Genomic DNA, 113,077 nt, shown 5'->3' on the forward strand with positions numbered 1-113,077 from the left:
AGTCGTCCATCGCGTACTTGACGCCCTCGCGGCCGACGCCGGACTTCTTGGCGCCGCCGTACGGCATCTGGTCGGCGCGGTAGGACGGGACGTCGCCGATGATCACGCCGCCGACCTCCAGCGCGCGGTGGGCGCGGAAGGCGGTCTGCAGGTCGTGGGTGAAGACGCCGGCCTGGAGGCCGAAGTCCGAGTCGTTGACGGCGGCGAAGGCCTCGGCCTCGCCGTCGACCTTGGCGATGGTGAGGACCGGTCCGAAGACCTCGGCACGGGCCAGCGTGACGTCGGCCGGGAGGTCGGTGAGGACGGTCGGGGCGTAGGTGGCGCCCTCGCGCTTGCCGCCGGTGAGCAGCTTCGCACCGGCCTGGACGGCTTCGTCGACCCAGGACTCGACGCGCTGGGCGGCGTTCTCGTCGACCAGCGGGCCGACGTCGGTGGCGGAGTCGTTCGGGTCGCCGGTGACCTGGGCCTCGACGGCGGTGACGATCTTCGGCACGAGCCGGTCGTAGACCGAGGCGTCGGCGATCACGCGCTGCACGGAGATGCAGGACTGGCCGCCCTGGTAGTTGGAGAAGGTGGCGATGCGGGTCGCCGCCCAGTCCAGGTCCTGCTCGGACGCCCAGTCGCCGAGGACGACGGCGGCGGCGTTGCCGCCGAGCTCCAGGGTGCAGTGCTTGTGCGGCACGGACTGCTGGATGGCGAAGCCGACCTTGTCGGATCCGGTGAAGGAGATGACCGGGAGGCGCTCGTCCTGCACGAGGGCGGGCATGCGGTCGTTCGGCACGGTCAGGACGGACCAGGAACCGGCCGGCAGGTCGGTCTCGGCCAGCAGCTCGCCCAGGATCAGGGACGAGATGGGAGTGGCCGGGGCCGGCTTGAGGATGATCGGGGCGCCGACGGCGATGGCCGGGGCGACCTTGTGGGCGCTGAGGTTGAGCGGGAAGTTGAACGGCGCGATGCCGAGGACGACGCCCTTGGGGATACGGCGGGTGAGCGCGAGGCGGCCGACGCCACCGGCCTCGGTGTCGAGGCGCTGGGCCTCGCCGCCGTTGAAGCGCCGGGCCTCCTCGGCGGCGAAGCGGAAGACGGAGACGGCGCGGCCGACCTCGCCGCGGGCCCACTTGATGGGCTTGCCGTTCTCGGCGGAGATCAGCTGGGCGATCTCCTCGGTGCGTTCGGCGAGACGCTTCGACACGTGGTCGAGGGCGGCGGCGCGGACGTGCGCCGGGGTCGCGGCGAACTCGTCGACGACGGCGTGGGCGGCCGCGACGGCCTCCTCGACCTGGGCCTCGGTGGGCACGCTGACCTTGCCGACGAGACGACCGTCCCACGGGGAGGTGACGTCGAAGGTGGCCTCGCCGGTGGCCTCGCGGCCGGCGAGCCAGAAGGCGTGGGTGTCAGACATGTGCGGCCCGGCCCTTTCCGTATCGGTTGGTGTAGCGGTGGCTGACTGACTCGGCGGGTGTCGCCGAGGCGTCCGACTGCCACGGTAGGGCCGAGGGAGCGAAGCGTCGTTTGTCCGGTGTGGAGTGGTCGGGGGTGGCCGGCTCGCCGGTTTGGCCGAAGCGAAGCGCTCAGCTCCTTCGCTCCGTCGAGACGATGAGCCAGACGCCGGCGACGACGATCGCGCCGCCGAGGGCGATCGGCCAGGTGAGGGCCTCGTCGAGGACGAGGGCGCCGAGGAGTACGGCGACGACCGGGTTGACGTAGGCGTAGGTGGCGACGAGCGACAGCGGGGCGGTCTGGAGAAGCCAGGCGTACGCGGTGAAGGCGATCAGCGACCCGAAGACGACGAGGGAGGCCAGCGCGATCCAGGAGCGGGCGGAGATCGCGGTGGGGTCGAGGCCGTACTGCTCGCCGCGGATCAGGCCGATCGCGGCGCAGCCGAGGCCGCCGGCGACCATCTCGTACGCGCTGGCGGTGAAGGGATTGGCGGGCATCGGGATCCGGGAGGACGAGAACGAGCCCACGGACCAGAGGAGGGTGGCCACGACGACGAGAAGGACGCCGCTGATCCGGACGTCGCCGCTGAGGCCGGGGAGGGTGAGGACGGCGAGTCCGGCGAGTCCGAGCAGGACGCCGGCGACGCCGCCGCCGGTGGGGCGCTGCCCGAAGACGGCCTTGAGGAGGACGACCCAGGCGGGGACGACGGCGACGAGCAGGGCGGCGAGTCCGGAGGGGACGGAGGTCTCGGCGAGGACGATGAGGCCGTTGCCGCCGAGGAGCAGCAGCAAGCCGACGAGGGCGGCGGAGCCGAGCTGGGTGCGGGTGACGCGGAGGGCGGAGAGCCCCTGCCGCCAGGCGATCAGCGCGGTGAGGAGCAGTCCGGCGACGACGAAGCGGAGGCCGGCGGAGAGGAAGGGCGGCATCGTCTCGACGACGATCCGGATCCCGAGGTAGGTGGACCCCCAGACGACGTAGACGATGCCGAGCGCGGCCCACACGGCGCCGGAGATACGGCGGGGGGTGGGCGCGGGGGCGGGCGTCCGAAGCGCGGAGGAGGCCGGATCGACGGCGGGGCTTGTCATGTCCTGGAGATTATGGAACCCCGGTTGGCAAGGCCAGGTATTTTGCCCGCGATCGGGCAGTGTGAGGCTTTTTCGGGCCTGGCGAGCGAGGGCTGAGGGTGGGTGGCCGTAGGCGGCCGGGGAGGCCGAGGCCCCGCGTCCGGCATCTGGGCCGGTACCGGCAAACCCCGCGTCCGGCATCCGGGCCAGTACCCGGGACCCTGGCCGGCGGCCGGGGCCGGCTCGCCGCCGGGCCCGGCTCGTACCCCTGGTCAGGTGATCGACCCGGGGCCGGCGGGCCGAAGGCCCGGCGTTACTGCTCGGGCGAGGACTCCGTAGCCGTTGCCTTGAGGGCGAGCCAGAGTTCCATGCGGACGTCCGCGTCGTCCAGGGAGCGGCCCAGGATCTCCTCGACGCGGCGCATGCGGTAGCGCAGGGTGTGGCGGTGGACGCCCAGGTCGGCCGCCGCCGCGTCCCACTGGCCGTGACGGGAGAGCCAGGCCCGCAGGGAGGCGACGAGGTCGCCGCGGCCCGTGGCGTCGTGCTCGTTCAAGGGCCGCAGCATCCCGTCCGCGAAGGCGCGGACCGCGTCGTCCGCGAGCAGCGGCAGGACCGAGCCGGCCGCCAGCTCCTCGTGCTCGACGAGTGCCCGACCCCGGCGCCGCGCCACCGACAACGCCTGCTCGGCCTGCTTGTACGCGGCCGCCGCCGCGATCGGGCCCGCCGGGGCCGAGAGGCCGACCACGACACCGGCCTCCTCCGCGTCCCGTGCCGCGTACGCCTCGCAGGCCGTGACGACGGCGCCGCCGTCCCCGGCCAGGACCAGGAGCCGGTCCTCGCCCTCCGGGACCGCCAGGACCGTCTCACCGGCGTGGGCCGCGGCCGACTCGAGCGCGTCGGCGAACGCCGGGAGCGGCGGCTCGCCCTCCCGCTCCCCCGGCGCCGTCTCGGCGATCAGGAGGCGGAAGGGGGCGTCGAGCAGCCCGCCGTACAGGTCCCCCGCCACCGCCCGCGCGTGGTCGGGCTGCCCGGACAGCATCATCCGCAGGACCGCCGCGCCGAGCCGGCTCTCGGCCGCCTGCAGTGAGCGCGAGCGCTCCGTGGTCAGCGTCAGGAGCGCGATCGCGGAGTGCACGGCGTACCGTTCCGCCGTCCCGAGCGGCGCCCCCGTCCCGACCGCGAGCGCGCCCCGCACCCGCCGCCCCGTGCCCAGCGACTGCAGCTCCACCCGGTCCTCGGTGCCGCCGACCACCGCGCTCGCCGGGGCGGGCCGTTCCCGGAGCCGTTCGACGTCGGGCGTCAGCCGGGCGGCCCGGCGCGCCGCCCACTCGGGGGACACGGCGAGGACGGCACCGGAGGTGTCGTAGAGCGCCGCCCAGCCGTCCACGTGGGCCGCGAGCCGGGCGACCACCGCGTCCGGGCCCTCCGCGAGCGCCGCTCGGGTCATCTCGCGCTGGGCCTCGAACCCGGCCGTGACCGCCCGGTACTGGTCGGCCGCGATCGCCGCCGACACCGCCTTGCTGATGGCGAGGAACGGGGTGCGCCGCGGCACTTCGAGGAGCGGCAGGCCCTCCGCGCGCGCCGCGTCGACCAAGGGCTCGGGGATGTGCTCGTAGTTGACGCCGATGGCGAAGCCGAGACCGACCACCCCGGCGGCGAGCAGCCGCCGCACGTAGCGGCGCATCGCCTCGGGGTCCTCGGCGTCCAGCGTCAGCGCGGTGGTGAGCAGCAGCTCGCCGCCCTCCATGTAAGGGACGGGGTCGGCGAGCTCGCTGACATGGGCCCAGCGCACGGCGGTGCCGAGACGGTCCTCACCTGCGCGGACCGTGAGCTTGAGCGCCGAGTGCTGGACGAGGGAGGCGAGGGTGGGCGGCATGGACCGTCGTACCTTTGAGCGGAGGGAGGCCGATCCGACGAACGGCGCACCCGATTGTGCCAGGGCCCGGGGGCGCCCGCGTCAGCTCCGCAGGTCGACCAGGAGCGGTGGCGTGTGTTCGCCCCGCACATGGGTGAGGGAGAGCACGGCGTGCCCGGCGGGGACGGCGTGCGCGAGGTCGGAGGCCGACCAGCGCTCCCGCTCCACCTCCCTCACGGTCACGGCCTCCGCGGTCGCCGCCTTGCCGGTCACCACCCGCCGCACGAAGTGCAGAGCCTTGGTGAGGGGCTCGTCGGAGATGATCTGCCGGTTGGTGACGTCGCGGGTCTGGACCCATTCGGTGCCCCAGGTCTCGGCGAACCGTCCGCCGTCCCAGGGCGCGATCCCCGCGAACGCCATCCGGCAGCCGACGGCCCCGAGCAGCGGCCCGCGCAGCGCCTCCGGTACGTCCTCCAGACCGCGCAGGGCGAGGACGACGCCGGCGTTGACGGAGCGCAGCCGCCGCACGGCCCGTACCGATTCGCCGGTGACGGTGTACGTGGCGTCGTCGAGGACCAGGCAGGCGAACAGGGACCGGTCGCGACGGCCGAGCGCGGCCTCGGCGAACTGGGCGAGCAGCAGCCGGGAGACGATCCGGGAGGCCTCGGCGTGGCCCCGTTCGGGCAGGTCGACGCGGACGCGCAGGGGGTGCTCGACGGCTCGGAGCGAGAACTGCGGGCGCTCGCCCTCGGTCCGGACGGTGTGGAAGAAGGAGGCGAAGGCGGGCCGGTCGAGGAAGGCGATCCGTTCGGCCAGCAGGACGGCGGTGTCGTCCCCGCGCCGGTCCTGCCGCTGCCGGGCGTCGAGCTCGCGCAGCTGGGCGGGGTCGCCGGCGACGGCGGCCCGCAGCGCGTCCAGCGCCTCGGGCGTCCCGGCGAGCAGCTCGCGCAGCTCGGGGACGGCGGGGAACCGCCGGTACGCGGCGCGGAAGGGTCCGATCAGCTGGGCGAGCGCGGTGGCGGCCCGGCGGCTGTCGGCGACGAGGTCGCCGACGAGCGCCTCGGCGAGGATCCGGGCGGCCTCGTCGGGGTCGTCCGTTCCGCCGTACAGGTCGAGGTCGTGGGTGGATTCGGGCCGCCCGACGGAGACGACCACGTCGAAGGCCTCGTCGGGGCCGAGGGCCGTGCCGTGGGAGGCGACGGCGACGACGGCCGCCCGGTTCGCCAGCGCCTGGAGACAGAGCGACTCGACGACCGGCCGGACGAGACGCGTGGTCTTCCCGGACCCGGCCGGGCCGACGGCGAGCAGCGAGGTTCCGAGCAGCGCCGGCTCCAGGGCGACGCCGGTGGTGCGGCGGGCGTACGGGTTGCGCGGGTGGTCGGCCACGGCGCCGATGAGGACCTGGGCGGTGGCCAGGTCGTGGGTGGCGGTACGGACGGGCAGGTCGCGCAGTCCGGAGGGGTGGGCGCAGGCGGCGGCGCCGCGGGCCCGCACGGCCTCGGTGAAGGCGGCGAGCCGCTCGGGCCGGGTGCGTACGCCCTGCCATGCGCGCCGGATCCGGGCGTAGTCGACGTCGCCGAGCAGGCCCCGGCGGGTGGCGTCGGCGAGCGTGCCCGCGGCCTCGGTGAGCCCGGCGTCGCGCAGCTCGGGCCATTCGACGGGGTCGGCGGCCGTCGGCTCCGTGACCGGCTCGGCTGGGTCGGCCGTCCCCAGGCGCCTGCGCACGGCCGGCCAGGTGCCGACGCGCGCCACGGCCGCGAGCACCGCGAGGCCGAACAGCAGGTAGTAGACGTTCGAGACCCAGGCGAGCCAGGTGACGGTGCGGGGCATGTCGCGCCAGACGCCCGGCACGAGGACGAACAGCGGCCACAGCGGGACGCCGTAGCGCAGCCAGACGTCCCGCCAGTTGCCGACCCGTCCGAAGCCAACCGCGAAGAGGGTGAGGACGACGGCGTACCAGAGGTACGTCGCGGCGACGTACAGGTCGAACCGGGGGCTGGCGGGCGCCTGCCAGGAGTCGGGGACGAGCCAGAGCATCGGCAGCAGCCACCAGTCGGTGACGAAGATCCACCATCCCTGGAGATACCCGTTCCAGAGCAGCGACCAGAGCAGCCAGCCGCAGAGGTAGGCGATGAACGCGCCGGTGAACAGCTGGCGCCCTGGCACCCGGTCCGGCTCCTCCGGCGGCCTCTCGCGGTGCCCCAGCCGCCACACGCCGGGGTCGGCCGCCGGGCGGGGGGTGCGGAGCCATTCGGCGACGCCGATGCGGGTGGGGGCGTGCCCCGGCACGGGCGGGACGCCGGGCGGCGCCATGGCTCCCGAGGAGGCCGGCGCGGGGGGAGGCCCGAGGGGCGCGGGGGGCGGCGCGAGGGGTCCGGGTGGCGTGGCGGGCCGCGGGACGGCGTTCCCCGTCCCGCGGCCGGTGCCCCGCGTGTCGCGTGACTCGTACGTGCCTTCGGTCTCCATGAACCCCTGCCCCCTGACCAGCCGGGTCGCCGCATCCGTGCAACCGTCAATCTAGTGGGCGACGGCGGCCCCCGAGCCGTTTCGCCCACCCGTGGGAACGTGCGCCTTTCCGGCGGCCCCGGAGCGACGCCATGTCCACCACGGACAACGACACACCCCCCACCACTCCCGATCGGCGCATGCCCGGACCCCTCCCCCGCACCTAGCCTGCGGAAGAAAGCCACACGTGCGTCCAGAACACCCCCAGGAGCCCCGCATGAACGCTGTCCCGCAGGAGCGGCGCGTCGTCACCGCCATCCCCGGTCCGAAGTCGCAGGAGCTTCAGGCCCGCCGCCTCGACGCCGTGGCCGGCGGCGTGGGCTCCGTGCTGCCCGTCTTCACGGCCAAGGCCGGCGGCGGCATCATCGAGGACGTCGACGGCAACCGTCTGATCGACTTCGGCTCCGGCATCGCCGTGACCTCGGTCGGCGCCTCCGCCGAGGCCGTGGTCCGCCGCGCCGCCGCGCAGCTCGCCGACTTCACGCACACCTGTTTCATGGTGACGCCGTACGAGGGGTACGTCGAGGTCTGTGAGGCGCTCTCCGAGCTGACCCCGGGCGACCACGCCAAGAAGTCCGCGCTGTTCAACTCGGGCGCCGAGGCGGTCGAGAACGCGGTCAAGATCGCCCGTTCGTACACCAAGCGCCAGGCCGTCGTCGTCTTCGACCACGGCTACCACGGCCGTACCAACCTCACCATGGCGCTGACGGCGAAGAACATGCCGTACAAGCAGGGCTTCGGTCCGTTCGCGCCCGAGGTCTACCGCGTGCCGGTCGCCTACGGCTACCGCTGGCCCACCGGCCCGGAGAACTGCGGCCCCGAGGCCGCCGCCCAGGCGATCGACAACATCACCAAGCAGATCGGCGCCGAGAACGTCGCCGCGATCATCATCGAGCCGGTACTCGGCGAGGGCGGTTTCATCGAGCCGGCCAAGGGCTTCCTGCCGGCGATCGTGAAGTTCGCCAACGACAACGGCATCGTCTTCGTCGCCGACGAGATCCAGTCCGGCTTCTGCCGCACCGGCCAGTGGTTCGCCTGTGAGGACGAGGGCATCGTCCCCGACCTGATCACGACCGCCAAGGGCATCGCGGGCGGTCTGCCGCTCGCCGCCGTCACCGGCCGCGCCGAGATCATGGACTCCGTGCACGGCGGCGGCCTGGGCGGCACCTACGGCGGCAACCCGGTGGCCTGCGCCGGCGCGCTGGGCTCCATCGAGACGATGAAGGAGCTCGACCTCAACGCCAAGGCGAAGAAGATCGAGTCGCTCATGAAGGCCCGCCTGTCGGCGATGGCCGAGAAGTTCGACGCCATCGGCGACATCCGCGGCCGCGGCGCCATGATCGCCATCGAGCTGGTCAAGGACCGCGCCACCAAGGAGCCGAACCCGGAGGCCGCCGGCGCGCTGGCGAAGGCCTGCCACGCCGAGGGCCTGCTGGTCCTGACCTGTGGCACCTACGGCAACGTGCTGCGCTTCCTGCCGCCGCTGGTCATCGGCGAGGACCTGCTGAACGAGGGCCTCGACATCATCGAGAACGCGTTCGCCGGAGTCTGAGGCGTGCGACACCCGGTGTGAAGAAGGTGTGGGGGGCCGATGGCGGGATGGAGATCCGGCTGTCGGCCCTCCTTTCCGTGGCGTACGGTTTCTGCAGATGAGAGAAACACCCCGCTCGCAGGGGACTGCGGGCGACACCAGGGCGGAGCCTCCCCAGCCCCGCCTTGGCCGTGCCCTCGCGCACACCACTGGAGCCTCCGGCTCCGGAACTCCTCACCGATCGGATGGCCGCCCGCCCCACACCCCCCGGGGCGCGCGGCAGCCCGGTCAAAGCGGCCTTCCCGGAACCACCCCCCCTGTTCCGGGGAGGCCGGCTGTCTTCTCGGCGGTCGTCGTTCTCGCCGTCGTCACCTGGCAGGTCCTGGTCGGCGGCCCACTGGCCCGTCTAGACGAGCGAGCCTCCCGCGCACTGGTGGACACGGTCCCGCGCGGCCTCTCCGAACTCGGCGCCGACCTCGGCAACATGACGGTCGCCCTCCCCGTCCTCGGCTGCGCGATGGCGTACGCGGTGTGGCACGGCCGGCGCGCTGCGGCCCTCTACGCGGGTCTCGCGATGGCGCTCGTCCCGCTCGTGGTCGTCCCCCTGAAGGAGTGGACCGCCCGCCCGGGCCCGCTGGAGCCGTGGGCCGCGGGCTACTACCCGTCGGGCCACACGGCCACGGCGATGGTCGCCTACTTCGGCGCGGCCCTCCTGGTCTCGCGCCGGCTGCTCCCCGTCGCCGCCGTCCTGACGGCGGCGACGGGGGCCGGCCTGGTCCTGCGCGGCTTCCACTGGCCCCTGGACGTGCTGGCCAGCCTCTGCCTGGGCCTGCTGATCCTGACGCTCAGCTCCGTCGGGCGGCGCTCGTCCGGAAATACGTGTCGAAGTTCCGGCTGAACTCCCAGCCGCCCAACCGGTCCCAGTTGATGGACCAGGTCATCAGGCCGCGCAGGCCCGGCCAGGTGCCGTGGGTCCGGTAGGTGCCGCAGTCGGTCTTCTTCGTGAGGCAGTTCAGGGCCTTGTTCACCTCGGCCGGGGAGGTGTGGCCGTTGCCCGCGTGGGTGGAGGCGGGGAGGCCGATGGCGACCTGGTCGGGGCGGAGGGCCGGGAAGACACGGGTCGTGTCGCCGGCGACCGGGAAGCCAGTGAGGAGCATGTCGGTCATGGCTATGTGGAAGTCCGCGCCGCCCATGGAGTGGTACTGGCCGTCGAGGCCCATGACCGGGCCCGAGTTGTAGTCCTGGACGTGGAGCAGGGTGAGGTCGTCGCGCAGGGCGTGGATGACCGGCAGGTACGCGCCGGCGCGCGGGTCCTGGCCGCCCCAGGGCCCGGAGCCGTAGTACTGGTAGCCGAGCTGGACGAAGAAGGTCTCCGGGGCCATCGTCAGGACGAAGCCGGAGCCGTACTTCGCCTTGAGGGTCTTCAGCGCGGAGATCAGGTGGACGATCACGGGGCTGGTCGGCTCGCGGAAGTCCGTGTCGCCGGTCTGGAGCGAGAGGGAATGGCCCTCGAAATCGATGTCCAGGCCGTCGAGACCGTACTCGTCGATGATCTTGGAGACGGAGGAGACGAAGGTGTCGCGAGCGGCCGGGGTGACGAGCCGCACCTGGCCGTTCTGGCCGCCGATGGAGATCAGCACCTTCTTGCCCGCGGCCTGCTTGGCCTTGATGGCGGCCTTGAAGTCGGCGACGGATTCGACGTTCGGGCACTCGGCCGCCGGGCACGGCGCGAAGCGGATGTCGCCCGAGGTCACCGAAGTCGGCTCGCCGAAAGCGAGGTTGACGACGTCCCAGGAGTCGGGGACGTCGGCCATCCGGGTGTAGCCGGAGCCGTTGGCGAAGCTCGCGTGGAGGTAGCCGACGAGGGCGCGGGCCGGCAGGGCGTCACCCGGGTTCCCGCCTCCGCCGGAGGTGGTCGTCGCCGTCACCGTCGCGGACTTCGGGGACTCGCCCGCGCTGTTCACGGCCGAGACCTGGAAGCCGTACGAGGTGGCGGGCGCGAGGCCGGTCGCGGTGTACGAGGTCCCGCTGACGGACGCCACCAGGGCGCCGCCACGGTGGACCCGGTACGAGGTGGCGCCGGGGACCGCCGACCAGCTCAGCGGGACGCTCGACGAAGTCGGGGAGCCGGCCGCCAGACCCGCGGGCGCGGCCGGGAGCTGGACCGGGTCGCCGCCGGGGCCGACCAGGGAGAGGTCGTCGGCGTGGTAGGCGGGGGTGCCGTACCAGCCGTGGGTGTAGAGGGTGACCGAGGTCGTCGACGCGCCGGTACGGAAGGTGGTCGTCAGCTGCTGCCAGTCGGTCGCCGCGGGGGTCCAGGTGGAGACGTCTGTGGTGCCGGTGCCGGACGCGCCGAGGTACACATGGCCGCCTCGGACCCAGCCGCTCAGCGTGTACGCGGAGTTCGGCCTGACGGTCACGGTCTGGGAGCACTTGGCGTTGTCGCTGCCCGCCGGGGTCGCGAGGAGTGCCTTCGTCCCGCTGCGCACGGGTGACGAGACGACGGCGCCGCTGCCCGCCGTGCAACTCCAGCCGTCCAGGCCGGATTCGAAGCCGCCGTTGCGTGCGAGGTCGGGGTCGGCGGCCTGGGCCGCGGGGGTGAGGGCGACGAGTCCGCCGGCGGCGAGCACGCCCGCCAGCGCGAGGACGAGGGGTCTGGTGCGTGAGGGGGTGCGGTCCACAACTGCCTCCGGGGTGGGGGGAATCGAGGTGGAGCGCGCCACAGCATGGTCCAGACCAATCAAGTGGTCAAGACCTCTGCCACGGTCGGCGTACGGCCCCGGTCCGGCCCCGCCGGGGTCGGCTACCGCGCCCCGCCTCTCCTTTCCTCCCGGGCCAGGCGGCCCGCCGCCTCGTGCATCGCCAGCTCCAGGAGCGAGGCGTCGTTGAGGGTTCCGCTGCCGTCCGGCGGCACCAGCCAGCGCACTCCGCCGGTCGCACAGCCCGGAAAGGGGACGACGATCCAGGTGCCGTGGCCGGCGCCGCGCACCCCCGTGCCGAGCCAGCGCGCCGCCGTGCCCGGTGGCACGAAGAAGCCCGTCCGGGACTCGCCGAAGTCGGCCAGGACCGGCCCCGGCCGGTCCACCAGCCGGACCAGCACGTCGAGCGTGGGGCAGCCGAGCTCCCCGGGCAGGATCAGCACGTCCCAACGCCTGCCGGCGGGCAGCAGCGCGACCCCGAGGGGGTTGCGCTGCCATTCCCACCGGCAGGCGTCGGGATCCGGTGCCACCGATGCCAGCCATTCCACTGCGGTCCTGGCCCCCGAACCACTCATCGCCAACGGCCTCCATTCCGTGTGCGGACACGCGACGCGGTGTCCGCACGCACAGAGCGGGGTGGGCGACGATCATTACGCGGGTCCGGGCGGTTCGTCGGGAGTGAACGGGGTCACACCATGATCGAATGGTGTGCGCCGGGGGCGTGCACCCGGCGCACAGCGGGCGGGAAGCGGTCAGCTGTCGAAGCCGAGGCCCAGCCGGTCCATCGCCTTCAGCCACAGGTTGCGGCGCCCGCCGTTCTCGTCGGCCCGGGCCAGCGACCACTTGGTGATGCCGATGCCGGCCCAGGCGATCGGCTCCGGCGGGAACGGCAGCGGCTTGGAACGGACCATCTTCAGCTCGGTGCGCTCCGTGTGCTCACCGGCCAGCAGGTCGAGCATCACGTCCGCGCCGAAGCGGGTGGCGCCGACCCCGAGGCCGGTGAACCCGGCCGCGTACGCCACCTTCCCCTGGTGGGCCGTGCCGAAGAAGGCGGAGAAGCGCGAGCAGGTGTCGATCGCGCCGCCCCAGGCGTGGCTGAACCGCAGCCCCTCCAGTTGCGGGAAGCAGCGGAAGAAGTGCTCGGCGAGCCTGAGGTACGTCTCCGGGCGGTGGTCACGCTCGGCGCTGACGCGGCCTCCGAAGGGGTAGATCGCGTCGTAACCGCCCCACAGGATCCGGTTGTCGGCGGTGATGCGGAAATAGTGGAACTGGTTGGCGCTGTCGCCCAGACCCTGGCGGTTCTTCCAGCCGACCGAGGCGAGCTGCGCGTCGGTCAGCGGCTCGGTCGTCAGGACGTAGTCGTAGACCGGGACGGTGTAGTACCGCACCCGCTTGACCAGGGAGGGGAAGACGTTGGTGCCGAGCGCGACCCGGCGGGCGACCACCCGGCCGTAGGGGGTGCGCACGCCCATCCCGGCGCCGAGGGAGACCAGTTCGAGGCCGGGGGTGTTCTCGAAGATCCGTACGCCGAGGTCCAGACAGGCCCGCTTCAGGCCCCAGGCCAGCTTGGCGGGGTGGAGCATGGCGACGCCACGGCGGTCGTGGAGGCCCCCGAGAAAGGTCGGCGAGTCGACCTGCGCGCGGACCGCGTCCCGGTCGAGGAGTTCGAGGCCGTCCGCGAGGCCGAGCCGGCGGGCCGCCTCGTACATCTCGTGCAACTCCTCGAGCTGGTGCGGCTCGGTGGCGACGTCGATCTCGCCGGTGCGCTCGAAGTCGCAGTCGAGGGAGTAGCGGGCGACCGCCGCCTCGATGGCGTCGAGGTTGCGCTCGCCGAGCCGCTCCAGCGTGGTCAGTTCGTCCGGCCAGCGAGCGAGCCCGTTGCCGAACCCGTGCGTGAGGGAGGCGGCGCAGAAGCCGCCGTTGCGGCCCGAGGCGGCCCAGCCCACCTCGCGCCCCTCGATCAGTACGACATCCCGGTCCGGCTCCCGCTCCTTGGCGAGGAGCGCGGTCCACAGTCCGCTGTAGCCGCCGCCGACCACGAGAAGGTCGCACTTCTCGGTGCCGGTGAGGGCGGGCACGGCGCCGGGCTTGCCGGGATCTTCCAGCCAGAAGGGGACGGGCTGGGCGTCGGAGAGAGATCGTGCGGCACTACGCATGGCAACTGGGGCCATGGTTTCCAACTCCTTCAGGGCTTAGCTCAAGGTCGTACTCAGCTTGTCGCTGCCTTCTTGCGCCGGCTCGTGACGATCTGACCGGCGACCACCACCAGGACGGCGATGACGAACATCGCCGTGCCGATGACGTTGATCTGCACGGGCGTGCCGCGCTGCGCCGAACCCCAGACGAACATGGGGAAGGTGACGGTCGAGCCCGCGTTGAAGTTGGTGATGATGAAGTCGTCGAACGAGAGCGCGAAGGCGAGCAGAGCTCCGGCGGCGATACCGGGTGCGGCGATCGGCAGCGTGACCCGTACGAAGGTCTGCGCCGGGCCCGCGTAGAGATCGCGCGCCGCCTCCTCCAGGCGCGGGTCCATCGACATCACGCGCGCCTTGACCGCTGTCACCACGAACGACAGGCAGAACATGATGTGGGCGATCAGGACCGTCCAGAAGCCCAGCTCGGCACCCATGTTGAGGAAGAGCGTGAGCAGGGAGGCGGCCATGACGACCTCGGGCATCGCCATCGGCAGGAAGATCAGCGAGTTGATCGCCCCGCGCGCCCGGAAGCGGTAGCGGACCAGCGCGAAGGCGATCATCGTGCCGAGGACCGTGGCGCCGAGCGTGGCCCAGGCGGCGATCTGGAGCGACAGGGTCAGCGAGCCGCACAGGTCGGCGACGCCGCACGGGTCCTTCCAGGCGTCCAGCGAGAACCGCTGCCAGGCGTAGTTGAAGCGCCCGTTCGGCTTGTTGAACGAGAACACCATCACGACGATGTTCGGCACGATCATGTACGCGAGCGTCAGCAGACCCGCGATGACGACGAGGTTGCGTCGTATCCAGCGCATCAGACCAGGTCCTCCGTTCCGGCACGGCGGATGTAGACGGTGACCATGATCAGCACGATCGCCATGAGGATGAAGGACAGCGCGGCCGCCGTCGGGTAGTCGAGCACCCGCAGGAACTGCGACTGGATGACATTGCCGACCATCTTGGTGTCGGTGGAGCCGAGCAGCTCCGCGTTGACGTAGTCACCGCTCGCCGGGATGAACGTGAGCAGCGTGCCCGAGACCACGCCCGGCATGGAGAGCGGGAACGTCACCTTCCGGAAGGTGGTGGTCGGCGACGCATACAGGTCCCGCGCCGCCTCGTGCAGCCGGCCGTCGATCCGCTCCAGGGAGGTGTAGAGCGGAAGGATCATGAACGGCAGGAAGTTGTACGTCAGACCGCAGACCACGGCCATCGGGGTGGCGAGCACGCGGTCGCCCTCGGTCCAGCCGATCCAGCTGGTCACGTCCAGGACGTGCAGGGTGTTGAGGACGTCGACGACCGGCCCGCCGTCGGCGAGGATCGTCTTCCACGCCAGCGTCCGGATGAGGAAGCTGGTGAAGAACGGCGCTATGACCAGGACCAGGAGCAGATTGCGCCAGCGGCCGGCCTTGAAGGCGATCACGTACGCCAGCGGGTAGCCGAGGAGCAGACAGAGCAGCGTGGCGGTACCGGCGTACAGCAGGGACCGGACGAACTGCGGCCAGTACTCCCGGAAGGCGTCCCAGTACGTCTGGAAGTGCCAGGTGACCTCGAAGCCCTGCTCCAGGGAGCCGGTCTGCACGGAGGTCGAGGCCTGGTAGACCATCGGCAGCGCGAAGAAGACGACCAGCCAGATGATGCCGGGCAGGAGCAGCCAGTACGGCACGAGCCGCTTGCGGGTGGACCCCTTGCGGACCGGCAGGTCCGCTGCGGGTGGAGCTTCCGTGATGGTCACGAGGCGTCCTCCACCGTCTCCACGCCCGCGTCGATGTCCTGGGTCGCGTCCAGGCCGAAGGTGTGGGCCGGGTTCCAGTGCAGGACGACCTCGGCGCCGGGGGCCAGGCGCGTGTCCCGCTCTATGTTCTGCTCGTAGACCTGCAGCTCCGCGCCCGCCGGCGAGTTCACGACGTACTGGGTGGAGACGCCGATGAAGGAGGAGTCGACGATCCGGCCGGTGACCCTGTTGCGGCCCTCGGCGATCTTCCCCGCGTCGTCGGCGTGCGCGAGCGAGATCTTCTCGGGCCGGACACCGACGAGGACCTTGCCGCCGGTGCGTACGGCCGCGGAACATCGGTCGGCGGGCAGGCTGAGCTTGCCCCCGCCGGCCGTGACGACCAGGTCCGTGCCGCCGGTCTCGACGACCTCCGCCTCGATGAGGTTGGAGGTGCCGAGGAAGTTCGCGACGAACGTGGTCCGGGGGTTCTCGTAGAGGTCGGCGGGCGCGCCCAGCTGCTCGACCCGGCCGCCGTTCATCACCGCGACCTGGTCGGCCATCGTCATGGCCTCCTCCTGGTCGTGCGTGACGTGGACGAAGGTGATGCCGACCTCGGTCTGGATCCGCTTGAGCTCCAACTGCATCTGGCGGCGCAGCTTGAGGTCGAGGGCGCCGAGCGGCTCGTCGAGGAGGAGCACCTGCGGGTGGTTGATGAGCGCGCGGGCGACGGCGACGCGCTGCTGCTGGCCGCCGGAGAGCTGGTGCGGCTTGTGCTTGGCCTTGTCGCCGAGCTGGACGAGGTCGAGCATGTCGCCGACCTGCTTCTTCACCGACTTGACGCCCCGCCGGCGCAGACCGAAGGCGATGTTCTCGTAGATGTCCAGGTGCGGGAAGAGCGCGTAGGACTGGAAGACGGTGTTGACCGGCCGCTTGTACGGAGGGAGGTCGGTGACGTCCTTGTCGCCGAGGAAGACGGTGCCGGTGGTGGGCTCCTCCAGGCCGGCGATCATCCGCAGCGTGGTGGTCTTGCCGCAGCCGGAGGCGCCGAGGAGGGCGAAGAACGAGCCCTGCGGGACGGTCAGGTCGAGCGGGTGCACGGCGGTGAAGGAGCCGTACGTCTTGCTGATGCCGGTGAGACGGACGTCGCCGCCGGTGTTCGTGTCAGTCATGGGTTGCGATCCCGGTTCGTAAGGGGTGGGCGACGGCTGCTCAGGCACCGATGAGCTTGGCGAACTTCTCCTCGTACGCCGTCTCTTCCCGGCTCGTCAGGGAGCGGAAGGCGTGCGACTTCGCGGCCATGGCCTTGTCGGGCAGGATCAGCGTGTTGCTCGCGAGCTCCGGGTCGATCCTGGCGAGCTCGTCCTTCACTCCGTCGACCGGACAGACGTAGTTGATGTACGCGGCGAGCTGGGCGGCGACCGGAAGCTCGTAGTAATAGTCGATGAGCTTCTCGGCGTTCGTCTTGTGCCGGGCCTTGGTGGGGACGAGGAGGTTGTCGCTGGAGGTGATGTAGCCGGCCGAGGGGATCGCGAACCTGATGTCCGGGTTGTCGGCCTGCAGCTGGATGACGTCGCCGGCCCAGGCGAGACAGGCCGCGAGGTCGCCCTTGTCCAGGTCGGAGGTGTAGTCGTTGCCGGTGAAGCGGCGGATCTGCTTCTTGTCGACGCCCTTCTGCAGCCGGCCGATCGCCTGGTCGTAGTCGGCGTCGGTGAACTTCCCGGGGTCCTTGCCCAGGTCGAGCAGGGTCATGCCGACCGAGTCGCGCATCTCGGTGAGGAAGCCGACCCGGCCCTTGAGGGAGGGGTCGTCCAGGAGCTGGGTGACCGAGTCGACCTTCTTGCCGCCGGTCGCCTTCACGTTGTACGCGATGACGGTGGAGATACCGGTCCAGGGGTACGAGTAGGCGCGGCCCGGGTCCCAGTCGGGGCGCCGGAACTGGGCGGAGAGGTTGGCGTACGCGTTCGGGAGGTTGGCCGGGTCGAGCTTCTGCGCCCAGCCGAGCCGGATGATGCGGGCGGCGAGCCAGTCGGTCACACAGATCAGGTCGCGGCCGGTGTCCTGGCCGGCGGCGAGCTGCGGCTTGATCTTTCCGAAGAACTCGACGTTGTCGTTGATGTCCTCGGTGTACTTGACCTTGATCCCGGTGCGTTTCGTGAACGCCTCCAGGGTGGGACGGGTCTTCTCGTCCTCGCTGACGTCCATGTACTCGGTCCAGTTGGAGAAGCTCAGCTGCTTCTCCTTGGCCGAGAAGTCCGTGGACGCGGGGCCCTGGCCCTCACGCTTGGCCGGGGGGATGCCGCAGGCGCTCAGACCGGCGAGGCCGCCGACCGTGAGCGCTCCGACGCCTCCGGCACGCAGCATCGAACGGCGGGTGAGGGCGCCCCGGCCGCTCGTCAGGCTGCGCCGCATCGCGGCCAGTTGTGCCGCGGACAGGCTGTCGGGCTCGTACTGCTCCATGCGCTGTGCCCTTTCGGGATGGTTTCGCCGCCGGTCGGGCGACGTGCTGGCTATCGGTCCCCGAAGATCGTGCGGTGCCAGTCCTTCGCGGCGACCGCCGTGTTGTCGTACATCACGTGCTTGACCTGCGTGTACTCCTCGAAGGAATACGCCGACATGTCCTTGCCGAAGCCGGATGCCTTGTAGCCGCCGTGCGGCATCTCGCTGATGATCGGGATGTGGTCGTTGACCCAGACGCACCCCGCCTTGATCTCGCGGGTGGCACGGTTCGCGCGGAAGACGTCACGGGTCCACGCGGAGGCGGCGAGGCCGTAGGGGGTGTCGTTGGCCAGTCGGACACCCTCGTCGTCGCTGTCGAAGGGCAGGGCCACGAGGACCGGTCCGAAGATCTCCGACTGCACGACCTCGCTGTCCTGCGCGGCGCCGGTGATCAGGGTCGGACGGTAGTACGCACCGTTCTTCAGCCCTCCTCCCGGGGCTTCGCCGCCGGTGACGACGGTGGCGTAGCCCCGGGCGCGCTCGACGAAGGCGGCGACCCGGTCCCGCTGGACGTGGCTGATCAGCGGGCCGAGATCGGTGGCGGGGTCGAAGGGGTCGCCGAGGCGGACGGTCTCCATCAGCTCGGCGACCCGCGCGACGAAGGCGTCGAAGAGCGGGCGCTGGACGTAGGCGCGGGTGGCGGCGGTGCAGTCCTGGCCGGTGTTGATGAGGGAGGCGGCGACGGCGCCGTGGGCGGCGGCCTCCAGGTCGGCGTCGTCGAAGACGACGAAGGGCGCCTTGCCGCCCAGTTCGAGGTGGAGCCGCTTCACGGTGGAGGTGGCGATCTCGGCGACCCGCTTGCCGACGGGGGTGGAGCCGGTGAAGGACGTCATCGCCACGTCGGGGTGGCCGACGAGGTGCTCGCCTGCGGTCCGGCCGGCACCGGTCACGATGTTGACGACGCCGTCGGGGATCCCGGCCTCCGTGGCCGCCTGCGCGAACATCAGCGAGGTCAGCGGGGTGAGTTCGGCCGGCTTGAGGACGATCGTGTTGCCGGCGGCGACGGCCGGGAGGATCTTCCAGGCGGCCATCTGGAGGGGATAGTTCCAGGGGGCGATGGAGCCGACGACCCCGATGGGTTCGCGGCGGACGTACGAGGTGTGGTCGCCGCTGTACTCGCCGGCGGACTGGCCCTGGAGGTGGCGGGCGGCCCCGGCGAAGAAGGCGGTGTTGTCGACCGTGCCGGGGACGTCGAACTCCGTCGACAGCTTGATGGGCTTGCCGCACTGGAGGGACTCGACACGGGCGAACTCCTCGGCCTGCTCGGCGAGGACGCCGGCGAACCGGTGCAGGGCGTCGGAGCGCTCGCCGGGGGTGGCGCCGGCCCACGCGGGGAAGGCGTCCTTGGCGGCGGCGACGGCCGCGTCGACGTCCGCCGTGGAGGCCAGTTCGTAGGTGTGGACCCTCTCGCCGGTGGCCGGGTCGACGACGTTGTGCTCCCGACCCGACGTCCCGGGGCGCAGCCGCCCGCCGATGTACTGCGCGCCGTCCGCGAAGCGGTCGGTCACCTGGAAGCGGTTGCCCATGACGCTCTCCGTTGTTCCAGCTCGAATTGAGTGCCGATCCTGACAGAGTGATGCCGGTCCAACAAGTGATTCCGTTGTTGCCTTTTGGTTACGCGACGGAATCGGTCGACCATGTGTCGAGGGTCCCGGGAAATCCCCGTACGAAGTGTCCGTGGCGGCTGCCAGACTCGCATGCATGGGGAATCTCGAGGAGCTGACACAGCAGGTCAGCAGGGGTCAGCGGGTGAAATGGCTGCACTTCTGGGGGCACCGTCCGAGGCCGGACGGGGAGCTCTCGGCGAGCTGCCTGAGCCAGTGGTGGCCGTCACCCTTCGAGGTGGACGGCGTGCGTTACGCGACGGCGGAGCACTGGATGATGACGTCGAAGGCGAGACTCTTCGGAGACCCGGAGGCCGAGCGGGCGGCGCTCACGGCTCGCTCGCCGGCCGAGGCGAAGAGGGCCGGGCGGCTGGTGCGGGGCTTCGACCAGACGGTGTGGGAGCGGGAGCGCTTCGGGATCGTGGTCGAGGGCAGCGTCCACAAGTTCGCCTCGGACGAGGCGCTGCGGGGGTTCCTGCTCGGCACGGGCGGACGGGTGCTGGTGGAGGCGAGCCCGGTGGACCGGGTGTGGGGCATCGGCCTGACCGCCGACGACCCCCGGGCGAAGGACCCCTCCCGCTGGCGGGGCCTGAACCTGCTGGGCTTCGCCCTGATGGAGGCGAGGTTCCGCCTGCGGACCGGGTGAACGGCGAAGGCCCCCGCACCGGGGTGCGGGGCCCTTCGTGTTCGTCGCCGTCGGCGTCGTCGGCCGGGTGGCTCAGCGGTTTTCGACGACCAGGCTGGTCGCGAACGGGTCGTTCAGGTCGCCGTCGTTCTCGAACTCCTCGGCGTTCATGAAGATCCAGACGAAGAAGGCGATGACCGCCACTCCGAGCGCGATGCCGATCGATCCCAGGACGACACCGGCCGTGGCCTGGCCGCCGTTGTTCGCCTCGCCGCGCTGGACGCGCTTGCGGCCCATGATCCCGAAGATCAGGGCCAGTACGCCCAGGATCAGGCTGAGCACGCCGTACAGGCAGAAGAGGCAGACGGCCAGGATGCCGAGCACCATGCCCGCCGTACCCATGCCGTTGGACTGACCACCGCCCTGCCAGCCCTGCTGGCCGTAGCCGCTGTACCCCGGGTAGCCGGGATAGCCGTACGTCGACGCCGCGGCCGCCGGCGGCGTCGGCGGGTAGCCGTACGCGCCGGGCGTCGCCGCCGGTCCGCCCGGGGCCACGGGCGGCGGCGGAAGCTCTCCTGTGCCGTCCCCCGCCGCCGGCATCGACGTCATCGTCGGCTGGTCGTGCACCGGCGACACCGGGGGCCGGTCCCGCGGCTCCGGTGCCGCCGACGGACGGTCCTGGGCGTCCGGGGCCGTCGGCTTGCTCAGTTCCACCCCGTCGCGGTTCGGCGGAGCCCACGGATCCGCCGGGTCGTACCCGCCCCGCTGCTGCTCGCTGTTGTCAGACATGGGCCTCCCCCATCGTGGTCCCGCCATGCTACGACCTCCCTCCGAGCGGGGACCGGCCCGGCCTACGATGATCCGATGACCGATCTCCACCCCTTCATCGCGGGGCTCCCCAAGGCCGAGCTGCACGTCCACCACGTGGGCTCCGCCTCCCCCCGGATCGTCTCCGAGCTGGCCGCACGCCACCCGGACTCCAAGGTCCCCACGGACCCGGAGGCGCTCGTCGACTACTTCACGTTCACCGACTTCGCGCACTTCGTCGAGGTCTACCTCTCCGTCGTGGACCTCGTCCGCACCCCGGAGGACGTCCGGCTGCTGACCTTCGAGATCGCCCGCGACATGGCCCGCCAGAACATCCGGTACGCCGAGCTGACGATCACCCCGTACAGCTCGACCCGTCGCGGGATCGACGAGCGGGCCTTCATGGAGGCGATCGAGGACGCCCGCAAGGCCGCCGAGGCGGAGCTGGGCGTCGTCCTGCGCTGGTGCTTCGACATTCCCGGCGAGGCCGGTCTGGTGGCCGCCGAGGAGACCGCCCGGCTCGCCGTCGACCTGCGCCCGGAGGGCCTGGTCTCCTTCGGTCTCGGCGGCCCGGAGATCGGGGTGCCCCGCCCCCAGTTCAAGCCGTACTTCGACCGCGCCGTCGCCGCCGGCCTGCGCTCGGTGCCGCACGCGGGCGAGACGACGGGCCCGCAGACGATCTGGGACGCGCTGAACGACCTGCGTGCCGAGCGCATCGGTCACGGCACCAGCGCCGTGCGGGACCCCGCGCTCCTCGCTCACCTCGCCGAGCACCGGATCGCCCTGGAGGTCTGCCCGACCTCCAACATCGCGACCCGGGCGGTCGCCCGCCTGGACGAGCACCCGATCAAGGAGATGGTGGCCGCCGGGGTGCTCGTGACGATCAACAGCGACGACCCGCCGATGTTCGGCACGGACCTGAACAACGAGTACGCGGTCGCCGCCCGGCTCCTGGAGCTCGACGAGCGCGGCCTCGCCTCCCTGGCCAAGAACGCCGTCGAGGCCTCCTTCCTCGACCCGGCCGGCAAGGCCCGGATCGCCGCCGAGATCGACACGTACACCGACGCGTGGCTCGCGCGCTGACCGGCGTCCCCTCACTGACGACGTGAGAATGTGCCCATGGACCACGTGACTGTCGTAGGCCACCGCGGCGACCCGTACCGCGTCCGTGAGAACACGGTCCCCTCGATCGTCTCGGCGATCGAGGCGGGCGCCGACGCCGTCGAGATCGACGTACGGCTCACCCGCGACGGCGTTCCCGTCCTCCTCCACGACGACACGCTGAAACGGCTGTGGGGTCACGACCGGCCGCTGTCCTCGCTCTCCCTGGAGCAGCTGAAGGAGCTGACGTACGGCGGGATCCCCACCCTGCGCGAGGCGCTGATCGCGGCCGGGCCGCACCGGCTGATGCTCGACCTGCCCGGCGGCGACGAGTCGTCGGTCCGTCGCATCGTCGGCACGGTCCGCGAGTGCGGCGCGGCCGAGCGGGTCCTCTACTGCGCGGGTTCGGTCGCCATGCTCCAGGTCCGGGCCGCCGACCCGTCCGCCGAGATCGCCCTGACCTGGACGACCCTCGCCCCGCCGCGCCCCGTGCTGCTCGACGCGATCCGGCCGCGCTGGCTCAACTACCGCTTCGGGCTGGTCAGCCGGGAGCTGGCGGACCGGGTGCACCGGGACGGCCACCTCGTCTCGGCCTGGACCCCGGACACCCGGCGCGCGATGCGTAAGCTCCTGAACCACGGGGTGGATTCGATCACCACCAACCGCGTGGACGCGCTCACCGCCGAACTGCGAAGGAGTACGCCGAGGTGACCGGGACCGAGAGGATCCGTACCGACATCGCGCACAACGCGCGGGTGTGGAACTACTGGCTGGGCGGCAAGGACAACTATCCGGTGGACCGCGCGGCCGGCGACCAGGTCACCCGCTTCTACCCGGGCATCGGCGAGGTGGCCCGCGCGGACCGGGCGTTCCTGGGCCGGGCGGTGACGTATCTGGCCGCCGAGGCGGGGGTGCGCCAGTTCCTGGACATCGGTACGGGCCTGCCCACCGCCGACAACACCCACGAGGTCGCCCAGCGCATCGCCCCGGACGCCCGCATCGTCTACGTCGACAACGACCCGATCGTGCTGACGCACGCCCGCGCGCTGCTGACCGGCGCCCCGGAGGGCGTCACCGAGTACGTCGACGCGGACGTCCGGGAGCCGTTGCGGATCCTGGAGGCGGCGGCGAGGACGCTGGACCTGACGCGCCCGGTCGCGGTGATGATGCTCGGCATCCTCAACTTCGTCCTCGACACCGACGAGGCCCGCTCCATCGTGCGCACCCTGATGGACGCGGTGCCCTCCGGCAGCCATCTCGTCCTCACCCACCCCACGCTCGAACCGGAGCTGGGTGGCGAGGCGAACGTGGCGGCGATGGCGTTCTGGAACGAGAACGCGACCCCGCCGATCACCGCACGCGGGCGCGCCGAGTTCACCTCCTTCCTCGACGGGCTCGACGTCCTGGAGCCGGGGATCGTGTCCTGCGCGAGCTGGCGTTTCGCCCCGGCGTCCGAGGTGGCGCAGTTCGGCGCCGTGGGCCGCAAACCGTGAGGGACGCGGGGAGCGGCATACGGGCGGAGGTGCAGGGCTGGTGGGACCGGGCGAGGTCGCTGGGCGACGCCAACCCCTGGGCGGTCGACATCGGCGTCGCGCTGCTCGTGCAGGCGGCGATGACCATGCCGTTCGTCGTGCCGCGAGGGCCGGAGCTGGAGCCGGCGACCTGGCCGGCGTACGGGCTGACCACCCTCACCGTCGTCCCGCTGGTCTGGCGGCGGCGCGCGCCGATGGCCGTCCTGCTCGCGATCCTGGCGACGAGCGCGCTGTACAAGATCGCCTTGGAGGGTCCGGGCCAGCCTTTGCCGTACACCGGTCTGGTCATCGTCTACACGATCGCCGCGCTCTCGCCGGCCCGCGACCGGCTCGTCACGGTCGTCCTGCTCGTGCTCGCCGTGCCGGTCTCCGTCTGGCTCAACACCCGGTCGGCGCGTGAACTGACCTTCTCTCTCTTCGTGTTCGCGGCGGCGTACGTCTTCGGCCGGCTGACCGACACCCGGCAGCGGGCCAACCGGGTGGAGGCCGAGCAGGCCGCCGCGCGCGAACGGGCCCGGATCGCGCGGGAGATGCACGACGTCCTCTCCCACGCGGTGAGCCTGATGATCGTGCAGGCGGAGGCGGGTCCGGTCGCGGTGCGTACGGCTCCGGAGCGTGCGGAGGCCGCGTTCGACGCGATCTCCGAGACGGGCCGGGACGCGATGGCGCAGCTGCGCCGGATGCTGGGCGTCCTGCGGGACGAGGACGGGCCGGCGGGCGGCGCGCAGACGCCGAGGGAGTGTCCGGAAAGTAGCGCCGTCTGCCCGCAGGGCAGGGCCTGCGGCGTCCGGTGCGTGCGATCGCGAGGCGGAGGATCGCCCTCGTACGGGGCGTACTCGGGTGATCCCGGCAACGCGGCGAGCGTGCGTGCCGGGCGTCGCGGGCCAGGCGGGACGTTACGGGCACGACCCAGGGAGCCCCAGCCGGACCTGGCCGGCCTGCCCGACCTGGTGGAGCGGGTACGGGCGAGTGGTCTCGACGTCACGTACGGGACGGCGGGCGGGGTGCGCGCCCTGCCGGCGGCCACCGGGGCGACGGTCTACCGGATCGTCCAGGAGGCGCTGACGAACGTGGTCAGGCACGCGAACGCGCGCAGCGCCCGCGTACAGCTCACGCGCAGGGACGACGTGCTGGAGATCCTGGTGACGGACGACGGCCGAGGCCCGCAGCCGGGCTCCGGCGGGCACGGACTGCTCGGCCTGCGCGAGCGGGCGGCCGCGCACGGTGGTACTGCGAGCACCGGGCCGGGCCCGGACGGCCGGGGCTTCCGGGTCAGGGCCACGATTCCTCTGGAGATGGGACATTGACGATCCGTGTGGTGGTGGCCGACGACCAGGAGCTGGTCCGCAGCGGCTTCGCGATGATCCTGGACGCCCAGCCGGACATCGAGGTGGTCGCGGAGGCGGGCGACGGGGCCGAGGCGGTCGAGGCCGTGCGCCGGCACGCGCCCGAGGTGGCGCTGCTCGACATCCGGATGCCGCGCATGGACGGCATCGAGGCGTGCCGCGCGATCGGCGCGGAGTCGGCCTGCCGGACGGTGATGCTGACGACCTTCGACTCCGACGAGTACGTGTACGAGGCGCTGCACGCGGGCGCGAGCGGCTTTCTCCTGAAGGACGTCCGCCGGGAGGATCTGGTGCACGGGGTACGGGTGGTGGCGCGGGGCGACTCGCTGCTCGCGCCGTCCGTCGCCCGCCGGCTGGTGGAGCAGTACACGCGCCCGGCGGCCCGCCGGCACGCGCCCGACCCGCGTCTGGACGCGCTGACCGGCCGGGAGCGGGAGACGCTGCTGCTGCTCGCGCGGGGTCTGTCGAACGCCGAGATCGCGGCGGAGCTGGTCGTCAGCGACCACACGGTGAAGACGCACGTCGGCAACGTGCTCGCCAAGCTGGGGTTGCGCGACCGGATCCAGGCGGTGATCTGCGCGTACGAGACAGGTCTGGTCGAGGCGGGTGGGGCTCCCGCCTCCCCCGGGCGGGCGAGGAACTGACCGGCGAAGACCGCCGGTGCGGGGGATCCGCGCGATCCCCCTGGTCAGCAGGATGTGAGTCGTCGAGAACAACGGCTCACCTCACGGGAGTTGACCACCATGAAGAGCACCACCCGCGCGTTGATCGCCACCGCGCTCGTCCTGGGCGTCGCAGGCACGGCGGCCCTGCCGGCCTCCGCCGCCCCGCCGGCCCCGGTGTCCGCCCCGGCCTCGGTGTCCGCCTCCGTCCAGGCGCCGAACCCCGCCCTGGAGGCGGCGATCGCCGGGCTGCCGAACGACCGGGCGACCGCCGCCCTGGTACGGGTCGGCGGCACCGAGAGCGTCTGGCGGGGCGCCTCCGGCGTGCACGACCTGGAGTCGGACCGCCCGGCGGATCCGGACGGCCGCTTCCGGGCCGGCTCGGTGACCAAGGTCTTCACGGCGGCGGTCGCGCTCCAGCTGGCCGCCGAGGGCCGGCTGGACCTGGACCGCCCGGCCCGCTCGTACCTGCCGGAGCTGATCCCCGGCCGGTACGGGAAGGTCACCGTCCGCCAGCTCCTCGACCACACCCACGGCATCCCGGCCGCCGACTTCGCCGGGGACACGGTCGAGGAGTGGTACACGAACCGCTTCCAGATCCACGACCCCCGGAAGACCGTCCGCTCGGCGACGGCGAAGAAGCCCGAGTTCGCGCCGGGCACCAAGCAGCACTACCTCAACATCGGCTACACGATCACGGGCCTGCTGATCGAGCGCGTGACGGGCGACTCCTACGAGCACCAGGTCGCCGCGCGCGTCCTGCGGCCGCTCGGTCTGCGCGGCACGTACTTCCCCGGGACCGACCCGCGCATCAGGAGCCCGCACAACCACGGCTACCAGAGGATGACGCTGGACGACGGCACGACCGGGCTGCGCGACGTGTCGGTGTGGGGCACGACGGACGGCTGGGCGGCGGGCGACATCATCTCGACCACCGCCGACCTGGAGCGTTTCACGCAGGCCCTCTTCCAGGGACGGGTGGTGCGCGGCCCGCTCCTGGAGGAGATGTTCACGCTGCCGAAGGTCGCGGACTTCAGGAGCGGCGACCCGGCGGCGTTCTCGATCGGCCTGTCGATGAAGAGGCTGGGCGGGCGCGAGGTGTGGGGCAAGACGGGCGGCAGGTGGGGCTACAACGCGGCGATCGCCTCGACCCGCGACGGCGCGCGCACCCTGGTCTACAGCGTCAACTCCACGGACGCGAAGGGCCAGGACATGAACGAGGTCGCGCTCAAGCTCATGCTGGCGACGTACGGCATGCCGTCGGCGTGAGCGCCTCCAGGCGCTTGATCATCCGGTGGACGACGAGCAGCGGGATCACGCCGAAGACGCCGAACGACATGTCGATGACCGACCACCAGAAGGGGATGCCCCGGATCGGGCCGCAGACGAGGGCGAGCGGGATGATGCCGGCGCAGGCGATCACGCCGAACTCGATCACCCAGATGTTGCGGACCGGGTCGCGGTAGGGCCCGTAGAAGGCGACGGCGATGACGAGGTGGGCGAAGGCCAGCCAGTCGGTGCCGTAGAGGAGGAAGGGGTACTGCGCGTCGGCGGCGTCGAGGCCGTCCCGGACCCGCCGGACCCACTCCAGGAGACCGGGGAAGAGGTCGGCGACCGGGGATGCCCAGGACGTCAACGCGGCTTCGGCCAGGCGGAGTTCGGTGACCAGCGGGAAGGCGGTGAGCCCGCTGAGCACCAGGCAGACGATGAACAGGACCAGCCAGGCACGGATGCGCTTCAGGAGGGCTCTGGGCCCGTCGGCATCGCTCATGCCCCCACCGTACGCCCTCATGAACGCGTTCAAAAATTGGGAGTCGCCCCCATGACGACGCGGCCCCGGCACCCTTTCGAACAGGGTGCCGGGGCCGCGTCGTCGGGGCTGCCTCGGGGTTACTGGCCCAGGGAGGTCATCACGTGCTTGATGCGCGTGTAGTCCTCGAAGCCGTACGCCGAGAGGTCCTTGCCGTAGCCGGACTTCTTGTAGCCGCCGTGCGGCATCTCGGCCACCAGCGGGATGTGGGTGTTGATCCACACGCAGCCGAAGTCGAGCGCCTTGGACATCCGCATCGCGCGGCCGTGGTCCTTCGTCCAGACCGAGGACGCGAGCGCGAACTCGACGCCGTTGGCGAACTCCAGGGCCTGCTCCTCGTCACGGAAGGACTGCACCGTGATGACCGGGCCGAAGACCTCGTTCTGGATGATCTCGTCGTCCTGCTCCAGGCCGGAGACGACGGTCGGGGCGTAGAAGTAGCCCTTGTCGCCGACCTGGTGGCCGCCCGCCTCGACCTTCGCGTGGGCCGGGAGGCGCTCGATGAAGCCGCTGACCTGCTTCAGCTGGTTGGCGTTGTTCAGCGGGCCGTACAGCACGTCCTCGTCGTCCGGCTGACCGGTCTTGGTCTCGGCGGCGGCCTTGGCGAGCGCGGAGACGAACCGGTCGTGGATCGACTCGTGGACGAGGACCCGGGTCGCGGCCGTACAGTCCTGGCCCGCGTTGAAGAAGCCGGCCACCGAGATGTCCTCGACGGCCTTGTCGATGTCGGTGTCCTCGAAGACGACGACCGGGGCCTTGCCGCCCAGCTCCAGGTGGACGCGCTTGACGTCCTTGGCCGCCGACTCGGCGACCTGCATGCCGGCGCGTACCGAACCGGTGATGGAGGCCATCGCCGGGATCGGGTGCTCGACCATCGCGCGGCCCGTCTCGCGGTCGCCGCAGATCACGTTGAAGACGCCCTTGGGGACGATGGAGCCGATGATCTCGGCCATCAGGACGGTCGACGCGGGGGTCGTGTCCGAGGGCTTGAGGACGACCGTGTTGCCCGCGGCGAGCGCCGGGGCGAACTTCCACACGGCCATCATCATCGGGTAGTTCCACGGCGCGACCTGGGCGCAGACACCCACCGGCTCACGGCGGACGATCGAGGTCATGCCCTCCATGTACTCGCCGGCCGAGCGGCCCTCGAGCAGCCGGGCGGCACCCGCGAAGAAGCGGATCTGGTCCACCATGGGGGGGATCTCCTCGCTCGCGGTGAGAGCGACCGGCTTGCCGGTGTTCTCGACCTCGGCGGCGATCAGGTCCTCCGCGCGCTCCTCGAAGGCGTCCGCGATCTTCAGCAGGACCTTCTGGCGCTCGGCCGGCGTGGTGTCGCGCCAGGCCGGGAAGGCGGCCGCGGCGGCCGACATCGCGGCGTCGACGTCCGCCTGGCCGGAGAGCGGAGACGTGGCGAAGACCTCGCCCGTGGCCGGGTTGACCACCTCGATGGTCCGCCCGTCGGCGGCGTCCCGGAACTCCCCGTTGATGTAGTTACGCAGCCGGCGCAGCTCGGTGGTCACTTGCCACCCCTCCTGTCGTTCAGAGTTCATTCTGTCCCGATGGGTGAGACATCCCCACAGTAGTCGCTCGGCGGACGCTTTCGACAGGGCTGACATCCCTCAACTTCGGATTCAGTGTGATCACGGAGCTGAAACAACGAATTTCATCGCTCTGGGGTTGCAAGACAGACGAGTCTCGGTGCACAGTGAGGTTGTGGCCAGTCAAAGCACGAACTCCAGGACCGGAACCGGTTCGTCCCCGACGATCGATGCCGTCTCGCTGGCGATCATCGAGCAGCTCCAGCAGGACGGACGCCGTCCGTACGCCTCCATCGGCAAGGCCGTCGGCCTCTCCGAGGCGGCCGTGCGCCAGCGCGTCCAGAAGCTGCTCGACCAGGGCGTCATGCAGATCGTCGCCGTCACCGACCCGCTCACCGTGGGATTCCGGCGGCAGGCGATGGTCGGCATCAACGTCGAGGGTGACCTCGATCCGGTCGCCGACGCGCTGACTGCCATGGCCGAGTGCGAGTACGTGGTGATGACCGCGGGCTCGTTCGACCTGATGGTGGAGATCGTCTGCGAGGACGACGACCACCTGCTGGATGTGATCAACAAGCGCATCCGCACCCTCCCCGGCGTGCGCTCCACCGAGAGCTTCGTCTACCTCAAGCTCAAGAAGCAGACCTATATGTGGGGAACCCGATAGCCGTGAGCAAGGACCTCTCCAAGACCGCCTACGACCACCTGTGGATGCACTTCACCCGCATGTCGTCGTACGAGAACTCGCCCGTTCCCACCATCGTGCGTGGTGAGGGCACCTACATCTTCGACGACAAGGGAAAGCGCTACCTCGACGGTCTCGCGGGTCTCTTCGTGGTCAACGCCGGACACGGCCGCCAGGAGCTGGCCGAGGTCGCGTACAAGCAGGCCCAGGAGCTCGCGTTCTTCCCCGTGTGGTCGTACGCGCACCCCAAGGCCGTCGAGCTCGCCGAGCGTCTGGCGCACTACGCCCCGGGCGACCTGAACAAGGTCTTCTTCACCACCGGTGGCGGCGAGGCCGTCGAGACCGCCTGGAAGCTCGCCAAGCAGTACTTCAAGCTGCAGGGCAAGCACACCAAGTACAAGGTCATCTCCCGCGCGGTCGCCTACCACGGCACCCCGCAGGGCGCCCTGTCGATCACCGGCCTGCCTGCCCTGAAGGCCCCCTTCGAGCCGCTGGTCCCCGGCGCGCACAAGGTGCCGAACACCAACATCTACCGCGCCCCGATCCACGGCGACGACCCCGAGGCCTTCGGCCGCTGGGCCGCGGACCAGATCGAGCAGCAGATCCTCTTCGAGGGCCCCGAGACCGTCGCGGCCGTCTTCCTGGAGCCGGTGCAGAACGCCGGTGGCTGTTTCCCGCCGCCGCCCGGGTACTTCCAGCGGGTCCGCGAGATCTGTGACCAGTACGACGTGCTCCTCGTCTCCGACGAGACGATCTGCGCCTTCGGCCGCCTCGGCACGATGTTCGCCTGTGACAAGTTCGGCTACGTGCCGGACATGATCACCTGCGCCAAGGGCATGACCTCGGGCTACTCCCCGATCGGTGCCTGCATCGTCTCGGACCGCCTCGCGGAGCCGTTCTACAAGGGCGACAACACCTTCCTGCACGGCTACACCTTCGGTGGCCACCCGGTGTCGTCGGCGGTCGCGATCGCCAACCTCGACATCTTCGACAAGGAAGGCCTGAACCAGCACGTGCTGGACGAGGAGGGCAGCTTCTTCGACACCCTGAAGAAGCTGCACGACCTGCCGATCGTCGGCGACGTCCGCGGCAACGGCTTCTTCTACGGCATCGAGCTGGTCAAGGACAAGGTCACCAAGGAGTCCTTCACGGACGAGGAGACCGAGCGCGTGCTCTACGGCTTCCTCTCCAAGGCGCTGTACGAGAACGGTCTGTACTGCCGCGCCGACGACCGTGGCGACCCGGTCATCCAGCTGGCTCCGCCGCTGATCGCGGACCAGTCCACCTTCGACGAGATCGAGCAGATCCTCCGCGCCACCCTCACCGAGGCATGGACGAAGCTGTAACGATCTCCTCGCACCACGCCGCCCTCACGGCGTGAACGGCCCGGGCATGCCCCCATCCGAGTGGATGGCGGCAGCCCGGGCCGCGTGCTGTCCCTACAAGCGGATCTGAATCCTTACGGTGCCCAGTGACCGAAAGGCGCGTCTCTTCGTTCCCCCGTACGGGGGTACACGGGGAACCACACAGCAGATCCGACTTCGAGGTGTACGCGATGGCCCCACCGGACAACGACGTGCTCTGGGCGCGTTCCCTGCACTACTCCCTCGGGAAATCGACCGTGCTCAGCGGCGTCTCCCTCGGTGTCCGCGAGGCGGAGATCCTCGCCCTGGTCGGGCCGCGCGGCAGCGGCAAGACCGCCCTCATGCACTGTCTCTCGGGCCAGGCCGTCGCCCAGCAGGGCGAGGTCTGGTTCAACAGCGGCCCCGTCCACACCATGACCGCGGCCCAGCGGGAACGGCTGCGCCGTGAGCGGTTCGGCTGGATCGACCCCGAGCCCGGGCTCGTACCGGAGCTGACCGCCTGGGAGAACGCGGCCCTGCCGCTGCTGCTGCGCGGGGTGTCCCACCGGGCCGCGCGGACCTCCGCCATGGAGTGGCTGGAGCGGCTGGACATCGGCGGGTCCGCGCGCAAGCGCCCGCACGCCCTCACCCAGTCGCAGCGGCAGCGGATCGCCATCGCCCGGAGCCTGGTCACCACTCCTTCGGTGCTCTTCGCGGACGAGCCGACCGCCTCCCTGCACCGCGCCGACGGCGCCCAGGTGCTGCGGACGCTGATGGCCGCGGTCCGCTCCCACGGGATCACCGTGCTGCTCGCCACCCACGACACCGAGGTCGCCGCCCTCGCCGACCGCACGGTCGCCCTGCTCGACGGGCGGCGGGTCGAGACGGCGGCGCCGACGACCGGGGCGGAGGGCGTCGCCGAGTGCTCGCTCTCCGTCTAGTCCGCGGAACCCACCACCTCGTCCTGCTGCGGCGACTCCTGGTCGCCGCGGCGGCCGCGGGCGTCGGATTCCTGCTGCTGTGCACGCTCGGGTACGCCGTCGGGCACCCCGCCCACGCGGCCGCCGCGTCCCTGCGCCTGCTGTGGTGCGCGATCCCGCTCGCGGCGACCGTGTACTTCGCGGTGGCCGTCGCCCGTACGGACCCCAGCATCCGCCCCCGGCCCGGACTGTCCGCGATCGGCCTCGGCCCGGCCCGGCTCACGGCGCTCGCCGCGGCCTCCACGGCGGTCTCCTGCACGCTCGGCTCGATGCTCGCGCTGCTGTTCTACCTGCACCTGCGCGGAGACATCACCGGGCTGCCCTTCGACGGGGCGGCCGCCGAGCTGCTCGCCGCGGACCAGCCGATCCCGCTCGCCGCGGCGCTCACCCTGCTCGCGATCCTGCCGGTGGTCGCCTCCACGGCGGCCGGTCTCGCGCTGCGGCCGAGGAAGACCGTCACCGCCGAGCGCGCCGAAGGCGCCGAGCGGCCGGCGCCGTCCGGCCTGCCGTGGGGCGTGGCGCTCCTCGCGATCGGCCTCGCGGTGGAGACGTACGCGGGGCAGGGCGGCCAGGGCGGGGCGTTCCCGCTGCCCGGGCGGTTCGAGGGCAGCCCCGGCGGCGTGCTCGCCGGCTGGATCCTCACGGCCGTCGGCCTCGCCATGGCGGGCCCCGGCATCACCCACTGGTGCGGCCGGCTGCTCCAGACGGCCCGCCCGGGCGCGGTCCGGCTGCTGGCCGGCCGGGTCCTCATGAGCGAATCCCGCCGTATCGGCCGCCCGCTGGGCGTGGTGTGCGCGGTGGTCTCGGGCGCGCTGGCGGCCGGAACCGTGTACGGGTCCGGCTCGGGGTCCGGGTCCCCGGCCGGTGACTTCGGTCCGCTGTCGGGTCTGGCGGCGGGCCTGGTGGTGGCCTGCACGACGGCGACGCTGCTGACGGCGGCGCTCGAGGCGAAGCAGTGCCGGGCCCGCACCACCGAGGCCCTCCTCCGTCTCGGCGCCCCTGCGACGGTCCTGCGCACGGCGGCGCTGATGCGCGCGGGCGTCCTGCTGGCGGTGTTCCTGCCCCTGACGTGGCTGGTGGCGGAGCTGGCGGCGGTCCCCCTCCGGGGCTGACACCACCGCCGCCCCTCGACCCTCCCCCGGCCGACACCGTCCGCCGAACCGCTCCGATCGGTGAGAGCCCCTACAGCCGGCGCACGGCCTGCGCCTCCGCCCGCTCCACCGAGGACCGGCCGTGCACATGCACGAGCGCCAGATGGAACAGCGCGGGGGCGAGCGGCGCCCAGAGGCGGATCCGGTCGGGTCGCAGCAGGTAACGGGCGACGTCGGCGGAGCGGAAAGGGACGTACTCGATGGTCTGGTGCTCCCAGCGGTCGGCGACTCCCCTGCTCAGCCGTGCCCGGAGCTGCTCCCCCGTCATGTCGCCGAGGCGGGCGTAGAAGTGGGCGCTCCAGCCACGCTGGTCGACATCGAGGACGAAGGCGAGCAGGGAGAGCGTGTACTCGTGCGGCTCCAACGACAGCTCCTCACGCATTCCGCGGCGCGCCACGGCGTGCAGGTCGGGCGCGTTGCGGCCGGCGGAGTCGATGTGCCGGGAGAGTCCCTCGTTGACGGAGGAGTTCCACACACCCGGTGCCATACGGACCCGGTTGCTGCGGCGGCTGACGACGAGCAGGTGGTCGGAGGTGACCACGGCGATGTTGACGGCGAAGCTGCACTGGAGGAACGCCGGCGCGGCCAGCGGGTCCTCCGGGTCGAGGTAGCGGGACCGGGGCGTGCTCCCGTCGGGCAGCCGGCGGTCCAGCTGCTGGGCGGCGAGGAAGGTGTAGTAGTCCGTCGGCCGCAGCCGCAGATGGACCTCGGACCGCTCGTCGAGAGCGGACCTGGAGATCTCCAGGCCCTCCACGGCGTACCGCGGCCCGTTCCACACCGGGGCACGGTCGCCCGCCGCCTCCGCCCGGCTCTCCTCCGCCTCGATCTCGTCGCGCCAGGCCGCCATCTCCTCGGGCAGCGCGATCTCCCCGTCCAGGACCTGGACATGGATCGATTCGGCGGCGATCGCGCGGTCCCCGTCGCCCTCGACGACGAGGGCGGAGGTGTGCAGCGGGCCGAGCGAGAAGGTCGACCAGGCCAGGGCCTGCCGCTCACGGAAGGTGATGCTCCGGACCACCCCGGCCGAGCGGCGCCGGATCCTGAACCACACGTCCTGCGTCCACTGCTGGAACAGGGTGGCGAACACGACCCCCAGGATGGCGCCGACCACTCCGTTGCCCACGTCTATTCCGCTCACCGCAGCAGCGTAGCCACATGATCACTTGCCCGTGGCCGGTTCTCGTGACCGCCGGAGGCAACTTCGGGGGCCGATCCCACGTCTGGCATGCGGAACGACCATCGCGTACCCGAAACGGAGCCCTCTCGTGCTCATTGGACTGCTGACCGCCGTCGCCGCCTCGATCTGTTACGGCACGGGGTCCGTCCTGCAGGCGGTCGGGTCCCGCAAGTCGGCCCGCCGCGAGGCCGCCGCGGCCGGGCAGCGCACCGAACGGGGCGGGCCGAGTCTGTCCTCGACCGCGAAGGCGGCGATGACCTGGGAGTTCGTCGTCGGCACGATCCTGGACTTCGTCGGCTTCGGCCTGGGCGCGTTGGCCGCCCGGATGCTTCCGCTCTTCCTCTCGCAGACCGTGATCAGCGCCAACCTCGTCATCACGGCGGTCCTGAGCGTCAGACTGCTCGGGATCCGGCTCACCCGCGCGGAGTGGACCTCGATCGGCGTGGTCTGCTCGGCGCTGGTGCTGCTGGCGAGCGCGGCCGGACCGGAGGGCAGCGGGCACACCCCGATCGCCACGCACTGGTGGCTGCTCGCGATCTCGCTGCTGCTGATGGTGGGCGGCACCGTCCTCGTACGGTTCCTCGGGGCGAAGGCGGCGATCCTGGCGGGTCTGCTGTCGGGGCTCGGCTTCGGCGCGCTCGGCGTCGGCGTCCGGGTGCTGAACGGCATCGACCCCTTCGACCTGGGCGCGCTGCTCGCGGACCCGGCGCTGTACGCGATCCTGGTGGCCGGGACCGGCGGGATGTATCTGCACACGGTCGCGCTCCAGATCGGCTCGGTGAACGGGGCGACGGCTGCGCTCGTCGTCGGCGAGACCGTGCTGCCGGGCATGATCGGCGTGTGGTGGCTGGGCGACGCGTCCCGTCCGGGGTTCGCCTGGCTCGCGGTGACCGGCTTCGTCCTGGCGGTCGCGGGAGCGGTGGCGGTGGCGTGGTTCGGCGCGCCGGAGGGCGAGCCGGTCACGGAGACACCGGCGACGGCCGAGCCGGAGCCCGTACGTGTTCCTTAGGGCTCGCGGGCCCTGGTCGTCGCCGGGGGTCAGCGCCGTTCGTCCGGCAGAACCACGACTTCGGTGGCGGCGAACGTCACGCCGACCTCGTCGCCCTCGTCCGGTGCGTCCCTGAGCGCGCACTCGGCCTCCAGGAGCGGGCCTTCGGCGGGCCGGAGCAGCACGGCGACGTGGCTGCCCCGGAACGTGCGGGCCTCGACGGTGCAGACCAGTCCGTCCTCCGGGGCCCCCAGGAGCACCCCGGCCGGGCGGACGAGGATCTGCCCCTCGCCGCGAGCCGACCCCTCGGGGACCGGGATCTTTCCCCAGACGGTGTCGGCGGCCGCGCCGCCGACCGTCGCCGGTACGACGTTGTCGAAGCCGAGGAAGCGCGCGACGAACTCCGACGCCGGCCGCTGCCAGACCTCCAGCGGGGTCCCCGCCTGGGCGATCCGGCCGTCCCGCATGACCACCACCCGGTCGGCGAGCGCGAACGCCTCGCCCTGGTCGTGGGTGACGGCCAGCACGGTCGTGCCCAGCCGCCCGAACAGCTGCCGCAGTTCGACCACGAGCCGTTCCCGCAGTCCCCGGTCGAGCTGCCCGAGCGGCTCGTCCAGCATCAGCAGCCGGGGCCGCGGGGCCAGCGCCCGCGCGAGCGCGACCCGCTGCTGCTCGCCGCCGGAGAGGGAGGCGACGGCCCGTCGGCCGGCCCCGGGCAGCCCGACGAGGTCGAGCAGCTCCGCGACCCGCGCGCCCTGTTCGGCCCGGCCGACCCCGTGCATCCGCAGCCCGAAGGCGACGTTGCCGCCCACGTCCCGCTGCGGGAAGAGCTGATGGTCCTGGAACATCAGCCCGACCTCCCGCCGGTGCACGGGCACGCCGGCCTGGTCGGCGCCGCCGAGCAGCACCCGGCCGCCGTCCAGCGCCTGCAGCCCGGCGACGGCCCGCAGGAGCGTGGACTTCCCGCTACCGCTCGGCCCGAGCACACACACGGTCTCGTGCTCGGCGACCTCCAGGTCCACCGCGTCCAGGGCGGCGCGATCCCCGAACCGTACAGTCGCGTCCTTGAGCGTCAGCATCAGAACTCCCCCGAGGTCCGGTCGGTGCGGAGCCGTTCGAGGAGCAGCAGGGACACCGCGCACACCACCATCAGAATCGTCGAGAGGGCCATGGCCTGGCCGTAGTTGAGCTCGCCGGGCCGGCCGAGGAGGCGCGCCACGGCGACCGGCAGCGTCGGGTTGTCGGGCCGGGCGATGAAGACGGTGGCGCCGAACTCGCCCAGCGAGACGGCGAACGCGAACCCGGCCGCGATGAGCAGGGCCCGTCGTACGAGCGGCAGGTCGACCTCCCGCCAGGCCCGCAGCGGCGAGGCGCCGAGGACGGCCGCCGCCTCCCGCAGCCGCTCGTCCACCGCCCGCAGCACGGGCAGCATCGTCCGTACGACGAAGGGGACGCCGACCAGCGCCTGGGCGAGCGGGACGAGGATCCAGCTTGCCCGCAGGTCGAGCGGCGGCTCGTCGAGCGTGATGAGGAAACCGAAGCCGACGGTGACGGCGGAGACCCCGAGCGGCAGCATGAGGAGCGAGTCGAAGCCGCGTACCAGCCGCCCGGCCCGCCGGGTGAGGGCCGCGGCGGCGAGTCCGCCGATGCCGAGGGCGAGGGCGGTGGCGACGAGGGCGTACCGGAGCGAGTTGCCGATCGTGTCGGCGAGGGGCACGAGGAAGGTGCCGGAGGGGTCCACGGACCGCAGGGCCCGGTAGTAGGCGAGCCCGTATCCGTCGGAGGTGGCGAAGGACCGCTCGACGAGGACGCCGAGGGGCAGCAGGATCAGCAGCGCGACGGAGAGCAGGACGGCTCCGAACAGCGTCCACTGGCCCGCACCTCGGGGGCGGTGCGCCGTCTGTTCGGGCGCGATGAGCTTCAGGGCGCTCTCGCGCCGGCGCACCGTCCGCGCGTGCACGGCGAGGACCGCGCCGACGGCGACGAACTGCACGAGGGTGAGCACGGCGGCCGTCGTCAGGTCGAAGCGGTCGACCGTCTGCCGGTAGATCTCCGTCTCCAGGGTGGAGTACGCCGGCCCGCCGAGGATCTGGACGACGGCGAAGGAGCCGGCGGTGAAGAGGAAGACCATCAGCGCGGCCGCTGCGACGGCGGGCGTGAGCGCGGGCAGGGTGACGGTCCGCCAGGCGGTCCAGCGGGAGGCGCCGAGGACGCGGGCCGCCTCCTCCTGGCGGGGGTCGAGCTGGGCCCACAGTCCCCCGACGGTACGGACGACGACGGCGTAGTTGAAGAAGACGTGGGCGAGGAGGATCGCCCAGACGGTCGTGTCGAGGCGGACGGCCCACAGCTCGTCGAGGAGCCCGCCGCGGCCGACGAGCGCGAGGAAGGCCGTGCCCACCATGACGGTCGGCATGACGAACGGGACGGTGACGACCGCGCGCAGCAGCCCCTTGCCGGGAAAGTCGAGGCGCGCGAAGACGTACGCGCCGGGCAGCGCGATCAGCAGCGTCAGCGCGGTCGAGGCGAGTGCCTGCCAGAGCGTGAACCAGAGGACGTCGAGGATCTCCGGCCGGCTCAGCGTCTCGCCGAACCGGCCGAACCGCCAGGCGCCGTCGTCCGTCCTCAGCCCGCGTTCGACGATCGAGACGACGGGCCAGGCGAAGAAGACGGCGAAGAACGCGACGGGCACGGCCATCAGGCCGAGCCGCGCCGCGCTTCCCTTGACGTCGCGCCCTACTTCAGGACGAGGGACGACCACTGCTGGATCCACTGCTCACGCTTCTCGGCGATCTTCGCGGGCGCCATGGTCTGCGGCTTCTCGACGACGACACCATGCTTGACGAACAGCTCGGGCAGGGTGGCGTCCTTGACGACCGGGTTGACGAACATCTGCAGCGGCATGTCGTCCTGGAACTTCTTGGAGATCAGGAAGTCGATCAGCTTCTTGCCGCCCTCGGGGTTCTTCGCCCCGTTCAGCAGGCCCGCGAACTCGGTCTGCCGGAAGCAGGTGCCGGTGGAGACGCCGGTGGGGGCCTCCTTGGGCTGCGGCTCGGAGTAGAGGACCTCGACCGGCGGGCTGGAGGCGTACGACACGACGAGCGGCCGGTCCCCCTTGGCCTTCTTGCCGCCGGCGGAGCCGGAGAACTCCTGGTTGTAGGCGAGCTCCCAGCTGTCGACGGTCTTCACGCCGTTGGCCTTGAGCTTCTTCCAGTAGTCCGCCCAGCCGTCGTCGCCGTACCGGGCGGCGGTGCCGAGGAGGAAGCCGAGGCCCGGGGAGGACCGCTCCGGGTTCTCCACCACGAGCAGGTTCTTGTACTCCGGCTTCGCCAGGTCGTCGAACGTCTGCGGAGGCGCGAGCTCCCTGTCCGCGAAGTGCTTCTTGTCGTAATTGACGCAGATGTCACCGGCGTCGATGGGGGTGACCCGGTGCTCCTTGTCGAGCCGAAGCTCGGCGGGGATCCGGTCCAGGCCCTTCGCCTCGTACGGGACGAAGATCCCGTTGTCGAGGGCGCGGGAGAGCAGGGTGTTGTCGACGCCGAAGAAGACGTCGCCCTGCGGGGAGCCCTTGGTGAGGATCTCCTTGTTGACGGCCTCGCCGGCGTCGCCGCTCTTCAGCACCTTCACGGTGAGACCGGTCTGCTTCGTGAACTCCGCGAGCACCTCCTCGGAGGCGTTGAAGGAGTCGTGGCTCACCAGCGTCACGGTCTTCGGCGCGGGCGCACCGCTCTTGCCGGCGGCGTCCCTGACGCCCTCCGTGCCGCACGCGCCGAGCGTGGTGACGCCGAGCGCGGCGACGAGCGCGCACGCCGCCGTCTTCTTGATGCTCACTGCAATTCCTCCTGGGTGTGACCAGGAAGAGACGCGGCCCTGCCCACCCGGAGGTGGGCAGGGCGCAACAGCTCGAGTAGCGACCGAACTTCCTACCCAGAATGACCTGGGCGAGGTTCAGAGGGTCTGCGGTCCGGTGACCGCACTCTCAGCGCTGTGGCGCTCCCCTGTCGGAATATGGAGATGTGTTCGAGCTCAGACTACAAGGTCAGCGTTCGGAGGCCGCGAGCTGTCCACAGGCACCGTCGATCTCCTGGCCACGGGTGTCGCGGACGGTGACCGGCACGCCGTGGGAGGCGATGGCCTCGACGAAGGCCTTCTCGTCCTCGGGACGGGACGCCGTCCACTTCGAGCCCGGGGTCGGGTTCAGCGGGATCAGGTTCACATGCACCCGCTTGCCCTTGAGCAGCCGCCCGAGGAGGTCGCCCCGCCAGGCCTGGTCGTTGATGTCCCGGATGAGGGCGTACTCGATGGAGATCCGGCGGCCGGACTTCTCCGCGTACTCCCATGCGGCGTCCAGGACCTCGCGGACCTTCCAGCGGGTGTTGACCGGCACGAGGGTGTCGCGCAGCTCGTCGTCGGGCGCGTGCAGCGAGACGGCGAGACGGCACTTGAAGCCCTCATCGGCGAAGCGGAGCATCGCGGGCACGAGGCCGACGGTGGAGACGGTGATGCCGCGCTGGGAGAGCCCGAGCCCGTCGGGCTCGGGGTCGGTGAGCCGTCGGATGGCCCCGACCACGCGCTTGTAGTTCGCGAGCGGCTCCCCCATGCCCATGAAGACGATGTTGGACAGCCGCGCCGGGCCACCGGGCACCTCGCCGTCGCGCAGCGCGCGCATGCCGTCGACGATCTGGTGCACGATCTCGGCGGTCGACAGGTTCCGGTCGAGCCCGGCCTGGCCGGTGGCGCAGAACGGGCAGTTCATCCCGCAGCCGGCCTGCGAGGAGATGCACATCGTGACCCGGTCGGGGTAGCGCATGAGCACCGACTCGACGAGCGTGCCGTCGTGCAGCCGCCACAGGGTCTTACGGGTGGTGTCGTCGTCGCACGAGATGTGCCGGACCACGGACATCAGGTCGGGCAGCAGCTCGGTCTGCAGCTTCTCGCGGGAGGCCGAGGGGATGTCGGTCCACTCGGCGGGGTCGTGGGCGTACCGCGCGAAGTAGTGCGTGGACAGCTGCTTGGCGCGGAACGGCTTCTCGCCGATCGCGGCGACGGCCTCCTTGCGCTCGGCGGGCGTGAGGTCGGCGAGGTGCCGCGGCGGCTTCTTGGCTCCGCGGGGCGCGACGAAAGTGAGTTCTCCGGGCTTGGGCATGGTGCTACCAGTGTCGCAGACGGAGCCGGCTGACCTGGGTCCGTCGCGGTGCCGGGTGGTGACTGGCGGTAGTCATTGGTGACCATTGGCGGCCCCCGTACGGCCCACAGACGGCCCGGGGGCCGCTCCCACCACTCCCGCTACCGAGCAGGCAGGAGCAGCTTTTCCGATGATTGAATCACTCGTCCCCGTCCGACGGACGCCGATACGCTGGCCAGCACAAGCCTCCAGGCGTGGAGCGTTTCGAGCATCACGTTGTCCGGCTGTTCCGGGTGGCCGTGGCCGCCGTGATCGACGAGCAGGACCGCGTGCTCATGCTGTGCCGGTACTGCTTCGTGCCTCAGCAGTGGGGCTGGGAGCTGCCCGGAGGGATCGTGGATCCTGGGGAGGAGGCCGCCGCCACAGCCGCGCGGGAGACCGAGGAAGAGACGGGGTGGCGCCCCGGCCCTGTAGAGCACGTCGTGAGCTACCAGCCGATGATCGGCATGGTCGACTCCCCGCACGAGATCTTCGTGGCCCGGGGAGCAAAAAGGTCGGCGATCCCACTGACGCGGAAGAGGCGGGCGAAGTCGCCTGGATCCCCCTGGACGACATCCCGCGGCTGATGTCTGAGGGGAAGCTCATGGGGTCGGGCACTCTCGTGGCGCTGCTCCACATCCTGGCGTCCCGTACCAGGGGGACCGCGCATCCTACTCGCCGAGGCACCGCAGCTCACGGAGTCGTGGAGTGTCGATCAGCTGACCGCCGATCGGATCCGCAGGGCGCTTCGCACCTCGCCGGAGAAGGGGCGTGGCTGCGGGAGACGCTGCGCGCTGAGCGAAGCGGGGCGGCGGCGTGAGCACGCTCCCCGTCTACCGCTGGCGCCTCGCCCCCGAGGGTCTGGCCACGTTTCGGCAGGTCCGTGCCATGGGGCTCCGTCCGGGCGGTCAGCCCGTCGCGGCACAGCTCGAACGCCCCCGCCGGCGGCGGGGGCCACTGGTCGCCTACCTGTACCGGATCGACCGGGCCAAGCCCGTCCGTCCCATGACGGCGGCCAAGCGCGCGGCGCTCGACAGGGCGAACGCTGCCCGCCGGATCTGCCCTGAGTGCCGCCGCGACGTCGGATACCGCATCCCGCTCTCACTCGGCATGTGCTCCCCCTGCGGTTATCCGGCCACGTCCGCCGTGTGAGTGTCGAGGGGGGAGAGAGGCGACTCGGAGTCGAACTCGAAGGTCTCTATGGCGGCGTCGGCCGGGAAATCGGGATGGTCTCGCCAGACGTCCGCGAAAGCGACCAGAAGGTTCCACGAGGCAGCGGCGTGAAGGTCAGTCTCCGCCACCTGTGCGCCCGAAGAAGCGCGGTGGTAGCGCACCGCCGCGATCTGCTTATAGGCGGCGATGCGCAGAGCCACCGCCGCACGGCGGGCTTCACCTTTCAGTGGGACCGCGTCAGGGATGCGCGCCACCACGAACCGGGCCAGCTGTGAGATCTGTTCGTCGGTGATCCGTTCCACTCTTCCCCCTCCTCTACTGCGTGCTGTGAGCCGTCGAGCTGTCAGCTCAGAACGGCGTCGAAGATCTCCTCCACCCAGTACCTCAGGCGGTGCCGGCGGCTACAGAACCGCTTCGGGCGCCGCCACCGGCTGCGCTCATCAAGCGGCCGACGACACTGCTTGCAGTGCTTCACACGTATCCGTTCCCCCATGGCCCGTGACTCTAGCGGCCACCTCTGACCTGGGAGAACCCATGTCGAACCTTCCCGAGCCCGCCCGGGTCGTCCAGCTCCCGGACGGTACCTACGTCTACGCCGACCACCTGCCCGCCATCCACCAGCCGACCGCCGCCCCACAGATGGTCCACCAGCACATCCGCCAGGCCGCGCCGGACCGGACGGTGCAGCGCCTCGCGCTCGGCTCCGGCATTGACGCCGGCGCGGTCGCCGCCGGGGTCTACTTCGGCCCCCTCTTGGTCGGCGCGCTGACCGCCATCGCTGCCAACCTGGCCATCCTCGCGTTCCTCGCCGTACATCGACCCGAAGGCGAGCCGGGTCACCTTCCAGAGCTACGCCACGAAGTGGTTGCGGGGGCAGGCGTCGGCGCTGTCCAGCCAGATCGAGATTGAGCGCAGGCTGCGGCTGCACGCCTTTCCCCTGATCGGCTCACGCCCGCTCGACTCGTTCCGGCCGCAGCACATCCGGGAACTGCTCGGCGCCTTGGAGGCCAGTTCCATCAGCAGCTCGTACGCGCGGAGCATCTACAGCGACGTACGGGCGGTGCTCTCCGCCGCCGTGGACGATGAACTGCTCCCCAGGAACCCTTGCGCGGTGAAGCGCCCGGATCCGAAGAGATCGCGGGCCTTCGGGCCCCGGTGCGAGGCTCCGGGCCGGTGCCCGCGTGATCCCCCGCGCCGCCCGGACCGAGGAGGCCAGGGCTTGCGAGGCCGCCCCCGGCGGGCGAAAGCCGGGGCCCCTGCTCCTCACACCGCGGGCGGCTCCCGCGACGACGGCCGTTCGGCCGCGCGGTGGTGAAGCTCCGGTCATGGGTCCACGGTAGGCAGGGGAGGGATGGACGGCGCGGGACCGGGAACCCGCACGCCCGACGACCAGCCACACGACCGCACGCCGGAGGACCCCATGGCCGTACGACACCAGCTGATCCGCCGCGCCCCCGAGGCCGTCTGGGCCGTCCTCGCGGCTCCCTCGCGCTACAGCGACTGGGTGGTGGGCACCAGCGACTCGAAGCCTCTGGACGGCGACTGGCCCGAGGTCGGGTCCCGGCTGCTGTACACGGTCCGGATCGGCCCGTGGTCGGGCGACGGGGAGACCGTCGTACGCCGCTGCGTGCCGGGGGCCGAACTGGAGCTGGAGGCCTTCGCCAAGGGCATCGGGAGCGCCCGGATCGCTCTCGACGTCCGCCCGTGGGGCGAGGAGACGCTGATCATCTGCGACGAGCATCCGCTCCGCGGCCTCGGCGGCCGGTGGCACAACACCCTCTCGGACGCGGTGATCCAGCTCCGCCACCGGGACATGCTGGGCCGCCTGGCCCGGACCGTGGAGAACGGGACGGGCGAGGACCGGCCGAACGCGGACCGCACGGACGAGGCGTCGGCCCGGGCGGTGTGACCCAAAGCTTCCCGGATACGACGAAGGGCTCGCCGTCCCCTGCGGACAGCGAGCCCCACCGTACGAAAGACCTGGTCAGGCCGTCCCGACGAAGATCACGAGCAGCAGCCAGACCACTGGCGCCGTCGGCAGCAGCGAGTCCAGCCGGTCCATGATGCCGCCATGCCCGGGCAGCAGTGTGCCCATGTCCTTGATGCCGAGGTCACGCTTGATCATCGACTCACCGAGGTCGCCGAGCGTCGCGCTCGCCGCCACCGCGAAGCCAAGGACGAGACCCTGCCACCACGAGCCGTCCTCGATCAGGAACTGCATGCACAGCGCGCCCGCCGCCATCGCGAACGTCACCGCTCCGAGCAGGCCCTCGCGGGTCTTCCCGGGGCTGATCCGCGGCGCCAGCTTGTGCCTGCCGAACCGCCAGCCGATCGCGTACGCCCCGGTGTCGCTGACGACCGTGAGCACCAGGAACATCAGCACCCGCTGCGGTCCGTCGTCCGCGGTCAGCATCAGCGCCACGAACGTCGCCAGGAACGGCACGTAGAACGCGGCGAAGATTCCGGCCGTGACGTCCTTCAGATAGCCCTCGGGCGGCTCGGTCATGCGCCACACGAGGACGGCGAGGGCGGTCAGGGCCATGGCGACCCAGGCCCCCTCCGCGCCGCGGACGTATCCGGCCACGACCATCGCCGCGCCGCCGACTGCCAGCGGCACGAGCGGTGCCCTGACGCCCTTGCGTTCCTGGAGGCGGGAGGTGAGCTCCCACAGTCCGACCACGACGGCGACCGCTATGACGCCGACGAACGCGGCCTTCCAGATGAACAGCGACGCGATGATGACGGCGCCGAGCCCGACCCCGACCCCTATGGCCGCGCCCAGGTCACGGCCCGCGCTCTTCTTCTGCGGGGGCTGGGGAGCCTCGGCAGGACGGGACGGGGTGGACATGGGCTCCTGCGGGTGCTCGTTCGGCGTCTCGTCACGGAACAGGGGACCGCTCTGTGAAGCGGCCCCCCGATCGTGATCGTCCTGGTGGTCGCCGGCGGGGTCGTCGGGAACGATGGGCATGGGCCGAGTCTGCGCCGCCGTCAGCCCATCGTATGCGGGACCCGCCGGGGCAGGCCCCTGGTCGGGCCCCCAGTAGCCGGAACCGGCCGGGGCCCCCCAGGAAGAGTCGTTCATCAGACCTCGAGCAGCTCGGCTTCCTTGTGCTTGAGCAGCTCGTCCACCTGCGCGACGTACTTCGCGGTGGTGTCGTCGAGCTCCTTCTCGCCGCGACGGCCCTCGTCCTCGCCGACCTCGCCGTCCTTGACCAGCTTGTCGATGGTCTCCTTGGCCTTGCGGCGGACGGAGCGGATCGAGATCTTCGAGTCCTCGGCCTTGCCCTTCGCGACCTTGATGTACTCGCGGCGGCGCTCCTCGGTGAGCTCCGGGAACACCACACGGATGATGTTGCCGTCGTTGCTCGGGTTGACGCCGAGGTCCGAGTCACGGATCGCCTGCTCGATGTTGCGCAGCGCGCTCTTGTCGAACGGGGTCACCACCGCCATGCGCGGCTCGGGCACCGAGAAGGACGCCAGCTGATTGATCGGCGTGATGGCACCGTAGTAGTCGGCCACGATCTTGTTGAACATCGCCGGGTGCGCACGGCCGGTGCGGATCGCGGCGAAGTCCTCCTTGGCGACCACGACGGCCTTCTCCATCTTCTCCTCGGCCTCGAGGAGGGTCTCTTCGATCACCACTTGCTCCTGCGTGTCGTCGCGTCTTGTCCTGCACGGTGTACGACCGGCAGGGCTCTGTCCATCCCCTCGCGGGGCGGTACCCGGTGTCAGGCTTCAGGCCCGGGTGCCCTGGTCGCTCACGAGAGTGCCGATCTTCTCACCCTTCACCGCGCGAGCGATATTGCCCTCGGCGAGCAGTTCGAAGACGAGGATCGGCAGGTTGTTGTCCCGGCACAGCGTGATGGCGGTGGCGTCGGCGACCTTCAGGTCGCGGGAGAGCACCTCGCCGTACTCCAGTGCGTCGAACTTGACCGCGTCGGGGTTGGTCTTCGGATCGGAGTCGTAGACCCCGTCCACGCCGTTCTTGCCCATGAGCAGGGCCTCGGCGTCGATCTCCAGGGCGCGCTGGGCGGCCGTGGTGTCGGTGGAGAAGTAGGGCATGCCCATACCGGCACCGAAGATGACCACGCGGCCCTTCTCCAGGTGGCGCACGGCACGCAGCGGGATGTACGGCTCCGCGACCTGACCCATGGTGATGGCGGTCTGGACGCGGGAGTCGATGCCTTCCTTCTCCAGGAAGTCCTGGAGGGCGAGGCAGTTCATCACGGTGCCGAGCATGCCCATGTAGTCGGAGCGCGCCCGGTCCATGCCGCGCACCTGCAGTTCGGCGCCGCGGAAGAAGTTGCCGCCGCCGATCACGACCGCGATCTCCGCACCGTCGCGGACGACCGCGGCGATCTCGCGCGCGATCTTGTGCACGACGTCGGGGTCGACGCCGAGCGCGCCGCCGCCGGCGAATGCCTCGCCGGACAGCTTCAGCATGAAGCGGCCGGCCTTTTTGCCGTGGATGTCGTCGCCCTGTGCGGCGGTCTGGTTCATGGAGCTCTCCTCGTGCACATACGACGAAGGCCATTGCCGATGGGTCCTTGCGGTTTCCCCTACGGCAATGGCCTCCTCGTCAGATCTGCGGTCGTCCTGCGCCGAGCGCGGACAACTGCTTCAGACCCTACCGGGGTCCGGTGTCCGTCGCGTACGGACTCAGATGCCGACCTTGATGCGCGTGAAGCGCTTCAGGGTGACACCGGCCTCGTCCAGGATCTGCTGGACGGACTTCTTGTTGTCCAGCGCGTACGGCTGGCCGAGCAGCGTGGCGTCCTTGAAGAAGCCGTTGACGCGACCCTCGACGATCTTCGGGAGCGCGGCCTCGGGCTTGCCCTCGGCGCGGGTGGTCTCCTCGGCGACGCGACGCTCGGTCTCGACGACCTCGGCCGGGACGTCCTCACGGGTGAGGTACTTCGGCGCGAAGGCGGCGATGTGCTGCGCGACGCCCTTGGCGATCTCGGCGTTCTCCTTGTCGAACTCGACGAGAACACCGATCTGCGGGGGCAGGTCGGGCATGGTGCGGTGCATGTAGGCCGCGACGTAGCCGTCGGCGTACTGCGCGAAGCGGTCGAGGACGATCTTCTCGCCCAGGTTGGCGTTGGCCTCGTCGACGAACGCCTGGACCGTCTTGCCGGGCTCGATCTCGGAGGCGAGCAGCGCCTCCAGGTCGGCCGGGGAGGTCGCGGCGACGTGCTCGGCGAGCTTGTTGGCGACGGCCTGGAACTTGTCGCCCTTGGCGACGAAGTCCGTCTCGCACTTCAGCTCGACGAGGACACCGGAGGTGTTGTCGTCGGCGATGAGGGAGACCACGGCGCCGTTCTCGGCGGAGCGGCCCTCGCGCTTGGCGACGCCCTTCTGGCCCTTGATGCGCAGTGCCTCGACGGCCTTGTCGACGTTGCCGTCGGCCTCGTCGAGCGCCTTCTTGCAGTCCATCATGCCGGCGCCGGTGAGCTCACGGAGCTTCTTGACGTCAGCGGCGGTGTAGTTCGCCATGAGTCTGAGTTTCTCTCTCGAAGTCTGAAAGATCTACGGGTGGACGGCGGGGGCTTCGTGGGCCCCCGCCGTCGACGTCCGATCCATCCGAAACAACCGGACCCGTGAAGGTCAGGCCGTGGATCAGGCCTGCTCGGCCTCGGCGGCCGGAGCCTCGGCCTCGGCCGCGGGGGCCTCGGCGGGGGTCTCGGCAGCGGCCTCGGCCGGCTTCTCGCCCTCGGCGGCCTCGACGGTCTCGTCGGCCTTCTTCTCGCCCTCGAGCAGGTCGCGCTCCCACTCGGCGAGCGGCTCGCCCGCGGCCTTCTCGCCCGGCTTCGAGTCGCCGGTCGCGGCGCCGGAGCGGGCGATGAGGCCCTCGGCGACGGCGTCGGCGATCACGCGGGTGAGCAGGGTGACGGAGCGGATCGCGTCGTCGTTGCCCGGGATCTTGTAGTCGACCTCGTCGGGGTCACAGTTGGTGTCGAGGATCGCGACGACCGGGATGTGGAGCTTGCGCGCCTCACCGACGGCGATGTGCTCCTTCTTGGTGTCGACGATCCAGACGGCGCTCGGCACCTTCTGCATCTCGCGGATACCACCGAGGGTCTTCTCCAGCTTGGCCTTCTCGCGGGAGAGGACCAGGAGCTCCTTCTTGGTGAGACCCGAGGCGGCGACGTCCTCGAAGTCGATCTGCTCGAGCTCCTTGAGGCGCTGCAGACGCTTGTAGACGGTGGAGAAGTTGGTGAGCATGCCACCGAGCCAACGCTGGTTGACGTACGGCATGCCGACACGCGTCGCCTGCTCGGCGATGGCCTCCTGGGCCTGCTTCTTCGTACCGACGAACATGATGGAGCCGCCGTGCGCGACGGTCTCCTTGACGAACTCGTAGGCGCGGTCGATGTACGACAGCGACTGGAGCAGGTCGATGATGTAGATGCCGTTGCGCTCGGTGAAGATGAAGCGCTTCATCTTCGGGTTCCAGCGACGGGTCTGGTGACCGAAGTGGACGCCGCTCTCCAGCAGCTCCCGCATCGTGACGACGGCCATGGCCGTATCTCCTTGGTGTTCTCGGTTATGTCCTGACGCCCCGACGCGCCGTGCCACGAGGGACCGAAAAGGCGCTGCCACGACCGGTGAGGATGGTGGCGGGGCGTGCGAAGTCGACCCGGTGACCCGGATCGCCATAGGAAGTGTACGGGACCCGGGGAGCACCGGGTGACGGCGCTGTCCACAACCGCCCGGTTGTCCACAGATCGGGACCAGGCCCCCCACCGGCCCGGCGGCCTGCGGGAACGTGACGTCCATGCACCTGACGACGAACCTGGCGCCCCTGCTCCTCGCCCTCACCCTGGTGTGGCCCGTGGGGCCGCCCCCTCCGGACGTCCTCCGCGGCTGGGACCCACCGGCCGGGCCGTACGCACCGGGCCACCGGGGCGTCGACCTCGCGGCGGCACCCGGCACCACGGTCCACGCGACGGCATCCGGCGTGGTCACCTTCGCCGGCCCGGTCGGAGGCCGCGGAGTCCTCACCATCACCCTGCCGGGTACCGGCACCCCACCGCTGCGCACCACCTACGAACCGGTGACACCCCTGGTCGCCGTCGGCGACCACGTCACCCGCGGCCGCCCCGTGGCAACCCTCGCCGCCCCGGCCGGCGCGAACCCCCACTGCCCGGAGTCCTGCCTCCACTGGGGTCTGCTGCGCGGCGACACCTACCTGAACCCCCTGCGCCTGCTGCGCCCCGCCCCGTCCCGCCTCCTCCCGGTGACGGGAGTGCCGTGACGAGCCACGCCGAAACGGAGGCAGGGGGTGGGGGGAGGGGGGTGGGGGGAGGGAGAGGGGTGGGGTGGGGCGGGGGATCAGCCCCGGACGCCCCGCAGGGCCATGGCGACCGCGGCCTCGGCGATCCTGTCCGGCTCCTCTGCCGCTCCCAGCTCGATACGGCGCACCGCCGCGTCCACGACGCCCTGGAGGAGCATCGCGCCGAGCCGGGGCTCGGCCTGGCCGAGTTCGGCGAGGGCTTCGACGATCATGGCGACGAGGCCGCCGTGGGCGGCGCGGATCTTCTCGCGGGCGCCGTCGTCCAGCTCGCTCGCGGAGATCGCGACGACGGCACGGTGCCGCCGGTCGCCCACGAGCTCCAGCTGCTTGCGGACGTACGCCTCGACCTTGCCCTCGGCGTCGTCGGCCCGGGCCATCGCCGACTCGACCTCCGCCGCCCAGACGGGGAAGTCGACGGCGCACAGCTCCTCGACCACGGCCGCACGGGAGCGGAAGTACTCGTACACCGAGGAGCGGGCCAGGCCCGTGCGCTCGGCGAGGGCGGGGAAGGTCAGCGCCTCCGTACCGCCTTCGGACAGCAGGGACCGCGCGGCGTCCAGCAGGGCGCCGCGCTGCATCGTCCGGTGCTCGGCCACGGAGGCCGCTCGAATCCTGGGCACGGCTCCACTGTACGACCGGCCTCGCGGCGTCAGCGTCCTACATCGGCCAGCTTGGCCCGCAGCTGCAGGACCGATTTGGTGTGGATCTGGCTGACCCGGCTCTCGGTGACGCCGAGGACGTGCCCGATCTCGGCGAGGGTGAGGCCTTCGTAGTAGTAGAGGGTGACGACGGTCTTCTCGCGTTCGGGGAGCGTGTTGATGGCCCGGGCGAGAAGCCGCCGCAGCTCGCGGTCCTCGGCCACCGCGACCGGGTTGTCGGCGGCGGTGTCCTCCAGGGTGTCCATCAGCGAGAGCCGGTCGCCGCCCTCGCCTCCGACGTGCAGCAACTCTTCCAGGGCCACCACGTTAGCCAGGGACAACTGACTGAAAACGGCGTGCAGTTCCTCCAGCGCGATGCCCATTTCGGCGGCGACCTCGCTCTCGGTGGGAGTCCGCCGCAACTGGGCTTCGAGGGTGGCGTAGGCCCGCTCGACGTTGCGCGCCTTCTGGCGGACGGAGCGGGGAATCCAGTCCAGGGCGCGGAGTTCGTCGATCATCGCGCCGCGGATGCGGGTGATGGCGTAGGTCTCGAACTTGATCGACCGTTCGACGTCGAACTTCTCGATGGCGTCGATCAGCCCGAAGACGCCGGAGGAGACGAAGTCGGCCTGTTCCACATTGGACGGCAGCCCCACGCTGACCCGGCCGGCGACGTACTTGACGAGCGGCGAGTAGTGCAGGATCAGCTGTTCCCGCAGCCGCTCGTCGCCCGTCGTCTTGTACGACCGCCACAGCTCGTCGAGCGATGTCGGTGCGGGCGGTCGCACGGTGCCCCGGGCTGCTGGGGGCACCGCAGCGCGGTCAGACCCGGAGGTGTGCTGGGGCATGCGTTGCCTTGAGCCGTTCTGCTGTGGAGTGGGTCGGGACAGGTGTCCTGTGGGGAATCCTGGTGAGCGTAGCGTGACTGGACGGTCGCGGTGCGCGAACCTCTGCGGATCGCGCCGGTCCGGGTGGACACCCTCGGGCACATCTTCGAACCCGGGCCGTGGCGCGTGTCGGCCCCCCGGGCGTGGCCGAGAGAACTCTGTTCATCCGCATCACCTTTTCACCCGAATGCTCCAGGTCAAGTACCGCCTCGCCGCGCGTTCGACCCTTCGGTGAGGGTGTTCGTCAACCGCCAGCCGTCGCCTTGCCGTTCGACGAACCCGAGGGAGTGGAGTTCGTACAGCCGGGCGAGGGTGTCGTCGGGTGCGGCTCCGGCGCGCTGTGCGACGGCCCGTACGGGGGTGAGGCCACCGGCGGGCAGGGCTTCGAGGATGTGGGCGGCGGCCGGGTCGAGGAGGTCTCGGGGCAGGACGGGTCCTCGGCGGGGCGGGGCGAGCTGGCCCATGTCTCCGACGAGTTCGACCACTTCGGCGGCGTCGGTGACGAGGGTGGCCTCACCGCGCAGGAGTTCGTGGACGCCCGCGGAGAGGCCGCTGGTGACGGCGCCCGGTACGCCCATCGTGTGACGGCCGAGACGCTGGGCGGAGCGGGCGGTGACGAGGGAGCCGCTGCGGTATTCGGCTTCGATGACGACGGTGCCTCGGGTGAGGGCGGCGATGACGCGGTTGCGGAGGATGAACCGGTTGGGAGTGGGGTGGGTACCGGGTGGTAGTTCTCCGACGACGAGGCCCTGTGCCGCGATGCGTCCGATGAGTTCGGTGTGGCCGCGGGGGTAGGGGGTGTCGACTCCGCAGGCGAGGACGGCGACCGTGGCGCCCTGGGCGGCGAGTGCGCCGCGGTGGGCGGCGCCGTCGATGCCGAAGGCGGCGCCGGAGACGACGACCCAGCCGCGTTCGGCGAGCCCGGAGGCGAGGGTGGTGGCCATGTGGGCGCCGTAGGGGGTGCAGGCGCGGGCGCCGACGACGGCGACGGAGCGCAGGGCCCAGGTGCGGAGGTCGGCGGGGCCGCGGATCCAGAGCCCGATGGGCCGGGCGTCGCCGAGGTCGTCGAGTTGCCGGGGCCATTCGGTGTCGCCGGGGACGACGAACCGGCCGCCGAGTCGGTCGACGGTGTCGAGGTCGCGCCGGGGGTCGGCGTCCGCGGCCCGGCGCCGCCATCCGTCGACCCTTTTCCGGCCGGTGCCCGCGAACGGCTCGGTGCCCGAGGGGCCCGGGCCCGGGCGCGGGTCCCCGGCAGGGTCCGGGCCCGCGCCAGGATCCGGGTCCGGATCACGGAGGCGCTGGAGGAAGCCGACGGCGCCGTACCGGCGCAGCCACCGGCCGGCGTGTTCGTCGCCGGGTTCGACCGCGCGGGTCAGGGCGGCGCGGGCGAGACGTTCCTCGGATGCGGTCATGTCCGCTCCCCCGTTCCGACGGGCACGCCGCGAGTGATGCCGGTGCGCAGTTCGAGGGCGAGGTCGACGTCGTGGGCGTCGGGCCGGTCGTGTCCGGCGAGGTCGGCGACGGTCCAGGCGACGCGGAGGACCCGGTCGAGGCCGCGCGCGGTGAGCAGGCCGCGTTCGATGTCCCGTTCGGCGGCGGCGAGGACTCCGGGTCCCACGGTGTAGCGGGTGCGCAGTTCGTGTCCGGGGACTTCGCTGTTGACGGTCCAGGGTGTGCCGGTGAGGCGGGCCTCGGTGCGGGCTCGCGCTTCGCGGACGCGGTCGGCGACGGTGGCGGTGGAGTCACCGCGGCCGCCCTGGCCGAGCAGGTCGGAGCGGGTGACGGGTTCGGCTTCGACGCGCAGGTCGATGCGGTCGAGGAGGGGGCCGGAGAGGCGGGCCTGGTAGCGGCGGATGAGGGAGGCGGGGCATTCGCAGCCGGCGCCGTGGAGGGTGTGTCGTCCGCAGGGGCAGGGGTTGGCGGCGAGGGCGAGCAGGAAGCGGGCGGGGAGGCGGACGACTCCGGCGGCGCGTGCGACGACGACGTGTCCTGATTCGAGGGGTTGACGCAGGGCGTCCAGGGCTTTGCCGGCGAATTCGGGGGCTTCGTCGAGGAAGAGGACGCCGCGGTGGGCGAGGGAGACGGCGCCGGGGCGTGGGAGTCCGTTTCCGCCCCCGATGAGGGACTGCATGGTGGCGGAGTGGTGGGGGGCGCAGTAGGGGGCGCGGCGGACGAGGGGTTCGCCGGGCGGGAGGATGCCGGCGACGGAGTGGACGGCGGTGACTTCGAGGGACTCCTGGCGGGTGAGGGGCGGCAGGATGCCGGGGAGTCGTTCGGCGAGCATGGTCTTTCCGGCTCCGGGTGGTCCGGAGAGCAGGAGGTGGTGGCTGCCGGCGGCGGCGACTTCCAGGGCTCGGCGGGCGCCGTGCTGTCCGGCGACGTCGGCGAGGTCGGGTCCGTCGAGGGGGTCGGCGGCGAGTCCGGTGCCGACGCCGGCTCCGGGGACGAGGAGTCCGGCGAGCATGGCGTCGGGCCGGCCTTCTTCGGCGGGATCCTCCTCGGGGACGGGTTCGTCGGAGAGGACGGCGATGAGCTGGCGCAGGCTGCGGACGCCGAGGACGGAGATTCCGGGGACGAGGGCGGCCTCGCCCGCGGTCCGTTCGGGGACGACGACCTGTTGGTAGCCGGCTTCGGCGGCGGCGAGGACGGCGGGCAGGACTCCGCGTACGGGTCGTACGCGGCCGTCGAGTCCCAGTTCTCCGATGAGGACGAGGTCGGCGATGACCCGGGGGTCGATCCGTTCGGCGGCGCCGAGCACGGCGGCGGCCACGGCCAGGTCGAATCCGGAGCCGCCCTTGGGGACGGAGGCGGGGCTGAGTCCGACGGTGAGTTTCTTCTGGGGCCATTCGGCGTCGGAGTTGACGATGGCGGCCCTGACGCGGTCGCGGCTCTCGGTGAGGCTCTTGTCGGGGAGGCCGACGAGGGTGAAGGCGGCGACTCCGGCTTCGAGGTCGGCCTGGACCTCGACGACGACTCCCTCGACTCCGACGAGGGCGACGGAGCAGGTGCGGGCGAATCCCATCAGGCCACCCCCTGGGCGTGGGTGACCACGGGTGCGCCGCGGCGGGGCAGGACGATCCCGATGAGGTCGATACGGACGCCGGTGCGGGGTGGTGGTCCGCCGTGGCGGTCGAGCCAGCAGGCCGCGAGCCGTTTGAGCCGGTCGGCCTTGGTGGGGGTGACGGCGGCCATCGGGTGCTGGAAGGCGCCTTCGCGGCGGGTCTTCACTTCGCAGATGACGAGGGTGTCGCCGTCGCGGGCGACGATGTCGATCTCTCCCACGCGTCCGCAGCGCCAGTTCCGCGCGAGGACGGTCATCCCGGTCTCGGCGAGCCGGCGGACGGCCAGCCCTTCTCCGTACGCGCCGAGGGCGTTCCTCGCGAGGGCGGGCTGCCGTGCCGCGTTCTTCCGCCGTGCGGTCCGACCTGCGGTCCGCCGGGGCGCGTCCGTCCGGGACGCCTTCGTCCCGGCCGCGTCAGTCTCGCGCATGTTCGTCGTGGTCATCGGTACCACCTCCGGCACCGACTGTGACGTCTCGCGACGCTCCGCGCTCGGCGCTGTGGACGGGCGAGCGGTTGTGGAAAACCGGCTCACCCGTCCGGGTGGTGTCAGCTGCCGGGAAGCTCCAGGTCGCTCTTGTTGAGCTCCTCGATGTTCACGTCCTTGAAGGTGAGCACCCGGACCTGCTTGACGAACCTCGCCGGCCGGTACATGTCCCAGACCCAGGCGTCGGCCATGGAGACCTCGAAGAAGACCTCGCCCTGGACCGAGTGCACCTGCATCTCGTAGTCGTTGGTGAGGTAGAAGCGCCGCTCGGTCTCGATCACGTATTTGAACAGCCCGACGACGTCGCGGTACTCCCGGTAGAGCTTCAGCTCCATCTCGGTCTCGTACTTCTCGAGGTCCTCGGCGCTCATGGCATGTTCCCCTTCAGCCGTGCGTCCCCCCATTGTGCGCCAGCCGCTCGCACCCCTAGACGATTTCCGGGGCGAGAACCACCGGGGCACTCGGAGGTCCCTCGTCGAGCAGCCTGTGCAGCAGTTCGGCGAGTCTGGTCGGGTACACCGTCTCACGCGCCGCCGACAGTTCGGCGGAGGTCCACCACCTCAGCCCCGCGACGCTGCGAGCCTCCAGCTCGGTGAGGCCGGCGGGGGCGGTCGCGGTCTGGGTGGTTCGTGCCAGGTAGTACCACTCGTCCTGGTCCCAGCGCCGTCCGTCGAAGGGAAAGGAGCAGATCCGCCGCCAGAGGACCGGTCCGAGTTCGACGTCGGTGATCCCGGTCTCCTCCGCCAGTTCGCGCAGCGCGGCCTGCTCTCGGGTCTCGTCGCCCTCCAGGCCTCCGCCGGGGGTGAACCACCAGGTCCGCGCCGGATCTTCGGGTTCGTACCCGTTCAGGAGGAGGATCCGGTCGTCGGGGTCGAGGAGGACGACCCGGGCCACGCGCCGCAGCACGACCCCGGCCCCATGCCCCGTCACGTCCCCGGCCACGCGACCGGCCACGTCTCCCGTCTCCCACTCCGTCACGCGTTCACCGACCTCCTGCCGGTCGTGCCCGAAGTCCCGGTCCGTCCGCCCACCGTCCGCGCCACGGGCCCGTACGCCGCTCCCGCCAGGATCAGTACACACCCGGCCACGATCGCGTAGAAGAGCTGCTCCACGGGCCCCGGCCGCGAGGTGCCGCCCGGCAGTGCCGCGAAGCCCGCCGGCCGCTCCACGACTCGGTTGTCGGGCCAGGCGACGGCGTCGACCCTCGCGGTGACCGCGGAGCGCGGCACGGAGCCCTGGCCGGCCTCCTGGAGGTGGACGCGGGAGTCCAAGGAGTTGTGGCGCTCGTCGCCGAGCAGGAAGAGGTTTCCTTCCGGCACGGTGGCGGAGAACTTCTGTCCGGAGGCCGGGGCACCGGGCCGCAGATACGGTTCCTCGACCGGCTTGCCGTTCACGGTGAGCCGCCCCTCCGCGTCGCAGCAGGCGACCGTGTCGCCGCCGACGCCGACGACCCGCTTGACCGTCGGTACGCCGCCCCACAGCGGGTCCTTGAAGACGACGATGTCGCCGCGGCGCACCTCGTCGCCGTCGATCCGCTGGGCGAGGACCTTGGATCCGACGTCGAGGGTCGGGGTCATCGAGTCGGTGGGCACGCTGTACGGCTGGTAGAGCACGGCTCCCCAGGCGAATCCGCCGAGGAAGAGCACACAGCCGACGGCCACGACCAGCCCCGACAGCACGCTGCCGAGGCGGCCCCGGCCGCCTTCCGTTCGTATGGTTCCGCTCATCCCAGCGCTCCCCACCTCATAGGCCGGTTCGACGATCTGGGACGGCACCCTACCCGCGCGTTGCTACCGGGCGGTATGCCGAGACGTGTGCCTCTTCCTGCGCCACAGGACGAGCGGCAGTGCGCCGGCCAGTCCGGCCGCGCCCGGGGCCACGGTCAGCGCCTGGCTCAGCCCGGGCTGGTCGAAGACGTCCGGAACGGGGAGCGTCGCCCAGCGGGTCACCGGCCAGGCCACCACGATCGCGCGTCCGACGACCTTCTCGTTGGAGACGGTGCCGCCGCCGGAGAGGTTCTGGTGGTAGCGGGAGTCCAGCGAGTTCTGCCGGTTGTCGCCCATCACCCAGATGCTGCCTTCGGGGACGGTGATCGGCCCGAAGGGCTTGTCCCCGCAGGGCGTGGAGCCGGGGTAGATGTACGCGGTCTCGTCGAGCGGCTTGCCGTTGAGCACGACCTTGCCACCCTCCTTGCAGGAGACGGTGTCGCCGCCGACCGCGATGACCCGCTTGATCAGGTCCTTGTCCTCGGCGGACGGCATGAGGCCGATGAAGCTCAGGAACTCCTGCACCAGGTTCTGCTCGGGGACGGGCTCGCCCTCGAGCCAGCCGCCCGGGTCGTGGAAGACGACGACCTCGCCGCGCTCGGGCTCGGAGCCGAACCAGGGGGTCAGCTTGTCCACCAGTACCCGGTCGCCCCGCTGCAGCGTGTTCATCATCGAGTCCGAGGGGATCGAGAACGCCTGCACCAGGAAGGTCTTGATCAGCAGCGCGAGCAGCAGCGCGATACCGATCAGGAGCGGCAGTTCCTTCCAGAAGGAACGGGGCTTCTTCGCGCCCTGGTCGCTCTGCCCGGGCTCGCCCTCGGCGTCCGCGGCGTCGGCGTCCTGCCGGCCGGCGGAGTCATCCCTCATGGCCACCGACGACTCGGCGAGCTGTTCGGGCCTCTCCTCGGGCTCGTCGTGTCCGGATCGTGCGCCGACGGCCACATCCCCCACATCCACTCCTCAGTCCGTGCATATGCCTGCCCCAGCACAGGGACAGGCCCATCACTCCCATAACGAGCGGGAGTTCCGCAGGGGTCGGGAGCCAGGGGAATCCGTTCAGATTCCGCGAGGACACACTATGCGACGCGCCGAGCGCCGACGCGGGGCCCGAAGGCCCGTCCGGTACGGCCGCGTACGTCTGCCGCTCCTCCAGGCGTCGCCAGTGGCTCACGGGCCAGGCGATGAGGACGGCCCGGCCCACGACCTCCTCCTCGGAGACCGTGCCCCGGTCCTTCTCGTCGAGGTGGAAGCGGGAGTCCGCGGAGTCCGAGCGGTGGTCGCCCATCACGAAGATCCTGCCCGGTGGCACCTTCGCCTCGAACTTGATCTTCGAGGGTTCATTCCCCGGGTGCAGATACGGTTCGTCCAGCGGCACGCCGTTGACGGTGATCCGGCCGTCCTTGTCGCAGCACCTGACCGTGTCGCCGCCGACCGCGACGACCCGCTTGATCAGGTCCTGCTCGTCGGCCGAGGGCAGCAGTCCGATGAAGGTCAGGGCCTGCTTGACCTGCTTGACGCCGATCGGGTCGTCGGCGGGGGGCGCGGTGTCGTCCTGGAGCCAGTTCCCGGGGTCCCTGAACACGACGACGTCGCCGCGCTGCGGCTTGGAGCCGAACCAGGGCGTCAGTTTGTCGACCAGGACCCGGTCGTCGATCCGGATCGTCTGCTCCATCGAGCCGGACGGGATGACGAACGCCTGGACGAGGAAGGTCTTCAGGACGAGGGCGATCAGCACGGCGACGCCGATGAGGAGGGGTATCTCCTTGACGGCCGAGCGCCGACGGCGCCGCTTGACCTTGCGGGCGAGCCTGCGCCGTTCCGCCCGGCCGGGCAGCGGCCGGGCGCCGTCCGTGGGCCGGGTTCCGGTGGGCAGTCGCGTGTCGCCGCCGCGGTGTCCGGCCGGTCTGCCGCGGTTACCCATGGCCACCCGCCGCGGGAGCGGGTACGGCGTCGAAGGCACCGGTCGGCGCCACCTCGGACCAGCGGCCGAAGGGCCAGGCGATCCAGTCGGCTCGTCCGACGACCTGCTCGACGGGCACCATGCCGCCTCCCGGCTGCCCCAGGTGGTCGCGGGAGTCGCTGGACTGGCTGCGATGGTCGCCCATGACCCACAGGGCGCCCTGCGGTACGACGATGTCGAAGGGCACCTTCGAGGGCGCGTCGCCGAGCAGCACGTACCGCTCCTCGACGGGGACGCCGTTGACGGTGAGCCAGCCGTCCTTGCCGCAGCAGACGACCCGGTCGCCTCCGACGCCCACCACGCGCTTCACGAAGTCGGTCTCTGCGGGCTCGGCGAGGCCGAGGGCCGCGGCGGCGCCGTGCAACAGGCCGGTGACCGGGTTCTGCCCGGCGGGCTCCTGGAGGAACGATCCGGTGCCGTCGAAGACGACGACGTCGCCACGGCGCGGTCGGTCGCCGAAGCGGTACGCCAGCTTGTCGACGAGGATCCGGTCGCCGACGTGGAGCGTCGGTTCCATCGAGCCGCTGGGGATCAGGAAGGGCTGCGTCACGAAGTGGCTCAGGAGCAGCAGGAAGACCACGCAGGCGCCGCCGACGAAGCCGGTCCGGCGCCAGGTCCATCCGCCGGCGGCGGCGCGCCGCTCCTCGGGCTCCGTCCGCGGCCCGCCCTCGGGCTCCGTCCTCGGGAGCGCGTCGTTCCCTGGCCTCGGCTCGGGGCCGGAAACGCGCGCGGAGCGCGACCGCTCCTCCGTCGTGGAGGAGCGGTCGCGCTCCGTGTGCTGTGCTTCGGTGTCCATCGGGGGCTGAGCCTATCCGGCCGCCCTGTGACTCATGGAGCGGAAGCGCCGCGCGAACGGTGAGCCGGAGCTCAGTTGTCGCGCTTCTCCTTGATCTTGGCAGCCTTGCCGCGCAGCTCACGCAGGTAGTAGAGCTTGGCGCGACGGACGTCACCGCGGCTGACGAGCTCGATCTTCTCGAAGATCGGGCTGTTCACCGGGAAGGTGCGCTCGACGCCGACGGAGAACGAGACCTTGCGGACCGTGAAGGTCTCGCTGACGCCCGAGCCCTGGCGGCGGATGACGACGCCCTTGAACTGCTGGATACGGGAGCGGTTGCCCTCGATGACGCGCACGTGGACGTTCACGGTGTCGCCGGGACGGAAGGCGGGGAGGTCGGTGCGGAGCGAAGCCGCGGTGACCGTGTCGAGCAGGGAGGCCATGGTGGTCTCTTTCCTCGCTGATGCCACAGGTCATCAGCGGAACGTTCGAAAGGAGAAGGAGCGCCGCCCGTACCGGGCGTGCGTCGTCCCCCTGTGGCAGGGGCGCACGCCGTACAGACAGCAGCGGCCTATTCTTCCACGGCGTCGGGCCTGCGCCAAAATCGGCCGCCGGGCTCCGGGGCCCAGCCCAGGATGGAAAGGGTCTCCCGGTCCTTCTTGTCGAAGACGGAGGGGTCGCAGCGTTCGATCAGGTCCGGCCGGTTCTCCGCCGTACGGCGGAGGGCCTCGTCGCGCCGCCAGCGGGCGATCTTGCCGTGGTGCCCGCTGACGAGCACGTCGGGGATGGCGCGGCCGCGCCACTCGGGGGGCTTGGTGTAGACGGGCCCTTCGAGGAGGTTGGCCATGGCTCCCGGGGCGAAGGAGTCGTCGCGGTGGGACTCGGCGTTGCCGAGGACGCCGGGCAGCAGCCGGGCCACCGCCTCGGTGATCACGAGCACCGCGGCTTCACCGCCGGCCAGGACGTAGTCGCCGATGGAGACTTCGTACACCGGCATCCGGGTCGCGTACTCGTCCATGACCCGGCGGTCGATGCCCTCGTAGCGGGCGGGGGTGAAGATCAGCCAGGGCCGCTCGGAGAGTTCGACGGCCAGTTCCTGGGTGAAGGGACGCCCGCTGGGCGTGGGGACGACGAGGACGGGACCGTGTGCGCCCGCCTCGAAGCCGTCGGCGAGGGTCTGGTCGAGGGCGTCTCCCCAGGGATCCGTCTTCATGACCATGCCGGGGCCGCCACCGTAGGGCGTGTCGTCGACCGTGTTGTGCCGGTCGTACGTCCACTCCCGCAGGTCGTGGACGTGGACGTCGAGCTGCCCACGCGCGCGTGCCTTGCCGACCAGGGAGACGTTCAGCGGTTCCAGGTACTCGGGGAAGATCGTGACGACGTCGAGCCGCATCAGGACGCGTCCCCGGTCTTCCGGGCGCCCCCGGCGTCCCCGGTATCTCCGTCACCCTCCGCGTCCCGTGCGGAGGCGATCTCGGCGCGGTCGTCGATGAGCCCGGGCGGCGGGTCGATGACGACCCGCTGCTGCTCCAGGTCGATGTCGGTGACGATCTCCTCGACGAAGGGGATCATCAGCTCGGTGCCGTCGGGCCGCTCGACGATGAAGAGGTCCTGCGAGGGCAGGTGGGAGATCTCGGTGATGCGACCGACCTCGGTGCCGTCGGTGAGCACGACGTCGAGGTCCATGAGCTGGTGGTCGTAGTACTCGTCGTCCTCCTCCGGCGTCTCGTCGGGGTCGACGTCGGCGATCAGGAGGGTGTTGCGCAGGGCCTCGGCGGCGTTGCGGTCCCGTACGCCCTCGAAGCGGAGCAGCAGCCTGCCGCTGTGCACGCGTCCGGTCTCGATGGTCAGGGGGCCGATGGAGGCCGGGTCGGTGGTCAGGACGGCTCCGGGCGCGAGCCTCAGCTCGGGCTCGTCCGTACGCACCTCGACGGTGACTTCGCCCTTGATGCCGTGGGCGCGGCCGATCCGCGCGACTACCAGCTGCACGACTTACACACTCTCCTGTCGGACGACGACGGGCCGGGGCGGGCGCTATGCCCTCCCCGGCCCGTTGCCGGCGCATCTAAGGTGAAACAGTCAACTTCTTCAGCGGACCTGGTCCACGTCGACGAGGTCGACGCGGATGCCACGGCCGCCGATGGCGCCCACGACGGTACGCAGCGCACGCGCGGTGCGGCCGTTGCGGCCGATCACCTTGCCGAGGTCGTCGGGGTGGACCCGGACCTCCAGCACGCGGCCACGGCGCAGGTTGCGCGAGGCGACCTGCACGTCATCGGGGTTGTCGACGATGCCCTTCACGAGGTGCTCGAGAGCCTCCTCGAGCATGCTCAGGCCTCGGTCGACTCGGTGGACGCGGCCTCGGCCTCGTCCGCCTTCTTGTCGGCCTTCTTCGCCTTCGGGGTGATGGCCTCACCCTTGGCGTCGTCGCCCTCGAGCGTCTTGGCGAACGCGTCGAACGAAGCGCGCTTGTCTTCCTTCGTCTCCGGCTGAAGCAGCGGCGCGGGGGCCGGCAGGCCCTTGTGCTTCTGCCAGTCGCCGGTGAGCTTCAGGATGGCGAGGACGGGCTCGGTCGGCTGGGCGCCGACGGACAGCCAGTACTGCGCACGCTCCGAGTCGACCTCGATCTTCGACGGGTTGTACGTCGGGTGGTACAGACCGATCTCCTCGATCGCACGACCGTCCCGGCGGGTGCGGGAGTCGGCGACGACGATGCGGTAGTGCGGCTGGCGAATCTTGCCGAGGCGCTTGAGCTTGATCTTGACTGCCACTGGAGTGGTGTCTCCTGGTCTTGACGTGGTTGGGCACATGAGATGCCACGTGGGGTTGCGGTACTCGGGTGCCCGATGGACGCGTCAGCCGGAGGAGAGAGGGGTCCTGTGCGGCTGTCGAGTACAGCTAGCCATTGTGCCACACGCCCGTGGCGCCCCGGACCCGGCGGGGTCCGGGGCGGTCAGCTCGCCGCGCCCACCGTCTCCGGGATACGGAAGGGCTTGCCGCAGCCGCCGCAGACGATGGGAGCCTGGGCGAGGACCGAGGGGACCACGCGGACGTTTCGGCCGCAGTCGCAGACGGCTTTCACGCGCACGCCGCCGCCGGAGGAGCCGTGGCGGGCGGCCGGCCCCCGGAACGAGCGCTTGGTGTCCGCGGCCGTCGCGACGGTGTGCGCCTTGAGGGCGCGCTGGAGCCGCTCGATCGTGGGCCGGTAGCGCCGCTTCGCCTCGGGGTTGAGCGTGACCAGGGAGAAGCCGCTGCTGGCGTGCGGCTCCTCGGGGTGGTCGAGTCCCATCTCCTCGGCGATCGCGAGGAATCTGCGGTTGTGGTAGCGGCCGGCGCGCGAGGTGTCACGGACTCCTCGGGCGGCTGCGATGCCGTGGACTGCCTCGTGGAGCAGTCGCTCGAAGGAGAGCTCGGCGCCGCAGGCGGACGAGGACTCTCCGATCAGGGATTCGGGCGCGGCGAGATCCGGCAGTTCGGGGTGGTGCCGCTGAATGTCGGCCCACGCCTGTGCCAGCTCTGCGGCGAGAACAGGTGGTGTCGTGCTCACGTCGCGTACAACGAGCCGGAACGCTCCCGGGTTCCATTACGGGGCATCCCAAATATTTTGCACGTACCCGTCAGTTGCCGTTGATGCGTCCTGACGAGGGCCAGTGCGCCGATGTGCGGAGAAGGCTCGCAGCTCACGGCAAGGTGGTGCGTAGCAGCGCATACGCCCCGGCGCGTAGAGGGGCCGTACGCCCCGAGGGGGCGTCGCAGGGACAGTACCGGGTCCGGGCGCAAGGCGGCGCACCGGCCCTTCCCGCACCTGTGGCCCGAACCGGCAAGTGGTCCGGCGCGAGCACTGGACGCGGGCACGGATGCGCAGTTCCCTGACATACAGGGGGATGCGGGCGCACAGACACGGGGGCCGTCGACCAGGCACTGATTGGGGCGCATTCCATGACATCCACGCTCGTCCGGCACGACCCCGCACGGCTCGTCCGGCGCGACCCCGCGCGCGACTGGGCGGAGATCCAGGAGCGGATGCTCGTGCCGCTCTACGAGGCGGTGTATGACCGTCTCGACGTGGGACCCGGCTCCCGGGTCCTCGGGCTCGGCTGCGGGTCGGGCCTGGCGCTGCTGATGGCGGCCTCGCGGGGCGCCCGGGTCACCGGGGTGGACCGGGACCACGCGCGCGTGGAGCTGGCCAGGGAGCGGCTGCCGGAGGGCGGGGGCCACACGGTCGTGGAAGGCGGGCCCGCGGAGGTCGAGGGCGGGCCCGGTGGCCCCTCCGGCGGCCTCCGGTACGACGTGGTGACGGCGTTCCACACCACTGCGGGTTCGGCGGCGGAACTGGCGGCGGTCACTCCTCTGGCCGAATCGGGCGCAGCGATCGTGCTCGCGGGCTGGGGGCCGCCGGAGCGGTGCGCGACGGGATCGGTGCTGCGGGTCGCGGCCCGGCTGACGGACTGGCGGCCGGCGCCCCGGGACGAGCTGGAGGACGTGGTGGCGCGGGCGGGTCTGCGGCCGGACGGCTCGGGCCGGGTGTCGTGCCCGTTCGGGTACGCGGATCCGGACAGCGCGGTGCGGGGGCTGCTCTCGACGGGTGACTTCGACGCGGCGGTCCGGGCGACGGAGGCGTCGCAGGTGGAGAAGGAGATCCTGGAAGCCCTGGATCCGTACGTCCGCGGGGACGGGACGGTGTGGATGCCGAACGTCTTCCGGTACCTGATCGCCCGGATGCCGTGACCCCCGCGGGCTGCGGGCCGTGGCTAGGCGTCCTTCGCCAGGCGGGTGATGCCGGCGGCGCGGTAGGCCGCCTCTTCCTCCAGGGTCTCGTTCGCGAGCAGGGCGGCGGCCAGGGCGTCGAGCTTCTCGCGGTTCTCGCGGAGTTGCCGGACGGCGCTCTCGTAGCACTCGTCGACGATCCGGCGCATCTCCTCGGCGACCGCGTCGAGGGTCGCGGGGGCCGCGGAGAGGCCGTACGCCTGCTGGGCGTCGCTCGGGATGGCGGTGAGCCGGCCGACGCGTTCGCTCATGCCCCAGCGTCCGGCCATGCCGCGGGCGATGTGGGTGACCTGTTCCAGGTCGCTCTCGGAGCCGGTGGTGACGACGCCGAAGACGACCTGTTCGGCGGCCATGCCGCCGAGCGCGCCGCTGATGCGGCCGCGCAGGTACTCCTCCGTGTACGCGTACTTGTCGGCGTCCGGTGTCGACAGCGTGACGCCCAGCGCGCGGCCGCGCGGCACGATGGTGATCTTGCGGACCGGGTCGGCGCCGGGCTGGAGCATGCCGAGCAGGGCGTGTCCGCTCTCGTGGTACGCGGTGCGGCGGCGTTCCTCGGCCGGCATGACGAGCGGCCGTTCCGCGCCGAGCTGGACCTTCTCCAGGGCGTCGGAGAGGTCGGACCGGGTGACCGTCTTCTGCTGCCGTTTGACGGCGAGGAGGGCGGCCTCGTTGGCGAGGTTGGCGAGTTCGGCGCCCGTCATGCCGGGGGTCGTGCGCGCCACCTGGACGAGGTCGACGTCGGGGGCGAGCGGGATGTCCCGGGTGTGGATCCTGAGGATCGCCTCGCGTCCCTGGCGGTCGGGCGGGTTCACGTGCACGATCCGGTCGAAGCGGCCGGGGCGGGTGAGGGCGGGGTCGAGGACGTCGGCGCGGTTGGTGGCGGCGAGGACGATGACGCCCTCGGAGCCGGTGAAGCCGTCCATCTCCGTGAGGATCTGGTTGAGCGTCTGCTCGCGTTCGTCGTGTCCGCCCATGCCTGAGCCGCCGCCGCGGGCCCGTCCGATGGTGTCGATCTCGTCGATGAAGATGATGGCGGGGGCGACCTTCCGGGCCTCGGCGAAGAGTTCCCGTACCCGCGAGGCGCCGACGCCGACGATCATCTCGATGAACTCCGAGGCGGAGGCGGAGAAGAACGGAACGCCCGCCTCCCCCGCCACGGCACGCGCGAGGAGGGTCTTGCCGGTGCCGGGCGGGCCGGCGAGCAGGACGCCGCGGGGGATCTTGGCGCCCATGGCGCGGTAGGCGTCGGGGTTCTTGAGGAAGTCGACGACGTCGTTGAGTTCGCCCTCGACCTCGTCGATGCCCGCGACGTCCTCGAAGGTGGTCCGTTTGGCCCCTTCGATCTCGACGGGTTTCGGCGGGGCCTTGCGGCCGAGCATGCCGCCGGCGCCGCCGAGTCCGGCGCGCATCCGGCGGGCGATGAACACCCACAGCAGGACGAGCAGCAGCATGGGCGCGAGGGAGATCAGCAGGTTGGAGAGGAAGCTGCGTTCCCGGACGACGGGCTCGGCGGTGACGGTGACCTTCTGCCGGGTCAGTTCGTCCCAGAGCTTGTCGTCGGCGAAGGCGGGCCGCTGGGTGGTGAACTTGGTGTAGTCGCCCTTGCCGTCGGGCAGGGGCTGCTCGTTCTTCAGCTGCCCCTGGATGGCGTCGCCCTTGGAGTAGATCGTGGTGACGTTGCCCGCCACCACCTGCCTGCTGAACTCGGTGTACGAGATCGTCGGTTCGTCGCCCCGGTTGAAGAAGGACAGCACGAGGTTGGCAAGGAGGAAGACGACGAGCGCGGTGAGGACGAGGCCGCCCCACCCGCCCGGCATCTTCCTCTTCGACGGCGGAGGCGGCGGGGCCCCTTCCGAGCGCCACGGCTGGTCGGTCCGGTCGCGCGGGGGTACGGGGTTGGCCACGCTGCTCTCCTCAAGCCGACGTCAGCCCCATGATGCGAGAAGGGGAGGAAAGCGGCATCGCGGGCGTGGCACAGGCATGAAAAGCGGACGTGGCGCAGGCATGAAAAGGGGCCCGGAGCGGTTTCGTACCGCCGGGCCCCTTCTCGTCACACAACAGGGTGTCAGCCCATGAACTTCTTGAACTCGTCGGGCAGCTCGAAATCCTGCGGAGTCTGATCCGCCGGAAGCCCGAACGCGCCGCCCGCCTGGGCCTGCTCGCGCCGCGCCGCGGCCGCCTGCTCCTCGGCCTTGCGCTTCATCGGGTTGCCGCTCTTGCGCTTGCCCTTGGCCTGCTTGATCTGCTTCTTCTGCCGGCCGGCGCCGCCGCCCATGCCCGGCATCCCCGGCATGCCCGGCATGCCGCCGCCCTGGGCCATGCGGGACATCATCTTGCGCGCCTCGAAGAACCGCTCGACCAGGCCCTTGACCGCGCTGACCTCGACGCCGGAGCCCTTGGCGATACGGGCGCGACGCGAGCCGTTGATGATGGTCGGGTCCTGGCGCTCGCCCGGGGTCATCGACTTGATGATCGCGGCCGTGCGGTCGACGTCCCGCTCGTCGATGTTGTTGATCTGCTCCTTCATCTGCGCCATGCCGGGGAGCATGCCGAGGAGCTTGGAGATGGAGCCCATCTTGCGGACCTGCTCCATCTGGGCGAGGAAGTCGTCGAGCGTGAACTCCTGGCCCTTCTTGGACGCCAGCTTGGAGGCCATCTTGGCGGCCTCTTCCTGGCTGAAGGTCTGCTCGGCCTTCTCGATGAGCGAGAGCATGTCGCCCATGCCGAGGATGCGGGACGCCATGCGGTCCGGGTGGAACGCGTCGAAGTCGTCCAGCTTCTCGCCGTTGGAGGCGAACATGATCTGGCGGCCGGTGACGTGCGCGATCGAGAGCGCGGCACCACCGCGGGCGTCGCCGTCGAGCTTGGAGAGCACGACGCCGTCGAAGCCGACGCCGTCGCGGAAGGCCTCGGCGGTGTTGACCGCGTCCTGACCGATCATGGCGTCGACGACGAACAGGACCTCGTCGGGGCTGACGGCGTCGCGGATGTCCGCGGCCTGCTGCATCAGCTCCTGGTCGATGCCGAGGCGGCCGGCGGTGTCGACGATGACGACGTCGTACTGCTTGGTCCGCGCGTACTCGACGGAGTCCTTGGCGACCTGGACGGGGTCGCCGACGCCGTTGCCCGGCTGCGGGCCGTAGAAGGCCACGCCGGCGCGCTCGGCGACGACGCCGAGCTGGGTGACGGCGTTGGGGCGCTGGAGGTCGCAGGCGACGAGCAGCGGGGAGTGGCCCTGGCTCTTGAGCCAGAGACCGAGCTTTCCGGCGAGGGTGGTCTTACCGGCACCCTGGAGACCGGCGAGCATGATCACGGTGGGGGCGGTCTTGGCGAACCGCAGGCGCCGGGTCTCGCCGCCGAGGATGCCGACGAGCTCCTCGTTGACGATCTTGATGACCTGCTGGGCGGGGTTCAGCGCCTGGGAGACCTCGGCGCCGGTGGCCCGCTCCTTGACCTGCTTGATGAACGCCCGGACGACGGGGAGGGCGACGTCCGCCTCGAGGAGGGCGATACGGATCTCGCGCGCGGTGGCGTCGATGTCCGCCTCGGACAGGCGGCCCTTGCCCCGGAGATTCTTGAATGTCGCTGCAAGGCGGTCGGAGAGGGTATCGAACACGGTGGTCGCGGATCCTCGGTGTCGGGGGCGGGCGGACGATTGCCCTCCAGGGTATCTGGCCGCTCGAAGTGTGTGTCCCCGCCCGCCGGAACCGGCGGACGGGGGCTGCCTCACCGCAGCGCCTTCTCCAGGGCCCGCGCCAGGTCCGCGGCCTCCTCGTCGGCGAGGAGGGAGCCGTCCGGGCGGGTCACGTAGAGGGTGTCCACGGCGTTCGCGCCGAGGGTGGAGACATGGGCGCTTCTGACCCGGACCTCGGCGCCCTCCAGGGCGCGGCCGATGCGGTGCAGGAGGCCGGGGGCGTCCTGGGCGCGGACCTCGATGAGGGTGGCGAGGCGCGAGTCGGCGGCGGCGACGGTGACCCGGGGTGGCGGGGCGGTGACGCCCCGGCGCCGGGGGTAGGCGGCCTCGCGTTCGGCCAGGCGCGCGGGGATGTCCAGGGTGCCGTCCAGGGCCCGGACGAGGTCGGCGCGCAGCCGGGCGGCCTGCGGCAGCGAGCCGTACTCGGCCGCGACGCGCCAGTTCAGGACGAGGACCGCGCCCGGGCCGAGCTCGGTGGGGAGTTCGACCGCGCGCAGATCGGCGGCCCGTACGGTCAGACGGTGCAGGGCGAGGACGCCGGCGGCGGCCGGCAGGACGCCCGGCTGGTCGGGCAGGGCGAGGAGCAGTTCGACGCCGACCGGTTCCGGTTGTGGTTCCGCTTCCCGGTCCGGCCCGCGTTCCCCGGAATCGCCCGAGGACTGCCCCGTCGACTCTGCCGAGGTATCCGGCTGTGTGTGCAGGGCGAGGACGGGCTCGCCCGTCCTCAGCGCCTCGATCGCCAGGCGTTCCTGTTCCGCGCTGGGCGCGGCGGGTTCCGGTTCGGCCGCCGGTTCGCCGGCGAGGACGGCTCCGACCCGCTTCACCAGGTCGGCCACCAGCGAGGCGCGCCAGGAGGACCAGGCGGCGGGCCCGGTGGCGAGCGCGTCGGCCTCGGTGAGGGCGTGCAGCAGTTCCAGGGCGCCCGGTGTCCCGACGGCCGCCGCCACCGCCTGGACGGTGGCGGGGTCGTCGAGGTCCCGCCGGGTGGCGGTCTCGACGAGCAGCAGGTGGTGGCGTACGACGGTGGAGACGACGCCCACGTCGGCGCGGTCGAATCCGATCCGGGTCGCGATGTCGCGGGCGATGGTCTGCCCGGCGACCGAGTGGTCGCCGGGCCAGCCCTTGCCGATGTCATGGAGGAGGGCGGCGACGAGCAGCAGGTCGGGACGGCCGACGCGGCGGGTCAGCGAGGAGGCGCGGACGGCGGTCTCGACGAGGTGCCGGTCGACGGTCCAGGTGTGGACGGGGTTGCGCTGGGGCCGGCAGCGCACCCGTTCCCAGTCGGGCAGGAGCCGGGTGATGAGCCCTTCGGCCTCCAGTGCCTCCCACACCGGGACGGTGGACTCCCCCGCGCCGAGCAGGGTGACCAGTTCTTCGCGGGCTTCGGCCGGCCAGGGCACGGGCAGCGGTTTGGCGGCGGCCGCGAGCCGGCGTACGGCGTGCAGGGAGATCGGCAGTCCGGACTGGGCGGCGGCCGCGGCGGCCCGCAGGGGCAGCACGGGGTCGCGTTCCGGTTTGGCGCTGAGGGCGAGGACGACCTCGCCGTCCATCTCGACGACGCCCTCGGCGAGCGGGGTGCGCTCGATGGGCGGTTTCGCGCCGCCGGGGCGACCGCCGAGGAGGGCGCGGAGCCTGGGCCGGGCGGAGCGTGCCTTGAGGACCCGGTTGACCTCGCGCCAGGTGACATCGGTGGCGTACGAGATCACCCGCGCGGCCTCGTACACCTCGCGCAGCAGGGTGTCGGCGTCGAGGAGGCCGAGTTCCCGGGCGACCGCGTCCTGTTCCTGGAGGGCGAGGCGGTCGGTGGCCCGTCCGGTCGCCAGGTGCAGGGCGTCGCGGGCGTCGAGGAGGCTGCGGCGGGCGGCGTCGAGGCCTTCCCGGGGGGCGTCGGCGAGCCATGAGGCGGCGACCGCGCGCAGGACCTGGGCGTCGCGCAGTCCTCCGCGGGCCTCCTTCAGGTCGGGTTCGAGGAGGAACCGCAGCTCCCCCATGCGTTCGGCCCGCTCGCGGCAGAGCGCGTCGAGTTCGGGGAGCCGCCGGGGCGCCTGGTTGCGCCAGTCGGCGAGGACGGCGGTGCGCAGACCGGCGACGAGTCCGTGGTCGCCGGCGACGGGCCGGGCGTCGAGGAGTCCGAGCTGGACCTTCAGGTCCTCACCGGCCGTCCTGCGGGCCTCGGCGGGGGTGCGGACGGAGTGGTCCAGGGCGAGGCCCAGGTCCCAGACGGGGTACCAGATGCGGTCGGCGAGGGTGGCGATCTCGCGCGCGTCGGCGGTGCCGTCGTGCAGGAGCAGCAGGTCGAGATCGCTGCGGGGGGAGAGTTCGCCGCGCCCGTAGCCGCCGACGGCGACGAGTGCCACCCCTCGGGGCGGCCGGGCGGCGGCGAACAGGCCGGTCAGCCAGTCGTCGGTGAGCCGGGCCAGTGCGGTACGGCGCGGCGGCCCGGACCGCTCCTTCTCACCGAGAAGGCGCAGCCGGGCCGCCGCGTAGCCGCCGGGTCCCGAGTCTTCCGCTTGCGTGCTCACATCGACGCTCGTCACCCAGCAGCTCCCTATCCGTGCCTACAGTGCGTCCGGACCGCGTTCGCCGGTGCGGACGCGGACGGCGGTCTCGACCGGCACGCTCCACACCTTGCCGTCACCGATCTTGCCGGTCCGGGCGGCCTTGACCACGACCTCGATGAGCTGTTCGGCGTCCTCGTCCTCGACCAGGACCTCGATGCGGATCTTGGGGACGAGGTCGACGGTGTACTCGGCACCGCGGTAGACCTCGGTGTGGCCGCGCTGGCGGCCGTATCCGCTGGCCTCGGTGACCGTGAGCCCCTGGACTCCGAAAGCCTGGAGGGCTTCCTTGATCTCGTCCAGCCGGTGCGGCTTCACGACTGCGGTGATGAGCTTCATGCGTCCACCTTCTTGGTCTCCGTAACTGCGGGGGCGGGCGCGGCGGTGGAGCGCGAGGAGGCGCCGCCGCCGGCTCCGCTGAAGTCGTACGCGGTCTCGGCGTGCTCGACCTGGTCGATGCCGGAGACCTCGTCGTCCTCGCTGACCCGCATGCCCATCGTCTTGTCGATGATCAGCGCGAGGATCGCGGAGGCGACAAGAGAGTAGGCGAGGACGGCGAAGACGCCGATGGCCTGCTTGCCGAGCTGCTCGAGGCCACCGCCGTAGAAGAGGCCCTTGGCGTCGGACTGGACTCCGCCGGTGGCGAAGAAGCCGACGAGGAGGGATCCGATGACACCACCGACGAGGTGGACGCCGATGACGTCGAGGGAGTCGTCGTAGCCGAACTTGTACTTCAGTCCGACGGCCATGGCGCAGACGAGGCCGGCGATGGCGCCGACGGCGATGGCGCCGAGCGGGCTGACGGAGCCGCCGGCCGGGGTGATGGCGACGAGGCCGGCGACCGCGCCGGAGGCGGCGCCGAGGGTGGTGAAGGAGCCGTGGCGGATCTTCTCGTAGGCGAGCCAGGCGAGCATGGCGGCGGCGGTGGCGACCTGGGTGTTGACGAACATCACCGCGCCGACGCCGTCGTCGTTGCCGAGCCAGGAGCCGGCGTTGAAGCCGAACCAGCCGAACCAGAGCAGACCGGCGCCGAGCATGACCAGCGGGAGGCTGTGCGGGCGCATCGGGTCCTTCTTGAAGCCGACGCGCTTGCCGATGACGAGGATCACGCCGAGGGCCGCGGCACCGGCGTTGATGTGGACCGCCGTGCCGCCGGCGAAGTCGATGACGCCCATCTCGAAGAGCCAGCCGCCGGAGCCCCAGACCCAGTGGGCGACGGGGAAGTAGACGACGGTGACCCACAGGGCGATGAACAGGGCCCAGGCGGTGAACTTGACGCGGTCCGCGAGGGCGCCGCTGATCAGGGCCGGGGTGAGGATCGCGAACATCAGCTGGAAGACGGCGAAGACGTACACCGGGATGGTGTAGCCGTCCCACAGCTCGGTGACGCCGATGCCACTCAGGCCGACGTAGTCGGAGGACCAGCCGATGATCGAGCCGGAGTCGGCGCCGAAGGCGAGGCTGAAGCCGTAGAGCACCCAGAGGATCGTGACGATCCCGAGGCTGATGAAGCTCATCATCAGCATGTTGAGGGTGGACTTGACGCGGACCATGCCTCCGTAGAAGAAGGCGAGTGCCGGGGTCATCAGCATGACCAGGGCGGAGCAGATGAGCATGAACCCGGTGTTGGCAGCGGAGAGCTCGGGGGCTGCTGCCAGGGTCGTGATGGCTGGTGCCATCGGCGTCTCCTCGTCGTCGGTACGGCCTGTGCGGGGGCGGGGCCGGAGAGCGGCTTGGCCGTGAGGGGTGGCCGGTTATGCGCCAAAGTTGGCGCAGCGCCGTTTCCGTCGATGCCGCACGATGTTTCGCCGCAGTGACGAAGGGGTGGGGCGTGTTACGCGACTGTGAACGGCCGAGTCACGAACGTGTAACGCGCGGGTCGGGTCCCGGACGCGGGCGTGCGGGTCCGTGGGCATGGGCCGGCCGCGGCAGCCATCCCTGTGGCCTGGCGGCGGGGGAGCCGAGTCGGGCGGTACGGGATGTCTGTCGCGGCCGGGGTTCGGGGGCGCGGCCCGCGCTCAGACCGCTTCGGCGGTCTCGGGCAGCAGGGCGGTGAGCCGGTCGGTGAGCTGGACGACCTCGGCGACGTCGTGGAAGTCGCGGGCCGCCGTGTCGACGGTCTTGCGGAGCCGGTTGTTGACCCGCTCGGAGCGGACGCGCTTGGCGACGACGAGCGCCTTCTCGACGAGGGCGGCGGACTGCTCGGGTTCGCGCTTGAGGAGGTGCACGGTGGCCATGCCGACGAGGTTGAGTGCGTACGAACGCTGGTGCTCGGTGTCCTTCTCGAACAGCTGGACGGCCCGCTGCATGACGGGCTCGGCGAGGGAGGCGTAGGTCGGGGAGCGGCCGGCGACGTAGGCCAGGTCACGGTAGGAGTGGGAGTTCTCACCGTTGAGCTCGGCCTCGGAGAAGAAGCGGATCCAGTCGGGCTCCGGCTCGCCGTCGAGGCCGACGTCGGCGAAGGTGTCCTCGGCCATCCGGACGGCCCGCTTGCACTTGCTGGGCTGTCCCATGTTGGCGTAGGCGCGTGCCTCCATCGCATACAGCATGGCCTGGGTGCGCGCGGTGGCGCAGTCGCGGCTGCCGTACTGCGCGAGGTGGATGAGTTCGAGGGCGTCGTCGGGCCGGCCGAGGTGGATCATCTGGCGGCTCATGGAGGAGAGGATGTACGAGCCGAGCGGCTTGTCGCCCGCCTCCTTGGCGGCGTGCAGGGCGAGGACGAAATACTTCTGGGCGGTGGGCTGCAGGCCCACGTCGTAGCTCATCCACCCGGCGAGTTCGGCCAGTTCGGCGGCGCAGGTGAAGAGGCGCTGGGCGGTGGCGGCGGGCTGTGGCTCCTGGAGCAGGTCGGTGACCTCGTGGAGCTGGCCGACGACCGCCTTGCGGCGCAGTCCGCCGCCGCACTGGGCGTCCCACTGCCGGAACATCGCGGTGGTGGATTCGAGGAGGTCCAGTTCGCCCGGGGAGAGGCGGCCGGGGCGCCGGGTGTCGAGAGCCGGTTCGGGGCGGCCGGGTTCGCCGGCCGGGGCGGGCACGAGCCAGCGCTGCATGGGCTCGATGAGGGCGGGGCCGGCGGCGAGCGACAGGGCGGAGCCGAGGAAGCCGCGGCGGGCGAGCATGAGGTCGCTGCGGGAGAACTCGCTGAGCAGGGCGACGGTCTGGGGGCCGGCCCAGGGCAGGTCGACTCCCGAGACGGAGGGCGCCTGGTGGGCGGCGCGCAGGCCGAGGTCCTCGATGGCGACGACCGATCCGAACCGTTCGGAGAACAGTTCGGAGAGGATTCTGGGGATGGGCTCGCGGGGCTGTTCGCCGTCCAGCCAGCGCCGGACGCGGGAGGTGTCGGTGCTGATGTGGTGCGCGCCCATCTGGCGGGCCCTGCGGTTCACCTGGCGCGCCAGCTCGCCCTTCGACCAGCCGCTGCGCACGAACCACGAGCTCAGCTGCTCGTTGGGGCGCTTGCCGGCAGTCGTACCGTCCGCGCCGCCGTTGCCGCCCACTGGAACGCCCCCATCCACATCAATGCCTTCGCCGCGTGAACCTCTAACAGAATGCCGTGTCTCGCGGCCTCCGTCCGGAGGTTGCACTCCCTCGAACTGGAAAGCGGGTTGCCTCCGGCATACCCACGCGCGCAATGCGGTCCCCGGTTCGTGCACCGAAAGTAATCCTACGATCACTGGTCCCGCGAGGCTGTTTCAAGAATCGCCACCATTCGCCACCCCTTCGAATGAACTCGCCTGCCGCCGAACACGATTCACTTGACATGCGACGAACCAGGGTCGGCGGAGTGTTGCGCGCCGAGGCGCGCGCGACGGGCCGCACCACCGTGCCCACCACCGCACACCGCCCTGGGCCACGGAGTGTGACGATCGAGCTCCGATTCGTAACCACCGGCGCGTTCGACCCGTTGGAGGGGGCATGGGCTTCACGATCGGCGGCATTCGTGAGATGCGGTCCGGCTCGCGCCGCCGCGTCCGCACCACGGAGTGCACAGCGGTGGCCGAGTACACAGGGCTGTGGGGCTGGGACGTGGTCCCGGGAGCGCGGGCCGCCTCCGGCCAGTGCTCCTGCGGCGATCGCGGCTGTACTGCTCCGGGTGCGCATCCGCTCTCGTTCGCCGAGGCGGTCCCGGCGGGCGCGGGCCTGGACGACGCGACGAAGACGTGGTCGCGGTATCCGGGGGCGGCTTTGATGCTCCCGGTCGGCCGCGCCTTCGACGTGATCGAGGTCGCCGAGCCGGTGGGGCGCCTGGCGCTGGTCCGCTTGGAGCGGATGGGGCTTCCGCTGGGTCCGGTCTGTGTGACGCCGACGGAGCGGGCGCGGTTCTTCGTGGCGCCGGGCGCGGCGGCGGAGCTGCCCCAGCTGTTGTACCGGATGGGCTGGGACGACGCCGACCTGGATCTGCGGGCGCTGGGCGCCGGCACGTACGTCACGGCCCCGCCGTCGGACCTGGGCGGTCTCGGCCCCGTGCGCTGGCTGCGCCCTCCGACCCTGGACACGGCGGGCTCCCCGCCCCAGGCCCGCCTGCTGCTCGGCACCCTGGCCTACATCTGCCACCGCAGCCACACCTGTCGCCGGTCTTCCTGAGCAACGCTTCGGGCCCCGCGCGCTGTCGCGTGCGGGGCCCGAAGGAGTCCGGGGCAAGGGGCCGTGGCCCCCGGCCGGGGTCAGTCGCCGATCAGGGCGTCGACGAAGGCGGCCGGCTCGAAAGGCGCCAGGTCGTCCGGGCCCTCCCCCAGGCCGATCAGCTTGACCGGAACGCCCAGCTCGCGCTGGACCGCGATCACGATGCCGCCCTTGGCCGTGCCGTCGAGCTTGGTCAGGACGATGCCGGTGATGTCGACGACCTCGGCGAAGACGCGGGCCTGGACCAGGCCGTTCTGACCGGTGGTGGCGTCGAGGACGAGCAGGACCTCGTCCAGCGGGCCGTGCTTCTCGACGACGCGCTTGACCTTGCCGAGCTCGTCCATGAGGCCGGTCTTGGTGTGCAGGCGGCCCGCGGTGTCGATGAGGACGACGTCGGCGCCCTCCGCGATGCCCTCCTTGACGGCGTCGAAGGCGATCGACGCCGGGTCGCCGCCCTCGGGGCCTCGGACGGTCCGGGCACCGACCCGCTCGCCCCAGGTCTGGAGCTGGTCGGCGGCGGCGGCGCGGAAGGTGTCGGCGGCGCCGAGGACGACCGAGCGGCCGTCGGCGACCAGGACCCGGGCCAGCTTGCCGGTGGTGGTGGTCTTGCCGGTGCCGTTGACGCCGACGACCATGACGACGCCGGGGGTGCCCGGGTCGCTCTCGGTCTTCACCGAGCGGTCGAAGTCGGTGCCGAGGAGCGCGATGAGCTCCTCGCGGAGCAGGCTCTTCAGCTCCTCGGGGGTGCGGGTGCCGAGCACGCGTACCCGCTCGCGCAGCCGGTCGACGAGCTCCTGCGTGGGGGCGACGCCGACGTCGGCGGTGAGGAGCGTCTCCTCGATCTCCTCCCAGGTGTCCTCGTCGAGGTGCTCGCGGGACAGCAGGGTCAGCAGACCCTTGCCCAGCGAGTTCTGGGAGCGGGCGAGCCGGGCCCGGAGCCGTACGAGACGGCCCGCTGTCGGCTCGGGAATCTCGATCTCGGGCGCGGGGGGCGCGGCGACGACGGGGTCCTCGACCGCGACCGGCGTCTCGACGGCCTCTTCGGCCGTCGGGAGGTCGACCTCTTCGATGGTCCGGCGTGGTTCGTCCCGCGGTGTCTCCGCCTCGTCGCCGACGTGCGGTTCGGCGGGCGGAGCGGTGATGGTCGGCGGGGTGGACGGTGCCTCGGCCGGCGGCAGCCGCTTCTTCTTGCGGCCGCTGACGACGAGGCCGGTGACAACGCCGACCGCGAGCAGAGCGATGACTACGGCAAGGATGAGGAATTCCATGGTCCACCCAGTATGCGCGACGTCGTACGCGCCGATCGGGCGCTCCGGGCGTCTTCCGGGGGTGTGTCCGTCCCGGGCGCGGACCGCAGCCCGACTCGCCTTCGGGCCGAAATGTACGATGTGGGCATTCCCCACACCTCTGCCCGGAGCTCACCCATGTCTCATGCCTCCGACCCCGAGGGCGCGATGTCCGAAAGCGCCGTCGAGACCCGTGGCCTCGAACCCGTCCCCGACGCCGAGCGCACCGGGCACGTACGCGAGCTGTTCCCGACCTGGGTCGCGGCCAACATCAGTGTGCTCCTTCTCACGATGGGCGCCGGACTGATCGTCTTCAACGGCCTGAACTTCTGGCAGGTCCTGGTGGTCGCGACGGCCGCGCCGGTCCTGTCGTACGGGATCGTCGGCCTGATATCCATCGCCGGGAAGCGCGGCGGTTCGCCGGGCATGGCGCTGTCGCGGGCCGTGTTCGGACAGCGCGGAAACCTTTTGCCCGGCTCGCTGATCTGGGTGGCGCGCTGGGGGTGGGAGACCATCAACGCGGTCACCGGCGCCTATGCCGTGCTGACCGTCCTCGACCTGCTCTTCGGCGTCGAGTCGAACACCGCGCTGATCGTCGTCACGCTGCTGCTCTTCGTCGCCTGCACCTTCCTCGTCTCCGGGCTCGGCATCAACGCGCTACGGGTCTGCAGCAAGTGGTCGACGTACCTCTTCGGCGCCTTCTCCGTCCTCGTGCTGGTCCACCTGATCGCGAACACGGACTGGTCGGCGGTCTTCGACAAGCCGGCCGGTTCGACGGCGATGATGATCGCGGGCATCGGCACCATCGCGGCGGGCGGCATCAGCTGGGTCCCCTCGGGCCCCGACTTCACCCGCTACCTCCCCCGTACCGCCTCCTCCACGGCGATGGTCGGCTCCACGATCGGCGGCGCGGGGATCGTCGTGCTGCCGATGGTGCTGATGGGCGCGGTCATGGCGGTGGCGACGCCCGGTCTGGCCTCGGCGCAGGACCCGGTGTCCTTCATCGGTGAGCTGCTGCCGGCCTGGATCTCCGTCCCGTACCTGCTCATCGCGCTGATCGGCATGCTGCTGATCAACTCGATGTCGATGTACTCGGCCGGGTTCACCGCGCAGACGCTCGGCATCAAGGTGTCGCGGGCGGCGGCGGTGAGCGTGAACGCCGCGATCAGCCTGGTCTTCGGCTTCCTGCTGATGGTGGTGGCGACCAGCTTCATCGGCTCGTTCATCTCCTTCCTGACGCTGCTCGCGGTGGCCTTCTCGGCGTGGATCGGCGTCTTCGGCGTCGACATGCTGCGCCGCCGGTCGTACGACGGGGTGGCGCTGATGGACACCACGCGGACGAGCGCCTACTGGTACCGGGGCGGTTTCGCCTGGCAGGCGATGACGGCCTGGGCCGTGGCGCTGGTCGGGGGTCTGCTGTTCACCAAGGTCGACTGGTTCTCCGGTCCGCTGGCCTCCTCCTGGATCGGTGAGAACGGACTCGGCTGGGCGGCGACGATCGTGGTGGCGGCGGTGCTGTACGCCGTGCTGCCGCGGAACGCGGCGCGGGCGCCGGCCCGGTCCGTCGAGGACCGCGAGACCGTCTCGGCCGTTTCCATCTGACGCAACGTCAGATAACGTCCCCCTTCGTCGGTCTCAGGCCCGCCCGCCCGCGGAGGGGGACTTCCCATGCCCTTCACAGTCGTACGGTTCAATCTCATCGATCCCCGCGCCACCCCCGATTCCCTGTCGGAGCGCTACCGCGCCGCCCTCGCCATGGCCGCCTACGCCGACGAGCACGGGATCGACACGGTCCAGACCGAGGAGCACCACGGGGCCGTGAACAACTGGCTCCCCTCCCCCTTCGCCTTCGCGGGCGCGGTCTTCGGCGCGACGAAGAGGATCGCCGTGACCGTCTCCGCGATCATCGGACCGCTGCACGACCCGCTGCGGCTCGCCGAGGAGATCGCGGTCCTCGACCTGCTGAGCGGGGGCCGTCTGGTGACGGTGGCGGGGATCGGCTACCGGCCGGAGGAGTACGAGGAGCGCGGGGTCGACTGGGGCCGGCGCGGCCGGCTGCAGGACGTCCTCCTGGAGACGCTGCTGACGGCTTGGTCCGGCGAGCCCTTCACGTATCAGGGCCGTACGGTACGGGTCACTCCGCGGCCCTTCACACAGCCGCATCCGCTCCTGCTCGTGGGCGGGTCCTCGAAGGCGGCGGCGCGGCGGGCGGCCCGGCTGGGTCTGCCGTTCTTCCCGAGCGCGCACCTGCCGGAGCTGGAGACGTACTACCGGGAGCGGTGCGCGCAGTACGGCACCGAGGGCTGGACGATGATGCCGGCGAAGGAGACACCGCTGCTGCACCTCTCGGAGGATCCGGACCGGTCCTGGGAGCTGTACGGGGAGCACTTCCTGCACGAGGCGCGGACGTACGCCTCCTGGCAGTCGAAGGACATCCGCTCGGCGGTGCGCTCGACCGCGACGACGGTGGCGGAACTGCGCGCCGAGGGGGTGTACCGGATCGTCACGCCGCGGGAGTGTCTCGCGCTCGGCCTGGAGAGTCTGGTGCTGCATCCGCTCTGCGGCGGGATGCCGGTGGAGGAGGCCTGGCGCGGTCTGCGGCTGTTCGGGGAAGACGTACTGCCCCGGCTCGGGGCGTAGGTGCCTGAGCCGGGGCAGTTCTCGTGGTCGAGGAGAGGGGCAGCGGGGATTAGCCCATCTCCTCCAACGCCTTGCCCTTGGTCTCCTTGACGTACTTGAGCACGAAGGGGACGGAGAGCACGGCGAAGATCGTGTAGATCACGTAGGTGCCGGAGAGGTTCCAGTCCGCGAGGGACGGGAAGCTCGCGGTGATGGCCCAGTTGGCGATCCACTGGGCGGAGGCGGCGACACCGAGGGCGGCGGCGCGGATCCGGTTGGGGAACATCTCACCGAGGAAGACCCAGACCACCACGCCCCAGGAGAGGGCGAAGAAGAGCACGAAGACGTGGGCGGCGACGAGCGCCACGACGCCCTGGGTCTCGGGCAGCTTGCCGTCGACGAGGTCGGCGGAGAACGCCCAGGCCTCGAAGGCGAGGGCGACGGCCATGCCGACGGAGCCGACGAGCGCGAGCGGCTTGCGGCCGACCCGGTCGACCAGGACCATCGCGATCACGGTGCCGACGATGTTGATGATCGACGTGGTGAACGAGTAGAAGAACGAGCTGGACGGGTCGATGCCGACCGACTGCCAGAGCGTCGCGGAGTAGTAGAAGGCGACGTTGATGCCGACGAGCTGCTGGAAGACCGAGAGTCCGATGCCGACCCAGACGATGGGGAGCAGCTTGAAGCGTCCCCCGGCGACGAGCAGGTCCCGGAAGGTGGACTTGTGCTCGCGCCGCATGGCCTGCTCGATCTCGGCGACGCGGTGGTCGAGGTCGACGCTGTGGCCCTCGACCTCGGCGAGGACCTCCTTGGCCTTGTCGACCTTGCCGACTGAGATCAAAAAGCGCGGGGACTCGGGGATCGCGAAGGAGAGCAGACCGTAGAGCAGGGCGGGGACCACCATCACGCCGAGCATCCACTGCCAGGCTTCGAGGCCGCCGATCTCACCGCGCTGGTCGCCGTCGGCGAGCTGCAGGATGCCGTAGTTGACCAGCTGGGAGATGGCGATGCCGATGACGATGGCGGCCTGCTGGAAGGAGCCGAGGCGGCCCCGGTAGGCGGCGGGGGCGACCTCCGCGATGTACGCGGGGCCGATGACCGACGCCATGCCGATGGCGAAGCCGCCGACGATCCGCCAGAGGGCGAGGTCCCAGAGCGCGAAGGGCAGGGCCGAGCCGACGGCGCTGATGGAGAACAGCACGGCGGCGATCTGCATGCAGCGGATGCGACCGATCTTGTCGGCCATCCGGCCGGCGGTCGCGGCACCGATGGCGCAGCCGATCAGGGCGATGGCGATGACCTGGGCCAGCGTGCCCGAGCCGATGTCGTAGCGGTCCCGGATAGCCTCGACGGCGCCGTTGATGACGGAGCTGTCGTAGCCGAAGAGGAAACCGCCCATCGCGGCGGACGCCGTGATGAAGATGACGTGGCCGAGGTGGTCCGGGTGGGCGGCTCGGCCTTCGGAAGGCGGCGGCGTGGGCGCCTGCGCGGTGCTGGTCACATGGACTCCTGGAGGCTCCGGCAGCGTCGCCGGTGCGTGGGGGGCGAGCCCTTCCAGTGGCGCACAACTTCACGCCGCCCACCACTTGAAGGTAAAAGCAACGTTGCAGAGACTATTCGTTCAAGTTTCGAAGTCAAGAGGCGGGCTCCCGTGAATCTCAGGAGACGGCAAAGGACCTTGCGTTCAAGCTTTGAACATCGTCGGCAAGAGCCGCCTACCGCAGGCGTTGGCCGATGACCTTGGATACCCCGTCGCCCTGCATGGAAACGCCGTAGAGCGCGTCCGCGACCTCCATCGTCCGCTTCTGGTGCGTGATGACGATGAGCTGCGAGGATTCCTGCAGCTCCTGCATGATCCGGATCAGCCGCTGGAGGTTGGTGTCGTCGAGGGCCGCCTCCACCTCGTCCATCACGTAGAACGGGCTGGGGCGGGCCTTGAAGATGGAGACGAGGAGCGCGACGGCGGTCAGCGAACGCTCGCCGCCGGAGAGCAGCGAGAGCCGCTTGACCTTCTTGCCCGGCGGGCGGGCCTCCACGTCGACGCCGGTGGTGAGCATGTTGTCGGGGTCGGTCAGGATGAGCCGCCCCTCGCCGCCGGGGAAGAGGCGCGAGAAGACGCCCTGGAACTCACGGGCGGTGTCCCGGTACGCCTCCGTGAAGACCTGCTCGACGCGTACGTCGACCTCCTTCACCACCTGGAGGAGGTCGGCCCTCGTCTTCTTCAGGTCCTCAAGCTGCTCGGACAGGAACTGATGGCGCTCCTCCAGCGCCGCGAACTCCTCGAGGGCGAGCGGATTCACCTTTCCGAGCTGCTGATATGCCCGTTCGGCGGTTTTGAGCCGTTTCTCCTGCTCCGCCCGTACGAAGGGCCGGGGCTGGTTGCGCGGGTGCTCCGGATCCTCCGGGAGCTCCTCTCCCTCGGCGGGCGGTGACGGCGGTACGAGCTGATGGGGGCCGTACTCGGAGACGAGACCGGCCGGCTCGACCCCCAGCTCCTCCAGGGCCCTGGTCTCCAGCTGCTCGATCCGCAGGCGCTTCTCCGCGCCGAGGACCTCGCCCCGGTGGACGGAGTCGGTGAGTTTGTCGAGCTCGGCCTTCAGTTCGCGGCCCCGGCCGCGCGCGGCGGCCAGCCCCTGCTCGCGGGCGTTCTTGGCGGCTTCCGCGAGCGCGCGCTCCCGTTCGGCCCGGACCAGGGACACCTCGATGTGGGCCAGGAGCCCGCGCGCTCCGGCGGCGACGGCGGTGGCGACCTCGGCCTCGTGGCGCATCCGGGCGCGGCGCTGCTCGGCACGCGCGCGTGCCTCGCGTTCGGCGCGGGCGGCCCGGTCGAGGGAGTCGGCGCGGCCGGCGAGGCCCTTGACGCGTTCCTCGTGGGTACGGAGCTGGAGCCGGGCCTCCATCTCGGTCTGGCGGGCGTTGGCGCCGTCGGCGGCGAGCCGGTCACGGACGGAGGTGTCCGGCTCCTCCTCCGCCGGGGTCTCCTCGGCCACGAGCAGTCGCTCGGTCAGCTCCTCGGCCTCGTACAGCGCCTTCTCCAGCGCCTCCTCGGCGCGGGCGACGGCCGCGGCGGTCCGCTCGGCCTCGCCGGCGGCTCCCCGCGCCTGCCCCGCGAGCCGGCCGAACTCCTTGGCGACGGCCGACTTCTCCCGGTCCGCGGCCCGGCGGCGCTCGGCCAGCTCCTCGACGAGCGCGGCGGCGGCGCGACGGCGTTCGGTGGCCTCCCGCTGGGCGGCGGCCAGCTCCTCGCACCGTACGGCCAGCTCCTCCAGCTCGGCCGCGGCTTCGTCGACGGAGGCCTGCACCTCCAGGAGGCTGGGCGCCCCGGCGGAGCCTCCGTGGGCGAAGTGCGCTCCGAGCAGGTCGCCTTCGGCGGTCACGGCGGTGAGGTGCGGGTGCGCGCGGACCAGTTCCTCGGCCTCCTCCAGCGTCCCGACGACGACGATCCCGTCGAGCAGCCGGCGTACGGCGCCCATGAGTGCGTCGGGTCCGCGGACCAGGGAGACGGCGTGCGGGTACGGGTGCGCCGCAGGACTCGGGGAGGGCGCGGGCCCGTGGGCGGGCAGGGTGGCTCGGCCCGCGGCCGACGCGGCGTCCGGCGCGGGCCCGTCCGTGCGGGAGGCGGGTGTCCGGGGCTCGGCGGCCGCGGTCGCCTGCGGCGACGGAGAGGGCCCCGCCTCCGGGCCCATCGTGGCGGCGGGCCCGTACGCCTCCGCTCCCGTCAGGAGCAGCGCCGCGCGGCCCGCGTCCTGCTTGCGCAGCAGGCGCAGGGCCTCGACCGCCGAGGCGGGGCCGGAGACGGCGAGGGCGTCCGCCGCCGCGCCGAGGGCGGCGGCGAGGGGGATCTCGCACCCGGGGGTGACCGTGAGCAGCTCCGCGGCAGGACCGAGCAGTCCGCCCAGGCTGTCGCGCGCACCGAGCAGCGCGCCCGTACCGTCCTTGCGGCGCAGGCCCAGGGAGAGCGCCTCGTGCCGGGCCCGGGTCGCGGCCCGGCGGCGGTCGGCCTCGGTGGCGGACTCGCGGGCGGCCGTGAACGCGGCCTCCGCCTGGGCGAGGTCCCGGCGGGCGGCTTCGTACCGCTCCCCCAGCTCCGTGTCGTCCGCTTCGAGCCCGTCGACCTCGGCCTTGAGCTGTTCGTACTCCTCCTGCGCGGCGACCGCCCGTTCCCGGGCCTCGTCCCTGGCGGCGGCGAGGCGGTCGATCTCGGCCTGGGCGGACGCTGCGCGCGAACGGGCCGCGTTGACCTGGCCGTGGAGCCGGGCGAGCCCCTCGCGCCGGTCGGCGATGGCGCGGGCCACGTCCTTGAGCCTGCGTTCCTCGGCCGCCAGCTCGCGTTCCAGGTCGGCGCGGTGGGCGACCGTGTCCTCCAGGGCCCGCTCGGCGGCCTCCAGCGCGGCCGCGAGCTCCGCCTCCTGCTCGCGGATACGGGCGGCCTCGCGTTCCATGTCCTCCGGATCGCGTCCGCGACGCTCCTCGGGTGGCTGGGCGGTCGCGCTCTTCACGCGCGCGTCGGCCAGCGAGACGGTGCCCCGCACGCGCTCGGCGAGCTGGGAGAGTTCGTACCAGGTCTGCTGTCCGAGCTGGAGTCGCGGGGCGAGGCGGCGCACCTCGTCCTCCAGGTCCGCCTCCGTCGCCAGCGCCGCCTTCAGCTCGCGCTCGGTGCTCTCCTTGCGCTCCTTGAGGGCGGCCTCGTCGGCGACCTCGGCCTCCAGCGCCTCCTGGAGTCTTACGAGATCGTCGGAGAGGAGCCGCAGACGGGCGTCGCGCAGGTCGGCCTGGATGACGGCGGCCCGGCGGGCGACCGCGGCCTGCCGGCCGAGCGGTTTGAGCTGCCGCCGCAGTTCGTCGGTGAGGTCCTGCACGCGCGCGAGGTTGGCCTGCATCGCGTCCAGCTTCCGCAGCGCCTTCTCCTTGCGCTTGCGGTGCTTGAGGACGCCGGCCGCCTCCTCGATGAAGGCGCGGCGGCCCATCGGGTCGGCGTGCAAGACGGAGTCGAGCTGACCCTGGCCGACGATGACGTGCATCTCGCGGCCGATGCCGGAGTCGGAGAGCAGGTCCTGGATGTCCAGGAGCCGGCAGGTGTCGCCGTTGATCTGGTACTCGCTGCTGCCGCCCCGGAACATGATCCGGGTGATCGTGACCTCGGCGTAGTCGATGGGCAGCGCGCCGTCGGAGTTGTCGATGGTGAGCGAGACCTCGGCGCGGCCGAGCGGCGGCCGGCCGGTCGTGCCGGCGAAGATGACGTCCTCCATCTTGCCGCCGCGCAGCGACTTGGCACCCTGCTCCCCCATGACCCAGGAGAGCGCGTCCACGACGTTCGACTTGCCCGATCCGTTGGGGCCCACGACGCAGGTGATTCCGGGTTCGAACCGCAGCGTGGTGGCGGAGGCGAACGATTTGAAACCGCGGAGGGTCAGGGCCTTGAGATGCACGCATCCTGACTCTACCGGGGCGCGTGCGTTTCACCCATGAAGGCGCAGGGCAGACCCTCCAGCAAGGCTGGACGGACGGGGGGCACAGGGCGAGGCGCCCGGGAGCTCGACGGGGCTCAAGAGAGAAGGGACGCCGAAGCGTCCCTTGCAATGTCCCGCTGTGCTGGCGAGAGTGTTTCTCACCTGGCCCTGTGGGCTGAGGCGTCAGGTGAGCGCAGGCTCCGCCTGGGGAACGTCGAGGTCAATGCTGTTCAGCAGCGACTCTCCGTGCTGAGCGGCGGCGGCGTTGAGCGCGTCGTTCTCGGACTGAATCCGTACAAGCTCGGACTCGAGGTCCTGGACGCGCTGCTGAAGCCGTCGCATCTCGGCGAGGAGTCGCGGGTCGGAGCCGCCGACGTAACCGAGAAGCGCCTTTGCCATGATGGATGGTCCTCCACACTGAGTGACCGACCGAAGCGGTGTGGGTCGTGAGGGATTTCGCACCCGCGGTGCTCGGCAGTACATCTTGTCGTGCCGGATTTACTGCCAAACAGCTAAGGTGCGCGGGGCTTCCAGAGTCTCACCAAAAAGTTTGACGGTCAACACGATCACGCCCCGTATCCAGGGGCGACCGGGGGGCTGCGGTCGGCGGAACGGCCGACGGCGCCTCTCGACACGGTGCCTCGGGGGCTATGGAGATCATCCTTGCGCGCCACGCCTCGCAAGGCAAGACCTTCTCGGTAACCACCAGGTCGTTCCCACTTCAGCTGGGCTTCTTCGAACGTCCGCCCGGAGGGCTCCGGGGACCAGTGGGCGGAGCCCTGTCGGCAAGATCGTCAGCGGATCGCGAAGCCGTCGTACCCGCCGCGCGGGGTGTCCCAGATCTCAGTGACGCCGTCTACGCGCCCGGGAGTGTCGTCGGACCGGAGCCAGTCGAGGAGACGGTGGCAATTCTCACTCGGCCCCTCGGCCACGACCTGGACCCGTCCGTCGTCGAGGTTGAGGGCGAAGCCGACGAGGCCTCCGATCTCCAGCGCGTTTGCCCTGGTGAACCAGCGGAAGCCCACTCCCTGTACTCGGCCGCGCACCCAGGCGGTCAGCCGTACGTCTTCGTTCATGGCTGCACGCTAACGGTCCGATTGCCCGAGGAGCACACCAGCCCCGCGCGTCATGGCGTACAGTCCCGACCGGACGAGCCTCACCCGTTCGGACGCGCCCCGGGAGACGGACCGCGTCACGGAGGTGACACGGGCCCGTCGCAGTCTCCACAGAAGCAAAGATCAGCAAACAGGTCGTCAGGAAGGCAGAGCAATGGGACGCCATCGTCGCTCCGGCGCCGCGCCCGCCGCAGAAGAGTACGCGGCCGGTTCGGACCGCCGGCACCCGGGTGCCCGCAGCAAGAAGCGGGGCATGCCGGTGCGCACCGGTCTGCTCGGCGCCTCGGCCGCCGTGGCGGTCGGCGCGGTCGCCGTCGCCGCGGGCCTGCTTCCCGGCGGGGACACCTCCACGGTCGGCAGCGCAGGCTCGGAGAAGCAGCGGCAGACCCAGTCCCGGCAGGCCCCGGAGCTGACGACACAGGGTGGATCCTCGGCGACCCCGACGAACGGGTCCTCGAACCCGGCGCCGGGGTCCTCGACCCCGGCCGAGGGCTCCGCCAGGACGTCCTCGCCCTCCGCCACCCCCTCCCCTTCCGCGACCCCGTCGAAGGCCCCGGCCAAGACCCCGGCGAAGACCCCCGCGCCGAAGCCGTCGAAGACGGCCGCGACGGTCACACCGAAGAAGCCGGCGGCCCCGAAGCCCACGCCGGCACGCACCCGCACGGCCACCCCTGAGCCGACGCCGCCCAAGCCGGCCCCGCCCAAGCCGACGCCGCCGAAGCCCAAGCCGCCGAAGCCCAAGCCGGCCCCGACGACCGAGAAGCCCGTCGTGCGACCCCCGTCCACACCGACGGTCTCCCGCGACGCGGCCGCCGAGGCGGAGGTCGTCCGCCTGGTCAACGTGGAGCGGGCCAAGGTCGGCTGCACCCCGGTCAACTCCGACGCCCGGCTCGCGGCCCTCGCCGACGCCTTCAGCGAGGACATGGCCCGGCGCGGTTTCTTCGACCACACGGACCCCGACGGGGCCACCCCGTGGGAGCGCGCCGCCCGGGCGGGCATATCGGGCATGGCCGGCGAGAACATCGCCCGCGGCCAAGTGGACGCCGCGGCCGTGATGGCCTCGTGGATGAACAGCGACGGCCACCGCGCGAACATCCTGAACTGCGACTACCGGACCATGGGCGTCGGCGTCCACTTCGCCGCCGGCGGCCCGTGGTGGACCCAGGACTTCGGCTTCTGAGCCGTACGGACCGAGCCGCGAGGACACAGCGAAGGGCCCCGTCACCGGTCGGTGACGGGGCCCTTCGCTGTGAGTCGCCGTGTCGGCGGGATCAGGCGGCGGACCTGCCGGTCACGAAGGTGCGGGCCGTCTCGGCGACGCGGCGGCCGAGGTGTTCGGCGGTTGCGAGGTCGGCCTTGTGGACGCCCTCCGGGCCCAGGTCGTTGTGGGTCTGGGCGGCGGCACCGGAGAAGAAGCCGAGGCGGTTGATGTCGTTCTCGGAGGCCTCGGTGGTGTTCCAGCCCGGCTTCAGGCCGAGGTTCACCCACGTCATGCCGTGCTGGGCGGCGAGGGTCTGGAAGAACTGCAGCGTGTGCAGCTTGTCGCCGCTCTTGGATGCGGAGTTGGTGAATCCGGCGGCCAGCTTGTCGATCCAGGCGTCGGTGAACCAGCGCTTCGAGGTCTCCTCGGCGAACGTGTGGAACGCGCCGGAGGCGGTGCCCATGTAGGTGGGCGAACCGAAGACGATCGCGTCGGAGGCGTCGAGCAGCTCCCACTGGGCGTCGGTGATCTCGTCGACCTTGATCAGGTGCACGGTGGCGCCGGCCTCGGCCGCACCGGCGCGGACGGCGTCGGCGACGACGGCGGTGTGGCCGAAGCCCGAGTGGTAGGCGATGGAGACGACGGGCGTGGTCATGGTGGGGCTCCTCATCGGCAAGCGGAACGACAAGAAGTAGAGCACTAACTTCTGGTTAGCGCAACCTGCGATATTGCGCACCCTGACAGTCAGCGCTGCGTACGCGTATGGTAGAGGTCATGAATGACGACCTCGTGTTCGACGTGTTCGCCCGTGCCTGCGCTTCGCGCGAGACGCTGGAGCATGTGACGGGCCGCTGGGGCTCGCTCACCCTGGGGGCGCTGTACGAGGGCTCGTTCCGCTTCAACGAGCTGCGCCGCAGGGTCGACGGCGTCAGCGAGAAGATGCTGTCGCAGACGCTGCACGCGCTGGAGCGCGACGGGCTCGTCCACCGCGAGGCGCAGCCGACCAATCCGCCGCGCGTCGACTACCGGCTGACACCCCTGGGACGCGAGATCGCGGAGCAGCTGCGTGGCCTGATCGACCTGGTCGAGGGCCGGATGCCGCAGGTGCTGGCGGCGCGCGGGAACTACGACGCCGAGCGCACCCCCGCCGCACCCTGACGGGCGGACGCCGTCAGACCCGGACGCCGACCGGGGCCGCGGCGCGCGGCGGTCGCTGGCAGCGCGGGCAGAAGTAGCTGGACCTGTTCATCCAGGGGCGGCGGCGCATCGGCGTACCGCAGCGGCGGCACGGCTCGTCCTCGCGCCCGTAGGCGTCCAGGGAACGGTCGAAATAGCCGGACTCGCCGTTCACGTTGACGTAGAGGCTGTCGAAGCTGGTCCCGCCGGCGGCGAGGGCCGCGTTCATGACGTCCCGTACATGGCCGAGGAGTTCGGCGGAGCGCGGCCGGGTGAGGCTCGCGGTGGGGCGGTCGTAGTGCAGTCGGGCGCGCCACAGCGCCTCGTCGGCGTAGATGTTGCCGACCCCGCTGATGAGCGACTGGTCGAGCAGGGCCCGCTTGACGGTCGTACGGCGCAGGCGCAGGGCCGCCTGGAAGGCGGCGTCGTCGAACTCCGGGTCCAGCGGGTCGCGCGCGATGTGCGCGATGACGTCGGGCAGACCGTCGGGGGTGTTGTCGTGCAACGAGAGCCCGCCGAAGGTGCGCTGGTCGACGAAGCGCAGCTCCGTGCCGAGGGCGTCGTCGAACCGGACGCGGATGCGCAGATGCTTCTCGTCCGGGGCGTTCTCGGGCTGGACGAGCAGCTGGCCGCTCATGCCGAGGTGCCCGAGGACGGAGAAGCCGGAGTCCGCGAGCGGGATCCAGAGGTACTTGCCGCGCCGCCGGGCGGTTCCCAGACGGTGCCCCGTGAGCCGGGCGGCGAAGTCCGCGCCGCCGGCCGGATGCCTGCGGACGGCGCGCGGGTGGAGCACCTCGACCTCGCCCACGGTCCGCCCGTCGACCCAGCGCTCAAGACCGCGCCGTACGACCTCGACCTCGGGCAACTCGGGCACGGGACGCCTCCGCGGGGGTAGGGGAACGACCTTCGAACGACCTTCGAAGCCTATCGCCCGGTCGGGGAAGCCCGGGAAGCCCCGGGGAAAGGCGACGACCCCGCCCCCGGCCCTGGCGGGCCGGCGGGGCGGGGTCGTCGGGAAACGGTGGGCGTCAGGCCGAAGCCTGGTCCGCGGGATGGTCCGTGGGCCGGTCCGTCGACCGGTCGACGGAGGAGTCCGGGGACTCGTCCGTGGTGGAAGAGATGTCGGCGACCTCTTCCGTTCCCGCTGCCGCGGCGGCCTCCGCCGCCGCCAGGCGCTCGTCCGCCGCCGCGCGGATCGCACGCCACGCGGACTCGGCGGCCTGCTGCTCCGCTTCCTTCTTGCTGCGGCCGGTGCCGGTGCCGTACGAGACACCACCGACGCGGGCGGCAGCGGTGAAGGTCTTCTCGTGGTCCGGTCCCGTCTCGGAGACGAGGTACTCCGGGACGCCCAGACCCTCGGCCGCGGTGAGCTCCTGGAGGCTGGTCTTCCAGTCCAGTCCTGCACCGAGGTTCGAGGACTTCTCGATCAGCGGGTCGAAGAGCCGGTGCACCAGCTCCGATGCCGCGTCGAGGCCCTGGTCGAGATAGACCGCACCGATCACCGCTTCCAGGGTGTCGGCGAGGATGGAAGCCTTGTCCCGGCCGCCCGTGCCCTCTTCGCCCCGGCCGAGCCGGATGAAGGAGCCGAGTTCGAGGCCGCGGCCGACCTCCGCCAGCGCACGCGAGTTGACCACCGCGGCCCGCAGTTTGGCCAGCTGGCCTTCCGGCAGGTCGGGGTGGGTGCGGTACAGCGTGTCCGTGACCACCAGGCCGAGCACGGAGTCCCCGAGGAACTCCAGCCGCTCGTTGGTGGGCAGGCCGCCGTTCTCGTACGCGTACGAGCGATGCGTCAGCGCACGCACCAGAAGGGCGGACTCGAGCTGATACCCGAGCCGCCCTTCCAGAAGCGTGTGGGACGAGGCATTGTCCGTCTTGTTGTCCGTCTTGGGGGACTCAGACATTGCGCCTCTCACCAGCCACTCAGACCGAGAGGACCTGGCGCTTGTTGTAGGTGCCGCAGCTCGGGCACGCGATGTGCTGCTGCTTCGGCTCCTGGCAACGCTCACACGAAACCAGGGTGGGGACCGCAGCCTTCCACTGCGACCGGCGGTGGCGCGTGTTGCTGCGCGACATCTTCCGCTTCGGAACAGCCACGGCTACTTCTCCTGCTTCTCGTCGACGCCCGCTTCGGCGCCGCTCATGTTGTCCTTCTCATCGGTTCCCAGCGAACCGGCGAGTCCCTGCAGTGCCGCCCAACGCATGTCGACGGCGTCATGGTGGTGGTCCGGGTGGTCGTTCAGGTTGGTTCCGCATTCGGAACACAGACCCGCACAGTCCTCCCGGCACACCGGCTGCATCGGCAGTGCGAGCACCACCGCATCACGCAGCACGGGTTCGAGGTCGAACATGCCGTCCTCGAGGGGGATCATGTCCTCGTCGTCCTCGGCTTCGTCGTCCGCGACCGCCTTGGAGCGGCCCCGGTCGTCGGAGTCGGGGTACGAGAACATCTCCTGGAAATCCACGTCGAGCTCGAGCTCGACGGGCTCCAGACACCTTACGCACTCCCCCTCGGCCGATGCACGGGCGGTGCCTGTGACAAGCACCCCTTCCATGACCGACTCGAGACGGAGATCAATCTCCACGGGCGCGCCTTCCGGCACACCGACGACCCCTACGACACCGAGGTCCGCGGGGGCCGATACCGAGCGGGAGAGCCGCTGCAGGGCACCAGGACGCCGCCCCAGCTCGTGTGTGTCGAACACGAGGGGGTTGCGGTGGTCGAGGCGCGTGCTCAGGGTTCTTCCTGCTTTCGGATCGAGAGAGGGGCTGCCGTGTTCGAATCGAGAGACGAAGCGGGCAGCGTGGATCGCGGACATACGCGCGACCGAAGAGCCAGGATACTGGACGCTTCGCTCAGGGCCCAATCCGGCCTTGGCCGAGGCCGGCTCAGTGCGCCTGACCGTGCCCCTGCTCGTACCGCCGCAGCTGCTCCAGGTCGATCATGCTCGTGTCGAAGAAGCTGGTCTCGTCCAGGGCGGCGACCTGCGGCTGCTGAACGTGGGGCTGCGGGGCCTGCGGCTGCTGCTCGTAACCGTACTGCTGCGCGTCGTAGGGAGCGGCGTACGCCGCTCCCGTGGAGCCGGTGCCTGCGACGGAGTACGGGTCGGCCGCCTGGGGCTGCTGGTACGCGTACGGGTCCTGGTGCTGGTAGCCGTACGCGTCCTGGGTCTGGGGCTGTTGGTAGGCGGCGTACGGGTCCGGCTGCTGCGCCGGGATCTGCGGGGCGTGCTGCGGGGCCTGGCGCACCGGCTCAGGGTCGGCCAGCTCCGCGAGCCCGGCCAGGTAGTCCGCGTCGCTGGTGTGCACCGCGCCGCCGCCGGCCGCGCCCTGGGCCGCCATGTGCTCGCCGAGGGCGTCGCTGGTGGTGCGCCCGTGCAGCTTCTGCCGGCCGCGGCCGACCGCCTCCAGGGTCTTGGAGAGGACGGCCTCGAACGCGCCCAGCTTGGCGTCGACGTACTCGTCGGCCCGCTGGATGAGGGTCTGCGGGTCCGCGCTGTACTCGGGGGCGTCCTCGTCCGCGAACCCGTTCTGGTCGAGCCCCGGGCCGCGGCCGAGGAGCTTCTCGCGACCGCGGTCGACGGAGCCGATGGTCTTGTTGAGGACGACCTCGAAGTTGGCGAGCTTGGAGTCGACGTAGTCGTCGGCCTCGGCGCGGATCTCCTCGGCCTCGCGGCGGGCCTCGGCGAGGATCCGGTCCGCCTCGTCCTGGGACCGGCGGGCGACCTGGGTGTCGGAGATCAGCGAGCCGCGCTCCGCGTGGGCGGCCTCGATGATCCGCTCGGCCTCCTGCCGTGCCTGCTCGACCATCTGCTCCCGGCCACCGAGGAGCTCCTGGGCCTGGGCGAGGGAGCCCGGCAGGGCCTCCCGTACCTCTTCGAGCATGGCGAGCAGCTCGGCGCGGTTGACCACGCAGGACGCCGACATGGGCATGGAGCGGGCGTTTGTGACCGTCGAAACGATCTCGTCGAGCTTCTTCTGCACGTCCACCGGGTGCTCGCCACTCTCTACAGCTGGATGGAGACGGACGGGACGACTGTAAGGGCAGTCGGCACCGTCCGGCACCGGGTGACGGTCTGTCAGGACAGGTGGCCGACGGTCACTGTTGGGCGCGCTGCTGGGCGAGGCGCTCGGTGAGCTGTCCCAGGACCGCCGGAGGGACCAGGTGCGAGACGTCGCCGCCCCAGGCGGCGACCTCCTTGACCAGGGAGGACGACAGGAAGCTGTAGGTGGGGTTGGTGGGGACGAACAGGGTCTCGACGCCGGAGAGCCCGTTGTTCATCTGTGCCATCTGCAGCTCGTAGTCGAAGTCGCTGACCGCGCGCAGGCCCTTCACGATGGCGGGGATGTCGCGCTGCTTGCAGAAGTCGACGAGGAGGCCGTGGAAGGACTCGACCTCCACGTTGCCGAAGTCGGCCGTCACCTCGCGGATCAGCTCGATCCGCTCGTCGACGGTGAACAGGCCCTTCTTGGACTGGTTGATCATCACCGCGACGTGCACGACGTCGTACAGCTTGGAGGCGCGGGCGATGATGTCGAGATGTCCGTTGGTGATGGGGTCGAATGACCCCGGACAGACGGCGCGGCGCAACTTGGGTCCCTCGCTCTCCGGTCCGGTCATCGTGCGTCTTCGCACGTAGAGGCGGCGCGACCGTACCAAAACGTTCCCTCGCCGTAGCGACGGGCCCGCAGTGGCTCGAAACCGGCCGGCCAGCCGAATTCCCCGCCTCGGGTGCTGCGCTCCACGGTGACGAGGGCGTCGTCGGTGAGCCAGCCCCCGGAGCGGAGTGTGAGGAGGATCTCGCGAAGATCGTCGTCCGGGACGGCGTACGGCGGGTCGAGGAAGACGACGTCGTAGGGGGCGGCGGGGGCCGGACCCGTCACGATCTGTTCCGCTTTGCCGGTACGGAGTTCGGCGCCCGGCAGCCCGAGCACGCGGATGTTCTCGCGGACGGTCCTCGCGGCACGGGCGTCGGCCTCGACCAGGAGGGCGTGGGAGGCGCCCCGGGAGAGCGCCTCCAGGCCGACGGCGCCCGAACCCGCGTAGAGGTCGGCGACCCGGGCTCCGTCGAGGGTGCCGAGGAGCGACTCCCAGGTCGAGAAGAGGCCCTCGCGCGCCCGGTCGGAGGTGGGGCGGGTGCCGTCGCCGGGGGGCACGGCCAGTCGGCGTCCGCCGGCCGTACCGGCGATCACGCGGGTCATCTGAGGTCCTCGTCCTTCGCTGAGATCGGTGTCTCCACGATATGGCCGGTGAGCGGGGTGTGACGCACGCGGCCTCACCCCTTCTCCAGGAACTCCTCCCGCTCCTTGTCCAGGAGCGCGTCGAGGGCGGTGCGCAGCTCGGGGTGGTCGGCGAGGTCGGGGTCGGCGAGGACGACGGCGGTGGCCTCCTCGCGGGCGGCGGCGATGACCTCCTCGTCGTCGATGACGGTGAGCATCCGAAGGGAGGAGCGGACACCGGACTGGGCCTGGCCGAGGACGTCGCCCTCCCTGCGCTGTTCGAGGTCGATCCGGGAGAGCTCGAAGCCGTCGAGGGTCGAGGCGACGGCGCCGAGGCGACGGCGGGCCGGGCTCGCCTCGGGCATCTCGGTGACCAGGAGGCAGAGGCCGGGCGCGGAGCCACGGCCGACGCGGCCGCGCAGCTGGTGGAGCTGGGAGACGCCGAAGCGGTCGGCGTCCATGATCACCATGGCGGTGGCGTTGGGGACGTTCACGCCGACCTCGATGACGGTGGTGGCGACGAGGACGTCGACCTCACCGGCGGTGAAGCGGCGCATGGCGTCGTCCTTGTCGTCCGGGTGCATCCGGCCGTGCAGGACCTCGATGCGCAGCCCGGCGAGCGGGCCGGCCCGCAGCTTCTCGGCGACCTCCAGGACGGCGAGCGGCGGGCGCTTCTCGGCCTCGTCCTCGGCGGAGGGCTTCTTCTTCGCCTTGGGATCGTCCTCGCCGTCGCCGATGCGCGGGCAGACGACGTACGCCTGGTGCCCCTTCTCCACTTCTTCGCGCACGCGCTCCCACGCGCGCGTGAGGAAGTGCGGCTTGTCGGCGGCCGGGACGACGTGGCTGGCGATCGGCGAGCGGCCGGCCGGCAGCTGGTCGAGGACGGAGGTCTCCAGGTCGCCGAAGACGGTCATGGCGACCGTGCGCGGAATGGGCGTCGCCGTCATGACGAGCAGGTGAGGGGGCTGTTTCCCCTTGCCGCGCAGGGCGTCGCGCTGCTCCACGCCGAAGCGGTGCTGTTCGTCGACGACGACCAGGCCCAGGTCGTGGAACTTGACCTTGTCCTCGATCAGCGCGTGCGTGCCGATGACGATCCCGGCCTCGCCGGTGACGAGGTCGAGCAGTGCCTGGCGACGGCCGGCGGCGCTCGTCGAACCGGTGAGCAGGACGACCTTGGTGGCATGGTCGGCCCCGCCGAGCATCCCTCCCTGGGCCAGCTCGCCCATCATCTCGGTGACCGAGCGGTGGTGCTGCTGGGCGAGGACCTCGGTGGGCGCGAGCATCGCGGCCTGGCCGCCCGCGTCGACGACGGCGAGCATGGCCCGCAGGGCCACCATCGTCTTGCCCGATCCGACCTCGCCCTGGAGGAGGCGGTGCATGGGGTGTTCGGTGGCGAGGTCGTCGAAGATCTCCTGGGAGACCTTCTTCTGGCCGTCGGTGAGGGTGAAGGGGAGCTTGGCGTCGAAGGCGTCGAGCAGTCCGCCGGGTGCGGGTCTGCGGGCGACGGCGGGCAGTTGGGTGTCCGCGTACCGGCGGCGGGCGAGGGCGACCTGGAGGACGAACGCCTCGTCCCACTTCAGCCGCTGCCGGGCGTCCTCGATGTCCGCCCTGGTACGGGGGCGGTGGACCTTCATGAGCGCCTCGGGCAGGTCGGCGAGGCCGCGTCCCTCGCGCAGGGCGGGCGGCAGCGGGTCGGCGAGTCCGGTCCAGCCGGTGGCCTCCAGGGAGTCCAGGGCGATGGAGACGGACTGCTCGACGGTCCAGGACTCCAGCTGCTTGCAGGCGGGGTAGATCGGCAGCAGTTCGCTCGCGAAGGCCTTGACCGTCTCGTCGCCGCTGTCGGCGTCCAGGAGTTTGTACTCGGGGTGGGAGAGCTGCAGCTTGCGGTTGAAGACGCCGACCTTGCCGGCGAACATGCCGCGGCGGCCCGGCAGCAGCTCCTTCTGGTGGAAGAAGACCGACCGGCCGAAGAAGACCAGCTGCATCCGGCCGCTGCCGTCGGTGATGGTGACCTCGAGCCGCTGCCCCTTGCCCCGGCCGCCCTTGTTGAAGGTCAGCACGCGCGCGTCCGCCACCTGCGCCACGACCGTGACGTGCTCGTCGAGGGGCAGCTCGGCGAGGGCGGTGAGCTCGCCGCGCTCGGCGTACCGTCGTGGGTAGTGGTGGAGCAGATCACCGACCGTGTGCAGGTCGAGGTGGTCGGCCATCACCTTCGCGGTGGCGGCGCCGAGCAGGTTCTTCAGCGGGTCACCGAGCAGCACGGCCGCTCCCCTCGGGCAGTTCCGTCGTTTTCTTCAGTGGTTCGTTCTTCGGTGGTTCGTCGAGCGCGGGCACACGGTCCATTGCACACCACGGCACCGACAACCGTCCCGCTACTCCACGCCGATCAGCAGCGGCGGCGCCCCCACGCCCGCGTGGTACGTCGCCGTGTCCACCGCCAGGTACGTCTCGCGCACATGGCGTTCGAGCTCGGCCGCCAGTGCCGCCGGGGTCTCGTCGGCGACGATCAGGGTCACCAACTCGCCGCCCGCCGACAGCATCCGGTCCAGGACCGTGCGGGCCGTCGTCGTCAGGTCCTGGCCGATGACCGCCACGTCGCCCTCGATCAGGCCGAGGACGTCACCGGCCTGGCAGACGCCGGCGGAGGTGAAGGACTGGCGTTCGGCGACGGCGAGTTCGGCGTAGCGCGTCGCGCCCGCCGCCGCCGTCATCGCCACCACGTCCTCGTCGAAGCGCCGCTCCGGTTCGTGCACGGCGAGGGCCGCGATGCCCTGGACGGCCGCCCTGGTCGGGATCAGGGCGACGCGGATCCCCTCGGCGCGGGCCTGTTCGGCCGCCGCGCCCGCCGTGTGCCGCAGATCGGTGTCGTTGGGCAGGAGCACGACCTCGCGCGCGTGCGCCCGCCGGATCGCGTCGACGAGTTCGCCGCTGGCCGGCGGCTCGCCGGGCCTGGCCAGGAGCGTCGTCGCGCCGGCTTCCCGGCACAGCCCTGCGAGCCCCTCACCGGGGACCACCGCCACGACGGCGCGCTGGGCCTGCTCCCGTACCTCGGAGACGCCCGAGAAGTGGGTGATGCGGATCCGGTGCGGCCGTCCCGCTTCCATGCCCGCCTCGACCGCCGCGCCGGCGTCGTCGACATGGACGTGGACGTTCCACAGTCCGTCGCCGCCGACGACGACCAGGGAGTCGCCGAGCGCGTCGAGCCGGGCCCGTAGCCGCTCGACGGCCGCGTCCTCGGCCTCAAGGAGGTAGATCACCTCGAAGGCGGGTCCGGCCGGGCCGGCCTCCGCCTCGCACGCCTCGGCGGCCACGGCGGACCGGTGCGCTCCGGCGGGCCGCAGCTGCGCCTCGCCGGAGACGACCTCGACCAGCGCGCCGAGGACGGCGACCAGACCGCGTCCTCCGGCGTCCACGACGCCTGCGCGTCGGAGCACGGCGAGTTGTCCGGGGGTCGCCTCCAGCGCGCTCCTGGCCCCTTCGTACGCCCCCTTGGCCACCGTCACGAGGTCCCCGCCCCCGCCGCACGCCTCGGCGGCGGCGCTCGCCACCGTGAGGATCGTTCCTTCGACGGGGTGGGCCACGGCCTCGCGGGCCGCGCGGGCCGCCGCCGCCAGCGACCGGGCGAGGTGATCCCCGTCACGGCCGTCGGCGAGCACGGACGCCATGCCCCGCAGCAGCTGCGACAGGATCGTCCCTGAGTTGCCGCGGGCGCCGATCAGGGCGCCGTGGGCCATGGCCCGTATGGCATCGGTGGCGTCGGGCTCGTCGGCCGCGAAGACCGCCTCGACCGCCTGGGCGGCGGATTCCACGGTCAGGTAGAGGTTGGTGCCGGTGTCCCCGTCGGCGACCGGATAGACGTTGATCGCGTCGATCTCCTCGCGCTCCCGGCCGAGCGCGTCCAGGGCCCGTACGCACCAGGATCGGACCGCCGCGGCGTCCAGGGTCTGCGCGGTCTGCGGCAACGGGGGATCCTCCTGTAGATGGCGGTCGCACCGCAGGTTAGCCCCGCTCGTGACCTGGGCCGGGGCGGGGGCGGCGCTCGCCATGGTAGTTTCGTTCCACGGGAGCAGCCGTTGTATGCTGCTTCGGTTGCCCGGCGAGAGTCGGGCCATTCCCCCGGCAAGCCACTTCAGATCTCTGATTCCGGTGCGCCGGATTTCACTGTAAATCTGAAGTCTTTGGAGTGACCCGTGGCTGCCAACTGCGACGTCTGCGGCAAGGGGCCGGGCTTCGGCAACAACATTTCGCACTCGCACCGCCGTACGTCTCGTCGCTGGAACCCGAACATCCAGCGTGTGCGTGCCGTGGTCGGTCGGACGCCGAAGCGGCTCAACGTCTGCACCTCGTGCATCAAGGCCGGCAAGGTCTCGCGCTAACGCCGACGTTTCGTCGTAGCGCAGCCCCTGCGGTTGCCTTGAAAGGCCGGTTCACCTCGGTGAACCGGCCTTTCGCCATGCCCGGAGACAGGCAAGGAGGCAGGCCGCCCGGGCCGGGGCCCGGGAGCGGGAGCGGGAGCGGGCCAGGGTCTGGGAACGGGCCGGGGCCTGGGAGCGGGCCGCCGGGCTAACGCGTCCGCCAGCCGTGGTCCACCGGGCCGATCCCCGCCCCCAGGGCGAACCCGGCGGCGATCGCCCCCGTGACGTACTCCTTCGCCTCCCGCACCGCCCGCTCCACCGGCAGCCCCTTGGCGAGTCCCGCCGCCACGGCGGAGGCGAGCGTGCAGCCCGTCCCGTGCGTGTGCCGGTTGTCGTGCCGCGGCGCCCGCAGCCAGTGCTCCTCGGCGCCGTCGGTGAGCAGGTCCACCGCGCCGTCGCCGGTCGGCAGGTGTCCGCCCTTGATCAGCGCCCAGCGCGGTCCGTACGAAAGGATCGCCTCGGCGGCCACCCGCATGTCGCTCTCGTGCACGACGTGGACGCCGGTGAGCTGCGCCACCTCGTCCAGGTTGGGTGTGGCCACGGTGGCGGCCGGGAGCAGCTTCGTCCGTACGGAGTCCAGCGCGGAGGCCGCGAGCAGCGGGTCACCGTGCTTGGAGACCCCCACCGGGTCCACGACCACCGGCGCGTCCGTCCCCGCGAGGAGCTCAGCCACCGTCTCCACGAGCGCGGCCGAGGACAGCATCCCGGTCTTCACCGCCTGGACGCCGATGTCGTCGACGACAGCGCGGTACTGCGCCCGTATCGCCTCCTCGGGAAGCTCCCAGACGCCGTGGACGCCCCGTGAGTTCTGGGCGGTGACGGCGGTGACCACACTCATTCCGTGGGTCCCGAGGGCGAGCATCGTCTTCAGGTCGGCCTGGATGCCGGCGCCGCCGCCGGAGTCGGAGCCGGCGACTGTGAGGACGAGGGGCGGCGGGAGGCTCACTCGGACTCCCCGAAGTGGTCCCAGCCGCCCGTGCTGTGCCAGGGCGCCCCGTCCACGGTCACCTGGGGCAGGGCGGAGGGGTTGAGGACCTCACCGATGACCTTCCAGCGGGCCGGCAGCTTCACGTCCGGCGGGAAGGTGGCCACGATGGCGTGGTCCTCTCCGCCGGTGAGCACCCACTGCATGGGGTCGACGCCGACGGCCTGGCCGATGTCGTTCATCTGGGTCGGGATGTCGATGAGGCCGGAGCGCAGGTCGATGCGGACCTTGCTGGCCTCGGCGATGTGGCCGAGGTCGGCGATGAGTCCGTCGCTGACGTCGCACATGGCGGTGGCGCCCAGGCCGGCGGCCGCGGGGCCCGCGTGGTAGGGCGGTTCGGGCCGTCGGTGGGCCTCGACGAAGGCGCGCGGGGAGCGGAAGCCGCGGGACAGGACGGCGTAGCCGGCGGCGGACCAGCCGAGCCAGCCGGTGTAGGCGACGACGTCGCCGGGCTGGGCGCCGCCCCGGGTCACGGGGTCGTGGTTGCGCAGATCGCCGAGGGCGGTGATGGCGACGGTGATGGTGTCACCGCGGACGACGTCGCCGCCGACGACGGCCGCGCCGGCGACCTGGCACTCGTCACGCAGCCCGTCCATGAGTTCGGTGGGCCAGGTGACCGGGAGCTCGGCCGGGACGACGAGGCCGAGCAGGAGCGCGGTGGGGACGGCGCCCATGGCGGCGATGTCGGCGAGGTTCTGCGCCGCCGCCTTGCGGCCCACGTCGTACGCCGTCGACCAGTCGCGGCGGAAGTGACGTCCTTCGAGCAGGATGTCCGTGCTGGCCACCACGCGCCGGTCCGGTGCGGAGACGACCGCGGCGTCGTCGCCCGGCCCGATCCGTACCGCCGGGGTGGAGGTGAGCCGGGAGGTGAGCTCCCTGATGAGCCCGAACTCCCCCAACTCGCCGACTGTGCCCTTCACCGCGTCTCACCTCGTGTTGTCATGCCGGCGCGCGGGTCGCTCTGCGGGTCGCGAGCCGTCATTGCGCTGGGTACCGTCAAGTAGACCGTCAACTTCTGTCGTGCGTACGCCACACCGTGGACGCCTCCGGGCGTGCGGGTCTCCCCGTGGCCCACGGCGACGCGGTACCGTGACGAACCTTTCATCGGGTTCTTTCTCCCAATGATCCTCGTGGCCGCCCTGGAGGTTCCGTGGTACAGGCGTACATCCTTATTCAGACCGAGGTGGGAAAGGCGTCGACCGTCGCCGAGACCATCGCCAAGATCCCGGGCGTGATCCAGGCCGAGGACGTGACCGGACCGTACGACGTGATCGTCCGCGCCCAGGCGGACACGGTCGACGATCTCGGCCGCATGGTGGTCGCCAAGGTCCAGCAAGTGGACGGCATCACGCGCACCCTCACCTGCCCGGTCGTCCATCTGTAGCCCCCGTCTACCCTTGGCCGGTGATGTCTTCCCACCGGCCTTTCGGCCTGCCCGTCGCCGCCGCAGCGCTGGCGCTGCTGACCGCCGCGGGCTGCTCCTCCACGAACGCGAAGGCGTCGGTCCCGGTTCCCAGCCCGCCGGCGGAGGAAGCCGCCTTCTGCCAGGCACTGGCGAAGGAGCTTCCCGGCACCGTGGCGGGGCTGGAACGGAACGATCCGGAGCCTGACTCCGAGCTGACCGCCGGGTGGGGGGACGCGGCGATCGTACTGCGCTGCGGCGTCCCCCGGCCCGAAAAGATGACCGATCCGCAGGCACAGGGCGTCTCGGTCGACGGCGTGCGCTGGATGGTGGAGCGGCGGGAGGGCGACGGACCCCGCTTCACCTCGGTGTACCGCGAGGCGTACATCGAGGTGACGCTGGACGAGCGGTACGCGCACGACGCCGCCCCGCTCGTGGATCTCGCCGCCCCCGTGAAGCAGACGGTTCCCTGCGCCCTGGAACCGGAGTGCGAGTGAACCGGAGTGCGACCGGGCCGGCGCGTACCTAGCGCAGGCCCGTCGAGCGGTTCAGCGCGGCCTGGATCAGCCGGTCGACGAGCTCGGGGTAGCTCACGCCGCTCTCCTGCCACATCCGCGGGTACATGGAGATGGGAGTGAAGCCGGGCATCGTGTTGATCTCGTTGATGACGAAGTCGCCGTCCTCGGTGAGGAAGAAGTCGGCGCGCACCAGGCCCTCGCAGGAGACGGCCTCGTAGGCGGCGACCGCCAGGCGCTGGACCTCGGCGGTGGCCTCGTCGCCGATCGGCGCGGGCACGATCCCGGAGGCCGAGTCGATGTACTTGGCCTCGAAGTCGTAGAAGTCGTGGTCGGTGACGGGCGGGATCTCGGCCGGCACGCTGGCGCGCGGGCCGTCCTCGAACTCCAGGACGCCGCACTCGATCTCGCGGCCGCGCAGCAGCGACTCGACGAGGATCTTGGGGTCGTGGCGCCGGGCCTCCTCGATGGCCTCGTCCAGGCCGGAGAGGTCGTCGACCTTGGTGATGCCCATGGAGGAACCGCCGCGGGCGGGCTTCACGAAGAGCGGCCAGCCGTGCTCAGCGGCGAACTCGACGATCTTCTTGCGGGCGGCCGCGGGATTCTGCTCCCACTCGCGGGGCCGGATGACCTCGTAGGGGCCGACGGGCAGCCCGAAGGAGGTGAACACCCGCTTCATGTACTCCTTGTCCTGGCCGACGGCGGAGGCGAGGACGCCCGCGCCGACATAGGGGACGCCGGAGAGCTCCAGGAGGCCCTGGAGGGTGCCGTCCTCGCCGTACGGACCGTGCAGCATCGGGAAGACGACGTCGACCTCGCCGAGCGCCTTCGGCACGGTGCCCGGCTCGGTGTACACGACCTCGCGGTTGGCCGGGTCGACGGAGAGGACGACGCCGCCCTCCTGGGACTCGGTGAGGTCGGAGACGTTCGGCAGGGAGCGGTCGGCGATGGCCATCCGCTCGGGGGCGTCGGCCGTCAGCGCCCAGCGCCCGTCGGTGGTGATGCCGATCGGCAGCACGTCGTACTTGGTCCGGTCGATGGCGCTCAGGACGGCGCCGGCCGTGACGACGGAGATGGCGTGCTCGGAGCTGCGTCCGCCGAAGACGACGGCCACGCGCGGCTTGCGGGGGCTCTGGGTGTTCTCGCTCATATCGCGTTGAGCGTACCTTGCGTCTCCGGCGTGCTTAAGAGCCGCGGTGCGCCGCGCGCGTCCGGCCCAACGGGCCCCCGGTGGCGGGCCCGGCGGTGAGGGGCGGCGCTCAGCCCCGCTCGGGCTTCGCGCTGCGCGACATCAGCTCCTTGAGGGCGACGATCGGCGGCTTGCCCTCGTGGACGATGGAGACGACCGTCTCGGTGATCGGCATGTCGACGCCGTGGCGGCGGGCCAGATCGAGCACGGACTCGCAGGACTTGACGCCCTCCGCGGTCTGCTTGGTGGCCGCGATGGTCTCCTGGAGCGTCATCCCGCGGCCCAGGTTGGTGCCGAAGGTGTGGTTCCGGGAGAGCGGCGAGGAGCAGGTGGCGACGAGGTCGCCGAGGCCGGCGAGACCGGAGAAGGTGAGCGGGTCGGCGCCCATGGCAAGGCCGAGCCGGGTGGTCTCGGCCAGTCCCCGGGTGATGAGCGTGGCCTTGGAGTTGTCGCCGAGCCCCATGCCGTCGGCGATGCCGACGGCGAGACCGATGACGTTCTTGACCGCTCCGCCGAGCTCACAGCCCACGACGTCGGTGTTGGTGTACGGGCGGAAGTACGGGGTCATGCAGGCGGCCTGGAGGCGCTGGGCGACCGATTCGTCGGCGCAGGCGACGACGGCGGCGGCGGGCTGCCGGGCGGCGATCTCCTTGGCCAGGTTGGGTCCGGTGAGGACGGCGACGCGCTCGGCCGGGACCTTGGCGACCTCCTCGATGACCTCGCTCATGCGCTTGGCGGTGCCGAGTTCGACGCCCTTCATGAGGGAGACGAGGACGGTGTCCGGGGCGAGCGCGGGGGCCCACGCGGCGAGGTTGCCCCGCAGGGTCTGCGAGGGGACGGCGAGCACGGTGAACTCGGCGTCGCGGGCGGCCTCGGCGGGGTCGGTGGTGGCCCGGACGGCCGCCGGGAGTTCGACGCCCGGGAGGTAGTCGGGGTTGGTACGGGTGGTGTTGACGGCGTCGACGAGTTCGGCGCGGCGGCCCCAGAGGGTCACCTCGCATCCCGCGTCGGCGAGCACCATTCCGAAGGCGGTGCCCCACGATCCCGTACCGAAGACGGCTGCCTTGGTCACTTCTTGCCCTCCCCGGCGGCCTTGCGCCGCTGTTCCAGCCGTGCCCTGCGGTGGTCGTACGGCTCGGGCGGAGCCTTCTCGCCTCGGACGTCCTCCAGGAGCGCGGTGATCGCGGCCATGATGACCTCGGTCGCCTCGCGCAGCACGTCGGGCGTGGGTTCCCGGCCGTAGAAGCCGGAGAGGTCGACGGGCGGGCCGGCCTGCACGATCAGCGTCTTGCGCGGGAACAGCCGGAGCTTGTTCTCCTTGGCGTACGGCGGCATCGCGAGGTTGGCTCCCCACTGGGCGACCGGGATGACGGGAGCCTTGGTGAGCAGCGCGACGCGCGCGGCACCGGTCTTGCCGGCCATGGGCCACATGTCGGGGTCGCGGGTGAGGGTGCCCTCGGGGTAGAAGGCGACGCATTCGCCGCGCTCGATGGCCTCGACGGCGGCGCGGAAGGCGTCGAGCGCGTTGGTCGTCTCGCGGTAGACGGGGATCTGTCCGGTGCCGCGGAGCATCGTTCCGACGAACGAGCCCTTGAAGAGGCCAGCCTTGGCGAGAAAACGCGGGACCCGCCCGGTGTTGTACTGGAAGTGCGCGTAGGACAACGGGTCCAGATACGAGTTGTGATTCACGGCGGTGATGAATCCGCCGTCGGCCGGAATGTGTTCCGCTCCGCGCCAGTCCCGCTTGAACAGAACCACCAGCGGCGGTTTAGCGATGACCGCCGCCAGGCGGTACCAGAAGCCGATTCTGCGGCGGGACACTCGGACACCTTCCTCTGGGACTGGCGTGCAGGGGGTCAAGTGTCGCCCCATGCTCCTGGTCTGTCGAGAACACGGTACGCCCCGGGATCCCGGCGTCGCCGGGCACCGCTCCCCCGGCCCGTCGGACACCGGCGGGGGGTGTCGGGTCACAATGGGCCCCGATGAACACCGATGCGGACGACGGCTGGTCCCTGGTGGTGCCGCTGAAGCCCCTTGCGCGGGCGAAGAGCAGGCTCGCCGCGGCGACCGGGGCGCTGTTGCGCCCCCGGCTCGCCCTGGCGTTCGCGCAGGACACGGTGGTCGCGGCGCTGGAGTGCCCGCGGGTGCGGGATGTGGCGGTCGTCACGGACGATCCGGCGGCGGGGCGGGCGCTTTCGGCCTTGGGGGCGCGGATCGTGGCCGACTCCCCGCGGGCGGGGCTCAACGCGGCGCTGGCGCACGGGGCGCGTTCGGTACGGGACGCGCGCCCCGCGGCGCGGGTGGCGGCGCTGAACGCGGACCTGCCGGCGCTGCGCTCCGCGGAGCTGGCCCGGGTCCTGGAGGCGGCGGCGGAATTCCCCCGGGCATTTCTCGCGGATGCCGCGGAAATCGGCACGACATTCCTCTCGGCCGGTCCGGGAGTGGAATTGGCGCCTGCTTTCGGGGGTGCTTCCCGCCGTCGGCATTTGTCTTCCGGGGCGGTGGAAATCCGGCTGACGGGGGTGGATTCCGTGCGCCGGGACGTGGACACCGGGGAGGATCTGGCGGCGGCGCTCGCCCTGGGTGTCGGTTCACGGACGGCCGCCCACTGGGATCGTGCGGCCGGATAGGCTGCGGTCCATGCAGGCGACCGCGTACACGTACGACCCCGAGACCCGCAGCGGCAGTGTGCTGCTCGACGACGGCACCCCGGTGGAGTTCGGGGCCGAGGCGTTCGACGCGGGCGGGCTGCGGTTGCTGCGGCCGGGGCAGCGGGTGCGGATCGAGACGGAGCCGGGCACCGCCGGCGCGGGCCCGCGGATCACCCTGGTGACGCTGCAGACCCTCTGACCGGCTCGGCAGGGACCTGCGACCAGACCTCTGGGCGGCGCTCGCCCGTGCCGGCTGGGCCGAACAGGGCGCGGACAGGGCGCCGGACGCGCCGCGGGCCGGCCTCCCCGAGGGGGAGCCCGGCCCGGCGTGTGAGTGGCCCGTGGCCGCGGAGCGCCTTACCCGCTTACTTCTTGGCGGTCGCCTTCTTCGCGGTGGTCTTGCGCGCCGTCGTCTTCTTGGCGGGCGCCTTCGTCGCCGTGGCCTTCTTCGCCGGGGCGGTCTTCTTGGCGGCGGCCTTCTTGGTCGTGGCCGTCGCCTTCTTCGCCGGGGTCGCCTTCTTGGCCGCGGCCGACGTCTTCTTCGCCGCCGGGGTGGCCTTCTTCGCGGTGGCGGTGGTCCTCTTCGCCGCCGGAGTGGTCTTCTTCGCCGCCGCGGTGGTCTTCTTCGCCGCCGGGGTCGCCTTCTTGGCGGCGGCCTTCTTGGCGGTGGTGGCCTTCTTCGCCGCGGCCTTCTTCACGGTCGCGGAAGCGCCGCCGGTCAGGCTGCCCTTGGGCGCCTTCTTGACGGAGACCTCGCCGCCCTTGGGGAGCTTCTTCGACCCGCTGACCAGGTCCTTGAAGCCCTGACCAGCACGGAAGCGGGGCACGGAGGTCTTCTTGACCCGGACGCGCTCACCCGTCTGCGGGTTGCGGGCGTACCGGGCCGGGCGGTCGACCTTCTCGAACGAGCCGAAGCCGGTGACCGAAACCCGGTCCCCGCCGACCACGGCACGCACGATCGCGTCCAGCACCGCGTCGACAGCGTCCGCGGCCTGCTGACGGCCGCCGAGCTTGTCGGCAATCGCTTCTACGAGCTGCGCCTTGTTCACGTCTTCCCCTTCGGAGACATTGCCAGAACGAAAGTGTTCAAGCTTTTTCGCACGTTAGGCATGTATATACCGCAAATCAAACACGAAACGGGCTAATCACCCTAGTGCCGCAACGCGGAAGTCCCGTTGCGGAGTTCCTGGTGTCAGTCGTCTTCAGGGAATCGGCCCTCGTCGAGGTCCTTCATCAACCGGTCCAGACGCGCTGCCGCGTCCGTGAGATCGTGCTTCGCCGCGGCCGTCACGACCAGCAGCTTCCGGGACAGCGCCATCCTTACGCCCTCCGGGACTTGCAGTTCGCGCACCCTTGTGTGCGCTTCCTTCAATCGGGCGGCGACGGCCTTGTAGAGCTCGAGTTGGCTGTCGCGTTCCATGCACCGATTGTGCCATCTGGGGCGAGTTGTCGCCCGACAGGGTCTCAACAAGCGACTGCGCCCCCCACCGGGAGGTGGGGGGCGCAGTCATGGAAAGGCGCTGCTCAGACAGTAATTGTACGGGGTTTGAAGGCCGGCCTCGCCGCCTCGTAGGCCGCGATGTCGGCTTCGTTCTGAAGGGTGAGGCTGATGTCGTCGAGGCCGTTGAGCAGACGCCAGCGGGCGTTCTCGTCGAGCTCGAAGTCGGCGTCGATCCCGGCGGCGAGGACCTTCCTCCGCTCCAAGTCAACAGTGATTTCGGCCGTTGGGTCGGCCTCGGTCAGCTCCCAGAGGGCGTCCACCGTCTTCTGGTCCAGGACCACGGTCAGCAGACCGTTCTTCAGCGAGTTTCCGCGGAAGATGTCGGCGAACCGGGAGGAGATGACGGTCTTGAAGCCGTAGTTCTGCAGCGCCCAGACGGCGTGCTCGCGGGAGGAGCCGGTGCCGAAGTCGGGGCCCGCGACCAGGACCGTGGCGCCCTTGCGCTCGGGGCGGTTGAGGACGAACTGCTCGTCCTTGCGCCAGGCCTCGAAGAGACCGTCCTCGAAGCCGTCGCGGGTGACCTTCTTGAGCCAGTGCGCGGGGATGATCTGGTCGGTGTCGACGTTGCTGCGGCGCAGCGGGACGGCCCGGCCGGTGTGCGTGTTGAAAGCTTCCATGGTTCCTCAGACCCCCGCGGGCGTAGCGACGTCGGACAGATCGGCCGGGGAGGCCAGATGGCCCAGTACGGCGGTGGCGGCGGCGACCTGGGGCGAGACCAGGTGGGTCCGGCCGCCCTTGCCCTGCCGGCCTTCGAAGTTGCGGTTGGAGGTGGACGCGGAGCGCTCACCGGGAGCCAGTTGGTCGGGGTTCATGCCCAGGCACATCGAGCAGCCGGCGTGCCGCCATTCGGCGCCCGCCTCCTTGAAGACCTTGTCCAAGCCCTCCTCGACGGCCTGCAGGGCGACCCGGACGGAGCCGGGGACGACCAGCATGCGGACGCCGTCGGCGACCTTGCGGCCCTCGACGATGCCGGCCACCGCACGCAGGTCCTCGATGCGACCGTTGGTGCAGGAGCCTACGAAGACGGTGTCCACCTTGATGTCCCGCAGCGGCTGCCCGGCGGTCAACCCCATGTATTCCAGGGCCTTTTCGGCGGCGTTGCGCTCCGAAGCGTCTTCGTACGAAGCCGGGTCGGGGACGTGCGCCGAAAGCGGAGCGCCCTGGCCGGGGTTGGTGCCCCAGGTGACGAACGGCGCCAGCTCGGCGGCGTCGATGACGACCTCGGCGTCGAAGACCGCGTCGTCGTCCGTCCGCAGCGTCTTCCAGTACGCGACGGCGTCGTCCCAGTCCTCGCCCTCGGGGGCGTGGGCGCGGCCCTTGAGGTACGCGAAGGTGGTCTCGTCGGGGGCGATCATGCCCGCGCGGGCGCCGGCCTCGATCGACATGTTGCAGACGGTCATCCGGGCCTCCATCGAGAGCTTCTCGATGGCGGAGCCGCGGTACTCCAGGATGTAGCCCTGGCCGCCGCCGGTACCGATCTTGGCGATGATCGCCAGGATCAGGTCCTTGGCGGTGACGTCGTCCGGCAGCTCGCCGTCGACGGTGATCGCCATGGTCTTGGGGCGGGCCAGCGGCAGCGTCTGGGTGGCCAGGACGTGCTCGACCTGGCTGGTGCCGATGCCGAACGCCAGCGCGCCGAAAGCGCCGTGCGTGGAGGTGTGCGAGTCGCCGCAGACCACGGTGGTACCGGGCTGGGTCAGGCCCAGCTGGGGGCCCACGACGTGGACGACGCCCTGCTCGACGTCGCCCAGCGGGTGCAGCCGTACGCCGAACTCGGCGCAGTTCTTGCGCAGCGTCTCCAACTGCGCGCGCGAGACGGGGTCCGCGATCGGCTTGTCGATGTCGAGGGTCGGGGTGTTGTGGTCCTCGGTGGCGATGGTGAGGTCGAGGCGCCGAACCGGCCGGCCGTTCTGGCGCAGACCGTCGAACGCCTGGGGGCTGGTCACCTCGTGCAGCAGGTGCAGATCGATGAAGAGGAGGTCGGGCTCGCCCTCGGCGCGCCGGACGACGTGGTCGTCCCAGACCTTCTCCGCGAGTGTCCTACCCATCGCTTTCCCTCCGGCCGACGTCTACGCCGGCACAACTAGAGACCCGTTTCGCGGGCCGTTGTGCGGCCGCCTCACCAGGGTCACAGGTTCCCGGGAAAATTGAACTTGCGTTTCACAGAGTGAGACGTGAATATCGTTGCATGGACAACTCTAGCGGCGTAGGCGTTCTCGACAAGGCAGCCCTTGTCCTGAGCGCCCTGGAGTCCGGTCCGGCCACCCTCGCAGGTCTGGTCGCGGCGACGGGACTCGCACGGCCCACGGCACATCGACTCGCCGTGGCACTGGAACACCACCGGATGGTGGCCCGCGACATGCAGGGCCGGTTCATCCTCGGACCGCGGCTGGCGGAGCTCGCCGCCGCGGCCGGAGAGGACCGCCTGCTCGCGACCGCGGGCCCGGTACTGACGCATCTGCGCGACGTCACCGGCGAGAGCGCCCAGCTCTACCGCCGGCAGGGCGACATGCGCATCTGCGTGGCGGCGGCCGAGCGGCTGTCGGGCCTGCGGGACACCGTCCCGGTCGGCTCGACGCTGACGATGAAGGCCGGCTCCTCGGCGCAGATCCTGATGGCCTGGGAGGAGCCGGAGCGGCTGCACCGCGGCCTGCAGGGCGCCCGCTTCACGGCGACGGCCCTGTCGGGCGTACGGCGCCGAGGCTGGGCCCAGTCGATCGGCGAGCGGGAGCCGGGCGTGGCGTCCGTCTCCGCGCCCGTGCGCGGCCCCTCGAACCGCGTGGTGGCGGCGGTCTCGGTCTCCGGCCCGATCGAGCGCCTGACCCGGCACCCGGGGCGCATGCACGCCCAGGCGGTCATCGACGCGGCCGCCCGCCTCTCCGAGGCGCTGCGCCGCAACGGCTGAACCGCCGCACCCTCCCCCGCCCGTCCCCCGGCCCACCGCTTCAACGCCGCAGCGGTGGGCCGGAGTTGCGTCCCGGCCCCTCCTGGCGATCTTCAGTTGTCCGGCAACACGAAGAAGCCCTCCCCCGAAGGGAAGGGCTTCCTCCATGCGTACCCCCGACCGGATTCGAACCGGCGCTACCGCCTTGAGAGGGCGGCGTGCTAGGCCGCTACACAACGGGGGCCTTGCGGATCAGATCCGCGTGGTGCAGATGAGCTCTGCGAGCTGGCCTACCAGGACTCGAACCTAGAATGACGGTACCAGAAACCGTAGTGTTGCCAATTACACCATAGGCCATGGTGGTTTAGACCAGTACCCCCGACCGGATTCGAACCGGCGCTACCGCCTTGAGAGGGCGGCGTGCTAGGCCGCTACACAACGGGGGCCCTAGCGATCCCGACCGGCACCGGAGTGCCGAGCGATGTCACCGCGTCTTCACCGGGAGCGACCCTGGTGATCCGCAGGATGGATCTGTACCCCCGACCGGATTCGAACCGGCGCTACTGCCTTGAGAGGGCAGCGTGCTAGGCCGCTACACAACGGGGGCTTTGCGGATCAGATCCGCGTGGTGCAGATGAGCTCTGCGAGCTGGCCTACCAGGACTCGAACCTAGACTAACTGAACCAGAATCAGTCGTGCTGCCAATTACACCATAGGCCACCAAAACGCAACCCCCGCTGTGGGGATCTTGCTCGGGTTGTGCTCCGTGGGTTTCGGCCTTTCGGCTTGCTCCCCTCGGCGCAGGAAGAACATTACCCGAAGGTGTCCGACGCTCCAAAACGGGTATCGCCGCGCAGCAGCCCCGGGAGCTGGTGGAGGTCGGTGATCCGGGTCAGCTCGGGCCGTCCGCCCCGACCGCCGCGGTCCAGCCAGATACCCGTGAGCCCGGCCAGGACCGCCCCACGGGCGTCGATGTCCGGTTGATCGCCGACGTAGGCCACCTCCCCGGGCCGGAGCCCCAGCGCCGCGCAGGCGGCGTGGAAGGCCTCGGCGGCCGGCTTGGCGAACCCGAGCTCGGCGGCGCAGACGACGGCCTCGAACCGGTCCCGCACACCGAGCATCCGCAGCTTGCGGTCCTGGTTGTGGATGCTGGAGTTCGACAGGACGGCGTGGCGGTAGCCGGCCGCCAGCGCGTCGAGAACGGGGACGGCGTCGGGGAAGAGCTCCCAGGCGGCCTCGTAGTGCGTGAGGTACCGCTCGAACCAGCCGTCGGCCTCGGCGGCGGTGAGCGCGGGCGCGTCCAGGAAGTCGCGTACCCGCTCGCGCCGCTGCTCCAGGAAGTCCACCCCGCCGGCCTCGAAGCGCCGCCAGTGGACGACGGTGAGCTCCTGCCAACGACGAAGGGCCTGGTCGACGGAGTCGAATCCGTCCACCAGGCCCTCGGCCGTGAGGTGCTCGCGCATGCCGGTCACGTCGGCGCGGGCGTAGTCGAAGATCGTGTCGTCGATGTCCCACAGGACGGCGCGGATCGGCATACGGCCGAGATTACGCCGCCAGCTTCGCCAGCGCGGCGTCGATCCGGGCCAAAGTCCTCTCCTTGCCGAGGATCTCCAGGGACTCGAAGAGCGGCAGGCCGACCGTACGTCCGGTGACCGCGACGCGGACCGGGGCCTGGGCCTTGCCGAGCTTCAGGCCGTGCTCCTCGCCGGCGGCCAGGACCGCGCTCTTGAGGGACTCGGGATCGCTCCAGTCCGCGGCCTCGAGCTTCGCGCGGGCGGTGGTGAGCAGCGCGGCAGGCTCGCCCTTCATGGCCTTGTCCCACGAGGGCTGGTCGAAGACCGGCTCGGGCAGGAACAGGAAGTCCACGTTCTGCGTGATGTCGGAGAGGACCGTGACGCGCGTCTGGGCGTGCGGGGCGATGGCCTCCCAGGCCGCGCGGTCGAAGTCCTCCGGCGCCCAGTTGGCGTGCGGGGCGCGCAGCCAGGGCTCGCATGCCTCGGCGAACGCCTTCACGTCCAGCATGCGGATGTGGTCGGCGTTGATCGCCTCGGCCTTCTTGAGGTCGAAGCGGGCCGGGTTGGCGTTGACGTCGGCGATGTCGAACTTCTCGACCATCTGCTCGATGGTGAAGAGGTCCTGGTCGGCCGAGAAGGACCAGCCGAGCAGCGACAGGTAGTTGAGCAGGCCCTCGGGGAGGAAGCCGCGCTCGCGGTAGAGGTTGAGCGAGGCCTGCGGGTCGCGCTTGGAGAGCTTCTTGTTGCCCTCGCCCATCACGTACGGCAGGTGGCCGAAGGCGGGGATCTCCTTGGCGATGCCCAGCTCGATCAGCGCCTTGTAGAGCGCGATCTGGCGCGGGGTGGAGGAGAGCAGGTCCTCGCCGCGCAGGACGTGGGTGATCTCCATGAGCGCGTCGTCGACCGGGTTGACCAGGGTGTACAGCGGGGCGCCGTTGGCGCGCACGATGCCGTAGTCCGGGACGTTGTCCGGGGTGAAGGTGAGCTCGCCGCGGACCAGGTCGGTGAAGGTGATCGGCTCGTCGGGCATCTTGAAGCGGACGATCGACTCGCGGCCCTCGGCGCGGTAGCGCTCGATGCGCTCGGCGCTCAGGTTGCGGCAGGTGCCGTCGTAACCGGAGGGCTTGCCGGCCAGGCGGGCGGCGTCGCGGCGGGCCTCGAGCTCCACGGCGGTGCAGAAGCAGTGGTAGGCGTAGCCGCCCGCGAGCAGCTTCTCGGCGACGTCCTTGTAGATGTCCATCCGCTGGGACTGGCGGTACGGGGCGTGCGGGCCGCCGACCTCGTCGGGACCCTCGTCCCAGGTGAACCCGAGCCAGCGCAGCGAGTCGAGCAGCTGCTGGTACGACTCCTCGGAGTCGCGCGCCGCGTCGGTGTCCTCGATGCGGAAGACGAACGTACCGCCGTGGTGCCGGGCGAAGGCCCAGTTGAACAGAGCGGTGCGGACCAGGCCCACGTGGGGGTTGCCGGTCGGGGAGGGACAGAAACGTACGCGGACGTTCGCGTTAGCCACGCTTGATCACCTTGTTGGTGAGAGTGCCGATGCCTTCGATGGTGACGGCGACCTCGTCGCCGACGTTGAGCGGTCCGACCCCGGCGGGGGTGCCGGTGAGGATGACGTCGCCCGGGAGCAGCGTCATGGCCTCGGTGATGTGGACGACCAGGTCCTCGATCGAGCGGATCATGTCGCTCGTACGGCCGAGCTGACGCTGTTCGCCGTTGACGGTGGCCTGGATGGTGAGGTCGCTCGGGTCGAGCTCCGTCTCCACCCAGGGACCCAGCGGGCAGCTGGTGTCGAAGCCCTTGGCACGGGCCCACTGCTTCTCGCGCTGCTGGGCGTCGCGGGCGGTGACGTCATTGGCGCAGGTGTAGCCGAAGACGACGTCCTTGACGCGCTCGCGCGGGACCTCACGGCACATGCGGCCGATGACCACGGCCAGTTCGGCCTCGTGGTGCAGCTCGTTGGAGAAGGAGGGGTACTCGATGGCGTCGCCGGAGCCGATCACGGAGGTGGTCGGCTTGAAGAAGGCGACGGGCACCTCGGGGACCTCGTTGCCGAGTTCGGCGGCGTGCTCCGCGTAGTTGCGGCCGATGGCCACGACCTTGTTGGGGAGCACGGGCGGCAGGAGCCGTACCTTGCTGAGCGGGACCTTGGTGCCGCTCAGCTCGAAGTCGGTGTACGGGATGCCCTTGATGATGTCGAGGACCAGGCCGCCGGACTCGACGGTTCCCTCGCCCTCGACGGCGCCGAAGGCGACATTGCCGTCGATGGAGAATCTGGCGATGCGCACGAGTGCTGTCGCCCCTCACTTGGTACTGGCTGGAGTCTGACGCCCCAGGCTAACGCGGTGAGGGGAGGCGAACCGAGCCTGAAAAGCGGCTCCCGCCGTATTACTGTGCGGGCTGCGGGGCCTCGGGGGCGGTCATGAGGACCGTGCGGCGGGGGTTGGCCGTCTGCGTGGGGAGGTCCAGCCCGTGCTCCGGCTGCGCGCCGCGGCCGAGCTGCTCGGCGTCCTCGAGGTGGGCGAGCGTGGTGCGGCGGGGGTTGGCCGTGGAGCGGAGCAGCATCGTCGTCTTCATCACGGGTGTCAGGCCTTTGCAGAGCGGGGTCTCTTGTAAAGCGTCAGGCTAAACGTGCAATTCCCTTCGAATGCATGGAGTAGACAACGATCTAGGTGTGAGTTTGCTCACCACCAGCCCGACAATCCTGACATTACGGACGGCGATCGAGGGTCACCGAAACGGACATTGCACCACTGAATGCTCCATTCCGCTCCTGATCATCGCGACTGGGACACTCGGCCCACGTGACTCTTTGGGATTAATAAGTCCGATTCATCCATGATCATGTTCTACGTCGGGTGACACGATGTTCACGGGTTGTTATAGGAGTCGACGCCCCGGGCACGGCCCTTGTTGGAGATCCGGCACTGTGCTGGAATTCCACGCACCGCCGCGGGTTTCAAGCCGGCGCGCAGGGGGCGCAACGCAGCGCCGGGTGAGCGGCGGGGAAGGGGGAACTGCGCCGGTCATCGACGACCACCATGGGGCGCACTCGCGTCCCACGACGCCGACACCGTCCACTCCGCTCACGCGGAAGGACGCCTGGTCCAGAGGTTGCGACGCTAGTGCAGGGACGATTCAAGAGGGACATGGGGTCTCCCCAGGGCCGCCAGGGCCGAGGGGAAGCCGCGGCGGAGCAGGAGCACGCGGCCGGGACCGACCGCGGTGCCTCGGCCCAGCACGCCCGGAACACGGGCCAGGGCCCGCACGGCGACGGCGGTGACAGCGCCGCGCGTGGCGGTGCCACCTCCGCTTCCGCCGAGCCCAAGGCCGCCAAGAAGCCCAAGGCCGAGAACGAGGTCGGCTCTCGAATAGCCCTGCGCAACTGGCGTATCTCGACGCGTCTGGTCGCCCTGCTGACCCTGCCCGTGGTCGCCGCCACCAGCCTCGGCGGCATCCGTATCAGCGAGTCGCTCCAGGACATGGAGCAGCTGGACCACATGCAGCTGCTGACCAAGCTGACCGAAGAGGCGACGGACCTCGCCAAGGCCCTCCAGGTCGAGCGTGACCTCTCCGCCGGCCCCCTGGCCAACGGCAAGCCGGCCAGCGACTACCAGGTCTCCAACCCCCGCAAGGCGACGGACCGGGCCCAGAAGGCGTTCATGGACGCCACCGCGGACATCCCCGCCACCGAGGGCGACGAGGCGCTGCAGAGCATCCGGCAGAACGTCAGCCAGATCGCGTCCCAGGTCGTCCAGATCGGCGGCATCCGCCAGGAGGCGTACAAGAAGGGCGTCTCCAACTCGGTGACGGTCGAGGCGTACAGCCGTCTGATCCGCTCGCTGCTCAGCCTGTCCCAGGACATGGCGCAGGCGACCAGCAACCCCGAGATGATCAAGCGGACCCGGGCGCTCGCCGCGTTCTCCTCCGCCAAGGAGTACGCCTCCGTCCAGCAGGCGATCATCGCCGCGGCGCTGCCGTCGAACGACAGCCGGCAAGGCAAGCTGCAGCAGGGCGACCGTCTCTACGGCTACGCCGCCCAGCAGGGCGAGAAGGTCGAGCTCAAGGCCTTCCAGACCATCTTCGAGTCCGCCGGCGGCGACGCCGACCAGCTGACCGCCTCGCTGACCACCGGCAACCCGTCCATCGACGCGGCCGACAAGTACGCGGACCGGGTGCTGAGCAACGACTCCGGCATGGAGGGCCGCGCCCCGCGCGGTCACCTCAACTTCACGGACGAGTACGGCACCAAGATCCAGGCCATGAACCG

At 71.2% G+C, this 113,077-nt stretch carries 109 protein-coding genes, 5 tRNA genes and 1 pseudogene (1 of these 115 cut by a window edge); 33 read left to right on the plus strand and 82 right to left on the minus strand.

Features of this window, described 5'->3' with window-relative positions:
- From IE136_RS28295 to IE136_RS28310, 4 genes are all read right to left on the minus strand, one after another.
- The coding region (locus IE136_RS28295; RefSeq protein ID WP_189601757.1) for an aldehyde dehydrogenase family protein at positions 1-1,402 on the minus strand (1,402 nt) is incomplete at its 3' end.
- Positions 1,403-1,571: 169 nt separating this feature from the next.
- Positions 1,572-2,525 (minus strand): EamA family transporter, encoded by a 954-nt coding sequence (locus IE136_RS28300; protein ID WP_189601758.1) that lies wholly within the window; start codon positions 2,523-2,525, stop codon positions 1,572-1,574.
- A 292-nt stretch (positions 2,526-2,817) separates the two neighbouring features.
- Positions 2,818-4,380, minus strand: a complete 1,563-nt coding sequence (locus IE136_RS28305) for a PucR family transcriptional regulator (RefSeq protein ID WP_189601759.1) — start codon at positions 4,378-4,380, stop codon at positions 2,818-2,820.
- An 81-nt stretch (positions 4,381-4,461) separates the two neighbouring features.
- On the minus strand, positions 4,462-6,672 hold the full coding sequence (locus IE136_RS28310) for a type IV secretory system conjugative DNA transfer family protein (RefSeq protein WP_189601760.1): 2,211 nt from the start codon (positions 6,670-6,672) through the stop codon (positions 4,462-4,464).
- A gap of 409 nt (positions 6,673-7,081) precedes the next feature.
- On the opposite strand from IE136_RS28310, the gene gabT reads away from it, so the two are divergent.
- Positions 7,082-8,416 (plus strand): 4-aminobutyrate--2-oxoglutarate transaminase, encoded by a 1,335-nt coding sequence (gene gabT, locus IE136_RS28315; RefSeq protein ID WP_189601761.1) that lies wholly within the window; start codon positions 7,082-7,084, stop codon positions 8,414-8,416.
- 412 nt (positions 8,417-8,828) lie between these two features.
- Positions 8,829-9,293, plus strand: coding sequence for a phosphatase PAP2 family protein (locus tag IE136_RS36625; protein ID WP_308432483.1), 465 nt, complete (start codon positions 8,829-8,831; stop codon positions 9,291-9,293).
- Here the strand turns inward: IE136_RS36625 and IE136_RS28325 are convergent.
- The 8 genes from IE136_RS28325 to IE136_RS28360 form a co-directional block, all read right to left on the minus strand.
- A complete protein-coding gene (locus IE136_RS28325; RefSeq protein WP_189601763.1) occupies positions 9,241-11,076 on the minus strand; it encodes a chitinase in 1,836 nt (611 codons plus the stop codon). The two genes, IE136_RS36625 and IE136_RS28325, sit on opposite strands and share 53 nt — an antisense overlap.
- A 122-nt stretch (positions 11,077-11,198) precedes the next feature.
- Entirely contained in the window at positions 11,199-11,669 is a 471-nt protein-coding gene (locus IE136_RS28330; protein ID WP_158991036.1) for a hypothetical protein, read from the minus strand.
- Between the two features lie 177 nt (positions 11,670-11,846).
- Positions 11,847-13,265: an NAD(P)/FAD-dependent oxidoreductase gene (locus IE136_RS28335; RefSeq protein WP_189601764.1), complete on the minus strand. Its 1,419-nt coding sequence runs from the start codon at positions 13,263-13,265 to the stop codon at positions 11,847-11,849.
- Positions 13,266-13,303: 38 nt separating this feature from the next.
- Positions 13,304-14,098, minus strand: coding sequence for an ABC transporter permease (locus IE136_RS28340; protein WP_158991032.1), 795 nt, complete (start codon positions 14,096-14,098; stop codon positions 13,304-13,306).
- Positions 14,098-15,015, minus strand: coding sequence for an ABC transporter permease (locus IE136_RS28345; protein ID WP_158991024.1), 918 nt, complete (start codon positions 15,013-15,015; stop codon positions 14,098-14,100). Before IE136_RS28345 ends, IE136_RS28340 begins: the two co-directional genes overlap by 1 nt.
- Positions 15,012-16,163, minus strand: coding sequence for an ABC transporter ATP-binding protein (locus IE136_RS28350; protein WP_158991023.1), 1,152 nt, complete (start codon positions 16,161-16,163; stop codon positions 15,012-15,014). Before IE136_RS28350 ends, IE136_RS28345 begins: the two co-directional genes overlap by 4 nt.
- 40 nt (positions 16,164-16,203) lie before the next feature.
- The gene (locus tag IE136_RS28355) at positions 16,204-17,451 is read right to left on the minus strand and encodes an ABC transporter substrate-binding protein (protein ID WP_158991021.1); all 1,248 of its coding nucleotides are present in this window, start codon (positions 17,449-17,451) and stop codon (positions 16,204-16,206) included.
- Positions 17,452-17,501: 50 nt separating this feature from the next.
- Positions 17,502-19,016 (minus strand): gamma-aminobutyraldehyde dehydrogenase, encoded by a 1,515-nt coding sequence (locus IE136_RS28360; RefSeq protein ID WP_158991019.1) that lies wholly within the window; start codon positions 19,014-19,016, stop codon positions 17,502-17,504.
- Positions 19,017-19,191: 175 nt separating this feature from the next.
- Here IE136_RS28360 and ybiA point away from each other — a divergent pair, with 175 nt between their 5' ends.
- Entirely contained in the window at positions 19,192-19,740 is a 549-nt protein-coding gene (gene ybiA / locus IE136_RS28365; RefSeq protein WP_158991017.1) for a riboflavin biosynthesis intermediates N-glycosidase, read from the plus strand.
- Between the two features lie 72 nt (positions 19,741-19,812).
- On the opposite strand, the gene IE136_RS28370 is transcribed toward ybiA, so the two are convergent.
- The gene (locus tag IE136_RS28370; RefSeq protein ID WP_158991015.1) at positions 19,813-20,508 is read right to left on the minus strand and encodes a DUF4190 domain-containing protein; all 696 of its coding nucleotides are present in this window, start codon (positions 20,506-20,508) and stop codon (positions 19,813-19,815) included.
- A 75-nt stretch (positions 20,509-20,583) separates the two neighbouring features.
- Between IE136_RS28370 and IE136_RS28375 the strand changes: the two genes are divergently transcribed.
- From IE136_RS28375 to IE136_RS28405, 6 genes are all read left to right on the plus strand, one after another.
- Positions 20,584-21,609 (plus strand): adenosine deaminase, encoded by a 1,026-nt coding sequence (locus IE136_RS28375; RefSeq protein ID WP_189601765.1) that lies wholly within the window; start codon positions 20,584-20,586, stop codon positions 21,607-21,609.
- A gap of 36 nt (positions 21,610-21,645) precedes the next feature.
- Positions 21,646-22,338 carry a glycerophosphodiester phosphodiesterase gene (locus tag IE136_RS28380; protein WP_189601766.1) on the plus strand — a complete coding sequence of 231 codons (693 nt, stop codon included), beginning with the start codon at positions 21,646-21,648 and terminating at the stop codon, positions 22,336-22,338.
- Positions 22,335-23,120 (plus strand): SAM-dependent methyltransferase, encoded by a 786-nt coding sequence (locus tag IE136_RS28385; protein ID WP_158991009.1) that lies wholly within the window; start codon positions 22,335-22,337, stop codon positions 23,118-23,120. The genes IE136_RS28380 and IE136_RS28385 overlap by 4 nt, the downstream gene beginning before the upstream one ends.
- 119 nt (positions 23,121-23,239) lie before the next feature.
- The gene (locus tag IE136_RS36045; RefSeq protein ID WP_229819246.1) at positions 23,240-24,466 is read left to right on the plus strand and encodes a sensor histidine kinase; all 1,227 of its coding nucleotides are present in this window, start codon (positions 23,240-23,242) and stop codon (positions 24,464-24,466) included.
- Positions 24,463-25,149: a response regulator gene (locus IE136_RS28400; RefSeq protein WP_158991007.1), complete on the plus strand. Its 687-nt coding sequence runs from the start codon at positions 24,463-24,465 to the stop codon at positions 25,147-25,149. The genes IE136_RS36045 and IE136_RS28400 overlap by 4 nt, the downstream gene beginning before the upstream one ends.
- A gap of 99 nt (positions 25,150-25,248) precedes the next feature.
- Complete coding sequence (locus IE136_RS28405) at positions 25,249-26,436, plus strand: serine hydrolase domain-containing protein (RefSeq protein WP_189601767.1); 1,188 nt, start codon at positions 25,249-25,251, stop codon at positions 26,434-26,436.
- Here IE136_RS28405 and IE136_RS28410 read toward each other — a convergent pair.
- Positions 26,402-26,938, minus strand: a complete 537-nt coding sequence (locus tag IE136_RS28410; RefSeq protein ID WP_189601768.1) for a hypothetical protein — start codon at positions 26,936-26,938, stop codon at positions 26,402-26,404. The two genes, IE136_RS28405 and IE136_RS28410, sit on opposite strands and share 35 nt — an antisense overlap.
- A gap of 119 nt (positions 26,939-27,057) precedes the next feature.
- Positions 27,058-28,497 carry a gamma-aminobutyraldehyde dehydrogenase gene (locus IE136_RS28415; RefSeq protein WP_158991001.1) on the minus strand — a complete coding sequence of 480 codons (1,440 nt, stop codon included), beginning with the start codon at positions 28,495-28,497 and terminating at the stop codon, positions 27,058-27,060.
- A gap of 178 nt (positions 28,498-28,675) precedes the next feature.
- On the opposite strand from IE136_RS28415, the gene IE136_RS28420 reads away from it, so the two are divergent.
- The 4 genes from IE136_RS28420 to IE136_RS28435 all read left to right on the plus strand — a co-directional run bounded on the left by IE136_RS28420 (position 28,676) and on the right by IE136_RS28435 (position 32,635).
- On the plus strand, positions 28,676-29,182 hold the full coding sequence (locus IE136_RS28420) for an Lrp/AsnC family transcriptional regulator (protein WP_158990999.1): 507 nt from the start codon (positions 28,676-28,678) through the stop codon (positions 29,180-29,182).
- Positions 29,167-30,546: an aspartate aminotransferase family protein gene (locus IE136_RS28425; protein ID WP_189601769.1), complete on the plus strand. Its 1,380-nt coding sequence runs from the start codon at positions 29,167-29,169 to the stop codon at positions 30,544-30,546. Before IE136_RS28420 ends, IE136_RS28425 begins: the two co-directional genes overlap by 16 nt.
- A gap of 209 nt (positions 30,547-30,755) precedes the next feature.
- On the plus strand, positions 30,756-31,484 hold the full coding sequence (locus IE136_RS28430; RefSeq protein WP_158990995.1) for an ABC transporter ATP-binding protein: 729 nt from the start codon (positions 30,756-30,758) through the stop codon (positions 31,482-31,484).
- Entirely contained in the window at positions 31,466-32,635 is a 1,170-nt protein-coding gene (locus IE136_RS28435) for a hypothetical protein (RefSeq protein WP_189601770.1), read from the plus strand. The genes IE136_RS28430 and IE136_RS28435 overlap by 19 nt, the downstream gene beginning before the upstream one ends.
- Positions 32,636-32,705: 70 nt before the next feature.
- On the opposite strand, the gene IE136_RS28440 is transcribed toward IE136_RS28435, so the two are convergent.
- Positions 32,706-33,812 carry a hypothetical protein gene (locus IE136_RS28440; RefSeq protein ID WP_189601771.1) on the minus strand — a complete coding sequence of 369 codons (1,107 nt, stop codon included), beginning with the start codon at positions 33,810-33,812 and terminating at the stop codon, positions 32,706-32,708.
- A 127-nt stretch (positions 33,813-33,939) separates the two neighbouring features.
- On the opposite strand from IE136_RS28440, the gene IE136_RS28445 reads away from it, so the two are divergent.
- A complete protein-coding gene (locus tag IE136_RS28445; protein ID WP_158990989.1) occupies positions 33,940-34,860 on the plus strand; it encodes a DMT family protein in 921 nt (306 codons plus the stop codon).
- A gap of 29 nt (positions 34,861-34,889) precedes the next feature.
- On the opposite strand, the gene IE136_RS28450 is transcribed toward IE136_RS28445, so the two are convergent.
- The 4 genes from IE136_RS28450 to rlmN form a co-directional block, all read right to left on the minus strand.
- Entirely contained in the window at positions 34,890-35,918 is a 1,029-nt protein-coding gene (locus tag IE136_RS28450; RefSeq protein WP_158990987.1) for an ABC transporter ATP-binding protein, read from the minus strand.
- Positions 35,918-37,534, minus strand: a complete 1,617-nt coding sequence (locus IE136_RS28455; RefSeq protein WP_158994740.1) for an ABC transporter permease — start codon at positions 37,532-37,534, stop codon at positions 35,918-35,920. The genes IE136_RS28450 and IE136_RS28455 overlap by 1 nt, the downstream gene beginning before the upstream one ends.
- A 38-nt stretch (positions 37,535-37,572) precedes the next feature.
- Positions 37,573-38,667, minus strand: coding sequence for a thiamine ABC transporter substrate-binding protein (locus IE136_RS28460; protein ID WP_158990985.1), 1,095 nt, complete (start codon positions 38,665-38,667; stop codon positions 37,573-37,575).
- A gap of 208 nt (positions 38,668-38,875) precedes the next feature.
- Positions 38,876-39,982: a dual-specificity RNA methyltransferase RlmN gene (rlmN, locus tag IE136_RS28465; RefSeq protein ID WP_158990983.1), complete on the minus strand. Its 1,107-nt coding sequence runs from the start codon at positions 39,980-39,982 to the stop codon at positions 38,876-38,878.
- A gap of 221 nt (positions 39,983-40,203) precedes the next feature.
- Between rlmN and IE136_RS28470 the strand changes: the two are divergent.
- A pseudogene (locus IE136_RS28470) lies at positions 40,204-40,652 on the plus strand (NUDIX domain-containing protein); the annotation flags it as partial.
- Between the two features lie 164 nt (positions 40,653-40,816).
- Positions 40,817-41,152 (plus strand): RRQRL motif-containing zinc-binding protein, encoded by a 336-nt coding sequence (locus IE136_RS28475; RefSeq protein ID WP_189601772.1) that lies wholly within the window; start codon positions 40,817-40,819, stop codon positions 41,150-41,152.
- On the opposite strand, the gene IE136_RS28480 is transcribed toward IE136_RS28475, so the two are convergent.
- Entirely contained in the window at positions 41,128-41,475 is a 348-nt protein-coding gene (locus IE136_RS28480; protein ID WP_158990979.1) for a hypothetical protein, read from the minus strand. The genes IE136_RS28475 and IE136_RS28480 overlap by 25 nt on opposite strands.
- Positions 41,476-41,707: 232 nt before the next feature.
- Between IE136_RS28480 and IE136_RS28485 the strand changes: the two genes are divergently transcribed.
- The 3 genes from IE136_RS28485 (at position 41,708) to IE136_RS28490 (ending at position 43,082) form a co-directional block, all read left to right on the plus strand.
- On the plus strand, positions 41,708-42,082 hold the full coding sequence (locus tag IE136_RS28485) for a DUF6251 family protein (RefSeq protein WP_229819236.1): 375 nt from the start codon (positions 41,708-41,710) through the stop codon (positions 42,080-42,082).
- On the plus strand, positions 42,039-42,488 hold the full coding sequence (locus IE136_RS36860) for a hypothetical protein (RefSeq protein WP_373309161.1): 450 nt from the start codon (positions 42,039-42,041) through the stop codon (positions 42,486-42,488). Before IE136_RS28485 ends, IE136_RS36860 begins: the two co-directional genes overlap by 44 nt.
- A gap of 105 nt (positions 42,489-42,593) precedes the next feature.
- Entirely contained in the window at positions 42,594-43,082 is a 489-nt protein-coding gene (locus tag IE136_RS28490; RefSeq protein WP_229819238.1) for an SRPBCC family protein, read from the plus strand.
- 75 nt (positions 43,083-43,157) lie between these two features.
- Here IE136_RS28490 and IE136_RS28495 read toward each other — a convergent pair whose 3' ends face one another.
- The 5 genes from IE136_RS28495 to rpsB all read right to left on the minus strand — a co-directional run bounded on the left by IE136_RS28495 (position 43,158) and on the right by rpsB (position 47,695).
- Entirely contained in the window at positions 43,158-44,255 is a 1,098-nt protein-coding gene (locus IE136_RS28495) for a phosphatidate cytidylyltransferase (protein ID WP_189601773.1), read from the minus strand.
- Positions 44,255-44,812 carry a ribosome recycling factor gene (frr, locus tag IE136_RS28500; protein WP_158990977.1) on the minus strand — a complete coding sequence of 186 codons (558 nt, stop codon included), beginning with the start codon at positions 44,810-44,812 and terminating at the stop codon, positions 44,255-44,257. The genes IE136_RS28495 and frr overlap by 1 nt, the downstream gene beginning before the upstream one ends.
- 96 nt (positions 44,813-44,908) lie before the next feature.
- The gene (gene pyrH, locus IE136_RS28505; protein ID WP_158990975.1) at positions 44,909-45,673 is read right to left on the minus strand and encodes a UMP kinase; all 765 of its coding nucleotides are present in this window, start codon (positions 45,671-45,673) and stop codon (positions 44,909-44,911) included.
- Positions 45,674-45,832: 159 nt separating this feature from the next.
- The gene (gene tsf / locus IE136_RS28510) at positions 45,833-46,669 is read right to left on the minus strand and encodes a translation elongation factor Ts (RefSeq protein WP_158990973.1); all 837 of its coding nucleotides are present in this window, start codon (positions 46,667-46,669) and stop codon (positions 45,833-45,835) included.
- 123 nt (positions 46,670-46,792) lie between these two features.
- Complete coding sequence (gene rpsB, locus IE136_RS28515; protein ID WP_158990971.1) at positions 46,793-47,695, minus strand: 30S ribosomal protein S2; 903 nt, start codon at positions 47,693-47,695, stop codon at positions 46,793-46,795.
- A gap of 256 nt (positions 47,696-47,951) precedes the next feature.
- On the opposite strand from rpsB, the gene IE136_RS28520 reads away from it, so the two are divergent.
- A complete protein-coding gene (locus IE136_RS28520; RefSeq protein ID WP_158990969.1) occupies positions 47,952-48,431 on the plus strand; it encodes a murein hydrolase activator EnvC family protein in 480 nt (159 codons plus the stop codon).
- A 77-nt stretch (positions 48,432-48,508) separates the two neighbouring features.
- Here IE136_RS28520 and IE136_RS28525 read toward each other — a convergent pair whose 3' ends face one another.
- The 17 genes from IE136_RS28525 to IE136_RS28605 all read right to left on the minus strand — a co-directional run bounded on the left by IE136_RS28525 (position 48,509) and on the right by IE136_RS28605 (position 61,589).
- Complete coding sequence (locus IE136_RS28525; protein WP_158994738.1) at positions 48,509-49,066, minus strand: TetR/AcrR family transcriptional regulator; 558 nt, start codon at positions 49,064-49,066, stop codon at positions 48,509-48,511.
- A 53-nt stretch (positions 49,067-49,119) separates the two neighbouring features.
- Entirely contained in the window at positions 49,120-49,956 is an 837-nt protein-coding gene (gene whiG, locus IE136_RS28530; RefSeq protein WP_158990967.1) for an RNA polymerase sigma factor WhiG, read from the minus strand.
- Between the two features lie 236 nt (positions 49,957-50,192).
- A complete protein-coding gene (gene dprA / locus IE136_RS28535; protein ID WP_189601774.1) occupies positions 50,193-51,407 on the minus strand; it encodes a DNA-processing protein DprA in 1,215 nt (404 codons plus the stop codon).
- Positions 51,404-53,017, minus strand: coding sequence for a YifB family Mg chelatase-like AAA ATPase (locus tag IE136_RS28540; protein ID WP_189601775.1), 1,614 nt, complete (start codon positions 53,015-53,017; stop codon positions 51,404-51,406). The genes dprA and IE136_RS28540 overlap by 4 nt, the downstream gene beginning before the upstream one ends.
- Positions 53,017-53,484, minus strand: coding sequence for a YraN family protein (locus IE136_RS28545; RefSeq protein WP_189601797.1), 468 nt, complete (start codon positions 53,482-53,484; stop codon positions 53,017-53,019). The genes IE136_RS28540 and IE136_RS28545 overlap by 1 nt, the downstream gene beginning before the upstream one ends.
- 119 nt (positions 53,485-53,603) lie before the next feature.
- Entirely contained in the window at positions 53,604-53,912 is a 309-nt protein-coding gene (locus IE136_RS28550) for a DUF2469 domain-containing protein (protein WP_005311352.1), read from the minus strand.
- A gap of 55 nt (positions 53,913-53,967) precedes the next feature.
- Complete coding sequence (locus IE136_RS28555) at positions 53,968-54,483, minus strand: NUDIX hydrolase (protein WP_158994735.1); 516 nt, start codon at positions 54,481-54,483, stop codon at positions 53,968-53,970.
- 32 nt (positions 54,484-54,515) lie between these two features.
- Positions 54,516-55,268, minus strand: coding sequence for a signal peptidase I (lepB, locus tag IE136_RS28560; protein ID WP_158990962.1), 753 nt, complete (start codon positions 55,266-55,268; stop codon positions 54,516-54,518).
- 63 nt (positions 55,269-55,331) lie between these two features.
- Positions 55,332-56,249 carry a signal peptidase I gene (lepB, locus tag IE136_RS28565; RefSeq protein WP_158994733.1) on the minus strand — a complete coding sequence of 306 codons (918 nt, stop codon included), beginning with the start codon at positions 56,247-56,249 and terminating at the stop codon, positions 55,332-55,334.
- Positions 56,164-57,228 (minus strand): signal peptidase I, encoded by a 1,065-nt coding sequence (lepB, locus tag IE136_RS28570; RefSeq protein WP_189601799.1) that lies wholly within the window; start codon positions 57,226-57,228, stop codon positions 56,164-56,166. Before lepB (IE136_RS28570) ends, lepB (IE136_RS28565) begins: the two co-directional genes overlap by 86 nt.
- Positions 57,221-58,063: a signal peptidase I gene (gene lepB, locus IE136_RS28575; protein WP_189601776.1), complete on the minus strand. Its 843-nt coding sequence runs from the start codon at positions 58,061-58,063 to the stop codon at positions 57,221-57,223. The genes lepB (IE136_RS28570) and lepB (IE136_RS28575) overlap by 8 nt, the downstream gene beginning before the upstream one ends.
- Positions 58,064-58,134: 71 nt before the next feature.
- Complete coding sequence (gene rplS / locus IE136_RS28580) at positions 58,135-58,485, minus strand: 50S ribosomal protein L19 (RefSeq protein ID WP_158990956.1); 351 nt, start codon at positions 58,483-58,485, stop codon at positions 58,135-58,137.
- 128 nt (positions 58,486-58,613) lie between these two features.
- Positions 58,614-59,435: a tRNA (guanosine(37)-N1)-methyltransferase TrmD gene (trmD, locus tag IE136_RS28585; RefSeq protein WP_158990954.1), complete on the minus strand. Its 822-nt coding sequence runs from the start codon at positions 59,433-59,435 to the stop codon at positions 58,614-58,616.
- Complete coding sequence (rimM, locus tag IE136_RS28590; RefSeq protein WP_158990952.1) at positions 59,435-60,031, minus strand: ribosome maturation factor RimM; 597 nt, start codon at positions 60,029-60,031, stop codon at positions 59,435-59,437. The genes trmD and rimM overlap by 1 nt, the downstream gene beginning before the upstream one ends.
- A 99-nt stretch (positions 60,032-60,130) precedes the next feature.
- Complete coding sequence (locus IE136_RS28595; protein ID WP_005311361.1) at positions 60,131-60,370, minus strand: RNA-binding protein; 240 nt, start codon at positions 60,368-60,370, stop codon at positions 60,131-60,133.
- 2 nt (positions 60,371-60,372) lie between these two features.
- Positions 60,373-60,813, minus strand: a complete 441-nt coding sequence (gene rpsP, locus IE136_RS28600; protein ID WP_158990950.1) for a 30S ribosomal protein S16 — start codon at positions 60,811-60,813, stop codon at positions 60,373-60,375.
- A gap of 182 nt (positions 60,814-60,995) precedes the next feature.
- Entirely contained in the window at positions 60,996-61,589 is a 594-nt protein-coding gene (locus tag IE136_RS28605; RefSeq protein WP_030759473.1) for a hypothetical protein, read from the minus strand.
- 392 nt (positions 61,590-61,981) lie between these two features.
- On the opposite strand from IE136_RS28605, the gene IE136_RS28610 reads away from it, so the two are divergent.
- Positions 61,982-62,770, plus strand: coding sequence for a class I SAM-dependent methyltransferase (locus IE136_RS28610; RefSeq protein ID WP_158990948.1), 789 nt, complete (start codon positions 61,982-61,984; stop codon positions 62,768-62,770).
- Between the two features lie 23 nt (positions 62,771-62,793).
- Here the strand turns inward: IE136_RS28610 and ftsH are convergent, their stop codons facing one another.
- From ftsH to nsdA, 6 genes are all read right to left on the minus strand, one after another.
- Positions 62,794-64,713: an ATP-dependent zinc metalloprotease FtsH gene (gene ftsH / locus IE136_RS28615; RefSeq protein WP_189601777.1), complete on the minus strand. Its 1,920-nt coding sequence runs from the start codon at positions 64,711-64,713 to the stop codon at positions 62,794-62,796.
- A 161-nt stretch (positions 64,714-64,874) separates the two neighbouring features.
- Positions 64,875-66,425 carry a signal recognition particle protein gene (gene ffh / locus IE136_RS28620; RefSeq protein WP_189601778.1) on the minus strand — a complete coding sequence of 517 codons (1,551 nt, stop codon included), beginning with the start codon at positions 66,423-66,425 and terminating at the stop codon, positions 64,875-64,877.
- Between the two features lie 110 nt (positions 66,426-66,535).
- A complete protein-coding gene (locus IE136_RS28625) occupies positions 66,536-69,040 on the minus strand; it encodes a [protein-PII] uridylyltransferase (protein ID WP_189601779.1) in 2,505 nt (834 codons plus the stop codon).
- A gap of 21 nt (positions 69,041-69,061) precedes the next feature.
- Complete coding sequence (locus IE136_RS28630; RefSeq protein WP_003965965.1) at positions 69,062-69,400, minus strand: P-II family nitrogen regulator; 339 nt, start codon at positions 69,398-69,400, stop codon at positions 69,062-69,064.
- A complete protein-coding gene (locus IE136_RS28635; protein WP_158990940.1) occupies positions 69,397-70,740 on the minus strand; it encodes an ammonium transporter in 1,344 nt (447 codons plus the stop codon). The genes IE136_RS28630 and IE136_RS28635 overlap by 4 nt, the downstream gene beginning before the upstream one ends.
- 339 nt (positions 70,741-71,079) lie before the next feature.
- Entirely contained in the window at positions 71,080-72,558 is a 1,479-nt protein-coding gene (gene nsdA, locus IE136_RS28640) for a transcriptional repressor NsdA (protein ID WP_158990938.1), read from the minus strand.
- Positions 72,559-72,976: 418 nt separating this feature from the next.
- Between nsdA and IE136_RS28645 the strand changes: the two genes are divergently transcribed.
- Entirely contained in the window at positions 72,977-73,645 is a 669-nt protein-coding gene (locus tag IE136_RS28645; protein WP_158990936.1) for a bifunctional DNA primase/polymerase, read from the plus strand.
- A gap of 80 nt (positions 73,646-73,725) precedes the next feature.
- On the opposite strand, the gene ftsY is transcribed toward IE136_RS28645, so the two are convergent.
- Positions 73,726-74,952, minus strand: a complete 1,227-nt coding sequence (gene ftsY / locus IE136_RS28650; RefSeq protein ID WP_158990934.1) for a signal recognition particle-docking protein FtsY — start codon at positions 74,950-74,952, stop codon at positions 73,726-73,728.
- A 156-nt stretch (positions 74,953-75,108) separates the two neighbouring features.
- Here ftsY and IE136_RS28655 point away from each other — a divergent pair, with 156 nt between their 5' ends.
- On the plus strand, positions 75,109-76,572 hold the full coding sequence (locus tag IE136_RS28655; protein ID WP_189601780.1) for a cytosine permease: 1,464 nt from the start codon (positions 75,109-75,111) through the stop codon (positions 76,570-76,572).
- A gap of 66 nt (positions 76,573-76,638) precedes the next feature.
- Positions 76,639-77,610 (plus strand): LLM class flavin-dependent oxidoreductase, encoded by a 972-nt coding sequence (locus IE136_RS28660; protein WP_189601781.1) that lies wholly within the window; start codon positions 76,639-76,641, stop codon positions 77,608-77,610.
- A 49-nt stretch (positions 77,611-77,659) separates the two neighbouring features.
- Here the strand turns inward: IE136_RS28660 and IE136_RS28665 are convergent, their stop codons facing one another.
- From IE136_RS28665 to IE136_RS28680, 4 genes are all read right to left on the minus strand, one after another.
- Positions 77,660-79,093: a sugar porter family MFS transporter gene (locus IE136_RS28665; protein WP_158990928.1), complete on the minus strand. Its 1,434-nt coding sequence runs from the start codon at positions 79,091-79,093 to the stop codon at positions 77,660-77,662.
- A 214-nt stretch (positions 79,094-79,307) separates the two neighbouring features.
- Complete coding sequence (locus IE136_RS28670; RefSeq protein WP_189601782.1) at positions 79,308-83,021, minus strand: SMC hinge domain-related protein; 3,714 nt, start codon at positions 83,019-83,021, stop codon at positions 79,308-79,310.
- A gap of 204 nt (positions 83,022-83,225) precedes the next feature.
- Positions 83,226-83,441, minus strand: a complete 216-nt coding sequence (locus IE136_RS28675; RefSeq protein ID WP_158990924.1) for a hypothetical protein — start codon at positions 83,439-83,441, stop codon at positions 83,226-83,228.
- Positions 83,442-83,836: 395 nt separating this feature from the next.
- Positions 83,837-84,118, minus strand: coding sequence for an acylphosphatase (locus IE136_RS28680; RefSeq protein ID WP_158990922.1), 282 nt, complete (start codon positions 84,116-84,118; stop codon positions 83,837-83,839).
- A 193-nt stretch (positions 84,119-84,311) separates the two neighbouring features.
- Between IE136_RS28680 and IE136_RS28685 the strand changes: the two genes are divergently transcribed.
- Positions 84,312-85,337, plus strand: a complete 1,026-nt coding sequence (locus IE136_RS28685; protein WP_189601783.1) for a CAP domain-containing protein — start codon at positions 84,312-84,314, stop codon at positions 85,335-85,337.
- A gap of 91 nt (positions 85,338-85,428) precedes the next feature.
- On the opposite strand, the gene IE136_RS28690 is transcribed toward IE136_RS28685, so the two are convergent.
- Positions 85,429-86,013 (minus strand): flavodoxin family protein, encoded by a 585-nt coding sequence (locus tag IE136_RS28690; RefSeq protein ID WP_158990918.1) that lies wholly within the window; start codon positions 86,011-86,013, stop codon positions 85,429-85,431.
- 119 nt (positions 86,014-86,132) lie between these two features.
- On the opposite strand from IE136_RS28690, the gene IE136_RS28695 reads away from it, so the two are divergent.
- The gene (locus IE136_RS28695; RefSeq protein ID WP_162467840.1) at positions 86,133-86,516 is read left to right on the plus strand and encodes a winged helix-turn-helix transcriptional regulator; all 384 of its coding nucleotides are present in this window, start codon (positions 86,133-86,135) and stop codon (positions 86,514-86,516) included.
- Positions 86,517-86,529: 13 nt separating this feature from the next.
- Here the strand turns inward: IE136_RS28695 and mutM are convergent, their stop codons facing one another.
- The 9 genes from mutM to fakA form a co-directional block, all read right to left on the minus strand.
- Positions 86,530-87,408 (minus strand): bifunctional DNA-formamidopyrimidine glycosylase/DNA-(apurinic or apyrimidinic site) lyase, encoded by an 879-nt coding sequence (gene mutM, locus IE136_RS28700; protein WP_158990914.1) that lies wholly within the window; start codon positions 87,406-87,408, stop codon positions 86,530-86,532.
- Between the two features lie 154 nt (positions 87,409-87,562).
- Entirely contained in the window at positions 87,563-88,435 is an 873-nt protein-coding gene (gene rnc, locus IE136_RS28705) for a ribonuclease III (RefSeq protein ID WP_158990911.1), read from the minus strand.
- Between the two features lie 19 nt (positions 88,436-88,454).
- Positions 88,455-88,628 carry a 50S ribosomal protein L32 gene (gene rpmF / locus IE136_RS28710; RefSeq protein WP_030496967.1) on the minus strand — a complete coding sequence of 58 codons (174 nt, stop codon included), beginning with the start codon at positions 88,626-88,628 and terminating at the stop codon, positions 88,455-88,457.
- A 2-nt stretch (positions 88,629-88,630) separates the two neighbouring features.
- Entirely contained in the window at positions 88,631-89,350 is a 720-nt protein-coding gene (locus tag IE136_RS28715) for a YceD family protein (protein WP_229819240.1), read from the minus strand.
- Between the two features lie 70 nt (positions 89,351-89,420).
- A complete protein-coding gene (locus tag IE136_RS28720) occupies positions 89,421-90,521 on the minus strand; it encodes a F0F1 ATP synthase subunit B (protein ID WP_189601784.1) in 1,101 nt (366 codons plus the stop codon).
- 109 nt (positions 90,522-90,630) lie between these two features.
- Entirely contained in the window at positions 90,631-91,122 is a 492-nt protein-coding gene (gene coaD, locus IE136_RS28725; RefSeq protein WP_189601800.1) for a pantetheine-phosphate adenylyltransferase, read from the minus strand.
- A gap of 26 nt (positions 91,123-91,148) precedes the next feature.
- The gene (rsmD, locus tag IE136_RS28730) at positions 91,149-91,733 is read right to left on the minus strand and encodes a 16S rRNA (guanine(966)-N(2))-methyltransferase RsmD (protein ID WP_158990905.1); all 585 of its coding nucleotides are present in this window, start codon (positions 91,731-91,733) and stop codon (positions 91,149-91,151) included.
- A gap of 74 nt (positions 91,734-91,807) precedes the next feature.
- Positions 91,808-93,958, minus strand: coding sequence for an ATP-dependent DNA helicase RecG (gene recG, locus IE136_RS28735; RefSeq protein WP_229819248.1), 2,151 nt, complete (start codon positions 93,956-93,958; stop codon positions 91,808-91,810).
- Positions 93,959-94,123: 165 nt separating this feature from the next.
- The gene (gene fakA, locus IE136_RS28740) at positions 94,124-95,713 is read right to left on the minus strand and encodes a DAK2 domain-containing protein (protein WP_158990901.1); all 1,590 of its coding nucleotides are present in this window, start codon (positions 95,711-95,713) and stop codon (positions 94,124-94,126) included.
- Positions 95,714-95,941: 228 nt separating this feature from the next.
- On the opposite strand from fakA, the gene rpmB reads away from it, so the two are divergent.
- Positions 95,942-96,127 (plus strand): 50S ribosomal protein L28, encoded by a 186-nt coding sequence (rpmB, locus tag IE136_RS28745; protein ID WP_003957616.1) that lies wholly within the window; start codon positions 95,942-95,944, stop codon positions 96,125-96,127.
- Between the two features lie 187 nt (positions 96,128-96,314).
- Here the strand turns inward: rpmB and thiD are convergent, their stop codons facing one another.
- Positions 96,315-97,112: a bifunctional hydroxymethylpyrimidine kinase/phosphomethylpyrimidine kinase gene (gene thiD, locus IE136_RS28750; protein WP_189601785.1), complete on the minus strand. Its 798-nt coding sequence runs from the start codon at positions 97,110-97,112 to the stop codon at positions 96,315-96,317.
- On the minus strand, positions 97,109-98,071 hold the full coding sequence (locus tag IE136_RS28755; protein ID WP_158990897.1) for a thiamine-phosphate kinase: 963 nt from the start codon (positions 98,069-98,071) through the stop codon (positions 97,109-97,111). Before IE136_RS28755 ends, thiD begins: the two co-directional genes overlap by 4 nt.
- Before the next feature lie 230 nt (positions 98,072-98,301).
- On the opposite strand from IE136_RS28755, the gene IE136_RS28760 reads away from it, so the two are divergent.
- Complete coding sequence (locus IE136_RS28760; RefSeq protein ID WP_158990895.1) at positions 98,302-98,535, plus strand: Lrp/AsnC family transcriptional regulator; 234 nt, start codon at positions 98,302-98,304, stop codon at positions 98,533-98,535.
- Positions 98,536-98,558: 23 nt separating this feature from the next.
- Positions 98,559-99,050 carry a DUF3515 domain-containing protein gene (locus tag IE136_RS28765; protein ID WP_158994729.1) on the plus strand — a complete coding sequence of 164 codons (492 nt, stop codon included), beginning with the start codon at positions 98,559-98,561 and terminating at the stop codon, positions 99,048-99,050.
- 28 nt (positions 99,051-99,078) lie between these two features.
- Here IE136_RS28765 and IE136_RS28770 read toward each other — a convergent pair whose 3' ends face one another.
- The 3 genes from IE136_RS28770 to IE136_RS28780 form a co-directional block, all read right to left on the minus strand.
- On the minus strand, positions 99,079-100,218 hold the full coding sequence (locus IE136_RS28770; RefSeq protein ID WP_158990893.1) for a D-alanine--D-alanine ligase family protein: 1,140 nt from the start codon (positions 100,216-100,218) through the stop codon (positions 99,079-99,081).
- A gap of 109 nt (positions 100,219-100,327) precedes the next feature.
- A complete protein-coding gene (locus IE136_RS28775; RefSeq protein WP_158990891.1) occupies positions 100,328-101,329 on the minus strand; it encodes an NAD(P)H-dependent glycerol-3-phosphate dehydrogenase in 1,002 nt (333 codons plus the stop codon).
- Entirely contained in the window at positions 101,326-102,078 is a 753-nt protein-coding gene (locus tag IE136_RS28780) for a lysophospholipid acyltransferase family protein (RefSeq protein WP_158990889.1), read from the minus strand. The genes IE136_RS28775 and IE136_RS28780 overlap by 4 nt, the downstream gene beginning before the upstream one ends.
- Positions 102,079-102,239: 161 nt before the next feature.
- On the opposite strand from IE136_RS28780, the gene cofC reads away from it, so the two are divergent.
- Both cofC and IE136_RS28790 read left to right on the plus strand, forming a co-directional pair.
- The gene (gene cofC, locus IE136_RS28785) at positions 102,240-102,887 is read left to right on the plus strand and encodes a 2-phospho-L-lactate guanylyltransferase (protein WP_189601786.1); all 648 of its coding nucleotides are present in this window, start codon (positions 102,240-102,242) and stop codon (positions 102,885-102,887) included.
- Between the two features lie 10 nt (positions 102,888-102,897).
- The gene (locus IE136_RS28790; protein ID WP_158990885.1) at positions 102,898-103,107 is read left to right on the plus strand and encodes a hypothetical protein; all 210 of its coding nucleotides are present in this window, start codon (positions 102,898-102,900) and stop codon (positions 103,105-103,107) included.
- Between the two features lie 166 nt (positions 103,108-103,273).
- Here IE136_RS28790 and IE136_RS28795 read toward each other — a convergent pair whose 3' ends face one another.
- From IE136_RS28795 to leuC, 4 genes are all read right to left on the minus strand, one after another.
- Positions 103,274-103,957: an HU family DNA-binding protein gene (locus IE136_RS28795; RefSeq protein WP_158990882.1), complete on the minus strand. Its 684-nt coding sequence runs from the start codon at positions 103,955-103,957 to the stop codon at positions 103,274-103,276.
- A 143-nt stretch (positions 103,958-104,100) separates the two neighbouring features.
- A complete protein-coding gene (locus IE136_RS28800; protein ID WP_158990880.1) occupies positions 104,101-104,328 on the minus strand; it encodes an SCO5555 family protein in 228 nt (75 codons plus the stop codon).
- A gap of 104 nt (positions 104,329-104,432) precedes the next feature.
- On the minus strand, positions 104,433-105,026 hold the full coding sequence (leuD, locus tag IE136_RS28805) for a 3-isopropylmalate dehydratase small subunit (RefSeq protein ID WP_189601787.1): 594 nt from the start codon (positions 105,024-105,026) through the stop codon (positions 104,433-104,435).
- 6 nt (positions 105,027-105,032) lie between these two features.
- Complete coding sequence (gene leuC, locus IE136_RS28810) at positions 105,033-106,457, minus strand: 3-isopropylmalate dehydratase large subunit (RefSeq protein WP_158990876.1); 1,425 nt, start codon at positions 106,455-106,457, stop codon at positions 105,033-105,035.
- Positions 106,458-106,597: 140 nt separating this feature from the next.
- On the opposite strand from leuC, the gene ndgR reads away from it, so the two are divergent.
- A complete protein-coding gene (gene ndgR, locus IE136_RS28815) occupies positions 106,598-107,314 on the plus strand; it encodes an IclR family transcriptional regulator NdgR (RefSeq protein WP_005311436.1) in 717 nt (238 codons plus the stop codon).
- Positions 107,315-107,464: 150 nt separating this feature from the next.
- On the opposite strand, the gene IE136_RS28820 is transcribed toward ndgR, so the two are convergent.
- The 9 genes from IE136_RS28820 to IE136_RS28860 all read right to left on the minus strand — a co-directional run bounded on the left by IE136_RS28820 (position 107,465) and on the right by IE136_RS28860 (position 111,384).
- Positions 107,465-107,537, minus strand: a tRNA-Glu gene (locus IE136_RS28820).
- 41 nt (positions 107,538-107,578) lie between these two features.
- Positions 107,579-107,650, minus strand: a tRNA-Gln gene (locus IE136_RS28825).
- A gap of 16 nt (positions 107,651-107,666) precedes the next feature.
- Positions 107,667-107,739, minus strand: a tRNA-Glu gene (locus IE136_RS28830).
- A gap of 88 nt (positions 107,740-107,827) precedes the next feature.
- Positions 107,828-107,900: transfer RNA gene (locus IE136_RS28835), tRNA-Glu, on the minus strand.
- A 41-nt stretch (positions 107,901-107,941) separates the two neighbouring features.
- Positions 107,942-108,013, minus strand: a tRNA-Gln gene (locus tag IE136_RS28840).
- Between the two features lie 92 nt (positions 108,014-108,105).
- A complete protein-coding gene (locus IE136_RS28845; protein WP_158990874.1) occupies positions 108,106-108,828 on the minus strand; it encodes an HAD family hydrolase in 723 nt (240 codons plus the stop codon).
- 10 nt (positions 108,829-108,838) lie between these two features.
- Positions 108,839-110,317, minus strand: coding sequence for a glutamate--tRNA ligase (gltX, locus tag IE136_RS28850; RefSeq protein ID WP_158990872.1), 1,479 nt, complete (start codon positions 110,315-110,317; stop codon positions 108,839-108,841).
- Positions 110,310-111,095 (minus strand): fumarylacetoacetate hydrolase family protein, encoded by a 786-nt coding sequence (locus IE136_RS28855; RefSeq protein WP_158990870.1) that lies wholly within the window; start codon positions 111,093-111,095, stop codon positions 110,310-110,312. Before IE136_RS28855 ends, gltX begins: the two co-directional genes overlap by 8 nt.
- A 100-nt stretch (positions 111,096-111,195) precedes the next feature.
- Positions 111,196-111,384, minus strand: coding sequence for a hypothetical protein (locus IE136_RS28860; protein ID WP_158994727.1), 189 nt, complete (start codon positions 111,382-111,384; stop codon positions 111,196-111,198).
- A gap of 548 nt (positions 111,385-111,932) precedes the next feature.
- Here IE136_RS28860 and IE136_RS28865 point away from each other — a divergent pair.
- Positions 111,933-113,077 carry the beginning of a sensor histidine kinase gene (locus IE136_RS28865; protein WP_373309168.1) on the plus strand. The gene runs 2,665 nt beyond the window's last position, so 1,145 of the gene's 3,810 nt are visible here — the first part of the coding sequence; its start codon is at positions 111,933-111,935; its stop codon lies beyond the right edge, outside the window.

This window comes from Streptomyces lateritius, assembly GCF_014649715.1.
GTDB lineage: Bacteria > Actinomycetota > Actinomycetes > Streptomycetales > Streptomycetaceae > Streptomyces > Streptomyces lateritius.

Bases quoted from the DNA above. Each gene is read 5' to 3' on its own strand.
- ftsY (WP_158990934.1), bottom strand. From the start codon at position 74,952: ATGGAATTCCTCATCCTTGCCGTAGTCATCGCTCTGCTCGCGGTCGGC.
- IE136_RS28675 (WP_158990924.1), bottom strand. From the start codon at position 83,441: ATGGCAAAGGCGCTTCTCGGTTACGTCGGCGGCTCCGACCCGCGACTC.
- IE136_RS28450 (WP_158990987.1), bottom strand. From the start codon at position 35,918: ATGCTGACGCTCAAGGACGCGACTGTACGGTTCGGGGATCGCGCCGCC.
- IE136_RS28380 (WP_189601766.1), top strand. From the start codon at position 21,646: ATGGACCACGTGACTGTCGTAGGCCACCGCGGCGACCCGTACCGCGTC.
- cofC (WP_189601786.1), top strand. From the start codon at position 102,240: ATGAACACCGATGCGGACGACGGCTGGTCCCTGGTGGTGCCGCTGAAG.
- IE136_RS28645 (WP_158990936.1), top strand. From the start codon at position 72,977: ATGGGCTTCACGATCGGCGGCATTCGTGAGATGCGGTCCGGCTCGCGC.
- ndgR (WP_005311436.1), top strand. From the start codon at position 106,598: ATGGACAACTCTAGCGGCGTAGGCGTTCTCGACAAGGCAGCCCTTGTC.
- trmD (WP_158990954.1), bottom strand. From the start codon at position 59,435: ATGCGGCTCGACGTCGTCACGATCTTCCCCGAGTACCTGGAACCGCTG.
- IE136_RS28715 (WP_229819240.1), bottom strand. From the start codon at position 89,350: ATGTCCGCGATCCACGCTGCCCGCTTCGTCTCTCGATTCGAACACGGC.
- pyrH (WP_158990975.1), bottom strand. From the start codon at position 45,673: ATGAACCAGACCGCCGCACAGGGCGACGACATCCACGGCAAAAAGGCC.
- IE136_RS28610 (WP_158990948.1), top strand. From the start codon at position 61,982: ATGACATCCACGCTCGTCCGGCACGACCCCGCACGGCTCGTCCGGCGC.
- IE136_RS28770 (WP_158990893.1), bottom strand. From the start codon at position 100,218: ATGAGCGAGAACACCCAGAGCCCCCGCAAGCCGCGCGTGGCCGTCGTC.
- lepB (WP_158990962.1), bottom strand. From the start codon at position 55,268: ATGAGCGGAACCATACGAACGGAAGGCGGCCGGGGCCGCCTCGGCAGC.
- IE136_RS28635 (WP_158990940.1), bottom strand. From the start codon at position 70,740: ATGGCACCAGCCATCACGACCCTGGCAGCAGCCCCCGAGCTCTCCGCT.
- IE136_RS28690 (WP_158990918.1), bottom strand. From the start codon at position 86,013: ATGACCACGCCCGTCGTCTCCATCGCCTACCACTCGGGCTTCGGCCAC.
- IE136_RS28430 (WP_158990995.1), top strand. From the start codon at position 30,756: ATGGCCCCACCGGACAACGACGTGCTCTGGGCGCGTTCCCTGCACTAC.
- IE136_RS28375 (WP_189601765.1), top strand. From the start codon at position 20,584: ATGACCGATCTCCACCCCTTCATCGCGGGGCTCCCCAAGGCCGAGCTG.
- IE136_RS28860 (WP_158994727.1), bottom strand. From the start codon at position 111,384: ATGAAGACGACGATGCTGCTCCGCTCCACGGCCAACCCCCGCCGCACC.
- whiG (WP_158990967.1), bottom strand. From the start codon at position 49,956: ATGCCCCAGCACACCTCCGGGTCTGACCGCGCTGCGGTGCCCCCAGCA.
- IE136_RS28695 (WP_162467840.1), top strand. From the start codon at position 86,133: ATGAATGACGACCTCGTGTTCGACGTGTTCGCCCGTGCCTGCGCTTCG.
- IE136_RS28340 (WP_158991032.1), bottom strand. From the start codon at position 14,098: ATGCGCTGGATACGACGCAACCTCGTCGTCATCGCGGGTCTGCTGACG.
- gabT (WP_189601761.1), top strand. From the start codon at position 7,082: ATGAACGCTGTCCCGCAGGAGCGGCGCGTCGTCACCGCCATCCCCGGT.
- leuC (WP_158990876.1), bottom strand. From the start codon at position 106,457: ATGGGTAGGACACTCGCGGAGAAGGTCTGGGACGACCACGTCGTCCGG.
- IE136_RS28310 (WP_189601760.1), bottom strand. From the start codon at position 6,672: ATGGCGCCGCCCGGCGTCCCGCCCGTGCCGGGGCACGCCCCCACCCGC.
- IE136_RS28405 (WP_189601767.1), top strand. From the start codon at position 25,249: ATGAAGAGCACCACCCGCGCGTTGATCGCCACCGCGCTCGTCCTGGGC.
- IE136_RS28355 (WP_158991021.1), bottom strand. From the start codon at position 17,451: ATGGAGCAGTACGAGCCCGACAGCCTGTCCGCGGCACAACTGGCCGCG.
- IE136_RS28520 (WP_158990969.1), top strand. From the start codon at position 47,952: ATGCACCTGACGACGAACCTGGCGCCCCTGCTCCTCGCCCTCACCCTG.
- recG (WP_229819248.1), bottom strand. From the start codon at position 93,958: ATGGCCGACCACCTCGACCTGCACACGGTCGGTGATCTGCTCCACCAC.
- IE136_RS28765 (WP_158994729.1), top strand. From the start codon at position 98,559: ATGTCTTCCCACCGGCCTTTCGGCCTGCCCGTCGCCGCCGCAGCGCTG.
- IE136_RS28370 (WP_158991015.1), bottom strand. From the start codon at position 20,508: ATGTCTGACAACAGCGAGCAGCAGCGGGGCGGGTACGACCCGGCGGAT.
- IE136_RS28410 (WP_189601768.1), bottom strand. From the start codon at position 26,938: ATGAGCGATGCCGACGGGCCCAGAGCCCTCCTGAAGCGCATCCGTGCC.
- dprA (WP_189601774.1), bottom strand. From the start codon at position 51,407: ATGACCGCATCCGAGGAACGTCTCGCCCGCGCCGCCCTGACCCGCGCG.
- IE136_RS28800 (WP_158990880.1), bottom strand. From the start codon at position 104,328: ATGGAACGCGACAGCCAACTCGAGCTCTACAAGGCCGTCGCCGCCCGA.
- IE136_RS28360 (WP_158991019.1), bottom strand. From the start codon at position 19,016: ATGGGCAACCGCTTCCAGGTGACCGACCGCTTCGCGGACGGCGCGCAG.
- IE136_RS28485 (WP_229819236.1), top strand. From the start codon at position 41,708: ATGTCGAACCTTCCCGAGCCCGCCCGGGTCGTCCAGCTCCCGGACGGT.
- IE136_RS28660 (WP_189601781.1), top strand. From the start codon at position 76,639: ATGCCCTTCACAGTCGTACGGTTCAATCTCATCGATCCCCGCGCCACC.
- IE136_RS28595 (WP_005311361.1), bottom strand. From the start codon at position 60,370: ATGCTCGAGGAGGCTCTCGAGCACCTCGTGAAGGGCATCGTCGACAAC.
- IE136_RS28300 (WP_189601758.1), bottom strand. From the start codon at position 2,525: ATGACAAGCCCCGCCGTCGATCCGGCCTCCTCCGCGCTTCGGACGCCC.
- rlmN (WP_158990983.1), bottom strand. From the start codon at position 39,982: ATGCCCAAGCCCGGAGAACTCACTTTCGTCGCGCCCCGCGGAGCCAAG.
- lepB (WP_189601776.1), bottom strand. From the start codon at position 58,063: ATGGACACCGAAGCACAGCACACGGAGCGCGACCGCTCCTCCACGACG.
- IE136_RS28630 (WP_003965965.1), bottom strand. From the start codon at position 69,400: ATGAAGCTCATCACCGCAGTCGTGAAGCCGCACCGGCTGGACGAGATC.
- IE136_RS28680 (WP_158990922.1), bottom strand. From the start codon at position 84,118: ATGAACGAAGACGTACGGCTGACCGCCTGGGTGCGCGGCCGAGTACAG.
- IE136_RS28350 (WP_158991023.1), bottom strand. From the start codon at position 16,163: ATGACTGACACGAACACCGGCGGCGACGTCCGTCTCACCGGCATCAGC.
- leuD (WP_189601787.1), bottom strand. From the start codon at position 105,026: ATGGAAGCTTTCAACACGCACACCGGCCGGGCCGTCCCGCTGCGCCGC.
- ybiA (WP_158991017.1), top strand. From the start codon at position 19,192: ATGGGGAATCTCGAGGAGCTGACACAGCAGGTCAGCAGGGGTCAGCGG.
- IE136_RS28495 (WP_189601773.1), bottom strand. From the start codon at position 44,255: ATGAACGACTCTTCCTGGGGGGCCCCGGCCGGTTCCGGCTACTGGGGG.
- IE136_RS28490 (WP_229819238.1), top strand. From the start codon at position 42,594: ATGGCCGTACGACACCAGCTGATCCGCCGCGCCCCCGAGGCCGTCTGG.
- IE136_RS36045 (WP_229819246.1), top strand. From the start codon at position 23,240: ATGACCATGCCGTTCGTCGTGCCGCGAGGGCCGGAGCTGGAGCCGGCG.
- IE136_RS28305 (WP_189601759.1), bottom strand. From the start codon at position 4,380: ATGCCGCCCACCCTCGCCTCCCTCGTCCAGCACTCGGCGCTCAAGCTC.
- tsf (WP_158990973.1), bottom strand. From the start codon at position 46,669: ATGGCGAACTACACCGCCGCTGACGTCAAGAAGCTCCGTGAGCTCACC.
- IE136_RS28455 (WP_158994740.1), bottom strand. From the start codon at position 37,534: ATGGCCGTGCCCGTCGCGTTCTTCGCCGTCTTCTTCGCCTGGCCCGTC.
- IE136_RS28655 (WP_189601780.1), top strand. From the start codon at position 75,109: ATGTCTCATGCCTCCGACCCCGAGGGCGCGATGTCCGAAAGCGCCGTC.
- IE136_RS28845 (WP_158990874.1), bottom strand. From the start codon at position 108,828: ATGCCGATCCGCGCCGTCCTGTGGGACATCGACGACACGATCTTCGAC.
- IE136_RS28545 (WP_189601797.1), bottom strand. From the start codon at position 53,484: ATGCGCGAGACTGACGCGGCCGGGACGAAGGCGTCCCGGACGGACGCG.
- IE136_RS28540 (WP_189601775.1), bottom strand. From the start codon at position 53,017: ATGGGATTCGCCCGCACCTGCTCCGTCGCCCTCGTCGGAGTCGAGGGA.
- IE136_RS28550 (WP_005311352.1), bottom strand. From the start codon at position 53,912: ATGAGCGCCGAGGACCTCGAGAAGTACGAGACCGAGATGGAGCTGAAG.
- IE136_RS28685 (WP_189601783.1), top strand. From the start codon at position 84,312: ATGGGACGCCATCGTCGCTCCGGCGCCGCGCCCGCCGCAGAAGAGTAC.
- lepB (WP_189601799.1), bottom strand. From the start codon at position 57,228: ATGGGTAACCGCGGCAGACCGGCCGGACACCGCGGCGGCGACACGCGA.
- IE136_RS28790 (WP_158990885.1), top strand. From the start codon at position 102,898: ATGCAGGCGACCGCGTACACGTACGACCCCGAGACCCGCAGCGGCAGT.
- IE136_RS28330 (WP_158991036.1), bottom strand. From the start codon at position 11,669: ATGAGTGGTTCGGGGGCCAGGACCGCAGTGGAATGGCTGGCATCGGTG.
- IE136_RS28335 (WP_189601764.1), bottom strand. From the start codon at position 13,265: ATGGCCCCAGTTGCCATGCGTAGTGCCGCACGATCTCTCTCCGACGCC.
- rsmD (WP_158990905.1), bottom strand. From the start codon at position 91,733: ATGACCCGCGTGATCGCCGGTACGGCCGGCGGACGCCGACTGGCCGTG.
- rplS (WP_158990956.1), bottom strand. From the start codon at position 58,485: ATGGCCTCCCTGCTCGACACGGTCACCGCGGCTTCGCTCCGCACCGAC.
- rpsB (WP_158990971.1), bottom strand. From the start codon at position 47,695: ATGGCCGTCGTCACGATGCGGGAGCTGCTGGAGAGCGGCGTCCACTTC.
- rnc (WP_158990911.1), bottom strand. From the start codon at position 88,435: ATGTCTGAGTCCCCCAAGACGGACAACAAGACGGACAATGCCTCGTCC.